The sequence below is a fragment of the Psychrobacillus sp. NPDC096623 genome (assembly GCF_044762655.1).
Classification (GTDB): Bacteria; Bacillota; Bacilli; order Bacillales_A; family Planococcaceae; genus Psychrobacillus.
Genome location: NZ_JBIWER010000007.1, coordinates 114026 through 217619, shown reverse-complemented (window position 1 = coordinate 217619; position 103594 = coordinate 114026). Strand labels below are relative to the sequence as shown.

Sequence of the window (103594 nt, the reverse complement as noted above, 5' to 3'; positions counted from 1 at the left end):
CCGCCAGCGTTCGTCCTGAGCCAGGATCAAACTCTCCATAATAGAGAACTTAAAAAGCTCATTTTGTTTTGCTGGCATCATCATTAAATGATGTCAAATTTGTTTGCTTTCAGACTAACTAAGTTAATCTTTCAAGCTGTATGTCTTAACGTTTTGCATGTTCAGTTTTCAATGTTCATGTTGTTGTTATGTCGTTTTGGCGACTTCTATATATTATCAAGTTCTCAGGGATATGTCAACACTTTAATTGAAAATATATTAAGAAGCTGAAACAGTAGTAAAAATTTAAAGAATCCGGCCAAAATCTACATTCAGATTCTGCTACATTATAAATTGATTGTAGTGGAAGGGTGACTCGTGGGGGAACAGTACAACGCCTGAGACTACAGGATCTGTCCGTGCCCCCGGAAAGCGTCCCTGGAACGGAAATCAATTTTTGTTTTTGGGTTATGTCCCAACCTCTTAACTTAATTAACTAATAATACTCTCTATGTGAATCGATCTGTTCGCAGCTAAATCTATTATTTTCCCACTGTCTGATAATCGAATCATTGGACGCATTGGAGAATCTCTATGTAAGAAAACTACTTCTCCTTTTTCTCCTGATGAAAGAAGGACACGCGTCGAAATAGGAAGGGACCCTACTAACTCTATTAATTTGTTTACTACTTCTATATTAAACTTTCCAAACCCTTCTTCTCGAATCATTTCTAATACTTTAAAAGAAGAGCTTCTTGCGCGATAATTACGTTCTGATGTCATCGCATGGTAGACATCTGCCACCGCAATAATTTGAGCATAAACAGAAACATCATTCATTTTATCGCTTTTTGGATAACCACTTCCATCTAGACGTTCATGATGTTGGAAAATTGCTAATTTCATTTCAGGTTTTAGTAAAGGACTATCTTTAATCATTTGAAAGCTGTAAATGGTATGTTTTTTTACCTCTGAAAAGTCTGATTCTGTTAGAGTAGATTTTTTTTCTCGTATTTTCGGATCTACTTTTGCCATACCTATATCAGCCATCAATCCAGCAGTAGCCATTTGTGTTATTTGACCAGATGAAAAATTTAACTTTTTAGCTATAGCACCTGAAATAATTCCAACAGCTATTGAATGATGTGCAATATATTTATCCATCATAGAATACATATTTAACAGAGAAAATACCTGTTTTTCTATCATTGCTTTTTCGACTAGAGGCATGATAATATTCCGTAACTTCGCCACATCTACTTTCATGCCAGCTTCCCAGCTAACAAACTCTTTATAGAAACTATCTACGGCCTCTTTATATAATTGTGCAAAACTAGTTGTAACTATCGGTTTTTCTTCTTTTTGAATTAATACTTCTTTATCTTCGGTTAACTTTTTAATCTCTTCTTCTGTTCTATTAAAAACATTTTCTAGGGCCACAGGTACTTTTGTTATATTAAAAGCACGCAAAACCTGAATAAGCTCTCTAGTTACCTTTGACTCTTTATGAATGATAGGTGAATTAGTATTAACTAATATATCCTCCGCGATTATAGCGCCCAATTTTAATTCCTCTAAGTTGATGAGGGTTTGGCTCATTTAGTATTCCCCTTTTCCAAACATTTCTTTAATTATACTAAACATTCACTTGGAAAGTATATGTAAAAAAACTAACTACATAAGTAAAAACACCCTCCCAAAAATGGAAAGGTGTTTATTGTTTTTTAATCGGTTTGTTCTTCTGTTGTTGATGAATTGATGTCAGTTGTAGAACTCTCTTCTAGATTGTCTTCGGCTTCTACATTCTCATCTTCTTCTTTTTCGACTTTTGCTACAGTGGAGATTATCTCATCCTCTGCTAATCTCATTAAACGAACACCCTGTGTACTACGACCTGTTATAGAAATATCATTTACATCCATACGGATCAGCATGCCGTTAATCGTAATGAGCATCAAGTCTTCTGTACCACCAACAGCCTTAACAGCTGCTAAAGGACCGTTTTTATCTGTAATATGACAAGTTTTCACTCCCATACCACCGCGAGTTTGTAAACGATATTCCGATTCTGGAGTACGTTTTCCGTATCCATTTTCAGTAACAACTAATATCTCTTGATCTGGCTCGATAATTTCCATGCCGACTACATAGTCATCATCCTTCAGACGAATACCTCTTACTCCTCCAGCAGTTCTACCCATAGAGCGTATATCTGTTTCTTCGAATCGAACCAATTTACCTTGACGTGTACCAATAATAATCTGCTTGCTACCATCAGTTAAACGAACAGCAATCAGTTCATCATCTTCACGTAAGGAAATAGCAATTAATCCATTCGCACGGATATGTGCAAATCCAGTTACAGGTGAGCGCTTAGTTACCCCATGCTTCGTTGTGAATATAAAGTATTTATCATCTTCAAACGATGCCATCGGAATCATCGCTGTGATGTGCTCATCTTTTTCTATACCTAAAAGATTTATGATTGGTAATCCCTTAGCTGTACGACCATACTCTGGGATCTCAAATCCTCGAGCTCGATAAACTTTACCTTTGTTTGTAAAGAAGAGAATTGTATCATGTGTTGATGTGTACAAAAGATGCTCAACAAAGTCATCTTCGTTTGTACCCATCCCTTGAACACCACGACCGCCTCTTTTTTGACTCTTATACGTATTAGCAGGTAAACGTTTAATGTAGCCTTTATTTGTTAAAGTAAGAACAGAATTTTCTACCGGGATTAAGTCTTCATCCTCTAATACTTCTGCTCCGCCAGCAACAATTTCCGTTCGACGTTTGTCTGCATAGCGATCTTTAATCTCGGTAATTTCTTCTCTTATGATTTCAACTACGCGATACTCATTTGCCAAAATGAATTTTAGTTCTTCAATTAATTTCATTAAGTTTTGATATTCTTCTTCAATTTTATCTCGTTCTAAACCAGTTAAACGTTGTAATCGCATATCTAAAATTGCTTGAGCTTGTCTTTCGGATAAATTGAATGTCTCCATCAATCCATTTTTTGCTTCTTCACCTGTTTGTGAAGAACGGATTAACTTGATAATTTCATCAATATGATCTAAAGCAATTCGAAGCCCTTCTAAAATATGTGCGCGATCTTCCGCTTTGTTCAGTTCAAACTGAGTACGACGACGTATTACCACTTTTTGGTGTTCTAAGTAATGATATAGCATTTCTTTTATGTTCAAGACTTTTGGCTGATTGTCTACTAATGCAAGCATATTCACTCCGAAGCTTGATTGTAATGCAGTTTGTTTATATAAGTTATTTAATAATACGTGAGAATTTGCATCCTTCCGTACTTCAATAACAATTCGCATTCCATTACGGTCAGATTCATCTGCCAAATGGGTAATGCCATCTATTTTTTTATCGCGTACTAACTCCGCAATTTTTTCTATTAAGCGAGCTTTATTTACTTGGAAGGGTAATTCTTTAACAATAATAACTTCTTTACCACTTGATTTAACTTCAATTTCTACTTTTGCACGAATTAATATGGATCCTCTACCTGTTTCATAAGCACGACGAATACCACTGCGTCCTAAAATTATCCCTCCCGTTGGAAAATCAGGTCCGGGTATAATAGACATCAGTTCTTCAAGTGTAATTGCCGGATTTTCAGCTAAAGCCAATACTCCGTCAATTACTTCTCCTAAATTATGAGATGGAATATTCGTAGCCATACCAACTGCAATTCCAGAAGCTCCATTTACAAGTAAGTTAGGAAATCTACTTGGTAATACAACAGGCTCTTTTTCTTGTCCATCATAGTTATCTTTGTAATCTATTGTGTTTTTATTAATATCACGCAATAACTCCATGGCAATTTTAGACATTCTGGATTCGGTGTAACGCATTGCAGCTGCTCCATCACCATCTACTGAACCAAAGTTACCATGTCCATCTACTAACATATAGCGGTAGCTCCAATGCTGTGCCATACGTACCATTGCCTCATAAATAGATGAGTCACCATGTGGATGGTATTTCCCCATTACGTCTCCTACAATACGAGCCGATTTTTTATGAGGTTTATCAGGCGTATTCCCCAACTCTTGCATACCATATAAAATTCGACGATGTACAGGCTTTAGCCCATCACGAACGTCTGGCAAGGCACGGGATACAATAACACTCATCGCATAGTCTAGAAATGAGGTTCTCATTTCTGTACTAATATTGATCCCTTTCACGCCTTTATTCGGTATTTCTGACATCCTAAAGACCTCCAGTCACACACTTCTTATATATCTAAGTTTTTCACGTATACAGCATTTTCTTCGATGAAGAGACGTCTTGGTTCTACTTCCTCACCCATTAGTTGTTCAAAGACCTTATCCGCTTCCATTGCATTATCTAAATTTACCTGTAGTAATGTGCGTTGTTCCGGGTCCATAGTTGTTTCCCATAGCTGATCTGCGTCCATTTCTCCTAAACCTTTATAACGTTGAATATTTGGTTTTGAAGTTTTAGGTAAACGGTCTAGAATTTCTTTTAATTGTTCGTCATTATAGCAATACTCTACATGCTTCCCTTGTTTCACTTGATACAAAGGTGGCTGAGCTGCATATACAAAACCAGCTTCAATTAATGGTCTCATAAAACGGAAAAAGAATGTAAGTAACAATGTCCGAATATGTGCACCATCGACGTCGGCATCTGTCATAATAATAATCTTATGATAACGAGCTTTTTCTAAAGTGAACTCTTCTCCAATACCAGTTCCAAGTGCCGTAATCATCGCGCGAATCTCTGCATTTCCTAAAATTCGATCTAAACGAGCTTTTTCGACATTCAGAATTTTACCACGCAAAGGAAGTATTGCTTGAAAATGACGGTCACGACCAGATTTAGCAGAACCACCAGCCGAGTCACCCTCTACGATATATAATTCACTTTCTGCAGGAACACGAGAAGAGCAGTCTGCTAATTTACCAGGTAGGCTAGATACTTCTAATGCCGATTTGCGACGTGTAAATTCACGTGCTTTTTTAGCAGCAACGCGAGCTCTAGCAGCCATCAAGCCTTTCTCCACTATTTTTCTTGAAATTTGAGGATTTTCTAATAAAAATCGGTCAAACCCTTCGGAAAAAAGACTATTTGTAATAGGGCTAACTTCGGAGTTACCTAATTTTGTTTTTGTTTGTCCCTCAAATTGAGGATCTGGATGTTTTATGGAAACAATTGCAGTTAAACCTTCCCTTACATCGTCCCCAGATAAATTGGTATCTGCTTCTTTTAATAAACCATTCTTTCTTGCATAGTCATTTATGACACGAGTTAATGCAGTTTTGAAGCCAGATTCATGTGTTCCACCTTCGTACGTACTAATATTATTAGCAAAAGATAAAATATTGGAGGAGTATCCTGAATTATATTGCATAGCAATCTCTACAGAAATTCCATCCTTTTCACCTTCAATAAATATAGCTTCTTCTGTTATAGGCTCTTTGGATTCATTTAAATCTTCAACGTACGATTTAATACCACCCTCGTAGTAGTATTTAACCGTTTTTTCTTTTCCTTCTCTTTCATCTGCAAGTGTTATAGATAACCCGCGATTTAAATACGCAAGTTCACGTACACGATGTTCAAGAATCTCGTACTCGTACACAGTAGTTTCCGTGAAAATCTCAGCATCTGCCTTAAATCTAGTAGTTGTTCCAGTAACATCTGTTTCTCCAATAACTTCTAGAGGTGCCGAAACTGCTCCACGCTCAAATTTAATCACATGAATTTTTTCATCACGTTTTACATATACTTCTGTATATTCGGATAGGGCGTTTACAACTGAGGCACCAACACCATGTAGTCCTCCGGATACTTTATATCCGCCGCCTCCAAATTTACCACCTGCATGTAGAACAGTCATAATTACCTCTACTGCTGGCTTGCCCATTTTTTCTTGATTATCAACTGGTATACCACGACCATTATCTTCTACTCGGATCCAATCATCTTTTTCGATAGTAACAATAATATGGTCACAGTGTCCTGCTAATGCTTCATCAATACTATTATCGACAATTTCCCAAACGAGATGATGAAGCCCTTTTGAACTTGTTGTACCAATATACATCCCTGGACGTTTTCGAACAGCTTCTAGTCCTTCTAATACTTGTATCTGATCGGCGTCATAAGATTGATTCAGATCTTTTTCATCCATTGCCAACTTGCTCACCCACTCTTTCATTCCTTCAATAATGGAGATTCATATTAATATCTTTGACTATTTGAATCAATTTCATAAAAGCGTAGTCCTTAGTGAAATCCTAACAGCGCTGATTTCTGCTCTAGGCTGAAATTTTCCGCGGGCACGGCTCGAGTAGCCGCCTGCCGCTCCATAGAACCAACTTTTTAAAACGAATAAAAAACAAGGATATAAAGTAAACATTCGTGTTTTTAAATATATTTAGGAATTATGAAATTGACTTAATTATTGATCTTTTACTGCACCTTGTTCCACATGAAACAATTCTGCTTGTTGAATAGTCTCATGTGCTATTCCTTCAACACTTGTGGTCGTTACAAACGTTTGGACATCACCTTGAATTGTATTTAACAAGTGAGATTGTCGATAGTCATCTAATTCTGATAGTACGTCATCCAGTAATAAAACAGGAGATTCACCAACCTCCTGTTTTATTAATTCGATTTCAGCGAGCTTCAAAGACAATGCCGTAGTACGCTGCTGTCCTTGAGATCCATAAGTTTGAACGTCATAGTCATTTACAAAGAATTGCAAATCATCGCGGTGTGGACCAATTAAGGATACTCCCCGGTAGAGTTCTCTATTTTGACTATCTGCTATCTTTTTTTCAAGATGATTTTTCATTTCGTTTGAGGACCACTCTGGTTGAATTCCGGTTGTAGAATTATAAGTAATTCGCAATTTCTCCAGACCTCTAGAGATTCCAAAGTGAATTGGTTCCGCCCATTGTTGTAATAATTGCATAAAATGAAATCTTTTTTGTATCACTTTTACTGCTGCATCTATATATTGTTCAGTATAAACATCGAACATCACATCATTTAACATTGGCTTACCTTGATGTTGTTTTAGAATATGATTTCGCTGCTTCATTATTTTTTGAAAATGAAGTAAATCATGTAAATAGATAGGGGAAATTTGACCGATTTCCATATCAAGAAATCGTCTTCTCACTTGTGGACTTCCTTTTACTAAATATAAATCCTCTGGTGCGAACATTACTACATTCAGCTGACCTATATAATCGCTTAAACGGGTTTGCTCTAAATGGTTTACTTTAGCTTTTTTTCCTTTTTTTGAAAGAATTAATTCTAAAGGCAAATGACCATATTTTTTTTGTATATCCCCTCTTATTTTACCATAGTCTGCTTCCCAACGTATCAATTCTTTATCGTTAGAAGTTCTATGAGATTTTGCCATGGATAATACATAGAGAGATTCCATTAAATTCGTTTTACCTTGTGCATTTTCACCTATTAACACATTGATCTTAGAGGAAAAATTCATCTCAATTGAATCGTAATTACGGAAATCTTTTAACTCTAATCGTTCAATATACATATCAATCCCCGTTCTCAGGTCCAACCAGTTTAAATCTTCCTACTTCCGGGATGTTTACGACATCATTATGACGTAATTTACGACCTCGTCTTTGATCCACTTCTCCGTTCACATATACCTCATGCTCACTCAAAAACCATTTGGCCATTCCACCGGAGCTAATTGCATCTGTCATTTTTAATAATTGCCCAAGTGTTATAAATTCTGAGTCGAATCGAATTTCTTCCAACAATAACTCAACCTCTTCTCCTAATCATTATCCCATCATTTTACCCCAAATAACGAAATAAGTAAAAAAGATAGCCACAAACGTGACTATCCTTCACATATTAGTAAGTTCTTACTGGTAAAATCAATTGCAATATTGAATCGTCATGGACGGATTTCAATATAAAGGGTCTCATAGCACCTGTGAATAAAATCTTCACATCTTGACCATCTATAGCTTTTAATGCATCCATCATATATTTGGCGCTGAAAGAAATTTTTAGTTCTTCCCCATCTATTTCTTCCGCTTGAATTTGTTCTTCTACGTTCCCGATCTCTGGAGAATTAGAAGACACTTCTATAAATCCATTACCCAAAGTGGAAAAGCGTACGACATTGTTTCTTTCTTCACGAGCAAGTAAAGAGGCTCTGTCAATGGCTTGCAATAAAGATTTACTATTAACCAAAATAGTTGTTTTGTTTTCACTTGGGATTAATCTTGATGTATCTGGATAATTGCCCTCTAATAATCGCGAATAGAATAGTACGTTACCTGTTTTAAATAGAACTTGCTGTTGAGTCATCACAATTGCTACTTCCGATGATGTTTCCTCTAAAATTTTATTTAATTCATTTAAGCTTTTCCCAGGAACTACTATACTGAATTCTCCGTCTGGTAAATCCTTAATAGCTGTTTTTCTTTTCGCCAATCGATGACTATCAGTTGCTATACAGTGTAGTTCTCCTTCTTTAACCTGCCAATTGACACCTGTAAGAACTGGACGACTTTCTGAAGTAGATACGGCAAATACAGTTTCTTTAATAATAGATTTGAGTAAATCAGATGGAATAAAGAACTGTCTATCCTCTTCTATTTGAGGCAGCAATGGGTATTCGGATGCATCCAATCCAATTAAATTAAATTCTGATTTACCTGATCTAATATGAGTTTGGAATTGATTGGTTACTTCAATTTCAACATCATTTGTTGGTAACTTACGTACAATCTCATTAAAAACTCTTGCCTGTAAAACGATAGAGCCTGGTTCAGTAATACTGATAACTTGTTCTCCATTTATTTCAACAGGTATAAAAGTTTGAATAGTAATATCTGAATCACTACCAGTAATATAAAGTCCTTTATTAGTTACTTCTAATTTTAATCCAGTAAGAATTGGAATTGTTGTTTTGGAACTTACTGCTTTTATAACATCACTTAATCCCTCTAATAAACTATCTCTCATTACTTCGAATTTCATTTTTATACCTCACTTATATAATTATTATTTATTTAAAAGAATAATAGATATAGTACTAGGGCTTGTGGATATGTTGATAAGTCTTTTTTTCTTTACTTAGAGTTACTTGTCCACATGTGTATAAGTTGTGTTTAAGTAATCTAGTAAACTAAGCGTTTATCCACAAACTCTTTTTATCTACCTAGAATAGATTTAATTTGTTTTACGTCATCTTGAAGATTTGTATCTTCTTTTAGCATCTTAGATATTTTTTCGTGAGCATGAATAACAGTTGTGTGGTCACGTCCACCAAATTCTTCCCCGATTTTTGGTAACGAAAAATCAGTTAACTCTCTTGAAAGATACATTGCAACTTGTCGTGGAAATGCAATTGACTTTGTGCGTTTTTTAGCGACAAAATCTTCTAATCTAATATGGAAATGCTCCCCAACTACCTTTTGGATATCTAAAATCGTAATAATTCTCGGACGAGCATTTGGCAGGATATCCTTAAGAGCTTCTGCAGCCAAGTCAATATTAATATCCTTATTTATAAGTGAAGAATAGGCAACTACACGAATAAGAGCACCTTCCAGTTCACGTATATTGGAATCTATTTGATTTGCTATATATGCCATTACATCATCAGAAATATCTAATCCATCGGCACGGGCTTTTTTACGTAAAATAGCAATACGAGTTTCTAAATCTGGTGGTGCAATATCTGTTATTAATCCCCATTCGAAGCGAGAACGTAAACGATCTTCTAAAGTAGGAATTTCTTTAGGTGGACGGTCACTTGAAATGACAATTTGTTTTGATTCCTCATGCAGGGCATTAAAAGTATGGAAAAATTCTTCTTGAGTTGATTCTTTTCCTGCAAGGAACTGAATATCATCTATTAGTAGAACATCTACATTTCTATATTTATTACGGAAATTGACAGCTTTATTATCTCTAATAGAGTTTATGAACTCATTTGTAAACTTTTCGGAAGATAAATAAACCACTTTAGCATTTGGATTGTGTTCTTGTACATAATGACCAATCGCATGCATTAAGTGGGTTTTTCCTAATCCAACTCCTCCATATATGAAAAGTGGGTTATAGGCTTTTGCAGGAGCTTCGGCTACAGCTAAAGATGCTGCGTGAGCGAAGCGATTACCAGATCCAATGACAAATGTATCGAATGTATTTTTAGAATTTAACATCCCTGGTGAAAAATCTGGTTGATCTCCATTATTTGCAGGGGTTTTTGGTTTAGGAATGTCGAAATCATCTATATCAATATTTTTAGGTACGACAAATGATATAAGTAGTTCGTTGCCGGTTAACTCCGTTAATATACCAGCTATTAGGTGAACATAATGATTTTCTAACCAATCCCTAGCAAATGAATTGGGCGCAGCTATCGTGACAGTTTCTCCTTTATATGAAAGTAGTTTCGTCGACTTCAGCCAAGTTTCAAAACTTGGTTTAGATGTTTTCTTTTCTACTTCAGAGAGAACTTTAGCCCAAAGTTCTTCTAAATGTTCCAATTATCTAGTCTCCTTTACTGTAGATTTATTCGTTAAAACTCTTTTTCAATAAAATAAAATATGTATGACAAAATTCGACATATACACAAATCCACCAGTTGTGGATAAACTTTATAAAGTTATGGGAATAAACTTATCCACAGATTACTAACAACTGTGGATAAGAAAAATGGGTGAAATATTTTTGAAAAAGTAAAACACAAGTATCTTAACAAAAAAACATTGGAATTACAAGAGATTTCAGGGTTATCCACAATTATTTAATTATTAACATTATAAGTTGTCCACAATAGAATGATATGTGAAAAATATGTTTATAAGTGTTGTGGATAATTTTTGAGTGAATTTTATTATACACAACCCTTTAAAAAGATTCACTCTTTAATGTGGATAACTATTTTCTTTATGAAAGATAATAATTATTAAAAGTAATTGACAAAAGCCCTGTATTTTATATATAATATCGGAGACTGTCTTAGGAAGATTGAAGATGATCACTCAGGAGGTGTCATATAGATGAAACGTACATTCCAACCAAATACACGTAAACGTGCCAAAAATCACGGTTTCCGCGCACGTATGAGTACTAAAAACGGTCGCCGCGTACTTGCAGCCCGTCGTGCTAAAGGAAGAAAAGTGTTATCAGCATAAGTCCACTGACCATTTCAGTGGTCTTTTTTTCTTTTAAAACGATTAGTTGGAGCTGGTGAGAAGATGAACAAAAAACAACGTATTAAAAAGAATGCAGAGTTCCAAACAATTTTCAAAAAGGGGAAGTCCTTTGCGAACAGGCAATTTGTTGTTTACTGTTTAAATAAAGAAGAAGATTATTATCGAGTTGGATTATCTGTCAGTAAAAAAGTTGGGAATGCAGTAGTTCGCAACCGTATTAAACGATATATTAGACAAACCTTCCTAGAAATACATGATCAAGTATTTCCAAACATGGACTATATTATTATCGCCAGAAATCCGGCGGCCAAGTTAGACTTTCATGAAACCAAAAAAAGTTTAGAACATGTTTTAAAAGTAGCTAAAGTCTTTAATAGGAAAAGTTAGTAGTAACTTTTTAAAGAAATGGTAAGATAAAACGAAGAGATATATAAGACTTATTAGGGGGAAGAAGGTTGAACAAACGTTTATCACTTGTACTATTATTAATAGTAACTACTGCATTGCTAGCAGGATGTACAGAATTTAACGAGCCAATCTACGATAATTCAAAAGGATTTTGGAACGAATACATCGTATGGCCTTTAGTATCATCTATTACGTTTTTTAAAGAATTATTAGGGACATATGGTTTGGGTATTATTGCTGTAACAATAATTATTCGTTTAGTGTTACTACCATTAATGATTAAACAGACAAAAAGCTCAAAAAATATGCAAGAAGTCCAACCTGATTTAAAAAAGTTAAAAGAAAAATATAGCTCTAAAGATGCTGTCACACAGCAAAAGTATCAACAAGAAATGATGGCCTTATTCAAAGAAAGAGGCATTAATCCTGCTGCTGGTTGTTTACCAGTTTTTGTTCAAATGCCGATATTAATTGGTTTCTATCACGCTATTAGTCGTATGAACAATACGCCAGAAATTAATCTAGGTGATTTTCTAGGCTTTGCACTAGCAGAACCAAGTATTACCCTAGCTATTTTGGCAGGTCTTATGCAATTGATCGTATTACGTACTGGTCCAGCAATGGATAATCCCCAAATGAAGCTAATGATGTATATTATGCCATTTATGATCATTGGATTTGGTATCGTATTACCTGCTGCATTAACTTTGTATTGGGTTATTGGAAATATTATTTCTATCATTCAAAATTTATTCATTTACAAGCCTTGGAACAAACCAAAAACAGAACCTGTTAAAACGGGAGGACCAAAAAAATGAATCAGATTACACAAACTGCACCTACAAAAGAAGAAGCTATAACAGTTGCACTTGAAAAGCTTGGCGTTACACGAGACGATGTGTCAATTAAGGTAGTGGAAGCAGGTAAAAAAGGTTTTCTTGGATTTGGTACGAAACCTGCAGTTGTTGAAGTAACTGTTTTGAAAAAAGAACAAGAAGTAAAAGTAGAACAAGCAGAAGAACAAGTTATAGATGAAGAAATAACCGCTTTCGAAAAGGCAGTCGCAAATGAGTCGGTTATGGAAGAAGAACCTACTAGTATAGAAACAAATGAACAAGCAGTAAAAGAAACAAAAGGCTATATAATTGAGATTGCAAAAGAAATGAATATTGACGATTTAGTTATTAATGAGAAAAGAGAAGGAAAGTTTATTCATCTTCACCTAAATAGCGAGAAAGCTGCTATGTTAATCGGGAAGCGTGGACAAACACTAAATGCTTTAGAAAACTTATCACAGCTAGTTGCGAATAAGTTTTCCAACTCCTTTATTATTATTAAATTAGATGTTGGTAATTACCGCGAACGAAGACAAGAGTCATTGGAGCAGCTTGCAGAAAGAATGGCAGACAAAGCAATCCGAACTGGCAACAAAGTAGAATTTGAACCGATGTCTTCATTTGAACGTAAAATAATTCATAATGCATTGTCTGTTCGAGTAGATATTGAAACTTATTCAGTGGGAACAGATCCAAATCGCTATCTAGTAATCGAACCAATTAAATAATTCTTTAACGGATTTCAGCTATGTAAAATACTGAAGTCCGTTTTTCTTGCTATTTCGTTAGCAGCTTTATTAACAAATTATCCAAGCTCTAGCTTTAGGTATTTTTATTCATATATGTAAAAGTATCTATACTTCTGATTTTCGTTGTTTTATGGTATTGTTATATGTTAGATAGTCGTGTGCGTTTTAGTTATACACATGTGGATAAGTATGGATTTGTAAGGAGGTGGACACCTATGGAATTTGATACAATAACTGCTATTTCGACTCCAATGGGAGAAGGTGCCATTGCAATAGTGAGACTAAGTGGATCTAGTGCAATAGCAATAGCAAACAAAATATTCCGTTCACCAAACGGAAAAGAGTTATTTGACCAGAGTTCTCATACTATTCATTACGGACATTTAGTTGACCCTAAAACAGATGAGGTCGTTGAGGAAGTAATGCTGTCCTTAATGAAGGGTCCAAAAACGTTTACAAGAGAAGATGTAATTGAGATAAACTGCCATGGAGGACTAGTTTCTGTTAATCGAGTATTACAGTTAGTATTGACGAACGGTGCGCGACTTGCAGAACCAGGTGAGTTTACCAAACGTGCTTTTTTAAACGGGAGAATCGATTTGTCTCAAGCGGAAGCTGTAATGGATTTAATAAGAGCAAAAACAGATAAAGCTATGAATGTTGCTTTAGGTCAAATGGAAGGTCGTTTATCGAGACTTATTGCAACATTAAGGCAAGCACTTTTAGAGACATTGGCACAAGTAGAAGTTAATATAGATTATCCAGAATATGATGATGTAGAAGAAATGACACTTCCACTGATGATTGAAAAATGTACTTGGGTCAGGGAAGAAATCGACAAATTATTGTTGACATCATCCCAAGGTAAAATACTCCGTGAAGGACTATCTACTGCGATTATCGGGAGACCAAATGTAGGGAAGTCATCCCTATTAAATAGTTTAATACAAGAAAACAAAGCAATTGTTACGGATATCGCCGGAACTACGAGAGATATTATAGAAGAATACGTTAATGTTCGGGGCGTTCCATTAAAATTAGTGGATACTGCTGGTATTCGAGAAACAGAAGATATTGTAGAAAGAATTGGCGTAGAAAAGTCTAGGCAGGTACTGAAAGAAGCAGACCTAATATTGCTTGTACTAAATAGTGCCGAGCAGTTAACGATAGAAGACCGAAGATTGTTTGAAGCAATTGAAGGTATGGATTATATCGTAATTATCAATAAAACTGATTTACCAACTAAAATTGATATAGAAGAAGTAAGAAACTTAACTGGTCAAAAACGTATTGTAACCACATCTCTGCTACAAGAAGAAGGGATCGATGAGTTAGAGGAAGCAATTGCCTCTTTATTCTTTGAAGGTACAATTGAATCTTCCGATTTGACTTATGTTTCAAATGCTCGTCATATTTCATTATTAACATTAGCAAAATCGACAATTACAGATGCCTTAGAAGCAGCGCAAAGTAATGTGCCTGTGGATATGATACAAATAGATGTTACAAGAACGTGGGAAATTTTAGGTGAAATAACTGGGGAAACAGTAGAAGAAAGCTTGATTGATCAGCTATTTTCACAATTTTGCTTAGGAAAATAAATAACGAGAGGAAGTTACGAACATGCCGAAGTTTGAAGCAGGCAAGTTCGATGTGATTGTTGTTGGAGCAGGACATGCAGGCGTAGAAGCAGCTTTAGCAGCTGCTAAAATGGGTGCAAAAACGTTAGTTCTAACAATTAATCTTGATATGATTGCATTTATGCCTTGTAATCCATCCATCGGAGGACCTGCAAAAGGAATTGTTGTGCGTGAAATAGACGCGCTTGGCGGGGCCATGGGAAAAGTTATAGACAAAACACATATTCAAATGAGAATGCTGAACACGGGGAAAGGACCAGCTGTCCGAGCATTACGTGCACAAGCAGATAAAGTATTATACCAACATGAGATGAAGCGTCTTTTAGAGGAACAAGATAACTTAACGATTCATCAGGCAGTTGTAGAAGACTTAATAGTGGAAGACGATCAAATTGTAGGGCTGGTTACACAGGTCGGAGCAGTTTATCGTGCAGAAACAGTCGTTATAACAACTGGTACTTTCTTGCGTGGTGAAATTATTATTGGTGACTTGAAATATTCAAGTGGACCAAATAATCAGCAGCCATCTATAAAATTAGCGGACAGTATTCGTGATTTAGGATTTGATCTAGTTCGCTTTAAAACAGGGACTCCACCACGAGTAAATAGTAAAACAATCGATTATAGCAAAACAGAAATCCAACCTGGCGATGACGTTCCAAGAGCATTCAGTTTCGATACAACAGAATTCATTATGGATCAATTACCATGCTGGTTAACATATACAAGCGAAACAACACATCAGATTATAAATGAAAATTTACATTTATCACCGATGTATTCTGGTATGATTAAAGGTACAGGACCAAGATATTGTCCATCAATTGAAGACAAAGTAGTTCGCTTTAACGATAAGCCACGTCATCAAATTTTCTTAGAGCCAGAAGGAAGAAATACACAGGAAGTATATGTTCAAGGATTATCTACGAGTTTACCAGAGCATGTGCAACGTCTGCTTATTGCATCTGTTCCAGGACTTGAAAATGCTGAAATGATGCGTGCTGGATACGCGATTGAGTATGATGCGATGGTACCGACACAGTTATGGCCAACATTAGAAACGAAAAAAGTTAAAAATTTATATACAGCTGGTCAAATCAATGGGACTTCTGGTTACGAAGAAGCAGCTGGTCAAGGATTGATGGCAGGGATAAATGCAGGTCTACGAGCACTCAAGAAAGAAGAAAAAGTGTTAAGTAGATCAGATGCATATATAGGTGTATTAATTGATGACTTAGTAACGAAAGGAACAAATGAACCTTATCGTTTACTTACTTCTCGTGCTGAATATCGTTTATTACTTCGTCACGACAATGCAGATTTAAGACTATTAGAAGTTGGTTATGAAATTGGATTAGTTCCAGAAACACGGTATAATAAATTTTTAGAGAAAAAGAAAAGAATAGAAGATGAGTTAGTTCGTTTACGTTCGACTATGATAAAACCGAATGAAACAACTCAAGCTTTAATACGAAGTGTGGAAGGTAGCGAATTGAAAGATGGAATTCGTGCAGCAGATCTGTTAAAAAGAACTGAAATGAACTATGATTTAGTAGTTCAATTATCACCACCTGAGGTAGAATTATCACTAGAAGAAAAAGAACAAGTTGAGATACAAGTTAAATATGAAGGGTATATCGAAAAATCTCTTCAGCAAGTAGAAAAACTTAAAAAAATGGAAGACAAAAAAATCCCTGAAAATATTGATTATAATGCGATCAATGGTATTGCTACAGAAGCAAAACAAAAACTGATGGAAGTCCGTCCGTTATCAATTGCCCAAGCATCCCGTATTTCAGGTGTAAATCCAGCTGATATTTCTATTCTACTTATATATATTGAACAAGGAAAAATAGCTAAAGTTACTGGATAGTCTTAAATGATAAGGAGAACTACATGAACGAAGAACAATTTGTACAAGCCCTTCATGAAAAAGGAATAGATTTGAGTAATACACAAGTAGAACAATTTCAAACTTATTTTAGGCTACTAGTGGAATGGAACGAAAAGATGAATTTAACAGCAATAACGGATGAAGCATCCGTATATTTAAAGCATTTTTTCGATTCCATTAGTGCTTCTTTTTATGAAGATTTAACAGGAGAATACACTCTTTGTGATGTTGGAGCTGGAGCCGGTTTCCCTAGTATTCCTCTAAAAATTTGTTTTCCTAATTTAAGTGTCACAATTGTAGACTCATTAAATAAACGAATTCAATTTTTAACTCACCTAAGTCAAGAACTTGGTTTAACAAATGTTCATTTTGTTCATTCTCGTGCAGAAGACTTTGGACAAAATAAAGAATATAGAGAAAATTATGATATAGTTACTGCAAGAGCTGTTGCAAGACTTTCCGTTTTATCTGAACTTTGTCTTCCTTTAGTAAAAGTTGGAGGGAAATTTATAGCAATGAAAGCTGCTAGTGCTTCAGATGAACTTAAGGATGCTTCAAAAGCGTTATCTGTTTTAGGTGCAGAAAAGACTGCAGATTATTCTTTTCTGTTGCCAATAGAAAATAGTGAAAGAACGTTGTATGTCTTTTCTAAAACTAAAAGCACACCGAAAAGATACCCTCGAAAACCAGGTATTCCGAACAAAACACCAATTATTTAATGAGGAACGTTCCACGTGAAACATTTAATGTATAATAATATTAACAGTGAATATTTTGTGTATAGAGTTTCGAAAAGGTGGTGCGAGTAAGATGAAAAGTCCATTTTCACGTTTTTTTGGAAGTTCTGAAAAACAGGGACAGGAAGAAATGATTGAGCCAAGGCAAAATCATTTAGAAGAAGTTTTAAATATAGCAATTGAGAAAATAGTCCCTAATAGATACCAACCGAGGACTGTTTTTGATGACGATAAAATAGAAGAACTAGCAAGAACCATTCATACTCATGGTGTGATTCAACCAATCATCATCCGAAAAATGGATGATGAAAAATACGAGATAATTGCTGGAGAGCGTCGTTTTAGAGCGATGACCAAATTAAAGTGGGCCGAGGTTCCAGCAATAATCCGTAATTTAAGTGATAAAGAAACGGCTTCTATTGCTCTAATAGAAAATTTACAGCGTGAAGAACTAACAGCTATAGAAGAAGCTGTAGCGTATCAAAAATTATTGAAATTACATGAACTAACTCAAGAAGCATTAGCACAACGTCTAGGTAAGGGACAGTCTACAGTTGCAAACAAACTGAGATTACTAAAGTTGCCTCAAGAAGTTCAAGAAGCTATTATGAAAAAAGAACTTTCCGAAAGACATGCTCGCGCTTTAATGCCAATTAAAGAAATAGAGACACAAATAGATCTTATGAATATGGCTATTGAAAAACAGTGGAATGTGAAGCAACTGGAAGAAAAGGTTAATGAAATCATTAATCCACCCGAGAAAAATGAAAAAAAAGATAAATCAAAAAGGAAAGTAATAAGTAAAGATGTGCGTATTGCATTAAATACAATTAAACAATCTTTATCGATGGTTACTAAAAGTGGTATTAATATTAAAACAGAAGAAGAAGATACTGAAGAATTTTATCAAATTACCGTAAAAATACCTAAAAAGAAATCATAAAATATTATCTTATTTCAACTCTCGCATATAAATTGCGAGAGTTTTTCTTTTGTAACAAGAATATCACCCAATTCTCATTCAAATTTGATAGAATATAATAGTGGCAATTAATATAGCTAGAAAGTAGGTGCAAGAGTGGGAAGAATTATAGCAATCGCCAATCAAAAAGGTGGGGTAGGTAAGACAACTACATCCGTAAATTTAAGTGCCTGTCTTGCATACTTGGGGAAAAAAGTATTACTAGTTGATATAGATCCACAAGGAAATGCTTCGAGTGGAGTTGGAGTCAATAAAGGTGAGGTACAGCAATGTATTTACGATGTGCTCATTGATGATGTTCATGTTAAAGAAACTATTCTAGAAACAAAAGTAGAGAATTTACATATAGTTCCGGCTACTATTTCTTTGGCTGGTGCAGAGATAGAACTAGTATCTACCATTTCCAGAGAAGTTCGCTTAAAAAGAGCATTACAGGAAGTGCAAGATCTTTATGATTATATTGTTATAGATTGTCCACCATCTTTAGGATTATTGACTATTAATTCATTAACTGCTTCTGATGCAATTATTATTCCGGTACAATGTGAGTTTTATGCTTTAGAAGGTTTAAGTCAATTATTAAGTACAATACGTTTAGTTCAAAAGCATTTAAATAAAAACCTAGCTATCGATGGTGTGTTACTTACAATGTTCGATGCTCGCACAAATTTAGGTATTCAAGTAATTGAAGAAGTAAAAAAGTATTTCCAGGATAAAGTATATAAAACAATTATACCTAGAAATGTTCGACTGAGTGAGGCACCAAGTCACGGGGAACCTATTATTATTTACGATCCGAAGTCTAGAGGAGCAGAAGTATATTTAGAACTAGCGAAGGAAGTGATTCGTAATGGCTAAAGGATTAGGAAAGGGTATTAATGCACTTTTCCCAGGAGAAGATTTAGATTTAGACCAATTAGAACAGGTTGAACAAATTCTCATAACCGATATTAAGCCAAACCCTTTTCAACCGCGTAAAATATTTGATGAAGAAGCTATGAAAGAACTTTCTGAATCTATTAAGGAACACGGCGTACTGCAGCCTATTATTTTGAGAAAAAAGGGTTCAAAGTTTGAAATTGTTGTAGGAGAAAGAAGATTTAGAGCATCTCAGTTAGCCAATTTAGAAGTAATTCCTGCAGTAATAAGAGAACTTAATGACCAACAGATGATGGAAATTGCAATTCTTGAAAACCTGCAAAGAGAAGATTTGACAGCAATTGAAGAAGCTGAGGCATATCAAAACTTAATAGAGAATTTAAACTTAACGCAAGAGCAACTTGCTTTTAGATTAGGAAAAAGCAGACCACATATAGCAAACCATATTCGTTTACTATCTTTACCTCCAGTTGTTAGAGATGCAATCTCAGATGGTACTTTAACGATGGGCCATGGAAAAGCTCTTCTTGGGTTAAAGAAGAAAAAGTCTATACCGTTAATTATGCAAAAGACTATTAAGGAAAACTTAAACGTTAGACAACTAGAGGCTTTAGTTCAACGTTTAAATGAAAATGTTCCACGTGAAACAAAGAAAGTCCAAAAAGACATTTTCACTAAAGAAAAAGAATCAGAGCTTAGAGAAATATTTGGAACTCCCGTTTCCATTATTAAAAATAAGGACAAAGGTAAAATCGAAATAGAGTTTTATTCCGATGATGATTTAGAACGAATATTACAATTGTTAGAAGATTAAGAACCTATTCCTTAGGCCATGCCTAGGAATAGGTTATATTTTTATAATTGGAATGAGGCATAGAAATGGTTTTGTTAGGGACATTGGTCAATGGTGTCTTAATAGTAATAGGCGCATTAATAGGAAGATTGTTAAAAGGAATTCCGGAAAATATGAAGCAAACAGTTATGAATGCAATAGGCATAGCAGTTGCTTTGTTAGGTATCCAAATGGGTTTAGAAAGTGAAAATTTTGTATTAGTTATTATTAGTATTGTTTTTGGGGGAGTTTTAGGTGAGTGGATTGATTTAGATAAATGGTTAAATCGATTTGCTCAGTATTTAGAAACTAAGATGGGATCTAAAAAGCAAGGAGGGGGTATAGCACAGGGGTTTGTTGCAGGTACCTTAATATTCGTCATAGGAGCTATGGGAGTATTAGGAGCTCTCAACAGTGGATTACAAAATGACCATGAGTTATTAATAAGTAAAGGGATAATAGATGGCTTTACCTCTATCGTATTATCTGCAACTCTGGGGATAGGAGTGCTTTTCTCGGCAATCCCCGTAGCAATTTATCAAGGAGCGATAGCTTTGTTTGCTACTCAAATTACAAAAATAATACCAGAAGCTGCCCTTGAATTGTTTTTACAAGAGATGACAGCTACTGGTGGTATTATGATTATTGCAATTGGACTTAACCTTTTGGGGGTAACAAAAATAAGGGTAGCGAATCTATTGCCAAGTTTAGTTATCGTCGGTATTGCTGTTGCTATTATTTTTAACTTTTAAATTATATCGATGCCACGCCAACAGTAGTGAACGAGAGATGACTCTTCCCATTTCGTATGTGAGATGCAGGCGAGTGCTTTGCAACACATTATATTCCATGAAACCGCCAATATTAACAATTGCTTTTATAGAGACTTCTCCGATAGGTGGTAATTCTTTTTTTACTGCTTTACCAGGATACAATGGACCAGGATGGACAATAATTTGTCCAATATTGTTTGCATTTCCTAAGCAAGCATCTATAGCTATGATATAGGGAGCTGTAGGAGAACTGCGAATAGTATCTGTAATTTCTTCAATATTAAGTGCATGCAAAGGATTATCTAATGTACCTATAATTTCAAATGGAAATGACTTAAGCTGGGTTAAGAAAGAACCTGTCATCGGTCCGAGCGCATCTCCAGTAGAGCGATCGGTACCGATACAACAAAATACTAGATTTGGATGGTCAAATGGTATTTGTTCTATAAAGTAGTTACTTAATCGCCAAATTACACCTGTTTCCTTATAATAAATAGTAGAAGGTTCGGTAATAGTAGTAGCATAAGAGTTCATATAATTACTCACTTTCTTTTTAAAGCCAGTATATGCATCTAGGAAATTATTTATTCAAGTGAGGTGGAAAGAAGTTATATGGAAGCAATGATTCAAAGTTGGAAGGATTATTTATTTACAGAAGAGACTTGGGTTCAACTTGGGCTCATAGTTATTAAAGTAATCATAATTTTATTGGTAACTGCTCTTACGATAAGAATTGGTAAACATATTATACAAAAGGTTTTCTTAGTCAGACAGAGGAGTCCTTTAGGATATTCAGAACGTAGGCAAAACACATTACTAAAGCTTCTTCAAAATGTTTTAACTTATGTTGTATATTTTAGTGCTATTATAGCTATTTTGACTACTTTTGGTATAAGAGTGGCTGGATTGCTGGCAGGTGCAGGGATTGTTGGTCTAGCAGTTGGTTTTGGTGCTCAAAGTTTAGTGAAAGATGTTATTACTGGATTTTTTATAATATTTGAAGATCAATTTGCGGTGGGAGATCAAGTACAGATAGGAACAGCTAACGGAATCGTGCAGGAGATAGGTTTACGTACAACAAAAGTGAAAAGTTATACAGGGGAACTTCACATAATTCCAAATGGAAGCATTCTAGTTGTAATAAACTATTCCATTTATAACTCGTTGGCATTAATAGATATTAGTGTTGCACCTGAAAATGATATTCCATCTATGGAAAAAAACATGGAGGAATTTCTTGAAGAATTACCTAAGAAATACGAAGATCTTGTTAAAACACCTAGTTATCTCGGTGTCCAAAGTTTTGATTCAACTGAAATAGTTGTACGATTCACCGCCGAGACTATACCAACGAAGCAAAATAGTGTTGCTAGAAAAATTAGAAGAGATTTAATAGAGTTCCTTGAACAAAAAGGAATTAAAATTTCATGAGTCATTAATTTTTACTAAAGAAAAATAAGTAGGTGATAGAATGGAGAAGAAACAATTTCAACTAAATGACATTGTCGAAATGAAAAAACAACATCCATGTGGCACAAATGCTTGGAAGGTCATTCGTATGGGGGCAGATATCCGTATTAAATGTGAAGGATGCCAGCATAGTGTAATGATTCCAAGAAAAGAATTTGAAAAGAAGATGAAAAGGCTTCTTGTGCAAGCTGATGCTGAGTAATGATAGACTTTTAAAGCTAAAATCAATATAATGAACAAGTTGTATATAAAGTGAAACTTCAATCAGTTGGGTTTTTCAACATTGATTTTTATTTGAACCATTAGGGCAAATACGGGCGGATATCTCTCACTTTTGCTTTATTGATCGAGCCCAGCTTTGGGTGGAATTATTACTGCCCGTTAATGCGGGAAAAATTTTATCGTTTAAAATAATGAAAGGTTGTGACATATATGGCGTTAACTGCAGGAATCGTAGGATTACCAAACGTAGGGAAGTCCACATTGTTTAATGCAATAACAAAAGCCGGAGCGCTGGCAGCAAACTATCCTTTTGCTACTATTGATCCAAACGTAGGAGTAGTGGAAGTACCAGATACACGATTAGACAAATTAACAGAATTGGTAGTACCAAAGAAAACCGTTCCTACTGCATTCGAGTTTACGGATATAGCAGGAATTGTGGAAGGTGCAAGTAAAGGAGAAGGACTAGGAAATAAATTCCTTGCCCATATCCGTGAAGTAGATGCAATCTGTCAGGTTGTACGATGCTTCGAAGATGAGAATATTACACATGTATCTGGAAAAGTAGATCCAATCTCAGATATTGAAGTGATTAATCTAGAGTTAATATTAGCAGATTTAGAAAGCGTAGATAAACGGCTTGCTCGCGTCATAAAAATGGTAAAACAAAGAGATAAGGAAGCCCTGGCGGAAGAACCAGTTCTTACTCGCTTAAAAGAGGCCTTTGAAGCAGGGAAATCTGGTCGTTCGGTTGAGTTTACAGAAGAAGAGCAACGTGTAGTAAAAGGATTTCATTTGCTAACTACGAAACCAATGCTTTATGTTGCGAACGTTTCAGAAGATGATATTATGGCAGAAGAAGAAAATGAATACGTACAAAAAGTACGTGCATTTGCAGCTGAAGAAGGAGCGCAAGTAATATTAATATGTGCAAAAATTGAAGAAGAGATGGCAGCTCTAGAAGATGAAGAAAAGGCAATGTTTCTGGAAGAACTAGGAATTAAAGAATCTGGCTTAGACCAGTTGATTAAAGCTTCGTATTCATTAATAGGTCTAGCTACATACTTTACAGCTGGCGTACAAGAAGTACGTGCTTGGACATTCAAAAAAGGGATGAAAGCACCTCAATGTGCGGGTGTCATTCACTCGGACTTTGAAAAAGGTTTTATCCGTGCGGAAACAGTGGCCTATGATGATTTAGTAGAAACTGGATCAATGGCTGCTGCAAAAGAAGCAGGTAAGGTTCGCTTAGAAGGAAAAGAATATATCGTACAAGACGGGGACGTAATGTTGTTCCGCTTCAACGTATAATAAGAGGAAAAAGGATTAGTGAGAAATCACTAATCCTTTTTTGAATGATAAGAAATTATATAAAAATACAGCACGAACAGTGGTTTTACAGAAACTTTTAAAGGAAGAATAATACTTCTGATTTCCGTTACATGTGGACGCTTTCCGCGGGCGAGGCCGAGCCTCCTCGTACGCTACGCTCCCTGTGGGGTCTCGACTTTCTCGCTTATCCCGCTGGAGTCGCCACATTTCACTACAATCAAATAAGTGAGTAGTACTCCACTATAAGATTTAGCATAGCCTCTCGCTTAGATGATAAGAGTAGTCAAAGATAATACAGGGATAAAACCGTACGCCCGGTTAGGAATACTATTTTATTGTGAAATAAGAAAGTGGGTTTTCTTTTATCTAAGTCCATTTCATCATTACTTATTTTAATATAAAACACGTATATTTAGGTGGTTTTATTCCATATTATCCGATTATATAAAGTAGACCTAGTTGATTGTAGCGCAGGTCGGCGACTCCAGTGGGACTGCACGAGGGAGAGACTACAGGCTCGAGCCGTGCCCACGGAAAGCGTCCGGCCGGAGCTACAATCTACGGCAACTCTAGATTTTTCTTAATACATATAACCTTGGCTTCACTGGATCATCTTTGATCATTAAGTCGTTTGGATATTTTCGGAGTTCTTTGTACATGGCAAAGTCTCCAGCTGCACCAGCGATTAGCCAAGCACCTAAAAGAACGAGCAAAAGAGAACCTATCCAAAAGCCAATGATCATCGGTAATACACCAGTTAACCAAAAAGGAAGTAATAATGCCTTTTTCATGGCACTGTTTTGTAACGGAATAGTAGTTGTAGCATAGGCTACTCCCATTTTAAGATTAACCCCGTAATCCATACTACTCCAAGGAGCCTTACCGAAAAACCAAAATCCAACAAGGTGAAAGCATTCGTGTAAAACGATTAACACAACATAACCGATTAAAAACCAGAGAAAGCTCCATAACGAGAAAGTGATTTCTGTAATATTCGTTAACCAAGGGAAAAGAAGTAATCCTATAAGAGATAAACCGATAGTTAATCCAATACTTTCCCAAGCAACCTTTTTCAAATTAATATTAATTACAACTAAAATTTCTTCCTTATTTTCCATAGAATCCTCCCATTTAAAATAAATATACACGACGGAGTAAAGTAATGACAATTTTCCTTGATACGTTTGATAAACTATGTTACAATTCATTGATGTGAGTAATAGAATTACTTGCTCCTTGTCGGCTTTTCATAGTCGGCCAAAGACCATAGGGAGGTGTAAATAGATGAGAAAGTACGAACTAATGTACATTATTCAACCTGCAATTGAAGAGGATGCTAAGAAAGCTTTAGTTGAGCGTTTCCAAGAAATCTTAACTTCAAATGGTGCAGAAATCATCGAAGCAAAAGAGTGGGGTAAACGCCGCTTAGCTTACGAAATCAATGACTTACGTGAAGGTTTCTACCAAATCGTTAAAGTAAACGCTGATTCAAAAGCAATCGATGAATACACACGTTTAGCTAACATCAATGAAGACATTATCCGTCACATTGCTGTTCGTATCGACGATATTAAAGTTAAAGCAAAAAAATAAAATTGACTAAAAAAGCTGATCAAGGGAGGTTGTTTACAGATGATTAACCGTGTCGTTTTAGTTGGAAGACTAACAAAAGATCCGGAACTTCGCTATACACCAAGTGGTGTTGCAATGGCAAGATTTACACTTGCTGTAAATCGTACATTCTCCAACCAACAAGGTGAAAGAGAAGCTGATTTTATCAACTGTGTCGTTTGGAGAAAGCAAGCTGAAAACACAGCAAACTACTTGAAAAAAGGAAGTTTAGCTGGTGTGGAAGGGCGCATTCAAACGGGTAGTTATGAAGGACAAGATGGAAAACGTGTTTATACGACAGACGTTGTCGCAGACAGTGTTCAGTTCTTAGAACCACGTAATAGCTCTGGGTCTGGAGATCGTAACCAAAGTGGACAATCATTTGGTAGCAATAACCAGCAGCAATTTTCAACACCTTCATATCAGCAAAGCCAACCTATGAATCAGCAAAACTATACACGTGTAGATGAGGATCCTTTTTCTAATAGTAGCGGACCAATCGAAGTATCGGATGACGACCTACCGTTCTAAAAAGTATCATCTAAGCATGTTTACTTTAATCGAAAAGGAGGCAACCTAATATGGCACCACGTCGCGGAGGCAAAAGACGCCGTAAAGTTTGTTACTTCACATCAAACAATATCACACACATCGATTATAAAGATGTAGATTTGTTGAAAAAATTCGTGTCAGAACGTGGAAAAATTCTTCCACGTCGTGTGACAGGAACTAGTGCGAAGTACCAACGTAAGTTAACACGAGCTATTAAAGTATCTCGTATCATGGCTTTACTTCCATTCTCTACTGAAGAGAGATAAGTATAAATTAGAAAGACCGGGAAACCGGTCTTTTTTTCTTTTTTAGATACGTACAGTTGTATGATTTATGTTCATTCTTAATAAACTTCAGCAGTGTGGGATTTTAGTTGTTGTAAAAAATCTGTTACAATGGATAGATGATTACATTAAAGGAAGGTTCCTAAATGCAAAGAAATCAAACAAGTTATTTAACATATGGAGCTGTGACGGTTGTATTATTTGCTTTTTTGTTGGCAATATCTGTCTACGTTCCAGTACTAGGGTTTTTCACTTTATTTATTGTGCCTTTGCCTATTGCTTGGTATAGTACAAAGTTTGAAAGAAAGTATGCTTTATTGGTTATGGTTATAGCATTACTAATTTCTTTTATAATTGGCGGGGTTTATGGGCTTATCTTTGGATTGTTAGTTGGTCCATTAGGCTTGATCATTGGAGATTCCATACGGGCTAAAAAGTCCAAGCTGTATATGCTTATGGCAACTGGGCTATTTTTACTTTTAATGACAGCTGTACAATACATATTATCCGTTTTATTTTTTAATATGAATGTTTTGAAGCAATTTATTGCGACCATTGAAGTATACTACGAACAACTGGGAAATATTATGTCTTCGGTTGGACAGTTGCCTGAGGGTTATGATGAGTTAGTTAGACAAAGCATTATACTTATTGAATCTATTATGCCTAGCTATTTTATTGGTGCTGTTTTTATAAGCGCTTGGTTATATTTGATCATTAATTTGCCTCTATTGAAAAAACTGAAAATAGATGTACCGAAGTTTCCAAAATTTATGGATTTTAGACTACCTAAAGCAGTGTTATGGTATTATTTAATCGTATCTATATACTCATTGTTTGTTTCCTATGAGGTAGGGACGTTTGGTTATTTGTTATTCGTAAATGCCACAATAATTTTGCGAGCTCTGTTGTTTTTACAAGGTGTATCACTCATTCACTACTACTTTTACGTAAAGGGATTGCCAAAATGGTCTATGATACTTGCAACAATTTTTGCAGTTCCATTATTTACGTTTACTATTATAGTAGGGGTATTAGATTTAGGATTTAATATAAGGGGATTTATAAAAGACAGATACAAAAAATAAGGAGCTGATCTAGTGGCATCTTTTTTTAGAAAACGGCCAATTCGATATCCACTCATATTGTTCTTATTACTTAGTGGGGTTGCAACTTATTTGTTACTGTCTACCAATTTATTGATTGGACTATTATTTTCTCTAATGGTAATTGGTGTATTTATTTATGCGTGGATTATTGAACAGCGTGTATATGAAGAGACAGAAAAACATATCGAAACTCTTTCCTACCGTATGAAAAAGGTAGGGGAAGAAGCATTATTAGAAATGCCAATCGGGATCCTACTCATAAATGATCAGTACATCATTGAGTGGGCAAATCCATACATGACGCAGCAGCTTCCATTCGATACGATTATTGGTGAGGAGCTTCTTTCTATATCAAAGGATCTTCAACAGCTGAAGAAACAAGAAGAATCTAACGAAATGGTCATCTCTTTAGATGAAAAAAATTATAAAGTGCTATATAAAGCCGAAGAAAAGCTTTTATACTTCTTTGACATAACAGAACAAGTAGAGATGGAATCGCTCTATTATGGCGATAGAACGGTTATTGGTGTGCTATTTATAGATAATTATGATGAAATTTCACAGGGTATGGACGACCAAACAAGAGGAAGGCTTAATAGCATTGTTACCTCCTGTGTGAATGATTGGGGAGCAAAATACGGTATATATGTAAAACGAATTTCTTCAGATCGTTTTTTAGCCGTTTTTAATGAATCAATCCTGGTAGAAATAGAAAAAAGTAAATTCTCCATATTGGATGATATAAGAGAAACTACCTCTAAATTTGGATTTTCGCTTACTTTAAGCGTTGGAGTTGGTGCAGGTTCTACTTCCCTTGTTGAACTTGGAGAACTAGCTCAGTCCAGCTTAGATTTAGTTTTAGGACGTGGTGGAGATCAAGTAGCCATCAAGCAACCAAGTGGAAAAGTAAAGTTTTTTGGTGGAAAAACAAATCCAGTAGAAAAACGGACACGTGTAAGAGCCAGAGTTATCTCTCACGCTTTAAGAGATCTTATACAGGATAGTGACCAAGTATTTGTTATGGGGCATAAGATGCCAGATATGGATGCAATAGGATCGGCTGTAGGTGTAAGGAAAATGGCTGGTATGAACAAAGTAGAGGGCTACGTTGTATTGGATAGTAATGAGCTAGACAATAGCGTGACTCGATTAATGGATGAGATAAAGGAAGAACCAGAACTATATAATCGTTTTATAAGTCCTGAAGAAGCGATTAGCAAAATGACGGATAAAACATTATTAGTTGTAGTTGATACACATAAGCCGAGCTTGGTTATTGATGAAAAGCTTCTTCAAAAGGCAGAGAAAATAGTTGTGATTGATCATCATCGTCGCGGGGAGGAATTCATTTCCAATACGCTGCTTGTTTACATGGAACCATACGCATCTTCTACTTCAGAGCTGGTAACCGAACTAATTGAATATCAGCCTAAAAATGAAAAACTATCTATGTTAGAAGCAACTTCTATGCTAGCAGGAATTATAGTCGATACGAAAAGCTTTACTTTACGTACAGGTGCAAGAACATTCGAAGCTGCATCCTATTTACGGACACACGGAGCAGATACAATTCTTGTTCAACGGATGCTAAAGGAAGACATTGGTACCTATATAGAACGTTCTAAAATCGTCCAAAACGTTGAATTTTTTAAAGAAGGTATTGCTATTGCCCATGGTATGGAAAACGTCTCCTACAGTCAGGTATTACTTGCTCAAACTGCAGATATTTTATTGACGATGAATAATGTCGCAGCTTCCTTCGTAATAGGACGTAAAAGTGAATCTACCATCGGCATCAGCGCACGATCTTTAGGAGACATCAATGTTCAAGTAATTATGGAAAAACTAAATGGTGGTGGACATTTAACAAATGCTGCCTGCCAAATGGAAGATAGCTCTATAGATGAAGCAATAAGACTTCTAAAAAATGCAATTATAGATACAATCGAAGGAGGAACTGAAGAATGAAAGTAGTATTTTTAAAAGACGTAAAAGGTAAAGGGAAAAAAGGCGAGGTCAAAAATGTTGCAGATGGTTATGCACATAACTTTTTACTTAAAAACAAATTAGCGGTTGAAGTAAACGCAGCTGCATTAAGTGCTTTAGAAGGACAAAAGAAAAAATCCGAAAAAGAAGCGGCTCAAGAATTAGCAGAAGCAAAAGATTTAAAAGAAAAATTAGAGCAGATAACTGTTGAGTTAAAAGCAAAGTCTGGAAATGACGGTCGACTATTTGGTTCAATTACAACGAAACAAATTGCCTCTCAATTAGAAAAAACACATGGTATTAAATTAGATAAACGAAAAATGGAATTAGATGATGCAATTAGAGCATTAGGATATACAAATGTCCCTGTAAAACTTCATCATGAAGTTGTGGCGACATTAAAAGTTCTTGTTGCTGAAGAAGCGTAAGGAGAGAGGTAAATGAGCGATCCGATGTTGGACCGTGTACCGCCACATAACCAGGAAGCTGAACAATCTGTCATTGGAGCTATATTTTTAGAACCACAGGCATTAATTACCGCTGGAGAAATCTTGCTAGCGGAAGACTTTTATCGGGTAGCACATCAAAAGATTTTCCAAACAATGCTTCATTTGAGCGATAAAGGGAAGGCAATCGATGTTGTAACCGTGACGGAAGAGCTTTCTGCAAAGAAAGAATTAGAGGATGTTGGTGGACTTTCGTATATAAGTGAAATTGCTAATGCAGTTCCAACAGCAGCCAATATAGCATACTACGCTAAAATTGTAGAAGAAAAATCTATTTTGCGTCGCTTAATACGTGTAGCCACCACAATAGTAGAAGATGGTTTTACAAGAGAAGATGAAGTAGAAGCATTATTAGCAGAAGCTGAGCGCAAAATGATGGAAGTCGCAAGCCGAAAAAATGCGGGTGATTTCGAGCATATTAAAGACGTACTAGTGGAAACATACGATAATATAGAAAAACTTCATACGAGAAAAGGCGATGTTACCGGTATACCGACAGGATTCCGTGATTTAGACCGAATTACAGCCGGCTTCCAACGAAATGACTTGATCATTGTAGCTGCTCGTCCATCTGTAGGTAAAACGGCATTTGCTCTGAATGTGGCGCAAAACGTAGCGACAAAAACAGATGAAAATGTAGCAATCTTTAGTTTAGAGATGGGTGCAGAACAGCTAGTTATGCGTATGCTTTGTGCGGAAGGTAATATAGACGCTCAGGTTCTTCGTACAGGGGCACTAACAACTGAAGATTGGCGCAAGCTCACAATGGCAATGGGAAGCCTTTCAAATGCAGGTATTTATATTGATGATACTCCTGGTATTCGAGTAAATGAAATCCGTGCTAAATGTCGTCGACTGAAACAAGAGCATGGTCTAGGAATGATTTTAATTGATTATTTACAGCTGATCCAAGGTAGTGGAGGAAGCCAAGCTAACCGTCAACAGGAGGTCTCGGAAATTTCTCGTTCCTTAAAAGGTTTAGCACGTGAATTGCAAGTTCCTGTAATAGCCTTGTCTCAGTTATCTCGTGGAGTGGAGCAGCGTCAAGATAAGCGACCAATGATGTCTGACTTAAGGGAATCTGGTTCTATTGAGCAGGATGCAGATATTGTCTCGTTCCTGTATCGTGAAGATTATTATGACAAAGAAACCGAAAATCAGAATATGATTGAAATTATTATAGCAAAACAACGTAATGGTCCTACGGGAACAGTTACACTGGCATTCGTAAAAGAGTTTAACAAATTCGTTAACATCGACTGGAGTCAACACCAAGCACCACCAGCGTAATAAGAAAAGTGCAAGCGCCTATGTAGCCCTGACAAGCGCTGGAAGGATTTCACGTAAAGGCGTTCTTTGCCTTCACTTGAGAGCCTGAAGCGACTATGCGCTGAAACTAGACAGATAGAAAAGTGCAAGCAACTCCGAGTTTTAGAGGTATGCTTGTAAACAATGGATAATTAAATAGCTTAATATAAACAAACACGAACGATAAATGAATTCAATCATTTATTTGTTCGTGTTTTTGCTTTAAATCAGTTGACTAAGTGCTTTTAGATTGGTACAATAACACTGTTTGAATCAGGACATATAAAATGTCTGACGGAGGTGCTGGAAAATGCCATCAGTAGTAGTAGTTGGAACACAATGGGGAGACGAAGGTAAAGGGAAAATCACAGACTTTCTATCCGAAAACTCAGAAGTAATTGCACGTTACCAAGGCGGTAATAATGCAGGTCATACCATTATTTTTGGGGGAGAAACTTACAAGCTTCATTTGATTCCTTCAGGGATATTCTATAAAGATAAAATCTCTGTTATAGGAAACGGAATGGTAGTGGATCCAAGAGCACTTGTAAAAGAGCTAAAAGGATTGCATGATCGTGGCGTTACAACTGAAAACTTACGTATTTCTAATCGTGCGCATGTTATTCTACCTTATCATCTAAAACAGGACGAAGTAGAAGAAGCTCGTAGAGGAGCAAATAAAATCGGAACGACAGGTAAAGGAATTGGACCAGCTTATATGGACAAGGCCGCACGTGTAGGAATCCGTATCGCTGATCTTCTGGATTACGAAGTGTTTAAAGAGAAATTAGAACTTAACTTAAAAGAAAAGAATAGAATGTTTGAGAAGTTTTACGAAACAGAAGGATTTACTTCAGAAGAAATTTTAGAAGAATTCTATGCCTATGGACAAGAGATTGCCAAGTATGTTACAGATACATCTAAAGTATTAAACGATGCATTAGATGACGGTCGTCGTGTCTTATTTGAAGGTGCTCAAGGAGTTATGCTGGATATCGACCAAGGTACTTATCCATTTGTAACCTCTTCGAATCCAGTTGCTGGTGGAGTAACAATTGGAGCAGGAGTAGGTCCAACAAAGATTAATCATGTAGTAGGAGTTTGTAAAGCATATACATCACGTGTAGGTGATGGTCCTTTCCCAACTGAGCTATTTGATGAAATAGGAAACCAAATCCGTGAAGTTGGGAAAGAATACGGAACAACTACAGGTAGACCACGTCGTATTGGTTGGTTTGATACAGTAGTAATTAGACATGCTCGTCGTGTTAGTGGTTTAACCGATTTAACGGTTAACTCAATTGATGTCTTAACTGGTTTAGATACAGTTAAATTATGTACTGCTTATAAATACAAAGGTGAGTTAATTACAGAGTACCCAGCAAACCTACGTATATTAAGTGAATGTGAGCCCGTGTATGAAGAAATGCCAGGCTGGAGTGAAGACATTACTAAATGTAAATCACTTGATGAGCTACCTGAAACAGCGCGACATTACTTAGAGCGCATTTCTCAGCTTACAGGTGTACAAATCTCCATTTTCTCAGTAGGACCAGATCGTACCCAAACGAATATTATTACAAGTGTTTGGAAATAAAAAGCAAAAAACCATCAAGAGCGCAAGCTTTTGATGGTTTTTTTTGTCTATTCATAGAGAAATATGAAAAGGTTTTATTATGTTAATCTTCTATTATTACAAATATAACAAAGAATTCTATTGATTTATGTATAATAAATGAAAATTTTGGAGAAAACTATAGTAGCAGGGCATCTGTCTAGTTATAAGGAACTAATAAATGATAAAAAATGTAAAAATGATGAAATATATGGTACTAATACTACAGTTTCTTTACAACCTACTCCAAAGATACACATCTTCATTTCAAATATGTTAAATTAGAGAAGCGTAAAATGATAGCAGAGTTTACATACTGTCTGGAAGGGGCTTTATCATGTTTTTGAAAAGTAAGAATGAGGAACAGAAGGTGTCGAAACTGGGTGTTCTTTCAAACGGAAAGTCAAATATAGTGAAAAAAGCAGCTATATCAGGTTTACTTATCTCGAGTATTTCGTTTAATATGGCTTTTGCAAATGAAAGTGAAAGTAATACTTTAAAAGAAATATATCATATATATACGGATGGTCAATATGTTGGCACCATTTCGGATCAAACCAAAATACAGCCTATGCTCGACAAAAAAGTAGAAGAATCTAGCTCCCAGTATAAAAATGTGACGTTAACAGCTGGTTCTAACTTGTCGGTAGTATCAGAACAAGTTTTTACTACAAATACAAATGATGAAACTACTCTTCAAAAGCTGGAAGGCTTAATCGAAGTAGAGGCAAAAGCATTTGCATTATCGGTCAATGACGAGATGGCAGTCTACGTCAAAGACATAGATGCTTACCATGAAGCTCTAAGAAAACTAAAATTAAATTTTGTTTCACAAGATGAATTGAACATACTGGAAGCTAGAAATAATACTAGTAAATCTTTACCCGAACTAAAAGAAAACGAAACTCGTATTGCTAATTTAATATTAAAAGAAAAGGTATCAGGAGTTACTGTTCAAACAGCACCTAGTAAGATTGTTTCGCCAGATGATGCTGTGAAGCTGCTTTTAGAAGGCACATTAGAAAAAGAGTTATATACAGTAGCAGCAGGTGATGTTTTGGGGACTATTGCTAACGATCATAATCTAACATCTGCAGAACTAATGGCACTGAATCCTGGTGTAACTGATTCTACCGTATTACAAATAGGTCAAGAGTTAAATATAACAGTCCTAAAACCACTTATTAATATAGAAGTACAGTATGAGAAAAAAGCTGTGGAAGCCATGGTACATACGAAAAAAGTAAAAGAAACAGAGGATATGTATAAAGGCGATACGAAGGTATTACAAGAAGGTTCCGATGGTAAAAAAATGGCAACTTACTTAATTCGTAAAGAGAATGGAGTACAAGTTGGTATAGCTGCTATTGAAGAGAAGATTCTTGTAGAACCTAAAGACCATATTGTTTTAAAAGGTACGAAAGTAATTCCTTCACGCGGCTCTGGTGTATTTGCTTGGCCAGCTGAAGGAGGATATATTTCTAGTAAGATGGGATACCGATGGGGACGTCAGCATGAAGGTATTGATATTGCACGACCAAGCGGCTTTACGATAAAAGCAGCAGATAATGGAAAGGTAGTTGCAGCCGGTTGGGATGGAACGTACGGACAACGTGTCATCATTGACCACCAAAATGGATACAAAACAACGTATGCACATCTATCTTCTATTTCTGCTAAGGTAGGGCAAGTAGTCCCCACAGGTACTAAAATTGGTGTTATGGGAAGTACTGGTCGTTCTACAGGAACTCATTTACATTTTGAAGTCGAAAAAAATGGAGTTACGATTAATCCATTAACTGTATTAAACAAATAATATACAAAGAGGCAGTCGCAAAATTTGGACTGTCTCTTTTTTATTCTTTAGTAAATAATAATCTCGTGAACACTGGTTTCAAGGGATTAGCAAGAATACCAGTTGGAAAGCGTGCGACCGAAGCGCAAATAAACGGAATATATAGGTTTTATTTTTAAAGTATTTTGCATCTTTTTACCCGGATTTTTATTCTATTTTAGGTCACACGAATAGTATTTATTTTTTATAAAATTTCCTAGGAAATATTTCGACATAAGGAGTCGAATTATAGCATCGCTACTACTTTAGAGATGCAGGAAGCCTGAAACAATGTTAAAGTAGATAATATTATTGTTAAAAATAATTCAATTGAGTTAAATATAGAATACTAGAAACAGGGGGAGTAAATATGAGTAAAAAAATATTAGTTGTAGATGATGAAAAGCCGATTGCAGATATACTTCAATTTAACCTTAAAAAAGAAGGGTACCAAGTAGTTTGTGCATATAATGGAGATGAAGCATTAAAAAAGGTAGAGGAGGATCAACCGGATTTAATGTTATTAGATATTATGTTGCCTAACAAAGATGGAATGGAAGTTTGTAGAGAAATTCGAAAAAAATATGACTTTCCTATAATCATGCTAACAGCAAAAGATTCTGAGATAGACAAAGTACTAGGTCTTGAGCTTGGAGCAGATGATTATGTAACTAAACCATTCAGTACGAGAGAATTAATCGCGCGAGTTAAAGCAAATATGCGTAGACACCAAACAATTCAAGAAGATGCAGAAGTATTGACAAATGATATTGTTATTGGTCCATTAACTATACAGCCAGATGCGTATCTAGTATTAAAGAGAGACGAAACAATTGAGCTTACGCATCGAGAATTCGAGCTGTTGCATTACTTGGCAAAACATATAGGACAAGTCATGACTCGTGAACATTTACTACAAACCGTATGGGGTTATGATTACTTTGGAGACGTGCGTACAGTGGATGTGACAATTCGTCGTTTACGAGAAAAAATTGAAGACAATCCAAGTCATCCAACTTGGATAGTAACTAGAAGAGGCGTAGGCTACTATTTACGAAGTCCTGAACAGGAGTAAAAAGAATGCAAAAGGTTGGATACTTTAAATCGATACATGTAAAGATTGTGCTGATTTACGTATTACTTATCATTATTGCTATGCAAATTATTGGATTGTATTTTGTCCGTGGGTTAGAGGAAACGTTAAAGGATAATTTTCAAACGTCGATTCGTGAACGTGTTAGCATATTGGAATATAGCGCGCGAGAAGAATTAATAAAAATACGAGGCGAAGAAGACCAAACAAAAGAACAAAGTTTACGTTCTATTTTGTCTAGCCTTAATTCGTATGATATTAAAGAAGTGCGTGTAATCGATGCACGGTATCGAATTTTGGCAACTTCTGATAATAATAATCAGTCGATTGTAGGCCAACGTTCGATGAATGATTTGGTTCGAAAATCGATTACTGCAGAAGATGATTTTGATAGTATATCGCTGGATGAAGAAACACACAGAATATGGATATTAGCTACTCCTATTATTTATAAGGGAGAAGTAATTGGAACATTATATATAGAATCTAATATTGAAAATATCTTTGTTCAGATGAATGAAATTAATCAAATTCTTGCAGGAGGTACAGCAGTTGCGTTAGTTATTACTGTCATACTAGGGATTCTAATCGCACAGACAATTACCCGTCCTATCGCAGATATGAGAAAACAAGCACAAGCTATGGCTAAAGGTAATTTTTCTAGAAAAGTTCGAGTATATGGCAATGATGAAATAGGGCAGCTAGCGGTTACCTTTAATCATCTGACGAATAGATTGCAGGAAGCTCAATCGACAACGGAAGCAGAGCGTAGAAAACTAGCCTCTGTTTTAACCAATATGACAGATGGCGTAATAGCTACAGATCGTAAAGGTAGAGTTATCCTGATAAATGATCCAGCACTTAGATTATTGCGTATACCTAGAGAAATGGTGTTAAATCGTCCAATTATATCTGTTCTTGGAATAGATCCTGAACATTCGTTTGAGGACTTAATCCATTTAAAAGAACCGATTAATTTAGATTTAAGCTCCATTGAACGACCATTTATTTTACGTGCAAATTTTTCAGTGATACAAAAAGAAACTGGTTTTGTTAACGGTTTAATCGCAGTATTACATGACAATACAGAACAAGAAAAAGTGGATATGGAAAGAAGAGAGTTTGTAGCGAACGTTTCTCATGAATTACGAACACCGCTTACTACCATGAGTAGTTATTTGGAGGCATTGGCTGACGGTGCCTGGAAGGATGAAGAAATTGCTCCATCTTTTTTACAGGTAACTCAAACAGAAACACATAGAATGATTCGACTAGTAAATGACCTACTCCAATTATCTAAAATGGATAGTAGAGATTATGATTTGAATCGAGAAATTGTCAATTTCAATCAATTCTTTAACCGCATTATCGATAGATTTGAGCTTTCCAAATCAGATCACGTTTCGTTTGTACGCTTGCTTTCTAATAAGTCATATTATGTAGATATCGATACGGATAAATTAACACAGGTAATCGATAATATTATTTCAAATGCAATTAAGTATTCCCCAGACGGTGGGAATATACGATTTGGCGTAGTAGTTACTGACTCCATATTAAAAGTAATGATTTCTGATGATGGCATGGGAATTCCTTCTGAAAATGTTGATCGAGTCTTTGATCGTTTTTATAGGGTAGATCGAGCAAGAGCAAGATCTATGGGAGGAACGGGTCTCGGCTTAGCAATTGCCCGGGAAATGATTGAAGCTCATGGAGGTAGAATATGGGCAGAAAGTGAAGAAGGACACGGGACGACCATTTTCTTTACACTGGATATTTTAACGGATGAGGAAGGTGAGTGGGATTGAAATACATTGAGCAAGTAAAATCCGTTGTTTTATTCTTACTTATAATCCTCAGCTTTACTTTAACTTTTTCTATTTGGACATTCTCTCCTGTCATTCAAACAAATGAGGCAGCTATTGTAGATATATCCATTGCCGAAAAAAAGAAATTAGAAGACATTATTAAACCGTATCGTATGATCATAAGCCAAGAAAATGTCCTAAAAGGATCATTTGCGAGTCAACCAATTGATTTTGTACTTAATAAAATGAAAACGTGGGAAATTCAAACGGTTGAGTTAGCTAGCAATAAAGTTAATATGGAGCAAATAAATGAGTTTGTCAAAACCCCTAACCGTGCAAGTTTCTTTTTTACAGCAGATGTCCCTATAGAAATATTGGGCAATATTTTAACCTTTGCTGATCATAATTTTCCTAAGGCTTATTTTAATCGATTAGTAATAGATTGGAATGAGGACAGCTCAGATAATATGACTTTGTATTTTATCAGTACATCACAGCAGAAAGTCTATAAGGCAACTGCAGAAAAAACGGATAAATTAGGGTTTGTCGAGCGTACTATAGAGCAAGCTGAGGCAATGCAAGTGTATAATGAAATTGTTAGAAACAACAAATTATCATTATACGTTTCATCATCACCGGAAAATATCATTAGTTATTCTTACTCTATTAAAGAAATTAATCCAAATAAGTTCAAGGATGCCCTTTTCAATAATCCTAGCTTAGTGAGAAGCAATTCTGTTAGTATGAGTGAACAACAATATACGGATGATAATGCATTAATGAATGTGAATTTTCCTTATAAAAGTTTAAACTATGTGCATCCTGCTTCGGAAAATGAAAATCCAGGGAATCCCCTAGAGCTCATTCAAAACAGCTTGAATTTTATCAATGAGCATAGTGGCTGGACAGATGATTATCGTTATTCACGGATGAACACCGCAAATCGCCAAATTAATTATCAATTGTATTTTGCTGGTCTACCGGTGTTTAGTAAGGATACATTAACAGAAATCTCGCAATACTGGGGAATTGACCGAGTGTATCGATACTATCGTCCTTTTTATACGCTTGATGTTCCTTTTCCTCTGAAAACACGCCAAGTACAATTAGCTTCTGGGCAGTCCATTTATGATTTTCTTTCTACCGCTACAGATATTAATATGAATTCCATTGATGATGTGATGATTGGATTTTATTTATCTCGAGATGACGATCAATCCTTATTTAATCTTGAGCCTTCTTGGTATTACCAGGAGAGTGGGAGTTGGATTCGCATATCTCCAGAATTATTAGGAGGTGCGAAATTTGGATTGGAGTAAAACAAAGACTATATTCATAATAGTTTTTTCTATTTTAAATGTATTTTTATTGTCCCTATACTTGAATCGGTATAATGCATCTCAACAAATAGACAAACCTAATGATACACCTATTGAAGAAAAACTTATTCTAGACAATATCAAAGTTTTAGCTACAAACGATGAGATTAAAGAAGCTTCATATGTATCGGGTACCGTCCATAATTTTAGCCAAGAGGAAATAGAAGAATTATCTAACCAGACAATAGAAATACCAGCTAAAGATAAAATTATCAGCACGTTCGATGAACCTATAAAGGTAACAGATGAAAATACGTTAGAAAAAATAGTACATGAGCAAGTGATAAATGGTGCTGCTTATGGTCTGTGGAAAATAGATGAAGAAAATAAAACTGCTATATTATTTCAACAAGTAAACAAACGACTCGTTTATTATAATTCGAATGCGAAACTACTAGTTCGCTGGAATGAAGAAAACGAACTTATTGGGTATGAACAGACAATACTTGACGATTTAGAGAATTTTAATATGTCGCAAAAGCTGTTGTCTCATATGCAGGTGATCAATAAACTGTATGATAATTCGCTATTAAAACCAGATTCTATGATTAAAGAAATTAAACTGGGATATTCTACATTAGCTCAACTAACAGAGACGCAGGTTTTTGCACCAACATGGCATATACTTGTAGAACTTTTAGATGGAACAATCGAAGAATACTTTGTAAATGCAGTAGAGGGTAGAGTTGTTGATATTCAAAAAGAGAAGGAACAAACAGCAGTAGAATAAGGAGTTTTAATGATGAAGTTCAGTGTATTAGCAAGTGGTAGTAGTGGTAATGCTATTTATGTGGAAAATGATGAACATTCATTTTTAGTAGATGTCGGCTTAAGTGGTAAAAAGATGGATCAATTATTTCAAGAGATTGACCGAGATATTAAAAAGCTATCAGGAATTTTCATCACGCATGAGCATAGCGACCATATTAAAGGGTTAGGTGTATTAGCTAGAAAGTATGGGGTTCCTATTTTTGCAAATGAAAAAACCTGGACAGCAATGGATCATCTTATCGGAAACGTTCCATTAGATCAGCGATTTCAATTTGATATGGAAACAGTAAAAAGTTTTGGCTCCATTGATATCCAATCCTTTGCAGTATCCCACGATGCAGCGGATCCGATGTTTTACATTTTTCACGAAAACGATCGGAAGCTCGTTCTAATCACAGATACGGGATATGTGAGTGACCGGATGAAAGGACTTATTAAAGGAGCAGATTCCTTTGTTTTTGAAAGCAATCACGATGTTAGTATGCTACAGATGGGACGTTATCCTTGGTCCGTTAAACGAAGAATATTAAGTGATGTAGGACATGTCTCTAATGAGGACGCTGCAGTTGCGATGAGTGAAGTAATTGATGTAAAAAATACAAATATTTATTTATCCCATTTGAGTAAAGATAATAATATGAAGGATCTAGCTCGTATGAGTGTTGCACAAACACTTCAATCCTGTGGTGTTATTGCAGGAGAGTATGTGCATCTACATGATACGGATGCCAATAAACCAACAGAGCTAGTTTTTGTGTAAAAATAGAAGTTCCCAATACTATGCATGTAGTATTGGGAACTTTTATTTATTTTTCAAGTAATTTTCATCTTATTTTAATGTGGAATGGGTACATTGTTAAAAGAGCCATATTAGATACAGAGAGGAAGAGAAAGATGGATATAAATAACCCTTATGGACCACAACTACCAAACGAACAACCTCCGATAGAACCGAAGAAAAGAAATGGAAAAAAACGAGGATTAGCAGGCTATTTCTTTAGCGGGCTGGCAGGTGTGCTTGTTGGTGCACTGCTTGTATGGTTTTTAATACCTTCCGTAGTGACCAATCTACCATCTGATACCGCAACGAAATCGGGTGAAACAACTAAACAAACCCAACAGCTTTCAGTAGACGTTACTACAGATGTAACAGGAGCTGTAGAAAAAGCCTCCAGCGCCGTTGTTGGGATAACCAATATTCAATCAGTCACAAACTTCTGGAGCCAGTCAGAAGCAACACAGGATGCTGGCACCGGATCAGGCGTTATATACAAAAAAGAGAATGGGAAGGCTTATGTTATTACCAACTATCATGTTATTGAAAATGCAAAATCAGTGGAAGTAACATTAGCAGATGGATCTAAAGTAGAAGCAAGCATTGTAGGGGAAGATATATGGACAGATTTAGCAGTTCTTGCGATTGACGATAAAGGTATAGATGCTGTAATCGAATTTGGTGACTCTGATGCATTAAAACAAGGAGAAACGGTGATTGCTATAGGTAATCCTTTAGGACTTGATTTTTATGGCTCTGTTACAACTGGAGTAGTATCAGGTAAAGACCGTGCGGTTCCAGTCGATTTAAACGGAGATGGATTAGAGGATTGGCAATCAGAAGTTTTACAAACAGATGCAGCGATTAATCCTGGTAATAGTGGTGGCGCATTGATCAACTTAGCAGGTCAACTAATAGGTATCAACTCGATGAAGATTTCGCAATCTACAGTAGAAGGAATCGGTCTAGCCATTCCAGTCAACACGGCTATTCCTATTATTGAAGACTTAGAGCAAAATGGAAAAGTAATTCGCCCATCTATGGGGATCACGCTTATAGATTTGACGAATGTACCTGCATTTCACCAAAAAGAAACATTAAAATTACCAGCGGAAGTTACAACTGGTGTAGTAGTTGATGAGGTTGTAGAAGGAACTCCAGCTGCAGCGGCAGGGATGAAATCATACGATGTCATTGTTGAAATGGATGGAGAAAAAGTAGAAAACACTATTGAGTTGCGTAAACACTTGTACAATGAAAAGGAAACGGGTGACGAACTAAAAGTTAAAGTATACAGACAAGGGAAACTAGTCGAGTTAACACTACTTTTAAAGGAATCGGCTGAACTATAAACATGTGGATAACTAAATAATGTAAAGAAGAGATTTACACAACGAGTAGGAAAAGAAAAGCTTGTCTTTCCTACTCGTTTTTCGTTTGGTAAAATAGGTTGTGGATAACAATAGAGGATATGTGCATAACTATTTAAAGTATTCCGACAACGAAAGGAGAGGAAAAAATGAGAATATTCAGCTGTGAAAACCATATAAATCACGCTTTAGACATGTTTGTAGCAGAACAAAAAACTTTTCCAATGTTAGAGGAATTAAATAACGAAGATAAGTTATCCACAATTTGTTCCTACTGTGAAAGTAATGCGATATATATTGTGGCTAATGAAAATTAAAACACAACATGTAGATAACTATTGTGGATATGTGGATAAACCATGTGCGTAACTTGTTTGTAAATGAAATGTAAAGGTGGATAACCTGTGAATATACAAATTATATCAGTAGGGAAATTAAAAGAAAAATACTTGAAAATGGGGATAGAGGAATATACAAAGCGATTAGGTGCTTATGCGAAAATAGATTTAGTCGAAGTATCTGATGAAAAAGCTCCTGAAAATTTAAGTGAAGCCGACATGGAAATCGTTAAGAAAAAAGAAGGCGACCGAATTCTGGCGAAAATAGGCACCGATACATATGTTATTGCTCTAGCAATAGAAGGAAAGATGAAGACATCGGAGCAACTGGCAAGTGATATAGAATCTTTGATGACCTATGGTAGAAGTAAAATTGCCTTTGTTATCGGTGGATCTCTTGGTTTGCACGAAGACGTGATGAAGCGTTCTGATGAAAAACTATCCTTTAGCAAAATGACGTTACCGCATCAGTTGATGAAGCTAGTGCTGGTGGAGCAGATTTACCGAGCTTTTCGGATTATGAAGGGTGAACCCTACCATAAGTAAATGTGGTTTTAGAAAAATAAAAGACCAAAAATGAAAAAGTTATGAGTATAACTTTTTCATTTTTGGTGCTTATAAGGAAGAGCAACCAACATCCGTGACATTAATATAGCCTTCCTAATTAAAAAAGAAAGGAAAAGTAAATGTAACGAAAGCTGCCCAAAGTCCGTAAACTGGCAAATACTTAGTGACCGCATCTTGGATGGGTGAAGGTCCAGTCTTGTTTTGTAGAAAGCGCATATAGGAGATCATAATCCAAATAAGGTTTCCCCAGATAAGTATGTTTGCACCTAAAACAGCAAGTCTATTAGGCGTAATCCCATAAGAAGAAAGTCTGAATACGATAGCTGACAAAGCCACACTGTCAATGATAAGAGCAAGAACAATTAAGGCAAAATTTATATAATCTGAAATGTTCTTTTTCTCGTCTGAGTCGCTCTCGATAATGGAAAATATGGTAACGGCCAATACACCAAGGAGTATTCCGTTGAAGGCTATCAGGAAATTGCGGTCCAAGAATGGATCTTTTCCGACCCATATAACCGTTATAAGATAGACCAACAATGTGACCAGGACAAGGGGACTAAAAATTTTGGCTATATACGGTGTAATATTCTTAGCAAGTTTAAGATTCATTGATACCAGGTATGCAGCCACAATAGCGAGAGCGGCAGCACCAAATAAAACGACATTACTAAAATAGAAGTCTTCTATATCCAAGCCAATAAAGCTAAATAACTGCATGGTTAACGCTGCTAGTAGCATTCCGCTAACTGCCATGCTGGCGTAAAGAATACAATATTCCAAATTAAATTTAATATAGGCTAATCTTGCACTGCCTTTTGAATATTCATTTCCTGTAAATGCAAGCCCTACCAATATCCACAAAAATATGGGAAGGTGTAAATAAGCAAGGATAATACTGTCTTTATAATTTAATGGCAGCATATTAAGATAAAACCCGGAAATTAGGCACAACGCTCCAAGGGAATAAATAATACTTTTTTTCGGAGTATTATTGTAAACAAAATAGGCAGCAATAAAGGGAATTATACCAAAAGCTAGGTTAATTGGAGCAATTGCTTCCTGTTCGACAAAATGGAAAATGATTCTGGTACTTATCCCGGCCAGAATGGCTAAAATGCCCATGAATAAGAAACCTTTTTGAAGCAAGGAAGATTTTTCTGAATTTGCCGTCTCCTTGAAATGCAATCTTTCATACCAAATGCCAAGAACCTGAGAATCAGGATTTTGTTCCCATGCGTCTGAGAATGACTTTTTAAAGGCTTTGGGATCATTTCTAAACATTCTCTCCAGCTCATGTGGATTAGCAATATTTTCAGTAATTAAATTTTTGCTGTCCATGATTATACCTCCCTTAATAATTGTCATAGTAAGTCCTACTTTCCTCAACAATGTTTATTAATGAAACTCTCTTACCTCTGACTGTCTTCGTCACTTTTGTATTCTAAAATATCTCCAGGCTGACATTCTAATGATTTACAAATAGCCTCTAGAGTTGATAATCGAATCGCTTTTGCCTTTCCATTTTTCAATATAGAAAGATTCGCCATCGTGGAAAGCCCATAAGAACAACTGCTAACTTTAAAAATAGTGTTTCAGGTTTCATGAAAAGCACCTCTCATAAGTATTGTTTTTTAGATATTAACATGATATTTATTGATAAACAATAAATTTTTATTTATTTCTATAATATTTTTATTGTTAATAATTTATTAAGACAATAATAAAAACATTCCTCTTTACAAAGAAATGCTCTAAAGTTTTATCTTATGAGCCTCAATTGAATTACAGTTAATCACTAAAAAAAACTAACTTTGTGTATAAGAAAAGTGAGCCGCAAATGAGCCAAATATAAATTGAAGAACCTCATTTAGATGTGTCACGGAGAACCGTATCACAAATGAATGAGGTTTTTGTGAAAAAAGACAGCACCTTCTAATTAATAGAAAGGTGCTGTTTTGTTATACAAATGCAGGATGAATGGTTGTTGCATGAATGGTTATTTTGCTTTTGTACAATTCCATCCCTCTAGTTATTTCTTAACAACCGGAATCCACATTTCGCCGTATACTAAGCCGTTTCGCTGCCCCATTATAACTGCTGTATTTGGGCCACCTACATAGGCATATTCCTTCGCTTCTGGCAATACTTGTCCAAAAGCCATGCCAGTAAGCGTATTACTCAACTCCTCATCAGTTTGCGCTTCTCCTTTAACAACTACATATTCCCCTTTAGGGAATTGAATCACTCTAGTTGCTTCTGGTAATGTTTTCTCTGTCATCACGCCAGCATAATGCATCATCTTGTTATTTACTGCTTCATTCACCACAAAAGTATAGTCGTTCGTAGCTAAAGCTTTTAACGCATCAAGTCTTCCATCTTGTTTGACATCATGCCAGAAGTCTTCCTTTTCTTTATTTATACCGACATAGTCTGTGTAATTGCTCTTTAGCTCAGTTCCAAAACCTAAAACAAGAAAGCTGTCTTTTTCTTCAATTGTGTAATTTGCCATATACAAAACCCTTCTTTCTTTTTAATTTCAATCGATCAAGTAATTTATTTTTATACTTGATGAGTTTATAATAACCCTAAACCATGTCAAAATATGACCCTATTTAGGAGGCTCCGATGAATAAAGTTGAACGTATTAATACAATCATGCGGTATATTAATAACCGTGCCCACTTTACAATTTCTGAAATCATGCAAGAATTTAATATCTCTCGTTCGACCGCGTTTAGAGATATCAGAGAAATCGAGGCCATGGGGATGCCGCTTGTCGCCGAAGTTGGCAGGGATGGCGGTTATAATGTCTTAAACAACTCTGTACTTCCAACTGTTCGCTTTACTGATAATGAGATTAAAGCACTTTTTATAGCCTTTATGGCCACAAGAAATCAACAACTTCCATATTTAAAGAGTCGACAGTCTTTAGCTGAAAAATTACTTGGCCTTATTTCAGAAAATCAGCAAGAAGACCTTATACTTTTAAATCAAATCTTGCTTTTTGAAGGGACGAACCCGCATAATCCAGAGTTACTTGATTTATCGGATTTACCTGATCCTGTGATAGAAAAGCTTATTCAAATTCTTCTTTTAGATCGATATTTATTAATTACTGTCAAGGAAGATAAAATGACAAAATTTTATCCCATTTATCTCCTGCACCTTCATCATGAAAAGGGAAAATGGCTGATAGAAGGCTTTAACGTAATGGAGGAAGAAAGGATGATTTTCCCTGTCTCGAATCTCATCGACGTTAAGCCTGACCATACGAAAAATAGGATAAATAAAAGGAGAATTTTAGAAAAGCTTAGTAGACGCGATAAAGAGAGTAACCTTGTTATTGAGCTTGGTCCAAAGGCAATCGCACAGTTCAAAAAATACCATCCTTTAAAAGTTTCCATTTCCTATACAGATCCCTTCCAAACCACAGCCGTTCTAGAAACCTTCGTCAATATTAATAACGCCGAAGAGTTGACGGATATAACAAATTGGATTTCTTTTCTAGGCGAAGATATAAAAGTAAGGGAAGTGCCAAAAGAAGTCTTAAAAGGTTTACAAGAGAGATTATTCCTATACTGCCCATAGGAAGTGACAGCTAGACCGTTGATTTTAAAAGATCTATCTGGCTTTATTGAAATTTAGTTAATTACACGCATTTGCTAATCATTGTACTTTAAATATATATAAATTCGATCTGACTCATACAAGAATGTTAATAGACAACAAAATAAGAATCCTCAATTAGCCACATCACGATTAGATAGGATACCTAGAACGTTGATTTATTTGTGATTTGGGTGGTCTATTTATTAATATTTATTAACAAAAGTACTGTAAGTTTTTTTCAGTTTGAGGGAATTAATCATATTTTTTGCTAATATAGAATCATTAAGGTTCTGGTTTTATCTTCAATCGATTTTCCAATTAAAGGAGACGTAGTATGAAGGAACTTTATATAAAGCAGAAGGTATTAAGTCTAAGTGGTAAATTTACGGTAAAAGATCAGCAGGAGAAGGATGTCTATTATGTAGAAGGCAGTTTCATGCAAATTCCAAAGACTTTTTCCATTATGAATACTTCTAGAGAACAAGTCGCCATAATTACCAAGAAGGTGTTCAGCTTTTTACCAAAGTTTTTTGTGGAGGTAAATGGTCGAGAATTGTTAACGATTAAGAAGGAGTTTTCTTTCTTTAAAGCACGTTATACAATCGATGCGGCAGACATGGAGGTATATGGTAACTGGTGGGATATGGATTTTCAGATCTTACAACACGGTGTAGTTATAGGTAGAGTAAACAAGGAATGGTTCACTTGGGGAGATAGCTACAAGGTTCAAATTATGAATGAGGAAATGGAGGCTATTGTAATTGCGCTAGTGGTCGCAATTGATTGTGTGAAGGCTGACCAGGCAGCTGCTTCCTCCGCATCCACGTTTTAATGATTTTCCTCTGGGATTCTCCCATATACCTAAGTTTTATGAGAGAATATATTGATTAAAACAAAAAGACGGTAATCAAGCTCGAATATCGAGATTAATTACCGTCTTAGACTAGCAAAAGATACTCTGAGCATGTAGACAAATAAATAGTCTACATGCTCATGCTAATTCATCTTGTGTGCTAATAATGCTTCCTAATTGCGAATAGGTTAGGACCGAGTTCGTTAAAAGTAATAGCGATTAGTATTATAGCGATGCCTAACCACTGCAACGGTGTTACCACTTCGGACAATATAATACTTGCCGAAAGGATTGCAATAGGCAATTCAATGGATGTTAATATATTCGCGACTCCCCCCGAAACCAAAGGCGCGCCAGCTGCGAAAAATAATGGTGGTAGGACCGCTCCAAATAACGAAACCCCAATGGCGGTTACCAACAGGTTTTTCTCCAGTGGAAGTACTGTTGGGATGTCACGCATGAAGAGGACAAATACTAAAATCGTTGAGCCTGTTACCATCAAAGAACTCCGCGTTAATGGATCCACATTTACAGCGACCTTTCCACTGCAAAAAATAAATCCTGCATAGGTGAATGCAGATAAAATTCCGTAGATCAAGCCTTTATACGGCAGACCTTGTATGTCCCCATTCACGAAATTCGAAGCAAAAAAGACCCCTATTAAGATTAGAATGATGGACAATATAGTTACTGGCGCAGGTTTAATTTTGCTAAAAATCCATTCTAAAATGATGCCTATCCAAACGAATTGAAACATTAATATAATGGCCAACGAAGCAGGTAAATATTGCATCGAACCATAATAAAAAATACTAGTTAAACCGATAAAGCAACCGGTAATCATTATTTTAAGAACGTTCTTCTTGTTAAGCCCTTTGAAACTCGAGCGTTTAATTAGAGTTAGGGACCATAATAAAAAGAAGGAAATGACCATTTGTACGATATTGATTTGCCCAAGTGAGTAGCCAAAGCTAAATCCAAGTTTAGCAAATATCGGAGTAAAGCCAAAAAAGGATGCACCTAGTAATATATATATAACACCTTTATTTAATTTCATCGTATGACCTCCTTGATGTCAAGACACAACCGAACTATTATAACATATATAAGCATAAACTTGGTTCTACCTTAAATGCTTTACCAATGGAGTAAGTATGAAGAATGGACTTAGTTCTGGGTAGTGTTCCTGTGTAAGAAATAATAGTTTGATTGATACTTGAAAAGTTGGTATTGTTTTAAAGAATGAATAGGTTAATTAAAATAAAGATCTTTTATTGTCCAGGAGGACTAAATCATGGTAACAATTAAGGAAATAGCAGAAAGAGCAAAAGTTTCACGTACAACTGTTTCGAGGGTGATCAACAATTCGGGTTATGTCAGTGAGGATGCTAAAAAAAGAGTGTTGAAAGTAATTGCAGATACGGGATATGTACCGAATCAGTATGCCAAGTCACTGCGGACCAAAAGTACGAAAGTAATTGGCGTCATACTACCTAAAATCAGTACCGAAACTTCAAGCCGCCTCGTAAAAGGACTTGATGAAATTCTGTCAAAGGAAGGTTATCAGATACTTCTTACGATTACCAACCTGGATCCGAATAAAGAAATAGAGTATTTAAAGCTGTTAAAAAGCCGTAATGTGGATGGAATTATCTTGTCAGCAACCAATATCAACGAAGTATTAATCGAAGAAATTTACCAAGGAGAGGTCCCATTTGTAACGGTCGGTCAACATATAGCTGGATTAGCCAATGTCCTTTTTGATGATTACAGGGCTTCAAGGGATATGGTGAACTTATTTGTTGAGAAAGGTCATAAAAAAATCGCCTTTATCGGGGTGGATGAGCAAGATCATTCAGTAGGATATCTTCGGAAGCAGGGTTATTTGAATGGGTTGGAAGAATATGGTCTGACAGTTGAAGAAAAGTGGATTCAAAAAGGAAAATTTGATGTGGAATCAGGGTACGAATCCATGAAATCTATTATGGAAGATACAAAGCAAAAACCTTCTGCAGTACTAGCCGTAACAGATCGACTAGCAATTGGTGCGATAAGATATTTAGAGGGGATAGGACTTTCTGTTCCAAAGGACATAGCTGTAGCCGGAATGGGAGGGTCAGAGCTTTCTAAATATATTACTCCATCTTTAACCACTATCGATTTTTCCATTGAAGATGCAGGGCGAGAAGCAGCAAAGTTATTATTAACCCAGATAGATGGGAGCAGCTGCAAGGATGTCATTAGATTAATAGATCATAGACTTTTAAATCATTTTAGTATATAATACCAGTGTAATCGATTCCATACAGTCATCTGCGATTACACTTTATTTTTATCTAATGTGGAATCGATTCCATAGAAGCGGAAAAGGTATTTTTGGATAATGAAAGAGTGCTTTTTGAAATTATTTTTTCTGTTTAATGTAAGCGATTTCATGAGGAGGAAAGAGAGATGGAGGAAAATCGTAAAATAGCAAAAGAGGTTATTGAAGCTATTGGAGGGAAAGACAATATCCAATCGGTGGCTCATTGTGCTACGAGGCTTCGAATCATGGTAAATGACAAAGAGAAAATTAATCAAGAAAAAGTAGAAGACATTAACAAGGTTAAGGGAGCTTTCTTTAATTCTGGACAATATCAAATAATATTTGGAACTGGTACGGTGAATCGGATTTATGAGGAAGTATCCAAGCTTGGGCTCGAAACTAAGTCTGCTTCTGAACAGAAAGTGGAAGCGGTTAAGAGTGGCTCTAAATTTCAAAGGGCAATTCGAACGTTTGGGGATGTATTTGTTCCCATCATACCTGTCCTGGTAGCTACAGGATTATTCATGGGGCTTCGTGGTCTAATTATGCAGGAACAAATTCTTGCTCTATTTGGGTTAAACCCCGAGGATATTTCGGAGAACTTTATACTATTTACGCAAGTATTAACGGATACAGCGTTTATTTTCTTACCAGCTTTGGTTGCGTGGTCCACTTTTAGAGTATTCGGCGGAACTCCGATTATTGGTTTGATACTTGGGCTTATGCTTGTATCTCCTTCCTTACCTAATGCGTATGACGTAGCTGGAGGAAGTGCAGAAGCAATTACTATTTTAGGTTTTATACCTGTTGTAGGGTATCAAGGTTCTGTCATACCAGCATTTATTGCGGGTATTCTCGGTGCCAAGCTGGAAAGGATTATCAGAAAACGTGTACCAGAAGTATTGGATTTGATTGTGACACCGTTTTTAACTCTTTTGGTGATGATCATTTTATCATTGCTCGTTATAGGACCTATTTTCCATAGTGTTGAACAAGGTATATTAACGGTTGCAACAAGTGTTCTTTCATGGCCTCTTGGTATTAGTGGTCTATTAATTGGTGGTTTGAATCAGCTGATTGTAATCACAGGAGTACATCATGTATTTAATATGCTAGAGATTCAATTGCTTTCCGAATTTAAAAATAATCCGTACAACGCTATTGTGACTTGTTCTGTGGCTGCACAGGGTGGAGCGGCTTTAGCTGTAGGTTTAAAAACAAAATCTACGAAGTTAAAAGCACTTGCTTTACCATCATCATTCTCTGCATTCTTAGGTATTACTGAGCCAGCAATCTTCGGAGTAAACCTGCGCTATGGAAAGCCTTTTATCATGGGATTGATTGGGGGAGGAGTCGGAGGATTTTTGGCATCTCTTCTTGGCCTCAAAGCAACAGGAATGGCAGTAACAGTAATTCCAGGTATTCTACTTTATTTAAACGGACAGGTACTGCAATATATTCTTGTTAATGTAGTGGCTATTGCTGTTGCATTCGCCTTGACTTGGATGTTCGGCTATTCAGATAAGATGAAGAAGGAAATTGAACAATAAATAGTGGGAAAAGGCAAGTATCACTTGCCTTTTCTCTTTAGGATGTTGCAAAAGTAGAATCAGCACTATCAGTTGCTGAAAATACTGAGTAATGGCAGTATTTAAGAAATCAATTTCTAGGAGGTTTTGTTATGACTGAAAAAGAAACTCTCCTTACGCAAGAGGTTCAACGAGTAGTTAATAATTTTAAAAATAAGGTTATGCAAGACCCATATCGTTTGAAATTTCATCTTATGCCACCTGTTGGACTTATGAATGATCCGAATGGGTTGATCCAGTATGAAGGAGTCTACCATGTATTTTATCAATGGAACCCTTTTGATACCTCCCATGGTTCTAAATTTTGGGGTCACTATACATCTACAGATATGGTGACATGGAGTGAAGAACCAGTTGCTTTACTTCCTAGTGAAAGCTATGAAAAGAATGGCTGCTATTCAGGGAGCGCAATTGAAGTGGAAGGCAAGCTGTACTTATTTTATACGGGTAATGTAAAGTTGGAAGATGATTCACGAGAAACATATCAATGCCTTGCTGTTTCATCAGACGGTATCAACTTTGAAAAAAAAGGACCGATTCTTACTCTTCCAAAAGGCTATACGCCACATTTTCGTGATCCAAAGGTTTGGAAAAAGGAGAATCGATGGTACATGGTTCTCGGTGCTCAAACCTACGATGAAAAAGGGACAGTTGTTTTGTTTACTTCAGATAATCTCTATGACTGGCAAGAGGTGGGGCAAATTGCTGGATCAGGAATGCATGGCCTAAAAGAATTCGGCTATATGTGGGAGTGTCCTGATTTGATTAATTTAAACGGAAAAGACGTATTACTCGTTTCACCACAAGGAGTAAAGTCTTGTGGGCATTTATATCAAAATGTGTTTCAATCGGGTTATTTTGTAGGAAAACTTGATTATGAAAAAGGTAATTTTTCGCATGGACCTTTTACAGAACTCGATCGGGGCTTTGACTTCTATGCCCCTCAAACCTTCGAGACTTCTTCTGGAAGAACAATCTTATTTGCTTGGATGGGAATTACTGATGAAATGGAGGAGCATCAGCCGTCTATTTCGAATCACTGGGTGCATGCTTTAACCATCCCGCGCAACTTAAGTCTTCTAGAAGGCAAGATATATCAAAATCCTGTCGAAGAACTAAAAAAACTCCGTAAAAATCAGATAATAATTACAAATGAAGAAAATGCACTTTTAAATGGGTTAGAAATTAGCACAAGTGAATTGCTTTTAGAGCTACAAAATGAAAACAGCTATTTTAATATTTCATTTCGAAATGAAGCATCGCTTTGCTTTGACCCAAGCAAGCAGGAAATTAGATTGCAAAGGCGAAATATAAAGACAAACGCAATAGAATCTAGGACATGCAAAATAAAGTCAGTTAGGGAGCTTCAAATTCTTTTAGATCACTCATCCATTGAAATTTTCGTCAATAATGGTGAAGAGGTCTTTACAGCTCGCTATTTTCCAGAACCAAGAGATAAAACATTAACAATTCAATGTGATACAGACTTTAGATTGCACTATTGGGATTTGGAGTAAAGTTTAGCAGAAAGAGGTGGAATGATTGTACGGAGTTGTATGTTTGGGAGAGGCGCTAATTGATTTTATCCCACTTGATAGTGAAAATTTAACCTACCAAAAAGCTCCGGGTGGTGCACCAGCAAATGTTGCTGTCGGTGTTGCAAAGCTAGGGGGTAAATCGGTCTTTCATGGAAAGATTGGAAATGATGTGCTAGGGCATTTTCTTGTTGATACGTTGAATCGATATAGCGTTCAGACGACGTCCATGTTATTTACAGAGGAAGCAAAGACAGGGGTCACATTTGTAACATTGGATCCTTCCGGGGATCGTAATTTTAGTTTTTATATTAATCCTAGTGCTGACAGATTTTTGGAAGAAAAGGAACTAGATTATAAACTATTTGAAACGAATAAGATTCTTCATATTGGCTCTATTTCAATGATTAGTGAGCCTTCCAGGTCGGCAACCCTGAAGGCGATTGAGTTGGCCAAAGAAAAAGGAATGCTTATTTCCTATGATCCTAATCTCCGTTTGGATTTATGGAGTTCAAGTGAGATGGCAAAGGAAGCTATTATATCTACTATTCCAAGTGCAGATATTTTGAAAATTTCTGAGGAAGAACTCGAATTTTTGACAGGCTCGAATGATTTGGAAGAAGGAATAGCACAACTCCCTAACTTACCATTAATAATAGTTACTTTAGGTGAGAAAGGAAGTATTTATCGATTTAATAACCACACTGTTAAGGTTCCCGCTATAAAGAGCAAAGTAGTCGATACAACAGGAGCAGGAGATGCTTTTGTGTCTGGAATTCTCTATTTGATCAATGAGTCGGCTAAAGCGCTAAAAGATTTTACTGATAAGGAAATGAAAGAAGTCATTCAGTTTGGGAGTATTTCTGGAGGTCTAGCAACTACTAAAAAAGGTGCCATGACAGGATTGCCGAGTTTACAGGAAATTAGAGTCCATTTAAAGGACTTTAAATAAAATGAGAGGATGTGTACATATCGTGTGTACACATCTTTTCTGTTATATAACGGTAGATTTAATTTACAAACTAAAATAAACAAAATATTCGTAATTTAATAGTGAATTAATGTTAAAATGGTATATGAGGAATAATTCACTATGTTTGGTAGGGAGTGGAATAATTTGAGCAGGATGTTAAAAACACTATTTATTTTAGAAAAAACGGATAAGAAAAACATTTTTGCCTGTCTAATTGTAGCTCTTTGTATTATTGGAGTGGTTGTTTATGGAAATGCAACAGAGTTAGGCAATCCAATTAAAGAAAAATCAGGTGAATCACTAGCAGTAAAGGTAGCTTTAAATAAATTTCAAATTGTCGATGCCAGTGAATCTGGAGTTGGAAGCGATATATATAAAAATATCGTCAAACAGTATTACACTTATCCAAAACAGGGGATGGCGCTGAAAATGGAGCGTCCAAAATTATATATAGAAACAGCAATAGAACTATCAGAATTACGAAAACAAGCATTTGAAATGGATGGTTATGAGCTGATAGCCGGAAATCTGCCATCCAAAATAGAGAATGAAATGGATTCCTCCTATTATCAATATTTAAAAGAAAATGATTTAGTAATATCTTTCGGCTCGCTTAGCTTCTACCCATTTTTAGCATTTTTGTTTAGTGTAGTAGGATCAGTTTGGTTTGTTCTAATCTGTATCTACTCATCAAACATTATGATAGATGACTTCCGACATACTTCTCTTATTAAAGGCTATCCTATTACTTTTACTAAGTATGTATTATCGAAATGTATGACATCGATGGGAATTGTTTTTATTTTCATTATCGAGCTCATTGTATGTTGTTTACCGTTAATCTATTTTAAAGGATGGGGACAGGCTTCTTATCCTGTAGCCGTATTTAACGGAGAAGTAACGATTTATCCAATTTACAAATACATAGCAGTTTCGATCGTTTATATGATTTGTTTGGCGGTTTTCGCCATTTTATTATCCGTAATTTTAAATGTACTTTTAAAAAATGTCTATTTAACTATATTTGTACAGATTATCCTTGTCGTAATTCCTATATTGTTCCCAGTGATAATTAAGCTTCTACCTTTTAACCCATTTAACTATGTTAACTTTCCAAGTGTCTTAAATGGAGACTCCCTGAATTTAGCTACTCCCGTCGCGCTAAATAGCAATGCAGGGTTGCTCTATTTGTGTATTAGCATTGTATTGCTGATGGCCATTATTAAATGGTTTTTATCGACAGGTAAGCTTCAGAAAATTTAGGGGGTCGAGCACATGTGGGCTTATTTTAAATGGGAGTTTAGACAATTTTTTACGAATAAGAAAAACATAGCAATATATGTGATTCTACTTTTTTTGGCATTGTATTTCGCGTTAAAAGTTGCACCACTCTACGAACCTATTGAAAAAGCAGATGTAGCAGAAATGGAAGCACGTTATAAAACGAGAGAAGATTTTATCAAAACTGCAGGAAGTCGAGCATATGTACACCCTGCAGTGGGCTATGCACTTGCTATATTCCCTCAATGGAATGAATTGGATAAAGCAAGAGTCGAGGCAATTGGCAATAAGGATTATTTAAAATATGTGGAAGCAACAGCAGAATGGTACTTGTATTCTGATGCAATAATCGCAAATAGTGGTGAATTCTTCTATAACCCACTCTATTACACTTATGGCAATGACTTTGGTCATGCGGATGGACATTATGGTTATGGCTATACAGGTAGTAGATTTTCCGGATATGTAGGAGAGAATCCGGAGCTTTCAATGGAGTTATTTGAAGAAAAAACAGCTCTACAAACGTTGCAACGTTTATTAAATGACTATTTACCAATTGTATTTTTTATAAGTTGTATCTTTTTATCTGTAGATATTGTATTGAAAGATCGTCGTAATCCTAGTGTATTAAAAGGATTTCCAATTGCTGATTGGAAAAAGCTATGTGTTAAAGGAATAATTGCTTTTATAGGAAGTGTTATGTCTTTCATTCCTCTTTGTGTAGGTTTTGTTCTTATCGGATTACAAAACGGCTTTGGTAATCTTTCACTCCCGGTGCCTATTTATTCTTACATAGAAAAAACCTTTACGAATATTTCGATGGGTACGTTTATTTTGAAGAATGCTTTGTTCATTAGTGTTTGGATTCTATTCTTTATAGTTATCATTTTGTTCCTAAGTCTAATTGTGAAGGCTGAATTTATTAATTTATTTGTTAGCCTTAGTGTGATAGCCGCTGAGTGGCTTTATTCTGATCGAGGGATGGGAGCTTATTCAGATATAGAGCGCTATCCAACCTCTTTTGTACAAGTAGGGCAAATTATTTCGGGTTATAAAAACTTTATTTATGAATCGCAGCACTTAACCTATCAAAATGGATTAATAATTGTAGGAGGTTGCACGCTTATCATTATGATATTGATATTAATTGTGAGTCAGTCTAAAAGATTTAAGTTGATAGCATAAGGAAATGGTGATGAGTATGTTGGAATTGAAACATATCGGTGTCCAATTTGTAGATAACCAAGTATTAAAGGAAATTTCGATTACATTCCAACCAGGAGAGATTATCGGTTTTGTGGCTCCAAATGGAACAGGAAAATCGAAGCAGATGAATGTATTTATCACCGAATAAGGGTAAGCGCTTTTACTAAGTATGTATTAGCGAAATGTATTACTTCGATGGGGATTGTTTTTATTTTCATTACAGAGCTTATTAATGTAGTTTGCCGCTAATCTATTTTGAAGGACTAGGGCAGGCATCATATCCAGTAGCCGTTATTAAAGGGGAAGTAACGATTTATCCAATTTACAAATACATAGCAGTTTCAATTGTTTATATAAATTGTTTAGCTGTTTTTGCAATACTATTATCTGTAATTTTAAATGTACTATTAAAAAACATTTATTTAACACTATACTTGTACAGGTTTCTCTTGTCGTAATTCCTATTTTTCCCCAGGACTAATCAAGCTTATACCGTTTAATCCATTTAACTATGTTAAATTTCCAAGTGTCTTAAATGGATATTCTCTGAATTTAGTTACTCCCGTCGCACTAAATTGTAATGCTGGGTTGGTCTATTTGTGTATTAGCATTGCATTGCTAATGGCTATTATTAAATGGTTTTTATCGACAGGAAAGCTTCAGAAATTATAGGGGGTGGATGAAATGTGGAGTTATTTTAAATGGGAATTAAGACAATTTTTTACGAATAAGAAAAACATAGCTCTGTATGTAATTTTACTTTTTTTGGCTTTATACTTTGCGTTAAAAGTAGCACCTGCTTATGAGCCTATTGAAAAAGTAGATGTAGCAGAAATGGAAGCACGTTATGAAACGAGAGATGATTTTAACAGAAGCGTAGGAGGTAGGAAAAATAAACATACTGAAGTGGTCTATGCGCTTTCGATATTCCTTCAATGGAATAATTATGATAAAGCAAGAATAGAAGCAATTGGTGAGAAGGATTATATAAAATATGCGAAAGCGACAGCAAAATGGTATAGGTATTCGGATGAATATATCGTTAATAGTAAAGAATTATTCTACAACCCCCTCTATTACAGCTATGACAATAATTTTGGTCATGCCGATGGACATTATGGTTATGGTTATACAAGTAGTAGATTTACTGGATATGTAGAGGGAAATTCAAAGCTTTCAATTGAGCTGTTTGAAGAAAGAACTGCTCTCCAAACGTTGCAACGTTTGTTAAATAGTTATTTACCGGTTGTATTGTTTATAAGCTGTATCTTATTTTCTGTAGATATTGTATTGAAAGATCGTCGTTACCCAAGTTTATTAAAAGGATTTCCAATTGCTGATTGGAAAAAACTTTATATGAAAGGGCTAGTTGCTTTTTTAGGAAGTATTATGGCATTCATTCCTCTATGTGCAGGTTTTATAATTATTGGGTTAGAAAATGGCTTTGGTGATTTTTCACTCCCGGTGCCTATTTATTCTTACATAGAAGAAACCTTTACAAATATGACGATGGGCACATTCATTTTGAAAAATACTTTGTTCATTAGTGTTTGGATTCTATTCTTTATAGCTATCATTTTGTTCCTAAGTCTAATTGTGAAGGCTGAATTCATTAATTTATTTGTTAGCTTTATCGTGATAGTGGCTGAGTGGCTTTATTCTGATCGAGGGATGGGAGCCTATACAGATATAGAACGCTATCCAACCTCTTTTGTACAAGTAGGGCAAATTATTTCGGGTTATAAAAACTTTATTTATGAATCATGGCATTTAACCTATCAAAATGGATTAATAATTATAGGAAGTTGCACGCTCATCGTGATGATATTGACATTAATTGTGAGTCAGTCTAAAAGATTTAAGTTAATAACATAAGGAAGGGTGAAAGATATGTTGGAATTGAAACATATTGGTGTACAATTTGGAGATAAACAAGTATTAAAGGATATATCGATTACATTCCAACCAGGGGAGATTATCGGTTTTGTAGCTCCAAATGGAACAGGTAAGTCGACGCTGATGAATGTAATAATGAACTATTTATCACCAAACCAAGGTAAGGTAATTTTAAATAAGGAACTACAATATTCCAGTAAAGCAAACGAAGTGAAGATACATAAAGATGTATCAATGATGCCTGACCAAAGTGATTTATATAATCATGTATCTGGTAAGAACCATCTGAAAATCTATCAGGCAATGTGGAATAGTGATCCGAAACTTATAGACGATACAATAGTAAAACTTGGTATGGAATCCTATGTGAAGAAAAAGACAGGAACATATTCTTTAGGGATGCGGCAGCGGTTATGCTTTGCGATGCAAATCGTTTCTAATACGCAAGTAATGCTGATGGATGAAGTAATGAATGGCTTGGATCCAACACATGTGGAGCTAATATCTCAAATTCTTTTACAAAAGAAAGCGGAAGGTAAAACAATTATCATTGCCTCTCACTTATTGGAAAATCTAGAGCAATATGCGGATCGAATATTCTTTATGAAAAATGGTGAACTTAAGCTAGTGGATGAATTGGCATCTGATTTTAACGAGAAAAAAGTAACGACGATTCGCGTATCTAACTTTTCACAGAAGCACCTGGAAGCCTTTAAGAAACAATTTACAGAACTAGAAGTAAAGATGTTGCCAAATGGTAAAACGCTTATTGATGTAAGTGAGCATAAAACAGCTGTATTAGGTCACATCACTCAGTATCTAATCTCTCAAGGATTGATTGATTTTAGTTTTGGAAAGGTGACTTTAAATGATTTATATTCGATGGAGTACCAGCAAAAGTAGAGCCAGATGAAATGGGGAGATAAAATCACAGGGGTACACACGATTTTTTAAGTAACTCTTGTGATTTTTTCGTTTGACTTGGATTAACCGGAAATATCTACAAAATGACAGTAGAACTATATTAGGCTATAATTAAAAACATTGTGATCACCCTTTAACTATTTGAAAGGGGTTTTTTTGTGATTAAATTACATAATGTCAGTAAAAGTTTTTCAACATTCCAAGCCATTAAATCTGTGTCATTAACGATAGATAAAGGCGAGATCCACGGAATTATCGGGGCAAGTGGAGCAGGGAAATCCACTTTATTGAGGCTAATGAATTTGTTGGAAATGCCAGATGCCGGAGAAGTAGAAGTGAACGGTCAAAGGTTAACCAATTTGCGGAGCAAAGAACTTCGACAGGCTCGAAAAAAAATAGGGATGATTTTTCAGCATTTTAATCTAGTGGCAAATAAAACTGTTTATGAAAATGTTGCCGTTTCCTTAGAGCTGGCTAACATTCCAAAGAAAGAACAAAAGAGTCGCGTGCTAGAGTGTCTTCAATTTGTTGGTTTGGAGAAATTAATAGAACAATATCCAGCGCAGTTAAGTGGCGGACAAAAGCAGCGAGTTGCAATTGCAAGGGCTTTAGCGAATAATCCGCAAGTTTTGTTATGTGATGAACCCACATCCTCTCTAGATCCTAATACAACCGCTGAAATATTATCAGTATTAGAAAATATTAGTAAGAGCCTTGGTGTTACAATTGTCATTGTCAGTCATGAGATGGAAGTGATTAAAAGCATATGTAATAGAGTAACTGTAATGGCGATTGGAGAAATCTATGACACCGTATCAATGGAACCAAACAGAATTCACATGATAGATAATAGCCCCAGCTACTTTGTAGAGCAATTAAAAAAGAATGGTGAGATGAGCGATGCCTGATATATTAGTCCAATATGAAGCTGAAATTTGGATGTCGATTGGTGAAACCTTTATAATGGTTGGTGCCTCTATCGTTGCTGCGGTATTATTAGGTCTCCCCGTTGGAACGTTACTTTTCCTTTGTCGTAAGGGTCAGGTGCTTGAGAATCGATTCGTCTTTTCTATTTTAAATTTAATTGTGAATATTATCCGTTCTTTTCCGTTCTTATTATTAGTTGTTTTTTTAATACCCTTTACAAGGTTAATCATAGGGACAGCTATTGGCACATCGGCTGCAATTGTCCCTTTATCGATAATTGCCATTGCGCATTATTCACGACTAGTGGAGCAATCATTACTAGACGTACCAAAGGGTGTGTTGGAAGCGGCCATTTCCATGGGTGCTTCTGTTAGGGAAATTATCTTTAAATTTCTTTATGTAGAGACTAGATCTGGTCTAGTTCTTGGATTAACGACATCGATTATTAGTTTTATTTCCTATTCGACGATTATGGGAGTTGTTGGAGGTGGTGGTATAGGTGATTTTGCTATACGATATGGATACCAACAATTTAAAACAGATTTAATGATTTATATGATTGTTATTATGATTATTTTAGTACAGCTCATTCAATTTGTTGGTACGACTGTAGCAAGAATGATTGATAAGAGATAGACAACAGGAGGAAAACATGAAGAAATTACTTTTATTATTAACTATTTTTTTATTCATTTTAGCTGGGTGTAGTCAAGAGAAAGAGACGACTGGTAACGAAAAAGCGCAGGACAATGCTCAAGAAGTGATTACATTGAAGGTAGCATCATTAATACCCCCAATGACGGAAATTCTAGATATTGTTAAACCAAAGCTAGCAGAGCAATCTATAAATCTGGAAATGGTTGTTTTAGGAGATAATGTTCAGCCAAACACTGCTCTAGCAGCTGGTGAAGTAGATGCAAACTTCTTCCAACATGTTCCTTATATGGAGCAGTTCAATAGAAGCAACGATGCAAATTTAGTTCCGATTGTTCCTATCTATTTTGCGAATTATGGTACATATTCAAAGGAATACAATTCGATGGATGAATTACCGGAGGAAAGTGTTATCGCTATTGCGAACGACATTTCCAATATCGATCGTTCGTTAACATTGTTAGCTCAACATGGAGAAATCACTTTAAAAGAAAAAACAGATAATTATTATACGATTGCTGATATTGTAGAAAATCCAAAAAACTATAAGTTTGCAGAAGTAGACTTACTAATGCTAGCGAGAATGTATGATGATGCAGATGCGGTAATCATGACTCCAGCTTATGCAGCACCACTAGGGTTGACACCAAAAAGTGATGCACTTCTCACAGAAGGATCAGAAAATGACTTCGCCATTACGCTTATAGCTCGTAAAGATAATGCCGAGTCAGAGGCAATTCAAAAACTAGCAGAAGCTATGACGAGTCCTGAGGTACGTGAGTTTTTAGAAAAAAATTATGAAGAAACTGCAATACCAGCGTTCTAATAGATAGAAGGGCTATTCCAATTGTTTTACAATACGAATGGCTCTTTTGTTTGAAGAAATATAATCAGCAATAATACTACGCGGTTAAATTCCCTTTTAAATCGCTTACAAATAGCTTATAATTAACAGATAATAGAAGATAGATTATCAATAAAGTTTTGATGATTTATGCTATGGTTAAGATAGAAATAAAAAAGATGTATTCCTGTAATTCAACTTGACATATTGTTATGCCTAAGTAGTATACATCCTTTATACAAATATACGGAGTAAGGAAGGTTAATATGAACAAGATAGAAACAGAAACAGAAGTTATCTTAATAGGTGCCGGAATTATGAGTGCTACTTTGGGAACATTATTGAAGGAACTAAAACCAGAGTGGAAAATTAAAGTATTTGAGAAACTCGATAAAGCAGGAGAAGAAAGCTCTAACGAATGGAATAATGCCGGAACAGGGCATGCAGCACTATGTGAGTTAAATTACACTTCAGCTAATCCAGATGGAACTATAGAAATTAAAAAAGCGATCAACATTAATGAACAGTTCCAGCTTTCTATGCAATTTTGGTCTTATCTTGTAAAAAGTAAGCTATTAAAAAATCCAAGTGACTTTATCATGTCATTACCTCATATGAGTATGGTGCAGGGAGAAGACAATGTAGCTTTTTTAAAGAAACGCTTTGAAGTAATGTCTAATAATCCTCTATTCGAAGGAATGGAATTTTCGGATGATCCAGAAAAACTAAAGGAATGGATTCCGCTTATCATGCAAGATCGTCCAGCAAATGATGTTATTGCAGCTACTAAAATTGACACTGGAACAGACGTTAACTTTGGAGCATTAACACGTATGATGCTTGAACACCTAAAAAATCAAAATGTTGATATAAATTACAATCATAGTGTGGAAAATCTTAAAAGAACTAATGACGGCAAGTGGGAAGTGAAAGTGAAGAATGATGCTGAAGGTAAAATCGAATACCATACAGCAAAATTCATCTTCATCGGAGGTGGAGGCGGAAGTCTTCATTTGCTTCAAAAGTCTGGTATTCCAGAAGGAAAACATATTGGAGGATTCCCGGTAAGTGGATTATTTTTAGTATGTAACAAGCCAGAAATTGTCGAGCAACACCATGCAAAAGTATACGGAAAAGCTAAGGTTGGTGCTCCACCGATGTCCGTGCCACATTTAGATACGAGATTTATCGACAATAAAAAATCGTTATTATTTGGACCGTTTGCTGGTTTCTCACCAAAGTTTTTAAAAACCGGATCGATGTTGGATTTAGTAACTTCCGTTAAACCAGATAACCTAACAACTATGCTGGCAGCAGGTGCAAAAGAAATGTCCTTAACAAAATACTTGATACAGCAAGTTATGCTATCAAAAGAAAAACGTATTGAAGAATTACGTGAGTTTATTCCGAATGCTAAATTAGAGGATTGGGATACAGTAGTTGCAGGTCAGCGTGTACAAGTTATCAAAGATACAGAAGCTGGTGGTAAAGGTACACTACAATTTGGAACAGAGATTGTTACGGCAGCTGATGGTTCAATCGCCGCATTGCTAGGTGCATCTCCAGGTGCATCTACCGCTGTACATGCCATGATTGAGATACTTAATAGATGCTTCCCGCAACAAATAGAGGAGTGGGAACCAAAAATTAAAGAAATGATTCCTTCCTTTGGCGTATCGTTAATGGAAAACCCGGAGCTTCTGCAAGAAGTTCATGCTTCAACTGCAGAAATACTTGGTCTAAACAAACAAGAGCATGTCTATAGTTAATTCTTTAAATTCACTTTATAAAAAATAAAAAGTAGAATCTTTAATCTGTCCATAGATAGATTAAAGATTCTTTTTTTATTTCTAGGACCATAATAGCAAAATACAATAAGAAAACATCTTATGTAAATTAATATCGTTGAATTGGACAAGATACTCTATGAGGAGTACATTTTGTGTATTTCTTAAGAGATCTCAATGAGGAGGACAGTTATGCCAAATGTAGAAGTGAAATGTGCTGTATCAAATTGTATTTTCCATGCAGAAGGGAATTTTTGTGGTGCTGAAAAAATTGAAATAGATATGGATTACCATGCAAACCACAAGAGTACTGAGTTTGCTTCTGAATTCGATTACCGCTCCATTTCTGAAGAAGCAAGTCATTCTGCAGATACGTGCTGTAAAACGTTCAAATCTAAAGATGAAGACATAAAATAGTATTAGTTCTATTAATGCTAAAATAGTGTCCAATCAATTAGGTAACATATTGGCAGCATTGATCTAAACATTGGGATGGAGGGACTAAAGGGAATAATCTCTTTAGTCCCTTTTTACAAGGAAATTAATAAACGGTTATATCAAAAAAGAAGAATGCTTAAAATACTTAGCATCCTTCTTTTGCAGTACCTATTTAAAGTACGGAATTTTTTTCATTACTACACAAACTGGAATGGCTACACAGAGGCCAACAATATTTTGTACAATGTTTCCAGGTATAGAGGCTGCTGGTACAATCCAACTTTTAAATATGATTGCTTCTCCAAGATAATAGACACCTAGCATAAAAGGAATTGAAACAATCGTTGCAATTAAATTGAGTGCTAAACTACTGCCATTGCGCCCCTTGGACCAAGCAATTTTACCAACGATATATCCTTGCAAGCCTCGTGCTAAAACCGTAATTGGTGTCCATAAAATCCAAGGACCTACTAAGTCGAATAATCCCATTCCAACTGCCCCAGCAATAGCACCTTTTTTAGGACCAAATAAAATAGAAGAGATAAAGAGTACAGCCGTTCCAAGATGAACTAAACCACCATTTGCTGTGATTGGTAATTTAATGTTTAACAAAACTGTAGCAACGAAGACAAGTGCAATTAACATAGATGTAATGATTAAATCGAAAGTACGTACTTGGGAATAACTTGTTGTTTTTTGCATTGTTAATACCTTCCTTTTCAAATTACTTTTAAGAGTTAATAATTACATTAGCAAGGAATTGGTGTTTTTAAAAGTATCAATTTAACGAAAATTATAGTGGTCAGTTTTTAAAGAAATCGGTAAATGATATGTATTTCTAAACAGTCTAAGATTAAAAGTGGGCTGTTTCATTAATTTTCAATGAAAGAGGACTTTTAAATTGAATATCGAATTAGAATAAGAGGTAAAACAATCGAGTCTTATAAGAATTAGGGGAAAAACATATGACAACAACTTATGTAAAGTGGGGAGAAGCAACAGTCAAATTAACTTGGAAATCCGGTATGCATCCTTCCCAAGACCATTTTGTTACCAGTGTGCATGGTTTTTGTTTTTATAAAGAGCAGATACTTTTAGTAGATTTAAACCACAGAGGATGGGATTTTCCAGGAGGTCATATGGAAGGAAATGAGACTTCTGAAGAATGTTTTAAAAGGGAAGCTATGGAAGAGGGATATGTCACTGGTGATTGCCAATTAATTGGATCAATAATTGTGGATCATACACAAAACGAATTATGGGATGAAAAAGGTAAATATCCTAAAATTGGGTACCAGGTATTTTATAGAATGGATATTGATATATTGCATCCTTTTAATGCAGAATATGAATCTCATCAAAGAATCTTAATTTCTAGTGATAAAGTAGCGGATTATTATCAAGACTGGCATGAATTATATCAAGAAATATTAGTAGAAGCTTCTAATTTAAATAGTAATCGGAGAAACTAAAATGGTTTGTCCGGGCTCTTTAGCATGAAGATATAGATTTTGCAGACTTAGGAAGGATTAGAAGAAGTACGAACATATTTTTCTAAGTGAAAGATTAAAGTAGAATTCCTAAAGAGAACAGATTTACTTAAAAATGATAAAATTAAAACTTTTGATCTTCTGCTGAGAGGAACATAGGTTATGGAAAAGAAAATAAAAATTGAGAAATACAATTCTGAGTGGGAAAAAACATTTCGTTGTTTATCCTCTATTTATCAAAGGAAATTAGGAGATTTAATTCTCTCTGTTGAACATGTAGGTAGCACTTCGGTAAAAGGATTAAGCGCTAAACCAATAATCGATATCGATATTGTCATCAAAAATAAATACCTCCTTCCTCCTGTGATAAAGGGACTCGATGAATTAGGTTATTTTCATGAAGGAGATTTGGGAATTAAGAACAGAGAAGCCTTTGCCAGGACCAATCAAAATGTCCCAAAAGACAATGAAGGTACAATATGGATGGAACATCATTTATATGTATGTCTTCAAAGTAGTGAAGAATTGAAGCGATATCTAATTTTTAGAGATTATTTACGGGGAAATATTGAAGCTGTACGTGCATATGAAAGATTAAAAAGAGAATTGGCTAGAAGTACAAATGACAGAGAAACTTATACGCAGGGAAAAGGAGATTTTATAGAATCAATCTTAAAAAAATTTCAAAAAGTTAACGACTAAGGAAAAGTTGAAATAAGGGGGAGTAATGTGAACTACAGGTGGGAATCTTGTCCCCAGGAAATAAGAGTATTTGTATTCAATTTACTAACTAAGACACAGATAATTATAGAAGACCGGTTGATTGGTTGTTATTTACATGGTTCACTAGCGATGGGAGGATTTAATCCAGACAGTAGTGATATTGATTTAATAATTATAACGGAAAATCCGCTAACGGTTAAAGCCATGAGAAGGTTAGCTGTTCTTTATTTGGAGAATTCAAATCGTCCTTATCCGATAGAGGTTAGCTTTTTAAATGCTTCCCAACTGGATAACTGGAGCTTTCCTACACCCTATGATTTTCATTACAGTGAGTATTGGCGAAAACGATATGAGGATGAGATAAAAAAAGGAACAGCACTCTATTTGAATGGTGATGAAAAAAAGGATGGAGATTTGGCTGCACACATTATGATGTTAAATCATCGTGGAGTATGCATAGCAGGAAAGCCAATAAGACATGTTTTCCCTTCGATACCTCAGTCAGATTTTCTTACCTCCATTTTAAGGGATTATGAAGACTGTTTAAACAATATTGAACATGAACCGATTTATTGTATTCTTAATTTGATTAGAGTTTATTGGTATTTAAAAGATGAGAATATTTCCTCCAAGCAAGAGGCAGGGAAGTGGGGGGCATCGCATCTTCCACCAAAGTTTCATTCACTCATTCACCAGGTTGCGGAAGCGTACGCCTCTAACTCTAATGCTCCCTTTGACAAAAACAATTTACTAAAATTTAGAGATTATTTAAGTAAAACTGTTAAAAGCCTATTAAATTGAAAATAGATGCCTCACATGTTATTTGTTCATTTTTAATATTTTTGGAGCATAAAAACCTATAAAAGGAAGTGAACAATATTATTAGTAAAGCTGCTCCATATATTTTAGTTATAGATCTATTTTGTATAGTGTTGGATGGACTTTGGATAATAGAGTCTTATGAAACAATTGACTCTTATCCTAGAGAAGCAATTGTTTATTTAGTAGTAGGTGTATGTTTTTTGGTCGTTTCTTACTTGTTGTTCCAATTTAAAAGTCCTCAAAATCTAGTCATACAGAACGATCAGGTTAAACAGAGAGATAATCGGGTGTATATTCGTAAAATATGGGACAATGGTGAAAAGTTGAGTGGAAGGTTTTTAGTATTTACCTTGCTTGTTTTGGTGATTATTTCTATTTTTAATTTTGCCCTAGCTGTTCGTTTATTATTACCGCTGCTATTATGTGGAATGGTTGTAGTAGCTTTTCTCTATTCGATGTATCATGACGATTTAGATATGGATATGGATGAGGAAGAAAAATTAAAACCAAAAACCGCAAAAGTTCGAAAACTTATGAGCTTAATAGATTATAGAAGGCATTGCTTTAGCTTGTCCTTGCTTCTATTTATAGTAATAGTTTTATCTTACATAATAACGAAAGGGCTTGGCTATACATTTACTGAAATAAGTGGTGGTATGAATGTAATGACTTTAGAAGGTGGAATGTATTGCTTATCTGGACTTATTTTTTTGTGTGGGTTCGTCTATATCATCCATCACGTGGACTTTTTAGGAGTTCGACAGGCAAAACAGAGTTATGAAAAGGTATTAAGAATCCATTTTATAGAACTCATTTTTGTGGGAATAGTCTTCTTTATCTGGTTAATATCTTTAGTGTTTGGCAAGCAGATTACATAATTGAGGTAAACTAACAGATTCGAAAAGACAGAATACCCGATTTTTGGGCCACATGATGCTGTTCGGTCAGTCTAAGTTCGCGACATGATGTCGCGACGACTGACTTCCAAAACATAAGTACTTGCGTTTTTCTTGAAATTTTATAAATACAGTCCTGCTAAAAATATTCCTAGTACCTCTTCATAAATTTCATCAAATTGGGAAAGTGGCAGCGGATTTGTTCCTGTGCCGAGTTCAACAGTAAATCCTGGTCTGCGCCAGTCCTGGATAAACCAGTCTTTATAGCCCGCGTAGCTATCGATGGTTTGTACAGGCTCGTATCCACTGACTCTACTGAACTCTAAAGCCATTGCTTCGGACTCTGGTGGTTCAAGGTTTTCAAATCCCCAATAGATAACTTCTCCTTGTGTGTGAAATGCTAGCACTCTGGCAAAATCACGACTCCTTGTCAAATCTGCCATTGCAATTGCTTCTGGCTCCGATAATGGGCTTTCTCCTCCATAGTCTCTCGGACCTGGTTCTTTGGGATTACGTGCTCGTTCTAATTCCCAATTTGCAGGAAATTGATCATTCAAATCGACCCCTCGAATATTTGCTTTCCATCCGGAAAAATCAGAGCTGCCATTATTCCATGCAATCACTTTACTTTTCCAAGGGCTTTCATCCGGAAGTCCATTTATTACGAGATCCACTCCATCTGGGTTAACCATTGGAACTAGGGACAATGAGGTTTGTAAATACAACGGGAATGTATCAAGTCCTCGAATCCCAGTTTGGTTAGTTAAGGACAATGCGTAATCATTTAAAAAGGTTAATAGGACAGGTGTCGTAATCCATTCATTTGCATGAAAGGAAGCATTATAATGAACTCTTTCTTCTCCACTACCTATTAAAATTTCGGGTATAGGTCGATTTTCAACTGAATTACCAATCGAAGATACCAATAAGAATGGATAAACAGTTTGTAATTGCCTAATGTCATTCATCATCGTACTGTAATCATAATTTTGTTTTCCATCCACAATTCTCCAAGTTACTCTTACGGGAACGTTAATTGTCTGTCCGATTTGTAGTCGCATTGGATTAAGTGCAGGATTAATAAGAAAGAGTGCATCTAGTGGAAGGTTTCTGCTAGTGGCAATAGACCATAAGGAGTCTCCCGATTTAATTTGATACGGAGTTGTTATATAACCTGGTATTTGAATACGTACACCTACCGATAGTAGCTGAGGATTAATATTCTGGTTAGAATCAATAATAAGTTTAAAAGGAATTTTGAATAATTGACTATAATACCAAAGAGAATCCCCGGGTCTAACGTATACATCCATGTCGTTCCCTCCTTTCATTGAAAAGTACGATCATAAAAGTATATGAGAATAATCCTGAATTAGTGAGTCCAGTAGTAACGAGCATAAGTAAAAGCACACCGACTTCGATGTGCTTTTAGATGATTATTCTTTTCTCACAATAAAGCTTAAATGCCGTCCTGCTTGTTTATCCTCTCGATAAGAGAAACCATCTGGGCTTATAAATGTACAGGTTCGATCAATGGTAATTTGGTCTGAAGGAATTCCTGCAAGCTCACATTGTTTTTTCACAGTTAATTGGTTATCAATATGATATTTGTTAGTAGATTCCTTATAATATATAAAGTCATTGGCATAGCCTAAGTTTTTAAATTTTACATATACATCCTCGTCGACCTCGAATTTCTCTTGGCTTAGTGCAGCTCCTATTTGAACGTGGAAGTCACCCGGATTACAATTTTCCACCTCTATTAGATGGTTGAACAGCTTCGGGGTAATTTCTTTTATCGTCCCTTGCCAGCCAGAGTGAACGACACCAATAAGACCATTCACATTATTGTAAAGGATAACTGGAACACAATCTGCGGTAAAGCTAGATAGAATAATATTTGGTTCAAAAGTATACAAGGCATCTGTATCAGGTATAGCGGTATCCTTCGTTTTGGCACCACGTCCCTTATCTTCAAGTGTTACTCGATGGAAATGATCGCTATGGGTTTGATTGGCACACACGAAATAATCGATTTCTCTCGATAGAGTTGTTGCTAGTTTTTTACGGTTTTCTAAGATGCGCACAGGATTTGTACACACATGAAGGGCCATATTTCCCTGTTCTGATTCCTTTGGATCCTTCATCGTCATTCCTGCGATTATCTTTTCATTGTTTACATACATTTTTATATTCATATCATCACCTAAATTCACTATATAGCAGTGTGTTTTAAATGTATAGAAAATACAATGTGATCAATATGGTCTTCGTCTATGGTTGAGCTGATAAATGTTATACTCATACTATTAAATACATCCATATAGGAGAGTTTTATGGTTTTTAAACGACATCAATTAGTCACTAATAAATGGAGTGTACTGATTTTAACGATATTAATCACTGTAATTGCTAGCGAATTTAAAGTAATTCCTTTTAATGGGGAGGATTTCCGTTTTGGATTAGGAAGTGCTGCTTTTTTCTTTCTTCTGTTGATATATCCGCCGACATCTTATATCTTAACTGGTTTTTTAACAGGAGTTGTTGTTGTAGTTGTACGAATTGCGGAAGATATGATATTTACAGGAGATGCTTTTTGGTTAATACTAGGGAATCATTTACCCGCTTTTCTATTTTATTTGCTATTTGGAGCTGGTTTAAGTGTTATACGTTTAGAACGATTCAAAAAGACCCCTCTACATCTGGGAGCGATTGCCACAGCACTGGAGTTTACAGCGAATAGTGTGGAGAATATTGTTCGTTATTTGTTATTAAGCAATTTACATTTTGAATTGCAGGAATGGATGTTATTAGCATTAGTAGCCATTTTTAGAAGTTATTTTGTAGTGGGTTTATATAGTTCTATTGTCATAATGGAACAAAATAAACGTGTGCAAGAAATGTTAGAGGTTGGCTCGAATTTATACGCGGAAACACTTTATCTACAAAAATCGATGAATCATATTGAGCAAATTACTGCCTCTAGCCATGATTTATACCGTAAATTAAAAAGTCAGGAGCATCTTGCTTTAAGTACCCAAGCTTTGAAGATTGCCCAAGAAATTCATGAGGTTAAAAAGGATTCACAACGTATTTTAGCAGGACTGCAGAAAATCACAAAAGCTAAAAGAGAGAAGTACTATTTTCTTTCAGAGGTTGTACAGCTTGTTATTCAAGCTAACGAAAAATACAGCGAATTACTAAAGAAAGAAATTGTTATTCACTGTATTTTTTCAATCGATTTTGAGACAGAGCAACAAATTCCGTTGCTGGCACTATTGAATAATATATGTGCAAATGCAGTAGAAGCTATTGCATCTACTGGTGAAATTGATATAGCTGTTTATGAAGAGTCAGACAAAACATGGTTTATTATCAAAGATACTGGAAAAGGTATATCTATAGATGATCAGTCAATTGTCTTTGAACCAGGCTATACAACTAAGTTTAATGATTCAGGAGTAGCTGCAACAGGTATTGGGCTCTCACATGCAAAAGAAATTATTACTACATTGGAAGGCAAAGTACAAATTGAATCATCCGATAAAGGCGCTGTTTTCAAAATAAATATTCCAACGAAAAACATAAGAAGGTGAGGAGAAATAGTGCGTTATTATATTGTAGATGATGATTCAGCAAGTCGAATGATGCTAAAAAAAATTATAGTGGACGGTCAGTTAGGGTTAGTTATTGGTGAAGCAGAAAACGGAGGGAAAAGTATAGCTCCTATACTCAGTACATTACCAGATATAGTCCTGATTGACTTGCTAATGCCAGATTTAGATGGAATCGAAACAATTGAAAAATTAAAAAGTCAAGGATTCGAAGGCCAGTTTATAATGATTTCTCAAATTGTAAATAAAGAAATGGTAGGAGAAGCCTATAAAAAAGGTATTGAGTTTTTTATACATAAACCAATTAATAAGGTAGAGGTTCAAACTATATTACAGAAAACAGCAGAACAATACCGATTAAGGGATTCACTTTTAACGATAAAAGAATCTTTGGCAAGCTTTGCTACTGCAAAGCCAGCTCTAAAAAAGCCAAGTGAATTAGTTAGAACGAAGCTAAATGACATGGGGATAATTAGTGAGGTCGGCAGCAATGATCTAAAAGAGATAATAGAAATGCTCGTCTACGAAAACAATGAACCGAACACTTTTCCACCTTTAATAGATATATACGAATCTCTAGCGAAGAGACATAATGCAGAAGATATAAAAAAAGAAATGAAAGCAATTGAGCAAAGACTTCGAAGAACTATATTAGCTGCAATCCAACATATTGCTACAATTGGTTCAATTGACTATACAAGTAGAGAATTTGAGCATTATGCACCGCGATATTTTGAATATCAAGAAGTTCGAAAATTGATGATTGAGGTAGGAGAGAATCGATTAAATTCTTCCAAGATAAAGGTCAATATTAAGAAGTTTATACAGGTATTATATTTAGAAGTGCTAGAGAGCTATAAGAATATTAAAAAAACCTCACTTTAAACATGGCTCGTACAGTTGTTAATGTTGTAAGAAATGCATTAGCTACGGTTGTTATGGCTAAGTGGGAAGGTCATTCACAAAGAGGAAGAGTATTACCTTTCTTTAGAAGAAGCAGTATAATGTCATTCTGTTGTAAGAGGTAAGCTGTTTACTACAGCAACAATAATAAGAAGAACAAACAATAAACCGGCTATCCACTTAGGATGCCGGTTTTTCAGTAGTCTCAGACAAGCCGTCACGTTAAAACTGATTTTAAATGGCAGCCCTAATTACTCGACCTTATTTAAATTATTGGATTTGATGTAATTCTTGGATATTCGTTTTCACTCATTTGTTTTATGTTTGTTGTAAAGCTCAAAGTAAGGATGACAATACTTGATAAAGTTAGCAATACAATCTTCTTTTTCATTTTATAAATCCTCCCATTTATAAATAAATTTTTGTTTAAATAGAATCTGATTTGCTTTTTGATAATATAAACTTGCTGCTTTAAATTTGTGATGTATAAAAAGGTAATCTGCCAATAATATAGAATACTTTTGAACGTGTCGTTCATCGTGTTCGTTTTCAAAATAACCTATTGCTTCCCTTAATACCATTTCAAGTTCATCGGTTAAATTGTGGTAATGCTTATATATTTCTAGGTGATAAAAATAAGAAATATATTCTTTTGCAGAACTTTTTCCTTCTAGTATTTTGTCTAAGCCTTTCTGACACCATTTGAGGACCTGTTGATGGTCTGACTGTTTGGAATACTCTTTTATAATAGATAGAATTGTTAGTAAATACCTTTCTGCATTACAATCCTCTTCTTTAATTGTTAAACTAAGCTTATAAAACATAATTGCTTTTTCATGATTCCCTTGAATTGCAAATAATGAACCTAGGTTTTGATAAATCACCTCCTCATAGTTAATCAGTTTATAATCTATGGCCAGCTTCCTAGCTAAATTATAGTTCTTTTCTGCTTCTCGAAATTTTCTCAATTCCTTATATGCAATTCCTATAACGATATAATTATCAATTGCTCTTTCAAATAAAAGATTATCTTTATAATAAAGTAATGATTTTGATGCGTAATTTATTGCATTAAAAAATTCATTACATTTAGAGTAAGTTAAGCTTAGTACATTATAAAAATCTGCTATTTCCCATTCTTCATTTATTCCGCTATTTACCAGATTTAACGACATTTCTAATCGACTTAATGCAACTTGAGAGTCTCCCTCCAAATAACTATAAATGCCCAAATTCAGATTCTTAATAAACCTTTGTTTTTCGTCCATATCATCTCCTATTTTTAGAATAACATTATAGACGGATTGTAAATTATCCTCCTTGTCATCTAGTATTAACAGGAGACGAAATAGATAAAGGTGATAACTGTAATAATTATTTAGTTGTAAAAAGTGTAGTTTTTGATTTGTGATTTTTTTCAAGGATTCTCTTATAAATTTTTTGTCCCTCTTTAAAACTCCCATTTTGTACAATTCGGATAATGATGCTAACACTTTATTTTCCTTTTCAGTTGATACGTGATCTATTTCTATATTTAGTTTTTTTAGTAAAAACGTTATTACTTCTTCACTTGGAACAGTCAAATTATTTTCTATTTTGCTTAAGTAGGATGTAGAGCAGATTCCCTTGGCCAATGTCGTTTGTTTCATACTTTGGTTGATTCTTTCTGATTTTATTATATGACCTATACTACTCATTTTCTTCACCCCTTATGAATTAGTAATGTACTAATTCTAGAAAAAAACAAAATATCCTTTTTCAATCGTTCGACTCAATACGACTAACAAATTGTAGAAAAACAAAGAAATTAATAGAAGATTGTAGAATATAAGCGTAGTAATTATCCAATTTTTATTAAGAAATATTAAAATTTCATGGATTTAGGAAAGTTGAATGAGTTATAAATCAATAATCGAAGAAATTAGAGTGTGTTTCCCAATTTATAATTATTCTAAAAATAAGAAAAATTTAGTATAATATAATAAATATTAAATATTTTAATACAAAGAATTCAAAGATGAACATTTGGTACAATTTCTCTTATTTTTTGGACAAGTGAGTTTTTTAAAGTAGTTGGTTTTACTCAACAGGTATGTCAATAGCTTGAGGGATGGTAAATAAAAAGGAAAGGGGGATACACATGATCGGGGAGGAAAACATCGTACAATTAATTGGAAACTTTGGATTTCCCATTGTAGTCACTATTTATTTATTGCATCGATTTGAAAATAAAATAGACTCTCTTGAAAATACCATTCACAATATAGCAAATGTTGTTAACAATAGTATAGAAAAAAGAAAGTGAAGTGTAACATGGATTGAATTGATGTCCTGTTGATCATATAAATTGAAAACTAGATTAAGCTAATTTTCACTAACCTACAATTTTCTTTAAAGAAAATGACAGAAGTGAAAAGTAATCCATCCCGAGTATTAACTCAAAAATGGATTACTTTTTTATTGTCAATAATGAGTATAATTTTTGATTTATTATTTTGGGGTTTACTAAATTAGAAAAAGTAATTTAATTTTAGGCAATATAGTCTTCTTTTGGAATATCATCCGCAGAACCTTTACTATAATACTTACCTTTTGTTGATACTGCAATAACAACTGTAAGAATTGCCGCTAGAATAGCTGCAAAGAAAGCAGCGGTACTTTGTAAAAATGATCCCATATAACCTAGTGCTGCAAATGTGCCTAGGATACTAGATACAATTAGAGATACAACTCCAACGGGATTCCATTTGTATAAATACTCTTGGCGATCCTCATAATAACCCTTACCAATTTTCAATGCTTTTTTAACTACCAATGCATCGGTAACTAATACTGCTGCCCATGCAAGTAAAAATACACCTTGAAACGTCATAGCGGTATCTAAGTGATCAACAATTCCTCCAAGCATGAGAATTATTGCACTAATTCCACTTACGACAACCCAAAAACGGCGACCAGGAGTAAATTTAAATATGTTTTCAAAGAAGTTAGATAAAGATAAGGAACTACTATATATATTGGTAATATTTATACGTAATTGGGTTAACATAGTGAATAATGCTCCGCCAATGCCGAGAAGCATGACTATATAAACTCCAGGATTTGGTTCTCCTAAGCGAACACCAAACCAAATGCCTAGACCGCCCATAACCCCGAAACAGATGATTTGAGGAACAAAACCGATTGCAACAGATCCAATTTTAATATCTTTCGGTTTTAGAAAACGTGCATAATCTGATGCTATAAGCGCTGTTAGGCCCATTATTCCATGTTGAACTCCTATACAGAGAAGCAAAGCTTGTCCTCCAACTTGAACTCCTTCAGGTAGATAAGTCCAAAATGGTCCATCAAATACAGAAGGCTCATAAAACGATAGAACAATCGCTGTTATTAAGAAAACAACAAATATAGGTAATGACCACTTTTGTATTCTATCTAGCTGTTTGATTCCAAACCAATTTAAAGGTATAACGATAAACCCGAAGAAAATAATTAATGCCCATTCGTGAAGGTTAGGGAAGAAGGTGTGAACCGCGGAAACTAAAATGAGACCTTCAAATGCACAATACATAATAAAGTTTGTCGCGTAAAGGAAGGACGTTAAGGAAGCACCAATATAACCAAAGCCTCCTCCTCTGGATAATAGATTGACATTCATACCAGATTTTGCAGATAAGTAGGCAATAAAGGTTCCTAGTATACCGGCAACTATTATTGCGTAAACGGAGGAGATAATAGCATTTAGTGCACCAAATTGTAGGGCCATTACACTACCCATTTGAAAGTAAAAAATGGCCGTGGCTATTCCTAATGTAATATTGGTTATACTTAACCAACCCATATTTCTTTGGCTACGGGGCACCTTCTCTAATGAATAATCTTTGTCTATCTCTTCAGTTACTTTGTGATCTGTAATTTGGACAGATCCCATAATATCATCTCCTAATAAAAAATAATTATTAATGCGAAAAGACGCAATAATAATTAAATTTCCTTGTTTTTTATATTGCCACTAATCATTATAACATATACCTAGCTAAATATTAATTCGGAAGCAGTTGACAGGAATATATGTGTATTGTAAACTATGAATCATAATTGAATACGACCTCACTTAGTATAGTGAGGTAGAGGCGCGATATTTAATAGTCCTTTGTGGAGTTTGAGAAGCTATGATGCTAGGGAGAAGGAAATGTCGCCGAAGTTTGTAATATTGCTCGGTATTGCTTGCTGGGTCTGCAATGAATAATTGCAGGACTGTCCACTATAAACATCCCGGTTTATAATGGTGTGCTATCTCATTTGGGAAAAGTAGAGGATTTAGGGCAACTATACATATTGCGACCTGAGTTCATCTCAGGTCTTTTTTTGTACAAGTTGTCTTTTTTTTGTTGGAGGAACATACAATAATAAAAAAGGGAGAAATTCGAATGAAAAAGAGATTAATATTTTTAACGATATTCGCAAGCTTAGTATTGTTTTTAGCAGCATGTGGAGCGAGTGATGCAAAAACCTCAGGATCTTCGTCTGATTCTAAGGAAGCTGTTGATACATTTACAGTAGGTTTAGAAGCTGGTTATGCCCCTTTTAACTGGACTCAACTCGATGACTCTAATGGCGGAGTAAAGATTGACGGAAATGCAGAGTATGCTGGTGGATATGATGTAGAAATTGCTAAACGCCTTGCAGAAGGATTAGGGAAGGAACTAGTAATTGTCAAAACGGAATGGGATGGACTTGTTCCTTCGTTGCAATCTGGTAAAATTGATGCAATTATAGCAGGTATGTCACCTACAGAAGAACGTAAACAAACAATCGATTTTTCGGAAAACTACTATACATCGAACTTTGTAATGGTTGTGAAAAAAGGTGGTCCTTTTGAAGGAGCTACTTCTATTCAAGATTTCAGTGGTGCGAAAATCACAGGCCAGCTTAATACTTCGCATTATGGTGTAATTGATCAAATTAAAGATGTACAAAAGCAACCGGCATCTGATAATTTCTCCGCGATGCGTGTAGCTTTAGAATCTGGAGTAATTGATGGCTACGTATCAGAGCGTCCAGAAGGAATTAGTGCTTCTTCTGCAAACAAAAACTTCGCAATGGTAGAGTTTAAAGATGGATTTAAAGCAGCAGAAGAGGATACAGCAGTAGCTGTAGGATTGAAAAAAGGTAGTAATTTAACTGAGGAAATTAACAAAATTTTAGCGGAAATTTCGGAGGAAGAGCGTCAAGAGATTATGGATGCTGCTATTAATAACCAACCTGCAGCGGAATAAGGATGAAGTGATACCGGCTGCATCTTTTTGCAGTCGGTTTTTATATTAATTTTTACTAATTATCTGTCTAGCTCCAGCGCCTAGCCCGCCTGAGTCGCTTCAGAATTTCAGCAAAGGCAAAGGACGCCTTTACGTGAAATTCTTCCAGCGCTTGTCGGAGGACCACAGACTGACTTCCAAAGCATAGGCGCTTGCGCTTTTCTAAACTGTCTAGCTTAAGACGCCAGCAGTCAATCGCTTCAGACTTGTTGAAAAGGTAAAAAGTGCCTTTTACTTCAAGTTTTCCAGCGCTCTTCGCTGCTGAGCTGCGTCTGCCGATTTTCTAAGAAAGGAGGGAAATGTATGAGTATGGAGTATATTATTTCGATGATTACAAATAACTGGCCGATGTTCCTTCGTGGAGCGGGGATGACCCTGTTAATCTCTATTATAGGTACAATTTTGGGAGCAGTTATTGGGTTGCTTGCAGGGGTTATTCGTACAATTCCCACGCCAGAAAGAAAACTAAAAAGGGTTTTGTTAAAAATAGTAAATTTGATACTCTCTGTATATATTGAGTTTTTCAGAGGGACTCCAATGATTGTACAGGCTATGGTGATCTTTTATGGCTCTGCATTAGCATTTGGTGTAGATATGGACCGTACATTGGCGGCCATATTCATCGTTTCGATCAACACCGGTGCCTATATGGCAGAAATCGTCCGAGGTGGAGTTATTTCTATTGATAAGGGACAATTTGAGTCTGCGCAAGCAATAGGTATGAATCATGTTCAAACAATGTGGAACGTTGTTTTGCCACAGGTAATTCGCAATATTTTACCAGCAACAGGCAATCAATTTATTATTAATATTAAAGATACTTCCGTATTAAATGTTATTGGTGTTACGGAGCTGTATTTTCAAACCAAAACAGTTGCAGGCATCAGCTTCAAATATTTTGAACCCTTCTTTATAGCGTGTATTTTGTACTTCATCATGACATTTACGGTGACATTAATATTACGATATATAGAAAGAAAATTAGATGGTCCGGAAAACTACAGTATGATTGGACAGCCACCGCCACAGCTTATGCTGCCTAAAAATGCTAAAATCGATTAAACGAAGGAGGAGAAATCTATGGATAATGTCATCGAAGTTCAACATTTAAGTAAATCCTTCGGAAATCATGAGGTTCTAAAAGATATAGATTTTTCAGTGAACAAAGGAGAAGTTGTTTGTATCATCGGTTCCTCTGGTTCAGGAAAGTCGACTTTACTTCGGTGTATAAATTTGTTAGAAAAACCTAGTGGTGGACAAATCATTTATCACGGAGAGAATATTTTAGATGAAAAATATGATATTCATGCCTATCGTACAAAGTTAGGAATGGTTTTCCAACAGTTTAACTTATTTAATAACCATAATGTTTTGAATAACTGTATCGTCGGTCAAGTAAAAGTATTAAAACGCTCGAAAGAGGATGCTGAAAAGATTGCGTTAAAATATTTAAAAGTAGTAGGGATGGATCATTATGTGAATGCTCAACCAAAGCAATTATCAGGTGGTCAAAAGCAACGTGTTGCGATAGCTAGAGCCCTATCTATGGAGCCAGATGTTATGTTATTTGATGAACCAACATCGGCACTTGATCCAGAAATGGTTGGAGAGGTGTTAAAAGTTATGAAAGAGTTAGCGGGCACTGGACTTACAATGTTAGTAGTTACACATGAAATGGAGTTCGCAAAAGAAGTAGCGGATCGAGTTGTTTTTATGGATAAAGGTGTAATTGCTGAGGAAGGCACTCCAGAGCAAATCTTTAATAACCCAAGAGAAGAAAGAACGAAAACTTTCTTAAAACGAACATTAAGCTAATTTAATAATGGGGGAATCGATAGTTGAACCTGTTCAATCTGATTAAAAAAGACCAAGAATACTGGCTTGTGGATCAACTTAAAGTATCTCATATTCCAAATATAGATTATTTAGTTGCATTTGATAAATTATTAACAGAGTGGAAGGAACAAAATGTAGTATATCTCTCACTTATGATGGATGAGGAGAACGAGGACTGGCTTTTAAAGCGTCGGTTCAAGAAGGTGTCTTCTATTGTGGAGTATACAAAGATATTGGAAGGACCTGTTAAAACATCTAATAGTGTTCAAGTAGTAGCTCTTTCAGACAGTCCAGTGTCGGATTCAGAATTTGCTTTATTGTACGATGCATGCAGGACTGGTTCAGCTAACAAAAATAATTTGTTTTCTATAAGTCAGATAATGGAATCGCTTGAACGTGAACTAGGTGAAAATTGGCGAGACCAGTGCTTTATCTTTTCTCAAAATGGGATGAACTCTGGTATTAGTATTCCTCATATTGAAGAGGGTACAACTGATGAAGGAAGAATGTTTTATTTTGGGGTTGTGCCAGAGCAACGTTGTAAAGGATACGGTAAGCTATTTCATGCTATTACAATGGAGCTGTTGAAACCACTTGGTGCTAAAATTTACGTAGGAAGTACAGATACTGGTAATGCCCCAATGAGGAAGATTTTTGAGGCAAACGGTTGTACATTACGCGATATAAAAGGAATTTACCGAATAGACATGGAAAAAGTGGATGAACTCATAAAATGAGTTCATCCACTTTTTTAGTAAAACTAAGCGGAGGCTACAACGTACTTAAATTTATTGTTCTACTGCTTCCTCTTGATAAACTGGTACCCAACCCTCTGTTGTTACAAAAATACGAATAGCCACAACTTTACGATCTTCTGATAATGTGAAGTAATGTGTGATATTCTCTGGCACCGATATCAAATCGCCAGGAGAAAGATGTACTTCAAAGTAGCGTTCATCCTTCCCTTGTATGATGAAAACACCATGACCACTTACAATATAACGAACTTCATCGTCTGTATGAATGTGCTTACGTTCGAAATTTTTTAACAGCTCGTCTAAGTTGGGATTAGAATCAGTAAGAGAGATAATATCAGATGCTTGATAGCCACGACGAGTAGAAATATCGTCAATTTCCACTTGGAAAGCTTGGAGAATCTCTTGTTTTTCCTCGTCGCTTAAGTCAAATTTTTCCCGAAGATTTTCCGGTAACTTATTATTATCCCAATGTTCATATATTACTTCCTGACTTTCTAAAAATGTTGCAACCTCGTTTTGTGCTTCAATTGTTTCATTTGTTTCTTGGATTTTAATAATAGCCATTTAAGAATCTTCCTTTCTATTTTAAGTTTATTTGATGCAATGCTAATTGATATTGAAATAAAAACTCACAAGCCTCTAGCAGTTTTTTAGCTTCAAATCCATCTTTTCCCCAAACAGTTATACCATGGTTACGAATAAGGATAGCTCCCTTATCTGCTGAAATATACGATGCAAACTCCTCTGCAAGTTTTGGAATATGCGCGTGGTTAGGGATAATTGGGATGGAAAGGATAGCATCCTCCTCCCACATTCCGAAAGCTTTAATGAGTTCAATACCTTGAAAACTTACTAAGCCTTGATCTCCATATAATTCCGAAATAACGTTATTATGCACTGTATGGACGTGTAGACTACAACCTGCATTTGTTTTCTTATATATTGCACAGTGTAGTAATGTTTCGGCTGAAGGAGTTAAATGAGTGCTTTCCACTGCTTTTCCATCAACATCAACAAGTAAAAAGTCCTCTGATGTTCTCTTTTTTTTGTCTTTTCCACTTGCAGTTACTAAGAACTCTATTGGATCGTACTGTACTTTAATAGCAAGGTTTCCGCTAGTTCCCATAAACCAATCTCTGGTGGCTAATTCATCTTTTATGTCGGCAAGTTCTTCCCATTTATATTGTAATGTCATATTTCCACACCTAACTTCGGCTCAATAATCTCTATTACATCGTGGAAGTTTTCAAAAGGCTCATAGGGAATATTTAATTCTTCGCATTTTTCGATTAAGAAATCTCTTGCGATAATGATATCTCCCAATTTTGCGGCTTCTAAATCAGTGATAGAATCGCCAATTACAACACTCACTGCATCTTGGTGAAGAAGGGTACGAATAATAGATGGTTTACAGCAACCACAGCCTTGGCTCGTACATTGTTCATCACAGCTATATGGAAACTCAATGTGAATAGTTTCTTTCGAAAAATCCGATTCGTTGCAGTAAACACCTGCAAATGGTCCAAATGGTTCTAGTAGATTATGAACGAAAAAGTCTATCCCGCCACTTACGATGTAAAGTGGTATGTCATGCTTTTTTGTAAAGGATACAAATTCACTAAACCCATCACGGATGATTGCCTGCTGGCGCACAAAAGAAATAATTTCATCTTTTGACTCAATAGGTAGGAGAGAGAACATTTTTGCTACGCCATCCCTAATGGAAATTCGTTGACCTAAAATATCATCTTTAATCGGTATCCATTCTGGTGGTGCAAATTTTTTCATGATAGCCATAATGTTATCTTGATTGGTAATAGTTCCATCAAAGTCACAAAAAATTACAAGTTTACTCATATTACTTATCACCCCATAATTCAAGTGCCGTTTTTAGTTCACTATGTTGTTTCGCTGCCTGCTCTAATGGAATATCTTCCAATACAGCCGCTACGGCCTGCCTAAAAGCTAGCCCCCCTCCGATTGCACCGGCGGGATGTCCATGTACACCGCCCCCTGCATTAATAATGCTATCTATTCCATAGTCATTCATTAATAGTGGTACGAGACCAGGATGAATGCCGGCAGATGGTACTGGAAAGCTTTGTTTAACGTTACTGTTTTTTGTTAGTTCTTCGCCTAGAGAAAGAGCTATAGACTTTTCAAGTGCAACACTACCATAAGGAGAAGGGAATAACGAGAAGTCTGCCCCCGCATATCGAGTGAGTTTTCCAAGAACTAATGGCGTTGAAACTCCATAAAATGCGGAAGAAGTAAATGCTCCACTATAAGCGGGATGAGCCATGAGTGGCAATTGAATTTCATCGTCTTCTGCTAGCTCCTGAAGAACATCTAATCCGTAAGCATGAACATTAAATAAAAGTGCATCTGCTCCAAGTTCTCGCGCTTTTTTAGCCTTGTCCTTTAATTTGAAAGTACGTCCAGATAAATTTACTGCATATAGCGTACGGTGTCCGGTTTCTTCATACACCTGATTTAGCACTTCTCGACCAGCAGATATACGCTTTTCAAAAGTAGTTAGAGGATTTTCAAATAGTATCTCATCGTCTTTTACAAGATCAACTCCACCAAGCGCTTGTTGTCTAAGCTGTTCGGCTAAAAATTCGATATCTCTCCCAATGACCCCTTTGAATATACTCATGACAAGCGGACGTTCAAAAACACCTAATCTTTCTCGAATGCCTTGAATGCCGAAGCGAGGTCCTGGGAAACTGGACAATAGACTTGAATCGAATTCTAAATCTAATAGTTTTATTTCACCATCTAAGGATAGTTTGCCGAAGACTGTAGTTAAAATTGCAGGTATATCAGCCGAAAAGTTTGCTGCAGGGTAGAATATTTTAATTTCACCTTTCACCTTTTCAGGATTAATTGGGTGAAGTATATCCTTAAATTCCGTAACGGATAGTACAGTTCCTTTATGTTTTTTTAGCTGCTCCTGTTCTAACAAGGCTAAAGTGGTCCAAGAACCAATAGTCAAACCAAGTGCAATATCTTTCGCCTTTCTTTCAAACGATCCAGCTTTTCCATATAGTTGATAGTGTGCAGTAACTCCGCTCATTTATTTCACTCCTGACTTATAAATGCACAAGCGCCTATGCAAGCCCTGACTAGCGCTGGACAGATGACATTAAAAAAACCTCTTCAAATAAGAAGAGGTTAATAGTCTAACAACTTCTTATTTCTCAGCTTGTTAGCTGCAAGAATTAGCACCGTGTTCAAAATTGAATCGGTTGCCGGGTATCATAGGGCTTGTCCCTCCACCTGCTCTAAATAAGAAAAAATATTCGGTTAAAGTATTTAATAAATAATATTGATTATTCCATGGTATAAAAATTCTGTCAATAAGAAAATTTAAATTTATTTTTATTCAAAAAAACAGTTGACATAACTTTTTCTAATATGCTAGGATTCTAATCAATCGTAAATAGTTGTAACGTACTCTTATCAAGAGCAGGCGGAGGGATAATGGCCCTATGAAGCCCAGCAACCGACCGTAATACCGTTGTGAGACGGGGCGCTTTATGCGCCGGAATGTAAAATTCCGTAAGGCACGGTGCTAATTCCATCAGAAAGTTTACTTTCTGAGAGATAAGAGGTTCAGAATCTCTTATTCTAAACCTCTTTCTTTTGAAAGAGGTTTTTTATTTTTGTAAATGAAAGGGAGAAAGTAATGGCGGTAGTAACTACAAAACAATACGAATCATTAACGGAAGAAACGGCAATTTCACTGGCAAAGGAATTATCCTTGTTCTCAAACGAAGCTCCATTAGTTTGCAAAGAGATTGGCGATGGAAACTTAAACTATGTATTCCATATAACGGATCAAGTGAGTAAACGAGGAATTATTATTAAACAGGCACTACCCTATGCAAAGGTCGTTGGAGAAAGTTGGCCACTTACGCTGAAAAGGGCAAAGATTGAAGCAACTGCCTTACAAAAACATGGAGAATATGCAGTTGGTCTTGTTCCCAAAGTCTATGCAGCAGATGAAGATTTAGCTATAACGGTAATGGAAGATTTGTCACATCTTCAAATAGTACGGGAGGGTTTGATAAAAGGTGAATCATATCCTAAATTATCAACCGATATTGGAGAATATCTAGCATTAACACTTTTTAATACTTCTGATTTTGCACTTCACCCCTTTGAAAAAAAGGCGCTTGTTGTAGAGTTTTCTAATCCAGAATTGTGTAAGATCACAGAAGACTTAATCTTTACGGATCCTTTTTTTGATCATGAAACAAATGATTTTGAACCTGCATTACAAGCAGAGGTCGAGGCTATCTGGAATAACCATTTATTAAAGCTCGAAGTGGCAAAACTAAAACGAAGCTTTTTGACAGAGGCAGAGGCTTTACTGCATGGAGATCTTCATACGGGAAGTATATTTGCAAGTGAAGAAGAAACAAAAGTAATCGATCCAGAGTTTGCTTTTTATGGTCCTATTGGATTTGATATAGGCTTGTTTTTGGGAAATTTAATCGTTCAATCCATTACAAGAGAAGGCGAACAACGTGAGGTTATTAACGATCATATACAAAACACATGGCTTATTTTCTCGACCAAATTTTCAGATTTTTTGAAACAGAGTGAATTCGATTCCTTTAAGGATATAGAAGGCTATGATGCATTTGTATTGGAAAAAATATTTCATGATTCATTAGGTTTTGCAGGGTGTGAACTTATTCGTAGAACAATTGGATTGGCACATGTCAAAGACTTAGATAGCATTGTAAACCAAGAGCAACGAATTTTACTAAAAAAACAAACGCTTAATGCCGGAGAATTACTAATAGTTAGACGTAATCAAATAGACTCAATCGATGCGGTAATTGAGTTATTAGGAGAAATTCAACAATGACTATACCATTATCGATTAAATGGGAAGATAAGCAGTTAGTACTCTTAGATCAGCAGAAGCTTCCACATGAAATTGTCTATTTAAAAATAGAAACACTTAAAGACGTTTATGATGCAATTATTACTCTGAAAGTCCGGGGTGCTCCTGCTATTGGAATTACGGCGGCATATGGATTAGCTCTGGAGGCACAAAATTATAAAACAAATTCGATGAAAGATTTTCTAGAAACATTAAAAAAAGATGCAACTTACTTGGGCGAATCTCGACCAACTGCTGTCAACTTAGTTTGGGCCCTTGAGCGATTGTTGAAAGTAGTAAATCAAGTTGATAATGTTACGAGTGCAAAGCAGCTACTAGTGGAAGAAGCAAGGAAAATACATAAGGAAGACGAAGAGTCCTGTCGGAATATTGGTGAATTTGCCCTTACTTTACTGGAAGATAAAACGAAGGTAATGACTATTTGCAATGCAGGTTCGATTGCCACTGCAAAGTATGGTACTGCTTTATCTCCGTTCCATCTAGGGAAGGAACACGGCAAAAAGTTTGAGGTATTCGCATGTGAAACTAGACCTGTCTTTCAAGGTGGCAGGTTGACGGTGTGGGAGCTGCAGCAATCAGGTGTCGATGTGACACTAATTACCGATAGTATGGCTGCACACACAATCGGGGCAAAAGGAATCGAGGCAATTATAGTCGGAGCGGACCGGATAGCAAAAAATGGTGATACCGCAAATAAGATAGGAACTCTGAACTTGGCTATTCTAGCTTCCGTAAATTCAATTCCATTTTATGTGGCTGCACCATCCTCTACATTCGATTTGTCTATAAACGATGGTGCGGAAATTCCAATTGAGGAGAGGAAAGCAGAGGAAATTACACATATTAATGGCAAGGCTATTGCACCAATGGACACGAAGGTGTTTAATCCAGCTTTTGATGTGACACCATCTAAATATATCACTGCCATTATTACAGAAAAAGGAATTATTTATCCCGACTACATTGAAAATATATCTACGAAACTAGTCAATTAAGTTGAAAAAGGAGAAGGATTATGAGAACAAATAAGTATTGGTTACTATTCACGATCTTAATAATAGGGGTTTTATTAGCTGCTTGTCAGCCAAAAGGTGATGGGGAAGCAGCGTCATCTAACTCAAGTAAAGATGCAGAGACTTCGGAAAATGCACTAGCAGGAAAGAAAATTGCATTAGTAATGCAACAAAATTTAGGCACATTTTCAGCTCAATATATTGAAGGTGTGAAAGAACAAGTAGAGAAATTTGGTGGAAACGTAACAGTATTCACCTCTGATGGTGATTTGGCTAAAATGGCTTCCAATTTGGATGCAGCGGTGAATCAAGGAGTTGACGGTATTTTAATAGATCACGGTACAAAGGAAGCATTAAACCAAGGAGTGGAGAATGCAGTCTCAAAAGGAATTCCAGTTGTCGCATTTGATGCGGGAGTAGAAGTTGAAGGAGTAACTTCTTTAGAGCAAGGCGATGAAAAAATGGCGCAAATGACGCTAGAGAAACTAGCGGAAGATTCAAATGGTGAAGCGAATATCGTAAAAATATGGGTTGCAGGTTTTGCACCAATGGAAAGACGCCAAGTAGCTTATGAAAACTTTCTTGGTGAGAATACAGGGATTAAAGAAATCGCAACATTCGGTGCAGCAACACAAAATACAGCTTTAGATACTCAATCACAAATGGAAGCAGTATTAAAAAAATATCCAAATGAAGGTGAAATTACAGCTGTTTGGGCTGCTTGGGATGAGTTTGCAAAAGGTGCAGTACGCGCAATAGAACAAGCAGGACGTACAGATATTAAAGTATATAGCATTGATATGAGTGATGAAGATTTACAGATGATTCAAAAAGACAATAGTCCATGGGTTGCATCGGCAGCAGTAGATCCTAAGGATATTGGTCGTATTCAAGTACGTTATTTATACCAAAAAATTAACGGAGGTAATGTAGAGGAAAAAGTCGTATTAGAACCAGTTTTTGTAGAGGCATCTAAATTACCGGAGAAAACAATAACTACCAGTGAACTGAGTGACTATATTGACGGCTGGGGAGCAAGCGAACAAGGTTACACAGATGAATTAAAAGCATTAGAAGACAACAGATAACTTATAAGATTTAAGCTGTCCTGTTTAATGGGACAGCTTTTTCTTAGAAAGGAGAAATCCATGCCAAATCCTTTTCTTTCCATGAAAGCTATAGATAAAACATTTGGAAAAGTTCATGCCTTGCAAAAAGCTGAATTTCATCTTCATAAAGGAGAAGTGCATGCTTTACTTGGTGTAAATGGTGCTGGAAAAAGTACGCTTATGAAAATACTTTCAGGTGTATATGAGCAAGACATGGGAGAGATTTTGTTAGAAGGAGAAAAACTACGTATACGCACTCCAAAAGTAGCGAAGGACCATGGTATTTATTGTGTATATCAAGAGGTCGATACTGCAATCGTTTCAGAACTTTCGGTTGCGGAAAATATATTACTAGATTCGATTGTTGCTGGAACTAGTATGTTTATCTCCAAAAAGAAACTAAATAGCGAAGCACGTGATGCCTTGAAGCAATTACAGGCGGAGGACATTCCAGTAGAAAAACCAGCGTTTATGCTTACTTTAGCAGAAAAACAGTTAGTGTTAATAGCGCGTGCGATTATTAGTTCTGCCAAGATTATTATCTTCGATGAACCAACGGCACCCCTATCAATTCACGAATCTACTAAGTTATTTTCAGTTATTAAAAGGTTAAAAGAAAGTGGAGTAGGATGTATATTCATATCTCATCGACTACCAGAGGTATTTGAAATCTGTGATCGGATAACGGTTATGGCAGAAGGTAAGTTTGTCGGGACATATAGCACTTCTCAAACTAAACAGGAAGAGATTATTGAAGCTATGCTTGGAACTTCTTATAGTAAAGATTTCCCTGTTCGCAAACATACATTAGGAAATACACTACTTCGTGTGAAGAAAATATCAGACGGAGTAAAGCTGAGGGATATTTCTTTTGACGTGTTCGAAGGAGAAATTGTTGGTATTGTCGGGCTTGTAGGGGCCGGAAAAACAGAGTTAGCTAAAACGTTATTTGGATATTCACCACATACAGAAGGAACTATTGAAGTCTTAGGAAACACCTTAAAAATAAAGCATCCAAAAGATGCGATCAAAGCAGGCATGGCTCTTATTCCCGAAGAAAGAAGAAAAGAAGGTCTATTTGTTCATGAAGCATTACAAACGAACGCATCATTTCCTAATTTACAAAATTTTTCTCGTTTTTTATTTATGAATAAACGGAAAGAAAAGTCCTTTGCGAAAGAGATCGTGGAGCGATTACAAATTAAGACAAGCAATACAGAGACACCGCTTGTTTATTTGAGTGGAGGAAATCAGCAAAAAGTTGCTATAGGCAAATGGACTTCCCTAGATTCGGCTATTTATTTATTCGACGAGCCAACAAAGGGTGTAGATATTGGGGCAAAAACAGATATTTATAGGTTAGTGCGTGAATTTGCCCAAAAAAGAAAGAGCTGTCTTTACTTTTCAAGTGAAATTCATGAAGTTCTAGGAATTTCTGATCGCATTTTAGTTATGTATGATGGTCAAATCGTGAAGGAACTGTCACGGGAAGAAGCGACCCAGGAAAGGATTTTGCTATATGCAAGCGGAGGTAAGGAAGAATAAGTTGCAAGAAACAGGAGTTAATTTTCTATTTAAGTTTGGTGCTATTGCCTTGCTTATATGTATTATTATTTATTTTAGTTCAATAAGCGATGCTTTTTTTACATATGCAAATTTTACGGACATTCTGCGTTCAATTTCAATCGTAACCCTTTTGGCATTAGGAGTAACTTTCACACTTGTAGTAGGAGGTTTTGACCTAAGTGTTGGTTCCACTATGTCGCTATCAACAGTCGTGACCGCATCATTAATGGTTTGGTATGAGATGCCTTTATGGCTTGTATTAATTGTACCTATTCTTGTAGGGGTATTAGTTGGATTAGTTAATAGTTTTCTAATTGTAATTTTAGGTATTCCTGATTTACTAGCAACATTAAGTACAATGTATATTGTCGCTGGCTTTCATCGGACCTATACAGAGGGATACTCCATTTACAATAATATGCCACTTACCTCTGGTGGAACTGCCCCGGGACAATTTTCAGAAGCATTTCTCTGGATCGGCCAAGGTAGATTGTTTGGTTTACCTGTACCTGTTTGGATAATGTTAATACTCGTGATAGTAGCTTATATTGTTCTGAATCATACACGCTGGGGACGTATATTATATATGACTGGTGGAAACGAGGAAGCTGCAACATTGTCAGGTGTGAACACTCGTAAAGTGAAATTCATCGCGTACATCATTTCCGGTATTTTTGCGTCATTGGCAGGAGTATTATTCACTGCAAGGGTCGGTTCAGGTCAAATTGATGCCGGCACTCCACTTTTAATGGAGGCGGTTGCTGCAGTCTTTGTTGGCTATTCCGTACTTGGAATTGGGAAACCTAATGCACTGGGAACTTTTTTTGGAGCCGCAGTAATTGGAATCTTACTTAACGGACTAACCATATTAAACTTACCTTATTATGCTTTTGATATTATTAAAGGAACAGTATTAGTTTCGGCGCTAGCAGTAACTTACATTTATGCGAAAAAACGTTTTTCTAGAAGTTAAGGAAAAGAACTTCGCAAATAATTATAGTTTTTTCGAAAAATATGAAAAATAATATGGCAACAACGTTGAAATTTGGGCTAATCTACTTCATTATGAAGTATAGAGAATCTTTTAGTAGTTATGCTAAGAGGTAATACATTAGATGAAGGAAGTAGTTTATGTCTGAAGAAAATATTACACGTTTACATGTAAATGACAAAGAAATTATTCTCATCGGAACGGCACATGTATCTAGACAGAGTGCAGAACAGGTCAAGGAAGTAATTGATAGAGAACAACCCGATTCTGTTTGTATTGAATTGGATGAGCAAAGATACCAATCCATTATAGATAATAATAAGTGGAAGCAGACGGATATCTTTAAAGTCATTAAGGATAAGAAAGCTACTCTACTATTAATGAACTTGGCCATTTCATCTTTCCAAAATCGGATGGCTAAACAGTTTGATATTAAACCAGGTCAAGAAATGATACAAGGTATTGCAAGTGCTAACGAGAACGGCGCTGAGATTGTATTAGCTGACCGTAATATCCAAACTACTTTTTCACGTATATGGCATAATCTTGGATGGATAGGTAAATCACAATTACTTACTTCCGTTTTATTTAGTATCTTCAGTAAGGATACTATTACGGAAGAAGAAATGGAGAATATGAAGTCCAAGGATACTTTAAATGCCGTTCTAGCCGAGTTTACAGAATCCTTTCCAAAGCTAAAAACACCATTAATAGATGAGCGCGATCAATATTTAGCTCAAAAGATCAAAGAAGCACCTGGGAAAAAAATTGTAGCCGTTTTAGGCGCTGCGCATGTACCTGGTATTACCAAGGAAATTCATGAGGAGCAGGATTTAGTTAAACTATCAGCTTTACCACCAAAGTCAATTATTCCAAAAATAATAGGTTGGGCTATTCCAATTCTGATTGTGGCATTAATCGTGATTACATTCATTGCGAATCCCTCTGCAGGTTTCGATCAAGCACTGAGCTGGGTTCTTTGGACTGGATCTATGGCTGCAGTTGGAGCGGCAGTAGCATTAGGACATCCACTGGCTATTTTAGCAGCATTTATCACGGCACCAGTTACGGCGCTACATCCCATTTTGGCATCTGGTTGGTTTTCTGGACTTGCTCAAGCGTATACCAAGCGTCCCACGATAGCCGATTTTGAAAGTTTATCAGAAGATGTTTTTACGATTAAAGGGTTTTGGAGAAACAAAGTAACTAGAGTTTTACTTGTAGTTGTATTAACTAACTTATTTGGATCGCTTGGAACCTTTATTGGTGGAGCAGATGTCATAAGAGTATTTTTCCAAAATCTATAGGTAGCTTATCCCTTGTGAAGCAAATTGCTGAACAGGGGATATTTCACTTTATAGCTCTAAAAAGGGGAGAAAGAATTTGGAGTGTAATAATTGCCAAGTAAATGATTTGAAATTCGAGTTCAAAGTAGATGGAGATTTCAATCTCTCTCTGCTAGACAGTGTCTTAAAGCATTTAAAACGTCGGAACATATTAGTAGATACAAAAGAGAATAAATTTATTGTTAATGAGTCTGATGTTAGAGATTTTATAGACTTCTGCGAAGATCATATGGATACTTCGCAAATCCTATTCAGAATATCTAAACAAACATGGGAGCCTATTACAAAAATAGAGGAAGTATTAAATGTTCAGTGGATTGATGAAGTCATCAAAAAACAATTAATGATTTGTCATTATCAACCCATTGTAAACGTAGAGGAACAAGTATTTGCTTATGAACTTTTAGCTAGATTTCCAAAAGAAGACGGTTCCATGATATACCCAAATGAAATCTTTTCTGCTGCTAAGGCAAGGGGAAGGCTTTACGCCTTGGATAGAGCATGTCGAATGACTGCGGTAAAACATGCAGCAGTCATTAAAGAAAAGAAAGCATTTATCAATTTCATACCTACTTCTATTTATTCACCTGAGTTTTGTTTGAAATCTACTACTGCCTTAGCGGAGAAACTAGGTATAAATCCTGTCCAATTGGTGTTTGAAGTGGTAGAGACGGAAAAAGTAGAAGATATTGAGCACTTAAAAAGAATCCTTACATTTTATAAAGAAAAAGGGTTTGAATATGCACTCGATGATGTAGGTGAAGGTTATAGCACAATGGAGATGTTAACAGATATAAAACCGAACTATATGAAGCTTGATATGAAGTATGTTCAAGGTGTTTCAAATGATGTGACGAAACAAGCTATTGCACAAAAGTTTTTAGAAAAGGCAGTAGAAGTAGGATCTACTCCTTTAGCAGAAGGAATAGAGGAGCAAGAAGACTTTGAATGGTTGAAAAAAACTGGATATAAGTTATTTCAAGGGTATTATTTTGGAAAACCAGCAGCTAATCTCCTTTCGTAAAATATATAATCAGTAAAAAAGAGGCTAGGACATAACTAGCTTCAAATAAAGAATAAAGAGAAATTGGCGACTCCTGGGGGAAGAGCGCGAGCTGAAAGCCCCGCAGGAAAGACACTGGTCGAACTTTGTTGGGCCAATGTCTTTGCGACGAGTAACCGCAGGTGCATATGTTTTCGAAGCGACGAGGAGATTGTAGCCGTGCCCCCGAAAACGCCCGCCGTAACGGAAAACAACTGCAGGTAAATCTCCATAGAAAACCCCGAAAACTTTACTAGGCGTAAAATTTTCGGGGCTTTTTATTTTTGAGGAGAGTTTTGTCCCAACCTCTTTTATTATGCTTTCTTTTTGGTATCTGTTTCTTTGTCCTCAAATTTAAACTCTTCAGTTACATCATCAACAATATCTTTTGTTGAATTTTTGAATTCTCTTAAAGTTTGTCCTGCTGCTCTTCCTAATTGAGGTAACTTAGATGGGCCAAAGATGATTAAAGCAATTATTAAAATGATGATTAATCCTGGTACTCCAATGTTAGGCATGGAAGTTCCTCCTCTAATTTAGTAGATAAATTTTCAGTGGCTAGTGTGCGTATAAACTACTGTTCTAAAATTTGATCCTCAAGTGCTCGTTTCGCCAATTGTTTCTTATAAGACCAGCTGGAAACAAGAATACTAATTTCAAACAGCAATAACAAAGGAACAATTATTATGAAATCAGAGATAAAGTCGGGTGGAGTTATGGAAACACCCACTACTATTAGTACAAAGTAAGCTATTTTTCTCATTTTTCTTAAACGTTCTGGATTTATTATACCCAATTTCGTTAGAAAAAGTATAATTACAGGAAGTTCAAACACGATTCCTACTGGAATAACGAGGTTAAACATAAAAGTAAAATACTGTTTCATCCCATATGTCTCTAAAGCACCGATAGAATCGTTAATATTAGACATAAAATTCAGCATTAATGGAAATAAGATGTAATAACTGAAACTGATTCCTAATAGAAATAAGAAAAATGAAACGGGAATATAATAGCCTGTACCTTTTGCTTCGCTCTCGTTAAGACCCGGTCTTACGAATAACCAGATTTGATGAAGAGCAATGGGTAAAGTTATTAATATGGCTAGTATTAACGCACATTTAACATAAATCATTAAACCATCTGTATAGCCGAAAACGTTCCATTCAACGTTCATGGCAGTAGGTTGCTGTTTTAAGAAAGTGAGTGTTTTGGGAGCTAACCAAAATCCTAGGGCTAGGGAGAGTATGAAAGTTGTCACAACAACTATAAGTCTTTTTCTTAGTTCCGTTAAATGCTCAACAAGCGTCAGTTGTTGTTCTTGATCCATTTTTTAGCACCTCATTTTCTCAAAAAAGTGAAGCTTTTTTATATATTCTACAGTAGATAATACTCCGTATTTGTTCATCTATATCAACTAATCATTATACTCTTTCCTCTGCATTTGTAAATAAAAGAGTGCTTAATGTCACGAATATAACAAGTATTAAATTTCATGAATTCCAAAAGTAGATAAATTTAAGATTTTTTAAAACCTTCGTAAATTTTGTGTCCCAAGGTACTTGTTTTCTGACAAAGCAAGTATATAATTCTAGCATATCCTCTATTAAATTTGATTGGGCTGACAAGACTTGAGACCGTACAATGAAAAGATTAGTATTTACCATGGAATGGCATCTACTATAGCGCTTAACTTTTCCAATAACTTTTTTCCTATCTTTGCGATAACCATATTAGGAGCAACCAATTATCAAGTAGGCTTAATAAGCTCTTTGCCTCCGTTGGTAGCCCTGTTAATGACTATCCCAGCAGCGATCCTGCTTAATCGTGCAAGCACCCAAAAGAAACTAGTGGCGATGTCTGTTTTACTAGCGCGATTAATGTTCTTGCTCATTGTCGTCGTTGTATATTTACCTTCTAATTCGTTTCAGTCATGGGCTTTCCTAGGGATTATTGCTTTTATCAGTGTCCCGAACACGATCGCCAATGTAGGTTGGCAAACCTTGATAAGTGGAATGATTGATGAATCGAGAAGAGGACAATTTTTTAGTGATCGTAATCGCCTACTAACGTTAGTTGGACTTATATCGACATTACTTATCGGGATATTAATGAGAGATGCGACCGAAAGTATTATTGCTTATCAAATTCTGTTTGCACTAGCGTTTTGCTTCGGATTAGTAGAAGTATTTTTTCTATTAAAACAGGAAGAGGACGTTGTAGAAACATCAGATGAGCAAATAAAAAAGAAATCGATGGACTGGATCATTTTCAAATATCCAAGCTATGTTTGGTTTTTAGTAGCTGCTCTTTTGTTTAATTTTGGTTGGCAAATGGCCTGGGGCTTGTTTAATATTTATAATGTCCGAATAGCAGGGGCAACCATCTTCTGGATTAGTATGTTCTCTGTTGGAAGTATGCTAATGCAGTTTCTCACGTTTCCACTTTGGAAGAAATGGGCCGATAAGTATTCTAATATGCAAGTGTTTATATGGGCGGCAATTGGAATGTCCACCACTCCGTTTTTAACAGTACTTTCTACAAACCTATACTATTTAACCCTCATGCAAACAACTTCAGGGTTTTTCTTATCAGGCACAGTTCTGCTGTTATTTAATTTGTTGTTGGAGCAATCACCTGAAAAATACCGTACATACTGTATAACATCGTATAATGTGCTGCTTGCCTTTGTGGCGTTTGTTGCACCTCAGATTGGGATCTGGTTGCTAGATCTTATCGGCATGGATTTCTCCATGTACATTAGTTCTGGATTACGATTATTAGGAGCAGGTGCTTTTTTATATGTTTTTTTATTGAATAAAAAAAGTAGAAAAGAAAAACATATGTAGCATATGTTTTTCTTTTTTTGCTTGTATTTTTATGAAAGAAATTTAATATTTTCATATAATAACAGTTTAATGAAAGAAATTTATGAAAACTTTATTTTGTAAGGTTGAATTGAATTTTTATATAGAAAAACTCTATTTAGACTATAAAATTAAGTTCCTAATATATTAATATTTTTTCCTGTCTATATTTAATATGTTTTGGTGAAAGTTTTCATATCATATTTAATAAGAGAAAAGTTTGTATAACTTACGTTATCGATGTAAATGATTGGAGTGGAGGTGCTATTTATCAAAACTTTAGCTGCTTTTTTAATCGTTACGATTTCTATTTTGTTTTATTTTAATCTACAAATAGAAGAACCTATTACATTTAATAAAGAGTTCCACGGGAAACAAATTTCGACATTTTATATGGGTTATAAGGAAGAGAAAATAGAGATAGGGATGATTGGAGACGTATTATTACATTTACCACTCTATAACTATACCAGTTATCTCCCTTCTTTTTCTCCTGTACAAGAAGAATTGCAATCCATCGATTTGTTAATAGCAAACCAGGAGTCCATTCCTGCAGGTGAAGTTTTTAAGGTATCTGGATATCCTAACTTTTCGAGTCCTCCACATATTATTAGGAATTTAAAAGAAATAGGAGTAGACGTCCTTTCGATAGCGAATAATCATACACTCGATCAAGGAGAAAAGGGTCTTTTAGAAGCAATTCAGCAGATGGAGAAGGTAGAGATGCCGTATATTGGTGCGTATAAATCTGTGGAAGATCTACAGTTAGATCGAATATTCCAAGTAGAGAATGTATCGCTTGGACTCCTAGGTTATACATATGGAACAAATAGTCATGAAACACCGGTAGGTAAGGATTATTTAGTAAATCGGATAAACGAGGATCGAATTGTAAAGGAAATCAAGGAGTTAAAAACAAAAGTAGATTTTGTTGTGGTCAGCATCCACTGGGGTACGGAGTATAACCTGGAGGCAAATGATAACCAGAAACAACTTGCTCGTTCAATGGCAGAGGCTGGAGCAGATATTGTATTTGGTCATCATCCTCATGTTATCCAACCATATGAACTAATTTTGTCCGAAAATGGCCATCCGACACATGTTTTTTATTCGTTAGGTAATTTTTTATCGGGCCAAAAAGACGAGTATACTAATATTGGCGGAATTGCTAAAATAGAGGTTTTGAAGAAAAACGTTAATGGTAAACAAGTAGTGACTCTAGAGAATCCTAGTTTTTTGTCTACAGCAGTTGTGAAAGGTGAGCCGTATACGGTTAACTTTTTAACAAATGTGGAAAGTGAAATGGGTAAAACGGATGCGTGGGTTCAACAGCATGTGTTTGGAGTAAAGTAAGTTAGGGGGTATCCTATGCAGGAACAAGATCATGATAGGTTGTTACGTATTAAGACAACAGGTGTAAGAGAGTGGCATCATCAATCATCTCACTATAATCGATATGAAGCGACCCCATATTCTGCTTTGGAAATACTTTTTGACGAATACGAATGGAAGTCATCTGATCGTTTTGTAGATTTTGGTTGTGGGAAGGGTAGATTTCCTTTTTATGTTTTTCATCACTTGCATGCATCAGCGATAGGAGTAGAAATGAATGCTCAGCTCTATCAAGAGGCTATGGAGAACTTAACTAGGTATATGGAGCGTGCCAAAAGTTCAAGGGCTACGATTCAGTTTGAACATATATTTGCAGAGGGATACGACATAGAAAAAGAGGACAATCGATTTTATTTTTTTAATCCGTTTTCATTACAAATTTTTCAAAAGGTAATCGATAATATCCTTCGATCCGTTGAAGATCATCCTCGTTCAGTGGATGTTATTCTCTATTATCCGACCTCCGAATACAGTCACTTTCTTGAAATCCAAACAGTGTTTGAATTATGGAAGGAAATTCGCCTTCCGGAATTATATGAAGAAAATAATAATGAACGGTTTTTAGTTTTTCGATTAAAATAAGAAAAGCACTCCCGCCAATAACAGGGGAATGCTTTTGTTTTCCTACAAATTTTTTAGAAGCTCTTTATATTTCTCGAACCACTCTTTCCATTCAACTTCACGTTTAATCGAATTCCCTTCTAACAATGCTTCTATAACATCTAAACAAACATGCCAGCCTGCTAAGTCTCTTGGAGTATGGTCTGTAATTTTAGAAATAGTTTCTAGAAATACTAACTGGCAACCATCTGAAGAAGGGGACAATTCAAATCTAGCAATATCCGCGTCCCATTCAAATGCTAAAGTTTTTAACGGTTCGTAATCTAGAATTTCCATATCAATAAATGTTCCATCCTGCATGTCGAACTTAATAAGTCCACCTTTTCGTAAATCTACAATCTCTAGCTCATCAAACCATTGTTTAAGCTTTGTATTATCTGTTAACATGGCCCATACTACTTCTACAGAGTGCTGGAATTGTCTTTCGTATCGTGCGATATAGTTACCGTTTTCTTTTTGAATTGTAGCAATCATAAACTATTCCTCCTTAAGTTATAGGCAATGCATAGAGGCTTCTGCCTCATCCCAATAGACTGGATATCCTTTTCCTTTAGCGCAAAAAATAGAGGTAGACGTATACTCAGGGTCTGCTTCTTTATCATAACCAATTGTCTCAATTATTTCCTCTGCATTATGACAGTGATCGTACCCACCAAAGACTAAGCTTAGTGATCCTTTGCCATGCGTGAACGATGCAAAAATAGTGCTGTAATTCATAAATGTTGCCACGGGCACTTTTCCTTTTACGAGAACGTTATCTCCGACATTTTCTGGAGCTTCGAATGTTCCGGCAGCTTGCTGAATATCGGATAAGACTCGACCTATTAAGTCCATATGTACTTTAATCGTAAAATCATAAAAGGGCTCCAACAGAATATTTTCTGCTTTTTCTAATCCTTGACGAAGTGCGCGATAGGTTGCTTCTCGAAAGTCGCCACCGTGTGTATGTTCATTATGTCCGCGACCTGTGAGTAAAGTGATTTTCACATCAGTTAAATAGGAACCTGTTAGTAAACCGTGATGGTCTCTTTCGAAAAGGTGATTTCGAACTAGGTTTTGGTTACCAATGGACAAATCATTCGCATGACATACATTTGAGAATGTAATTCCACTATTTCTTGTTGCAGGTTCGATTAATAAATGCACTTCTGCGTAATGTCTTAAAGGTTCAAAATGTCCATATCCACGAACGGAGTTATCAATAGTTTCTCTATAAAGAATTTTAGGCTCTCCAAAGGTTACGTGAAAACCAAAACGCTCCAATACAATTTGCTCGATTACTTCTAGCTGGATAACCCCCATTACATGAACATGTATTTCTTGGAAATGTTCATCCCAAAATACACGTAAAGAGGGATCTTCTGCATCTAATAATTTAAAGCAACGCAATACTTCCTTTACATGGATAGATGCACCGAAGAGAACCTTAGATTTTAATGTAGGTATCATAGCGAACTCTATTTTCTGGGAGAGAGCACCGATTCCATCACCAATGGAGGCACTCGTTAATCCCGTCACAGCAACAAGTTCACCTGCTAAAGCCTGGTCTGCGGTTTTAAACTTATTGCCGCTATATAAGCGGATTTGCGTTATTTTTTCGGTTTGACCGTGGTAGGTTACACTATCACGGACTTTTAACTTTCCGTTGACTAATTTCAAAAAGGTAACCCGATTTCCACTTTCATCGTGCCGAATTTTATATACCTGTGCTGCAAATGCACCGTCTGTTTTATAGGAGGTTGTGGTTAATAAATCCAGTTTGTTTAGAAATTCTACTATTCCTAAATCCTTCAATGCGGATCCACTAGCACAAGCAAAAATTTTATTTTCTTTTATCATACGCTGAAGTGCTTGTGTCCATATGTCCTTATCAAATCCGCTGTCCATATATATTTCTAAAAGGGATTCATCTCGCTCGGCAATAAATTCTATTAGCTCTTCGTCGAAAGTATTCGTGATATCGCATGTATCTTCCGATAAGGTGGCACGTATTTCAGCAAGAACGCTTGCTGGATTAGTACCTTCATAATCCGTTTTATTGATAAAGAAAAAGGTTGGTACTTGGTGTTTTCGTAGTAATTGCCAAACAGTTTCTGTATGCCCTTCTATACCATCCACTGCACTGATAATAATGATGGCATAGTCCATCACTTGAATAGCCCGTTCCATTTCTGGTGAAAAGTCGACATGCCCAGGAGTATCGATAATATAATAAGTAGAATTATTGTAGGAAAAAATTCCTTGATCGGCAAAGATGGTGATTCCTCTATTTTTTTCTATCGTATGACTATCAAGAAACGAGTCTTGGTGGTCGACTCGTCCTCGTTGTCTAATTGTATTTGTATGATAAAGTAGCTGCTCCGAAAAAGTAGTTTTTCCAGCATCCACATGTGCAAGAATTCCAATGGTTTTGTGCATCTTCTCACCTCTGAACTTAATTATAGCAAATTACGGCGAAACGTCTTGTTTCAGTGCTATACTAGGAAGACTAAAACAACGTAGAAAGAGGGATAAAATATGCAATATTCGAAATCTAAAATGGAAGAGCTAGTGAAATATAGCCCGGAGTTAAACAAGCGTTTAAAAGAGGTTATGAAAGAACATGATTTAGAGAAAAGCTTTGCTTTAAAGGCTTTATATCATTCGGAAGTAAAAGACGGCGGTAAATATCAAAGAGATTATCAAGATTTATAAAAAGTAAAAGTGAACCGATGCAATATAAAATCGGTTCACTTTTATTTTAATATTCTAATAAATTACTGTAATCTATAATAAACTAAATAAATTATTATAGGAGGATGAATTGGTGAAAGAGCTTGTAAGCAGAGTTCAACAATTAATAGCAACTTCAAAAGGAACTTGGGGAATCGTTTTACAGGATTTAAACTCAGGGGAGAGGTGGGAGTACAATGAACAGGAGCTTTTTTATGCGGCAAGTGTTATTAAGGTACCTATTATGGCCTCGGTTTATAGTGCAGTGGAACGGGGAGACTTGGTCCTAACCGATTTAATCGTCCTCGATGAAAAAGATTATGTAGGAGGCTCGGGTGTACTTCAGCATTTTACTCCGGGCTCATCCCTTCCACTTCAAGACATCATTATGTTAATGATTATTCAAAGTGATAATACAGCTACAAATCTATTAATAGATCTTGTAGGGGTAGAGAATATTCAACAGACGATGAAAGAAGCTGGTATGGAGTATAGTACCTTTTATAACAAACTGATGTTGAGTAAGCCTAATCCTAAAGGTGCTAATCGTATAGCAGCAGTGGACATAGCTATGCTTCTACATAAGCTGTCTATAGGAGATTTAGTTAGTAGAACGGCTAGTGAACAAATGATAGTCGTGATGAAAAAACAACAGGTACGCGATTGTTTGCCAGAAAAATTACCGTCTCCATATACTGATTTTGATCATGGAATGACGCCATGGGAGTTAGCTAATAAGACTGGGTGGATACCGGGAACTCGTCATGATGTTGGAATTTTTTATGTAGGTGATCGGAAGTTAATGGCAACGGTTTTATCAAAGGATGAAGATGATTTAGTTTCAAAAAGAATTCTTTCTCAAATTGGGGAGGAAATATATAAATACTTACAGTAAGGAGAATGATTATGAATATAACATTAATAGGTTTAGGTGCGATAGGGAGTGTTTATGGAAATCTCTTGAGACAAGTAAATAATGTGAACTTACGAGTATTAGTAGATACGGAAAGAAAATCTCGTTACGAGGCGGAAGGTGTGTATGTAAATGGAGAAAGAGTTCCATTTGTTTTCATTACCCCTGAAGAAGTAACCGTCCCGGCAGATCTAATCATTGTTTCCGTAAAATATAATGACCTTTCACAGGCAATACAAGACATACACAATCAAGTCGGGGAAAATACAATGATCATGTCGTTATTGAACGGGATAACGAGTGAAGAAGAGATAGCTAATATTTATGGCGAAGAGAAAGTTATTTATGCGATTAGCAATGGAATTGATGCAACTAGAGAGAGCAACGGTGTTTACTGTTCGAACCCGGGTAAAATATCGTTTGGAAAGAAAAACAATGAAGTTATTTCTCAACAGCTTTTAGACATAAAAGAATGCTTTGATCGGGCGAATATTCGAAATGATATTCCATTAGATATGGAGCATGTACTATGGTATAAATTCATGATCAATGTTGGTATAAACCAAACATCCGCCGTTACCAAGGCTACATATGGTGTTTTCCAAAAGGTTTCTTCTGCCAGAGAAATCGCAACGGAGGCGATGATAGAGGTTGTACGATTAGCCGAGGCTCAAAGTATCCCACTAAAAGCAGAGGATATAGAAGTATTTTTTGATACTATTATTAGTAGTTTGAGTGAGGAAGGAAAGCCATCCATGCTCCAGGATATAGAAGCAGGAAGGCTTACTGAAGTGCCGATGTTCTCGCGAAAAGTGATAGACCTTGGACAAAAGTTAAATATAAAAACACCTGTGAATGAACTGTTGTTTCGTATAATTAAAACATTAGAAACAGTATAAAATGAGTAACTTCCCAAAAGCATATTTTGCACTAAATAGACCTCTAGTTTCTTATAATGGAGGTCTATTTTTTAAAGATGACATCCGCATTTTCTGTTATATATTCTTTAAATTGCGAACCAAGGCTCTTCCAGCTTCTCTTCCTGTAAATATACAGCCTCCTAGAAAGGTCCCCTCTAAAGAGCGATATCCATGAACTCCGCCTCCACCAAAGCCGGTTACTTCACCGGCTGCATACAGACCAGGTATGGGAAGCCCGTTCTCATTTAGTACACGACCGTCTAGATCAGTTTGCAGTCCTCCAAGTGTTTTCCTAGTCACAATATTTAATCGAACAGCAATTAAAGGACCGTTTTTAGGATTTAATAATTTATGAGGAGATGCTGCTCGTATTAATTTATCACCTATATAGTTTCTAGCTCCTCTAAGTGCAGTGACTTGAAGATCTTTTGTAAATTTATTATCCATTTCACGATCCCTAGCGACTAGTTGACTTTCAATATGCTCTAAGTTTAATAGATTGTCACCAGTAATTTTATTCATTCCATTTACAAGGTCTGCTAAATTGTCTGATACGACAAAGTCTTCCCCTTTTTCCATGAACACTTTTACTGGAGCAGTGGGTCCTGGTAAAATTCGCTTCAGTACTTGTCTAATACTTTTTTGTGTTAAATCAGGATTTTGCTCAGATCCTGATAGTGCGAACTCTTTTTCAATTATTTTCTCGGTAAGTATAAACCAAGAGTAGTCATATCCAGTTTTTTGGATAGCCTCAAGTGTTCCTAATGTATCAAAGCCTGGGAAATTAGGGGCAGAAAAGCGCTGTCCTGTAGCATCTAGCCAGATAGAGGATGGACCTGGGAGTATACGTATTCCATGAAGTGGCCAGATAGGATTCCAGTTTTTAATACCTTCTGTATAGTGCCACATACGATCCTTGTTTACTAAACGGCCTCCAGCTTTCTCTGTAATGGCAAGCATACGGCCATCAACGTGCTCTGGAACTCCAGAAATCATCCGCTTTGGTGGTTCACCAAGTCTTGAAGGCCAGTTTTCTCGTACTAAATCATGATTAGCACCTATTCCACCACTCGTAACCATCACGGCTTTAGCAACATATTGAAAGTTACCAATCACATCTCTTGGGCTTGGTTCACCACGTCCAGCAGAACTAAGGGTCAATAATGAACCACTCACACCAATAACTCGTCCATTGTCCATAAGGAGTTCATCTACTTGGTGACGTGGTTTATATTCAACATTCCCCTTTGACATGGCCGCTCGAACACGAGTCTCAAAAGGCTTCACAATACCTGGTCCGGTACCCCATACGATATGAAATCTAGGTACAGAGTTTCCATGACCATCGGCAAGATAGCCTCCTCGTTCTGCCCAGCCTACTACAGGGAAAAATCGAACCCCTTGTGCGTGAAGCCAATCTCGTTTTTCCTCGGCAGCAAAGCGAACATAAGCCTCCGCCCATTTTTTCGCCCAATAATCTTCATCATCTTCCCGATCGAAACCTGCTGTTCCTAGCCAGTCCTGCCAGGCAAGCTCATAGGAATCGTGAATTCCTAATCTTCGTTGTTCTGGGGAATCCACTAAAAATAATCCTCCAAATGACCACCAAGCTTGACCTCCAAATGATGCTTCAGGCTCTTGATCGAGCAGTAAAACTTTCTTTCCTGCGTCCGCTAGCTCTGCGGTAGCAACGAGTCCTGCTAGTCCTGCGCCTACTACAATTACGTCCCATTCCATCCATATCCCCCATTTTTCAAAAATTCCGAAACTTATTTGTATTATATTCTATTGAATAATGAATTACTATTCACTGTTTGCAAAAATGATTTGAATAGAGACACATGTTATAATAGGGGTACTATTGGAGGGAATACATTGATAAACAACAGCCGACAACCGGCATTTATTTATACATACGCATATAATCAGGACGAACGCTCTCTCTGTCATCTAGAGATGCGGTCTTTTTTTGGTATAGACTCCGAAACGAAAATATTAAAGAGTTCTATCAAAATTGATCCTAGTAGAAGCCCTTTTATGAAAGGGCGATTAGAGGTATTAGCAGAAGGAGACACAGTTGAGGAAATTATCGCTCAAGCCCCGAATTTTGGTTCCGAGGAAGAAACA

At 35.9% G+C, this 103594-nt stretch carries 99 protein-coding genes and 3 riboswitches (1 of these 102 only partly in view); of the genes, 72 read left to right on the top strand and 27 right to left on the bottom strand.

The genetic code is table 11. The features are described 5' to 3' along the window. Positions 1-471 precede the first annotated feature (471 nt). The 7 genes from ACIQX2_RS17425 to dnaA form a co-directional block, all read right to left on the bottom strand. Positions 472-1578 (bottom strand): HD-GYP domain-containing protein, encoded by a 1107-nt coding sequence (locus ACIQX2_RS17425; protein ID WP_402853282.1) that lies wholly within the window; start codon positions 1576-1578, stop codon positions 472-474. A 125-nt stretch (positions 1579-1703) separates the two neighbouring features. Continuing rightward, a complete protein-coding gene (gene gyrA / locus ACIQX2_RS17420) occupies positions 1704-4220 on the bottom strand; it encodes a DNA gyrase subunit A (protein ID WP_402853280.1) in 2517 nt (838 codons plus the stop codon). A gap of 26 nt (positions 4221-4246) precedes the next feature. Further along, positions 4247-6169, bottom strand: coding sequence for a DNA topoisomerase (ATP-hydrolyzing) subunit B (gene gyrB / locus ACIQX2_RS17415; protein WP_402853303.1), 1923 nt, complete (start codon positions 6167-6169; stop codon positions 4247-4249). A gap of 270 nt (positions 6170-6439) precedes the next feature. Next, positions 6440-7555 carry a DNA replication/repair protein RecF gene (gene recF, locus ACIQX2_RS17410; RefSeq protein WP_402853277.1) on the bottom strand — a complete coding sequence of 372 codons (1116 nt, stop codon included), beginning with the start codon at positions 7553-7555 and terminating at the stop codon, positions 6440-6442. 1 nt (position 7556) lies between these two features. Further along, the gene (yaaA, locus tag ACIQX2_RS17405; RefSeq protein ID WP_093062512.1) at positions 7557-7784 is read right to left on the bottom strand and encodes a S4 domain-containing protein YaaA; all 228 of its coding nucleotides are present in this window, start codon (positions 7782-7784) and stop codon (positions 7557-7559) included. 100 nt (positions 7785-7884) lie between these two features. Further along, positions 7885-9021: a DNA polymerase III subunit beta gene (gene dnaN / locus ACIQX2_RS17400; protein WP_402853274.1), complete on the bottom strand. Its 1137-nt coding sequence runs from the start codon at positions 9019-9021 to the stop codon at positions 7885-7887. A gap of 173 nt (positions 9022-9194) precedes the next feature. Beyond that, positions 9195-10538, bottom strand: coding sequence for a chromosomal replication initiator protein DnaA (gene dnaA / locus ACIQX2_RS17395; protein ID WP_093062303.1), 1344 nt, complete (start codon positions 10536-10538; stop codon positions 9195-9197). A gap of 516 nt (positions 10539-11054) precedes the next feature. Between dnaA and rpmH the strand changes: the two genes are divergently transcribed. From rpmH to ACIQX2_RS17340, 11 genes are all read left to right on the top strand, one after another. Next, a complete protein-coding gene (gene rpmH / locus ACIQX2_RS17390) occupies positions 11055-11189 on the top strand; it encodes a 50S ribosomal protein L34 (RefSeq protein WP_053591131.1) in 135 nt (44 codons plus the stop codon). 63 nt (positions 11190-11252) lie between these two features. Then, a complete protein-coding gene (rnpA, locus tag ACIQX2_RS17385) occupies positions 11253-11597 on the top strand; it encodes a ribonuclease P protein component (RefSeq protein WP_402853269.1) in 345 nt (114 codons plus the stop codon). 68 nt (positions 11598-11665) lie between these two features. After that, complete coding sequence (gene yidC / locus ACIQX2_RS17380) at positions 11666-12436, top strand: membrane protein insertase YidC (RefSeq protein WP_402853267.1); 771 nt, start codon at positions 11666-11668, stop codon at positions 12434-12436. After that, a complete protein-coding gene (jag, locus tag ACIQX2_RS17375) occupies positions 12433-13182 on the top strand; it encodes an RNA-binding cell elongation regulator Jag/EloR (RefSeq protein WP_402853264.1) in 750 nt (249 codons plus the stop codon). The genes yidC and jag overlap by 4 nt, the downstream gene beginning before the upstream one ends. Before the next feature lie 236 nt (positions 13183-13418). Then, a complete protein-coding gene (mnmE, locus tag ACIQX2_RS17370; RefSeq protein WP_402853262.1) occupies positions 13419-14804 on the top strand; it encodes a tRNA uridine-5-carboxymethylaminomethyl(34) synthesis GTPase MnmE in 1386 nt (461 codons plus the stop codon). A gap of 22 nt (positions 14805-14826) precedes the next feature. Further along, a complete protein-coding gene (gene mnmG, locus ACIQX2_RS17365; protein ID WP_402853259.1) occupies positions 14827-16716 on the top strand; it encodes a tRNA uridine-5-carboxymethylaminomethyl(34) synthesis enzyme MnmG in 1890 nt (629 codons plus the stop codon). Between the two features lie 23 nt (positions 16717-16739). Then, positions 16740-17456, top strand: a complete 717-nt coding sequence (rsmG, locus tag ACIQX2_RS17360) for a 16S rRNA (guanine(527)-N(7))-methyltransferase RsmG (protein WP_402853256.1) — start codon at positions 16740-16742, stop codon at positions 17454-17456. Between the two features lie 91 nt (positions 17457-17547). Continuing rightward, positions 17548-18417 carry a nucleoid occlusion protein gene (gene noc / locus ACIQX2_RS17355; RefSeq protein WP_402853253.1) on the top strand — a complete coding sequence of 290 codons (870 nt, stop codon included), beginning with the start codon at positions 17548-17550 and terminating at the stop codon, positions 18415-18417. Between the two features lie 135 nt (positions 18418-18552). Then, complete coding sequence (locus tag ACIQX2_RS17350; RefSeq protein WP_093062311.1) at positions 18553-19314, top strand: ParA family protein; 762 nt, start codon at positions 18553-18555, stop codon at positions 19312-19314. Next, complete coding sequence (locus ACIQX2_RS17345; RefSeq protein ID WP_402853249.1) at positions 19307-20149, top strand: ParB/RepB/Spo0J family partition protein; 843 nt, start codon at positions 19307-19309, stop codon at positions 20147-20149. Before ACIQX2_RS17350 ends, ACIQX2_RS17345 begins: the two co-directional genes overlap by 8 nt. 65 nt (positions 20150-20214) lie before the next feature. Beyond that, positions 20215-20919: a DUF554 domain-containing protein gene (locus ACIQX2_RS17340; protein ID WP_402853247.1), complete on the top strand. Its 705-nt coding sequence runs from the start codon at positions 20215-20217 to the stop codon at positions 20917-20919. On the opposite strand, the gene yyaC is transcribed toward ACIQX2_RS17340, so the two are convergent. Further along, positions 20875-21474, bottom strand: a complete 600-nt coding sequence (gene yyaC, locus ACIQX2_RS17335) for a spore protease YyaC (RefSeq protein WP_402853244.1) — start codon at positions 21472-21474, stop codon at positions 20875-20877. The genes ACIQX2_RS17340 and yyaC overlap by 45 nt on opposite strands. 78 nt (positions 21475-21552) lie before the next feature. Here yyaC and ACIQX2_RS17330 point away from each other — a divergent pair, with 78 nt between their 5' ends. The 3 genes from ACIQX2_RS17330 (at position 21553) to ychF (ending at position 23943) form a co-directional block, all read left to right on the top strand. Next, positions 21553-22371: a mechanosensitive ion channel family protein gene (locus ACIQX2_RS17330; protein WP_402853241.1), complete on the top strand. Its 819-nt coding sequence runs from the start codon at positions 21553-21555 to the stop codon at positions 22369-22371. A gap of 40 nt (positions 22372-22411) precedes the next feature. Then, positions 22412-22612 (top strand): DUF951 domain-containing protein, encoded by a 201-nt coding sequence (locus ACIQX2_RS17325; RefSeq protein ID WP_402853238.1) that lies wholly within the window; start codon positions 22412-22414, stop codon positions 22610-22612. A 230-nt stretch (positions 22613-22842) separates the two neighbouring features. After that, on the top strand, positions 22843-23943 hold the full coding sequence (gene ychF / locus ACIQX2_RS17320) for a redox-regulated ATPase YchF (protein WP_402853235.1): 1101 nt from the start codon (positions 22843-22845) through the stop codon (positions 23941-23943). A 590-nt stretch (positions 23944-24533) separates the two neighbouring features. Here the strand turns inward: ychF and ACIQX2_RS17315 are convergent. Then, the gene (locus tag ACIQX2_RS17315) at positions 24534-25082 is read right to left on the bottom strand and encodes a DUF3267 domain-containing protein (protein WP_402853232.1); all 549 of its coding nucleotides are present in this window, start codon (positions 25080-25082) and stop codon (positions 24534-24536) included. Positions 25083-25248: 166 nt separating this feature from the next. On the opposite strand from ACIQX2_RS17315, the gene rpsF reads away from it, so the two are divergent. The 17 genes from rpsF to rlmH all read left to right on the top strand — a co-directional run bounded on the left by rpsF (position 25249) and on the right by rlmH (position 42849). Then, positions 25249-25557: a 30S ribosomal protein S6 gene (gene rpsF, locus ACIQX2_RS17310; protein WP_090567343.1), complete on the top strand. Its 309-nt coding sequence runs from the start codon at positions 25249-25251 to the stop codon at positions 25555-25557. A 39-nt stretch (positions 25558-25596) separates the two neighbouring features. Continuing rightward, positions 25597-26106 (top strand): single-stranded DNA-binding protein, encoded by a 510-nt coding sequence (gene ssb, locus ACIQX2_RS17305; protein ID WP_093062320.1) that lies wholly within the window; start codon positions 25597-25599, stop codon positions 26104-26106. Between the two features lie 50 nt (positions 26107-26156). Next, entirely contained in the window at positions 26157-26393 is a 237-nt protein-coding gene (gene rpsR, locus ACIQX2_RS17300) for a 30S ribosomal protein S18 (RefSeq protein WP_093062321.1), read from the top strand. Positions 26394-26557: 164 nt separating this feature from the next. Continuing rightward, positions 26558-27499, top strand: a complete 942-nt coding sequence (locus tag ACIQX2_RS17295; protein WP_402853225.1) for a YybS family protein — start codon at positions 26558-26560, stop codon at positions 27497-27499. Positions 27500-27511: 12 nt separating this feature from the next. Continuing rightward, positions 27512-29488, top strand: a complete 1977-nt coding sequence (locus ACIQX2_RS17290; RefSeq protein WP_402853223.1) for a DHH family phosphoesterase — start codon at positions 27512-27514, stop codon at positions 29486-29488. Next, entirely contained in the window at positions 29485-29934 is a 450-nt protein-coding gene (gene rplI, locus ACIQX2_RS17285) for a 50S ribosomal protein L9 (RefSeq protein WP_402853220.1), read from the top strand. Before ACIQX2_RS17290 ends, rplI begins: the two co-directional genes overlap by 4 nt. 12 nt (positions 29935-29946) lie before the next feature. Beyond that, positions 29947-31302: a replicative DNA helicase gene (gene dnaB, locus ACIQX2_RS17280; protein ID WP_402853217.1), complete on the top strand. Its 1356-nt coding sequence runs from the start codon at positions 29947-29949 to the stop codon at positions 31300-31302. A 328-nt stretch (positions 31303-31630) separates the two neighbouring features. After that, positions 31631-32917: an adenylosuccinate synthase gene (locus tag ACIQX2_RS17275; protein ID WP_402853215.1), complete on the top strand. Its 1287-nt coding sequence runs from the start codon at positions 31631-31633 to the stop codon at positions 32915-32917. A 355-nt stretch (positions 32918-33272) separates the two neighbouring features. Further along, on the top strand, positions 33273-34751 hold the full coding sequence (locus ACIQX2_RS17270) for a peptidoglycan DD-metalloendopeptidase family protein (protein WP_402853212.1): 1479 nt from the start codon (positions 33273-33275) through the stop codon (positions 34749-34751). 388 nt (positions 34752-35139) lie between these two features. Then, positions 35140-35844, top strand: coding sequence for a response regulator YycF (yycF, locus tag ACIQX2_RS17265; protein ID WP_402853209.1), 705 nt, complete (start codon positions 35140-35142; stop codon positions 35842-35844). 5 nt (positions 35845-35849) lie between these two features. Next, positions 35850-37670 carry a cell wall metabolism sensor histidine kinase WalK gene (walK, locus tag ACIQX2_RS17260; RefSeq protein WP_402853206.1) on the top strand — a complete coding sequence of 607 codons (1821 nt, stop codon included), beginning with the start codon at positions 35850-35852 and terminating at the stop codon, positions 37668-37670. Beyond that, a complete protein-coding gene (locus ACIQX2_RS17255; protein WP_402853204.1) occupies positions 37661-38989 on the top strand; it encodes a YycH family regulatory protein in 1329 nt (442 codons plus the stop codon). The genes walK and ACIQX2_RS17255 overlap by 10 nt, the downstream gene beginning before the upstream one ends. Continuing rightward, positions 38976-39779, top strand: coding sequence for a two-component system regulatory protein YycI (locus ACIQX2_RS17250; protein ID WP_402853201.1), 804 nt, complete (start codon positions 38976-38978; stop codon positions 39777-39779). The genes ACIQX2_RS17255 and ACIQX2_RS17250 overlap by 14 nt, the downstream gene beginning before the upstream one ends. 12 nt (positions 39780-39791) lie before the next feature. Then, positions 39792-40580 (top strand): MBL fold metallo-hydrolase, encoded by a 789-nt coding sequence (locus tag ACIQX2_RS17245; protein ID WP_402853198.1) that lies wholly within the window; start codon positions 39792-39794, stop codon positions 40578-40580. Between the two features lie 134 nt (positions 40581-40714). Further along, entirely contained in the window at positions 40715-41947 is a 1233-nt protein-coding gene (locus ACIQX2_RS17240) for a S1C family serine protease (protein WP_402853195.1), read from the top strand. Positions 41948-42114: 167 nt separating this feature from the next. Further along, the gene (locus ACIQX2_RS17235) at positions 42115-42282 is read left to right on the top strand and encodes a CxxH/CxxC protein (protein WP_402853192.1); all 168 of its coding nucleotides are present in this window, start codon (positions 42115-42117) and stop codon (positions 42280-42282) included. An 87-nt stretch (positions 42283-42369) separates the two neighbouring features. Next, a complete protein-coding gene (gene rlmH / locus ACIQX2_RS17230; protein WP_402853189.1) occupies positions 42370-42849 on the top strand; it encodes a 23S rRNA (pseudouridine(1915)-N(3))-methyltransferase RlmH in 480 nt (159 codons plus the stop codon). 114 nt (positions 42850-42963) lie between these two features. Here the strand turns inward: rlmH and ACIQX2_RS17225 are convergent, their stop codons facing one another. From ACIQX2_RS17225 to ACIQX2_RS17215, 3 genes are all read right to left on the bottom strand, one after another. Then, the gene (locus ACIQX2_RS17225) at positions 42964-44211 is read right to left on the bottom strand and encodes a DUF4153 domain-containing protein (protein ID WP_402853186.1); all 1248 of its coding nucleotides are present in this window, start codon (positions 44209-44211) and stop codon (positions 42964-42966) included. Positions 44212-44282: 71 nt separating this feature from the next. Next, positions 44283-44420, bottom strand: coding sequence for a helix-turn-helix domain-containing protein (locus ACIQX2_RS17220; protein WP_402853184.1), 138 nt, complete (start codon positions 44418-44420; stop codon positions 44283-44285). A gap of 482 nt (positions 44421-44902) precedes the next feature. Next, positions 44903-45382 carry a GyrI-like domain-containing protein gene (locus tag ACIQX2_RS17215; protein ID WP_402853181.1) on the bottom strand — a complete coding sequence of 160 codons (480 nt, stop codon included), beginning with the start codon at positions 45380-45382 and terminating at the stop codon, positions 44903-44905. Positions 45383-45498: 116 nt separating this feature from the next. On the opposite strand from ACIQX2_RS17215, the gene ACIQX2_RS17210 reads away from it, so the two are divergent. Continuing rightward, positions 45499-46461: a helix-turn-helix transcriptional regulator gene (locus ACIQX2_RS17210; protein WP_402853178.1), complete on the top strand. Its 963-nt coding sequence runs from the start codon at positions 45499-45501 to the stop codon at positions 46459-46461. A gap of 355 nt (positions 46462-46816) precedes the next feature. Beyond that, entirely contained in the window at positions 46817-47314 is a 498-nt protein-coding gene (locus tag ACIQX2_RS17205; RefSeq protein WP_402853175.1) for an LURP-one-related/scramblase family protein, read from the top strand. Positions 47315-47495: 181 nt separating this feature from the next. Here ACIQX2_RS17205 and ACIQX2_RS17200 read toward each other — a convergent pair whose 3' ends face one another. Then, positions 47496-48392: an EamA family transporter gene (locus tag ACIQX2_RS17200; protein ID WP_402853172.1), complete on the bottom strand. Its 897-nt coding sequence runs from the start codon at positions 48390-48392 to the stop codon at positions 47496-47498. Positions 48393-48629: 237 nt separating this feature from the next. Here ACIQX2_RS17200 and ACIQX2_RS17195 point away from each other — a divergent pair, with 237 nt between their 5' ends. The 14 genes from ACIQX2_RS17195 (at position 48630) to ACIQX2_RS17130 (ending at position 63673) form a co-directional block, all read left to right on the top strand. Then, positions 48630-49619 carry a LacI family DNA-binding transcriptional regulator gene (locus ACIQX2_RS17195; protein ID WP_402853169.1) on the top strand — a complete coding sequence of 330 codons (990 nt, stop codon included), beginning with the start codon at positions 48630-48632 and terminating at the stop codon, positions 49617-49619. Positions 49620-49786: 167 nt separating this feature from the next. Continuing rightward, a complete protein-coding gene (locus ACIQX2_RS17190; RefSeq protein ID WP_402853167.1) occupies positions 49787-51190 on the top strand; it encodes a sucrose-specific PTS transporter subunit IIBC in 1404 nt (467 codons plus the stop codon). A gap of 131 nt (positions 51191-51321) precedes the next feature. Next, the gene (locus tag ACIQX2_RS17185; protein ID WP_402853165.1) at positions 51322-52746 is read left to right on the top strand and encodes a glycoside hydrolase family 32 protein; all 1425 of its coding nucleotides are present in this window, start codon (positions 51322-51324) and stop codon (positions 52744-52746) included. Between the two features lie 25 nt (positions 52747-52771). Beyond that, a complete protein-coding gene (locus tag ACIQX2_RS17180; RefSeq protein WP_402853162.1) occupies positions 52772-53716 on the top strand; it encodes an aminoimidazole riboside kinase in 945 nt (314 codons plus the stop codon). Positions 53717-53881: 165 nt separating this feature from the next. Then, positions 53882-55000 (top strand): ABC transporter, encoded by a 1119-nt coding sequence (locus tag ACIQX2_RS17175; protein WP_402853159.1) that lies wholly within the window; start codon positions 53882-53884, stop codon positions 54998-55000. A 12-nt stretch (positions 55001-55012) separates the two neighbouring features. After that, complete coding sequence (locus tag ACIQX2_RS17170; RefSeq protein WP_402853156.1) at positions 55013-56203, top strand: ABC transporter permease; 1191 nt, start codon at positions 55013-55015, stop codon at positions 56201-56203. A 10-nt stretch (positions 56204-56213) separates the two neighbouring features. Next, on the top strand, positions 56214-56372 hold the full coding sequence (locus tag ACIQX2_RS17165) for a hypothetical protein (RefSeq protein WP_402853153.1): 159 nt from the start codon (positions 56214-56216) through the stop codon (positions 56370-56372). A 536-nt stretch (positions 56373-56908) separates the two neighbouring features. Next, complete coding sequence (locus ACIQX2_RS17160) at positions 56909-58099, top strand: ABC transporter permease (protein WP_402853150.1); 1191 nt, start codon at positions 56909-56911, stop codon at positions 58097-58099. 15 nt (positions 58100-58114) lie between these two features. Next, a complete protein-coding gene (locus tag ACIQX2_RS17155; protein WP_402853148.1) occupies positions 58115-59023 on the top strand; it encodes an ABC transporter ATP-binding protein in 909 nt (302 codons plus the stop codon). Between the two features lie 179 nt (positions 59024-59202). Further along, on the top strand, positions 59203-59952 hold the full coding sequence (locus ACIQX2_RS17150) for a methionine ABC transporter ATP-binding protein (protein WP_402853146.1): 750 nt from the start codon (positions 59203-59205) through the stop codon (positions 59950-59952). Beyond that, positions 59945-60607 (top strand): methionine ABC transporter permease, encoded by a 663-nt coding sequence (locus tag ACIQX2_RS17145; protein WP_402853144.1) that lies wholly within the window; start codon positions 59945-59947, stop codon positions 60605-60607. Before ACIQX2_RS17150 ends, ACIQX2_RS17145 begins: the two co-directional genes overlap by 8 nt. Before the next feature lie 16 nt (positions 60608-60623). Continuing rightward, a complete protein-coding gene (locus ACIQX2_RS17140) occupies positions 60624-61451 on the top strand; it encodes a MetQ/NlpA family ABC transporter substrate-binding protein (protein ID WP_402853141.1) in 828 nt (275 codons plus the stop codon). Between the two features lie 284 nt (positions 61452-61735). Next, a complete protein-coding gene (locus ACIQX2_RS17135; RefSeq protein WP_402853139.1) occupies positions 61736-63238 on the top strand; it encodes a malate:quinone oxidoreductase in 1503 nt (500 codons plus the stop codon). Positions 63239-63448: 210 nt separating this feature from the next. Next, on the top strand, positions 63449-63673 hold the full coding sequence (locus ACIQX2_RS17130; RefSeq protein WP_402853136.1) for a DUF1540 domain-containing protein: 225 nt from the start codon (positions 63449-63451) through the stop codon (positions 63671-63673). A gap of 189 nt (positions 63674-63862) precedes the next feature. Here the strand turns inward: ACIQX2_RS17130 and ACIQX2_RS17125 are convergent, their stop codons facing one another. After that, on the bottom strand, positions 63863-64396 hold the full coding sequence (locus ACIQX2_RS17125) for an ECF transporter S component (protein WP_402853133.1): 534 nt from the start codon (positions 64394-64396) through the stop codon (positions 63863-63865). Positions 64397-64659: 263 nt separating this feature from the next. On the opposite strand from ACIQX2_RS17125, the gene ACIQX2_RS17120 reads away from it, so the two are divergent. The 4 genes from ACIQX2_RS17120 (at position 64660) to ACIQX2_RS17105 (ending at position 67607) form a co-directional block, all read left to right on the top strand. Then, entirely contained in the window at positions 64660-65166 is a 507-nt protein-coding gene (locus ACIQX2_RS17120) for an NUDIX hydrolase (RefSeq protein ID WP_402853131.1), read from the top strand. A gap of 180 nt (positions 65167-65346) precedes the next feature. Continuing rightward, positions 65347-65886 (top strand): GrpB family protein, encoded by a 540-nt coding sequence (locus ACIQX2_RS17115; protein ID WP_402853128.1) that lies wholly within the window; start codon positions 65347-65349, stop codon positions 65884-65886. A 27-nt stretch (positions 65887-65913) separates the two neighbouring features. Further along, a complete protein-coding gene (locus ACIQX2_RS17110; RefSeq protein ID WP_402853125.1) occupies positions 65914-66708 on the top strand; it encodes an aminoglycoside adenylyltransferase domain-containing protein in 795 nt (264 codons plus the stop codon). A 68-nt stretch (positions 66709-66776) separates the two neighbouring features. Then, positions 66777-67607: a hypothetical protein gene (locus tag ACIQX2_RS17105; RefSeq protein ID WP_402853122.1), complete on the top strand. Its 831-nt coding sequence runs from the start codon at positions 66777-66779 to the stop codon at positions 67605-67607. 140 nt (positions 67608-67747) lie between these two features. Here ACIQX2_RS17105 and ACIQX2_RS17100 read toward each other — a convergent pair whose 3' ends face one another. Both ACIQX2_RS17100 and pgeF read right to left on the bottom strand, forming a co-directional pair. Continuing rightward, complete coding sequence (locus ACIQX2_RS17100) at positions 67748-68938, bottom strand: M14 family metallopeptidase (protein ID WP_402853120.1); 1191 nt, start codon at positions 68936-68938, stop codon at positions 67748-67750. Between the two features lie 123 nt (positions 68939-69061). Further along, complete coding sequence (gene pgeF, locus ACIQX2_RS17095) at positions 69062-69823, bottom strand: peptidoglycan editing factor PgeF (protein WP_402853117.1); 762 nt, start codon at positions 69821-69823, stop codon at positions 69062-69064. A gap of 138 nt (positions 69824-69961) precedes the next feature. On the opposite strand from pgeF, the gene ACIQX2_RS17090 reads away from it, so the two are divergent. Both ACIQX2_RS17090 and ACIQX2_RS17085 read left to right on the top strand, forming a co-directional pair. Then, the gene (locus tag ACIQX2_RS17090; protein ID WP_402853114.1) at positions 69962-71221 is read left to right on the top strand and encodes a sensor histidine kinase; all 1260 of its coding nucleotides are present in this window, start codon (positions 69962-69964) and stop codon (positions 71219-71221) included. A gap of 9 nt (positions 71222-71230) precedes the next feature. Beyond that, positions 71231-72124, top strand: coding sequence for a response regulator (locus ACIQX2_RS17085; protein ID WP_402853112.1), 894 nt, complete (start codon positions 71231-71233; stop codon positions 72122-72124). A gap of 410 nt (positions 72125-72534) precedes the next feature. Here ACIQX2_RS17085 and ACIQX2_RS17080 read toward each other — a convergent pair whose 3' ends face one another. Continuing rightward, the gene (locus tag ACIQX2_RS17080; RefSeq protein ID WP_402853111.1) at positions 72535-73839 is read right to left on the bottom strand and encodes a helix-turn-helix domain-containing protein; all 1305 of its coding nucleotides are present in this window, start codon (positions 73837-73839) and stop codon (positions 72535-72537) included. Positions 73840-74282: 443 nt separating this feature from the next. Between ACIQX2_RS17080 and ACIQX2_RS17075 the strand changes: the two genes are divergently transcribed. After that, positions 74283-74447 (top strand): YvrJ family protein, encoded by a 165-nt coding sequence (locus ACIQX2_RS17075; protein WP_093062371.1) that lies wholly within the window; start codon positions 74283-74285, stop codon positions 74445-74447. Positions 74448-74672: 225 nt separating this feature from the next. Here ACIQX2_RS17075 and ACIQX2_RS17070 read toward each other — a convergent pair whose 3' ends face one another. After that, positions 74673-76073 (bottom strand): purine-cytosine permease family protein, encoded by a 1401-nt coding sequence (locus ACIQX2_RS17070; RefSeq protein ID WP_402853108.1) that lies wholly within the window; start codon positions 76071-76073, stop codon positions 74673-74675. A gap of 189 nt (positions 76074-76262) precedes the next feature. Beyond that, positions 76263-76446, top strand: a riboswitch (Lysine riboswitch). Positions 76447-76572: 126 nt separating this feature from the next. Here ACIQX2_RS17070 and ACIQX2_RS17065 point away from each other — a divergent pair. From ACIQX2_RS17065 to ACIQX2_RS17050, 4 genes are all read left to right on the top strand, one after another. Then, the gene (locus ACIQX2_RS17065) at positions 76573-77421 is read left to right on the top strand and encodes a transporter substrate-binding domain-containing protein (protein ID WP_402853106.1); all 849 of its coding nucleotides are present in this window, start codon (positions 76573-76575) and stop codon (positions 77419-77421) included. Between the two features lie 342 nt (positions 77422-77763). Further along, a complete protein-coding gene (locus ACIQX2_RS17060) occupies positions 77764-78522 on the top strand; it encodes an amino acid ABC transporter permease (protein ID WP_402853103.1) in 759 nt (252 codons plus the stop codon). A gap of 18 nt (positions 78523-78540) precedes the next feature. Then, positions 78541-79275 carry an amino acid ABC transporter ATP-binding protein gene (locus ACIQX2_RS17055; protein ID WP_402853100.1) on the top strand — a complete coding sequence of 245 codons (735 nt, stop codon included), beginning with the start codon at positions 78541-78543 and terminating at the stop codon, positions 79273-79275. 23 nt (positions 79276-79298) lie between these two features. Continuing rightward, positions 79299-80033, top strand: a complete 735-nt coding sequence (locus ACIQX2_RS17050) for a hypothetical protein (protein ID WP_402853097.1) — start codon at positions 79299-79301, stop codon at positions 80031-80033. Positions 80034-80084: 51 nt separating this feature from the next. Here the strand turns inward: ACIQX2_RS17050 and ACIQX2_RS17045 are convergent, their stop codons facing one another. From ACIQX2_RS17045 to mtnW, 4 genes are read right to left on the bottom strand one after another with little or no spacing between them, the layout of a single operon-like run. Further along, positions 80085-80618, bottom strand: a complete 534-nt coding sequence (locus tag ACIQX2_RS17045; protein WP_402853094.1) for a 1,2-dihydroxy-3-keto-5-methylthiopentene dioxygenase — start codon at positions 80616-80618, stop codon at positions 80085-80087. Between the two features lie 16 nt (positions 80619-80634). Continuing rightward, a complete protein-coding gene (locus tag ACIQX2_RS17040; RefSeq protein WP_402853091.1) occupies positions 80635-81249 on the bottom strand; it encodes a methylthioribulose 1-phosphate dehydratase in 615 nt (204 codons plus the stop codon). Then, a complete protein-coding gene (locus ACIQX2_RS17035; protein WP_402853088.1) occupies positions 81246-81911 on the bottom strand; it encodes a 2-hydroxy-3-keto-5-methylthiopentenyl-1-phosphate phosphatase in 666 nt (221 codons plus the stop codon). Before ACIQX2_RS17035 ends, ACIQX2_RS17040 begins: the two co-directional genes overlap by 4 nt. 1 nt (position 81912) lies before the next feature. Beyond that, positions 81913-83133 (bottom strand): 2,3-diketo-5-methylthiopentyl-1-phosphate enolase, encoded by a 1221-nt coding sequence (mtnW, locus tag ACIQX2_RS17030; protein ID WP_402853085.1) that lies wholly within the window; start codon positions 83131-83133, stop codon positions 81913-81915. A gap of 114 nt (positions 83134-83247) precedes the next feature. Then, a riboswitch (SAM riboswitch) is annotated at positions 83248-83352 on the bottom strand. A gap of 161 nt (positions 83353-83513) precedes the next feature. Then, positions 83514-83670, top strand: a riboswitch (SAM riboswitch). Positions 83671-83745: 75 nt separating this feature from the next. On the opposite strand from mtnW, the gene mtnK reads away from it, so the two are divergent. The 7 genes from mtnK (at position 83746) to ACIQX2_RS16995 (ending at position 92024) form a co-directional block, all read left to right on the top strand. Continuing rightward, positions 83746-84936: an S-methyl-5-thioribose kinase gene (gene mtnK, locus ACIQX2_RS17025; protein WP_402853082.1), complete on the top strand. Its 1191-nt coding sequence runs from the start codon at positions 83746-83748 to the stop codon at positions 84934-84936. Continuing rightward, positions 84933-85970 carry an S-methyl-5-thioribose-1-phosphate isomerase gene (mtnA, locus tag ACIQX2_RS17020; RefSeq protein ID WP_402853079.1) on the top strand — a complete coding sequence of 346 codons (1038 nt, stop codon included), beginning with the start codon at positions 84933-84935 and terminating at the stop codon, positions 85968-85970. Before mtnK ends, mtnA begins: the two co-directional genes overlap by 4 nt. A 20-nt stretch (positions 85971-85990) precedes the next feature. Then, complete coding sequence (locus ACIQX2_RS17015) at positions 85991-87076, top strand: sugar ABC transporter substrate-binding protein (RefSeq protein ID WP_402853076.1); 1086 nt, start codon at positions 85991-85993, stop codon at positions 87074-87076. A 60-nt stretch (positions 87077-87136) separates the two neighbouring features. Further along, positions 87137-88642, top strand: a complete 1506-nt coding sequence (locus ACIQX2_RS17010; protein WP_402853073.1) for a sugar ABC transporter ATP-binding protein — start codon at positions 87137-87139, stop codon at positions 88640-88642. A 1-nt stretch (position 88643) separates the two neighbouring features. Further along, entirely contained in the window at positions 88644-89636 is a 993-nt protein-coding gene (locus ACIQX2_RS17005; protein ID WP_402853070.1) for an ABC transporter permease, read from the top strand. Between the two features lie 158 nt (positions 89637-89794). Continuing rightward, entirely contained in the window at positions 89795-90961 is a 1167-nt protein-coding gene (locus ACIQX2_RS17000; protein WP_402853067.1) for a TraB/GumN family protein, read from the top strand. 76 nt (positions 90962-91037) lie between these two features. After that, positions 91038-92024 carry an EAL domain-containing protein gene (locus ACIQX2_RS16995; protein ID WP_402853064.1) on the top strand — a complete coding sequence of 329 codons (987 nt, stop codon included), beginning with the start codon at positions 91038-91040 and terminating at the stop codon, positions 92022-92024. A gap of 332 nt (positions 92025-92356) precedes the next feature. Here ACIQX2_RS16995 and tatA read toward each other — a convergent pair whose 3' ends face one another. Together tatA and tatC are read right to left on the bottom strand one after the other, a co-directional pair. Beyond that, positions 92357-92560: a twin-arginine translocase TatA/TatE family subunit gene (gene tatA / locus ACIQX2_RS16990; protein WP_402853061.1), complete on the bottom strand. Its 204-nt coding sequence runs from the start codon at positions 92558-92560 to the stop codon at positions 92357-92359. 56 nt (positions 92561-92616) lie between these two features. Beyond that, complete coding sequence (gene tatC / locus ACIQX2_RS16985; protein WP_402853058.1) at positions 92617-93372, bottom strand: twin-arginine translocase subunit TatC; 756 nt, start codon at positions 93370-93372, stop codon at positions 92617-92619. 301 nt (positions 93373-93673) lie between these two features. Here tatC and ACIQX2_RS16980 point away from each other — a divergent pair, with 301 nt between their 5' ends. The 3 genes from ACIQX2_RS16980 to ACIQX2_RS16970 all read left to right on the top strand — a co-directional run bounded on the left by ACIQX2_RS16980 (position 93674) and on the right by ACIQX2_RS16970 (position 96883). Further along, the gene (locus ACIQX2_RS16980; protein WP_402853055.1) at positions 93674-94891 is read left to right on the top strand and encodes an MFS transporter; all 1218 of its coding nucleotides are present in this window, start codon (positions 93674-93676) and stop codon (positions 94889-94891) included. A 279-nt stretch (positions 94892-95170) separates the two neighbouring features. Further along, complete coding sequence (locus ACIQX2_RS16975; RefSeq protein WP_402853052.1) at positions 95171-96262, top strand: CapA family protein; 1092 nt, start codon at positions 95171-95173, stop codon at positions 96260-96262. 15 nt (positions 96263-96277) lie between these two features. Beyond that, entirely contained in the window at positions 96278-96883 is a 606-nt protein-coding gene (locus ACIQX2_RS16970) for a class I SAM-dependent methyltransferase (protein ID WP_402853049.1), read from the top strand. Positions 96884-96925: 42 nt separating this feature from the next. On the opposite strand, the gene ACIQX2_RS16965 is transcribed toward ACIQX2_RS16970, so the two are convergent. After that, positions 96926-97396, bottom strand: a complete 471-nt coding sequence (locus tag ACIQX2_RS16965; RefSeq protein WP_402853046.1) for an SRPBCC family protein — start codon at positions 97394-97396, stop codon at positions 96926-96928. An 18-nt stretch (positions 97397-97414) separates the two neighbouring features. Next, a complete protein-coding gene (locus ACIQX2_RS16960; protein ID WP_402853043.1) occupies positions 97415-99340 on the bottom strand; it encodes a GTP-binding protein in 1926 nt (641 codons plus the stop codon). A gap of 99 nt (positions 99341-99439) precedes the next feature. On the opposite strand from ACIQX2_RS16960, the gene ACIQX2_RS16955 reads away from it, so the two are divergent. The 3 genes from ACIQX2_RS16955 to ACIQX2_RS16945 all read left to right on the top strand — a co-directional run bounded on the left by ACIQX2_RS16955 (position 99440) and on the right by ACIQX2_RS16945 (position 101446). Continuing rightward, positions 99440-99616 carry a hypothetical protein gene (locus tag ACIQX2_RS16955; protein WP_093062394.1) on the top strand — a complete coding sequence of 59 codons (177 nt, stop codon included), beginning with the start codon at positions 99440-99442 and terminating at the stop codon, positions 99614-99616. 112 nt (positions 99617-99728) lie between these two features. Continuing rightward, the gene (locus tag ACIQX2_RS16950; RefSeq protein WP_402853040.1) at positions 99729-100529 is read left to right on the top strand and encodes a serine hydrolase; all 801 of its coding nucleotides are present in this window, start codon (positions 99729-99731) and stop codon (positions 100527-100529) included. 11 nt (positions 100530-100540) lie between these two features. Next, positions 100541-101446, top strand: coding sequence for a ketopantoate reductase family protein (locus ACIQX2_RS16945; protein WP_402853037.1), 906 nt, complete (start codon positions 100541-100543; stop codon positions 101444-101446). A gap of 96 nt (positions 101447-101542) precedes the next feature. Here the strand turns inward: ACIQX2_RS16945 and ACIQX2_RS16940 are convergent, their stop codons facing one another. After that, entirely contained in the window at positions 101543-103228 is a 1686-nt protein-coding gene (locus tag ACIQX2_RS16940; RefSeq protein WP_402853300.1) for an FAD-binding dehydrogenase, read from the bottom strand. Between the two features lie 117 nt (positions 103229-103345). Here ACIQX2_RS16940 and ACIQX2_RS16935 point away from each other — a divergent pair, with 117 nt between their 5' ends. Then, positions 103346-103594: the start of a TRM11 family SAM-dependent methyltransferase gene (locus ACIQX2_RS16935; RefSeq protein WP_402853299.1), read on the top strand. 702 nt of this gene lie beyond the right edge of the window; only the first 249 of its 951 coding nucleotides appear in the window; the start codon lies at positions 103346-103348; its stop codon lies off the right edge, out of view.

Excerpts from the sequence above, each read along its gene's own strand:
- ACIQX2_RS17425 (WP_402853282.1), bottom strand. The coding sequence starts at position 1,578 with ATGAGCCAAACCCTCATCAACTTAGAGGAATTAAAATTGGGCGCTATA.
- gyrA (WP_402853280.1), bottom strand. The coding sequence starts at position 4,220 with ATGTCAGAAATACCGAATAAAGGCGTGAAAGGGATCAATATTAGTACA.
- gyrB (WP_402853303.1), bottom strand. The coding sequence starts at position 6,169 with ATGGATGAAAAAGATCTGAATCAATCTTATGACGCCGATCAGATACAA.
- recF (WP_402853277.1), bottom strand. The coding sequence starts at position 7,555 with ATGTATATTGAACGATTAGAGTTAAAAGATTTCCGTAATTACGATTCA.
- dnaN (WP_402853274.1), bottom strand. The coding sequence starts at position 9,021 with ATGAAATTCGAAGTAATGAGAGATAGTTTATTAGAGGGATTAAGTGAT.
- rpmH (WP_053591131.1), top strand. The coding sequence starts at position 11,055 with ATGAAACGTACATTCCAACCAAATACACGTAAACGTGCCAAAAATCAC.
- rnpA (WP_402853269.1), top strand. The coding sequence starts at position 11,253 with ATGAACAAAAAACAACGTATTAAAAAGAATGCAGAGTTCCAAACAATT.
- jag (WP_402853264.1), top strand. The coding sequence starts at position 12,433 with ATGAATCAGATTACACAAACTGCACCTACAAAAGAAGAAGCTATAACA.
- mnmE (WP_402853262.1), top strand. The coding sequence starts at position 13,419 with ATGGAATTTGATACAATAACTGCTATTTCGACTCCAATGGGAGAAGGT.
- mnmG (WP_402853259.1), top strand. The coding sequence starts at position 14,827 with ATGCCGAAGTTTGAAGCAGGCAAGTTCGATGTGATTGTTGTTGGAGCA.
- rsmG (WP_402853256.1), top strand. The coding sequence starts at position 16,740 with ATGAACGAAGAACAATTTGTACAAGCCCTTCATGAAAAAGGAATAGAT.
- noc (WP_402853253.1), top strand. The coding sequence starts at position 17,548 with ATGAAAAGTCCATTTTCACGTTTTTTTGGAAGTTCTGAAAAACAGGGA.
- ACIQX2_RS17345 (WP_402853249.1), top strand. The coding sequence starts at position 19,307 with ATGGCTAAAGGATTAGGAAAGGGTATTAATGCACTTTTCCCAGGAGAA.
- ACIQX2_RS17340 (WP_402853247.1), top strand. The coding sequence starts at position 20,215 with ATGGTTTTGTTAGGGACATTGGTCAATGGTGTCTTAATAGTAATAGGC.
- yyaC (WP_402853244.1), bottom strand. The coding sequence starts at position 21,474 with ATGAACTCTTATGCTACTACTATTACCGAACCTTCTACTATTTATTAT.
- ACIQX2_RS17330 (WP_402853241.1), top strand. The coding sequence starts at position 21,553 with ATGGAAGCAATGATTCAAAGTTGGAAGGATTATTTATTTACAGAAGAG.
- ACIQX2_RS17325 (WP_402853238.1), top strand. The coding sequence starts at position 22,412 with ATGGAGAAGAAACAATTTCAACTAAATGACATTGTCGAAATGAAAAAA.
- ychF (WP_402853235.1), top strand. The coding sequence starts at position 22,843 with ATGGCGTTAACTGCAGGAATCGTAGGATTACCAAACGTAGGGAAGTCC.
- ACIQX2_RS17315 (WP_402853232.1), bottom strand. The coding sequence starts at position 25,082 with ATGGAAAATAAGGAAGAAATTTTAGTTGTAATTAATATTAATTTGAAA.
- rpsF (WP_090567343.1), top strand. The coding sequence starts at position 25,249 with ATGAGAAAGTACGAACTAATGTACATTATTCAACCTGCAATTGAAGAG.
- ssb (WP_093062320.1), top strand. The coding sequence starts at position 25,597 with ATGATTAACCGTGTCGTTTTAGTTGGAAGACTAACAAAAGATCCGGAA.
- rpsR (WP_093062321.1), top strand. The coding sequence starts at position 26,157 with ATGGCACCACGTCGCGGAGGCAAAAGACGCCGTAAAGTTTGTTACTTC.
- ACIQX2_RS17295 (WP_402853225.1), top strand. The coding sequence starts at position 26,558 with ATGCAAAGAAATCAAACAAGTTATTTAACATATGGAGCTGTGACGGTT.
- rplI (WP_402853220.1), top strand. The coding sequence starts at position 29,485 with ATGAAAGTAGTATTTTTAAAAGACGTAAAAGGTAAAGGGAAAAAAGGC.
- dnaB (WP_402853217.1), top strand. The coding sequence starts at position 29,947 with ATGAGCGATCCGATGTTGGACCGTGTACCGCCACATAACCAGGAAGCT.
- ACIQX2_RS17275 (WP_402853215.1), top strand. The coding sequence starts at position 31,631 with ATGCCATCAGTAGTAGTAGTTGGAACACAATGGGGAGACGAAGGTAAA.
- ACIQX2_RS17270 (WP_402853212.1), top strand. The coding sequence starts at position 33,273 with ATGTTTTTGAAAAGTAAGAATGAGGAACAGAAGGTGTCGAAACTGGGT.
- yycF (WP_402853209.1), top strand. The coding sequence starts at position 35,140 with ATGAGTAAAAAAATATTAGTTGTAGATGATGAAAAGCCGATTGCAGAT.
- walK (WP_402853206.1), top strand. The coding sequence starts at position 35,850 with ATGCAAAAGGTTGGATACTTTAAATCGATACATGTAAAGATTGTGCTG.
- ACIQX2_RS17245 (WP_402853198.1), top strand. The coding sequence starts at position 39,792 with ATGAAGTTCAGTGTATTAGCAAGTGGTAGTAGTGGTAATGCTATTTAT.
- ACIQX2_RS17240 (WP_402853195.1), top strand. The coding sequence starts at position 40,715 with ATGGATATAAATAACCCTTATGGACCACAACTACCAAACGAACAACCT.
- ACIQX2_RS17235 (WP_402853192.1), top strand. The coding sequence starts at position 42,115 with ATGAGAATATTCAGCTGTGAAAACCATATAAATCACGCTTTAGACATG.
- ACIQX2_RS17225 (WP_402853186.1), bottom strand. The coding sequence starts at position 44,211 with ATGGACAGCAAAAATTTAATTACTGAAAATATTGCTAATCCACATGAG.
- ACIQX2_RS17220 (WP_402853184.1), bottom strand. The coding sequence starts at position 44,420 with ATGGCGAATCTTTCTATATTGAAAAATGGAAAGGCAAAAGCGATTCGA.
- ACIQX2_RS17215 (WP_402853181.1), bottom strand. The coding sequence starts at position 45,382 with ATGGCAAATTACACAATTGAAGAAAAAGACAGCTTTCTTGTTTTAGGT.
- ACIQX2_RS17210 (WP_402853178.1), top strand. The coding sequence starts at position 45,499 with ATGAATAAAGTTGAACGTATTAATACAATCATGCGGTATATTAATAAC.
- ACIQX2_RS17205 (WP_402853175.1), top strand. The coding sequence starts at position 46,817 with ATGAAGGAACTTTATATAAAGCAGAAGGTATTAAGTCTAAGTGGTAAA.
- ACIQX2_RS17200 (WP_402853172.1), bottom strand. The coding sequence starts at position 48,392 with ATGAAATTAAATAAAGGTGTTATATATATATTACTAGGTGCATCCTTT.
- ACIQX2_RS17195 (WP_402853169.1), top strand. The coding sequence starts at position 48,630 with ATGGTAACAATTAAGGAAATAGCAGAAAGAGCAAAAGTTTCACGTACA.
- ACIQX2_RS17190 (WP_402853167.1), top strand. The coding sequence starts at position 49,787 with ATGGAGGAAAATCGTAAAATAGCAAAAGAGGTTATTGAAGCTATTGGA.
- ACIQX2_RS17185 (WP_402853165.1), top strand. The coding sequence starts at position 51,322 with ATGACTGAAAAAGAAACTCTCCTTACGCAAGAGGTTCAACGAGTAGTT.
- ACIQX2_RS17170 (WP_402853156.1), top strand. The coding sequence starts at position 55,013 with ATGTGGGCTTATTTTAAATGGGAGTTTAGACAATTTTTTACGAATAAG.
- ACIQX2_RS17165 (WP_402853153.1), top strand. The coding sequence starts at position 56,214 with ATGAGTATGTTGGAATTGAAACATATCGGTGTCCAATTTGTAGATAAC.
- ACIQX2_RS17160 (WP_402853150.1), top strand. The coding sequence starts at position 56,909 with ATGTGGAGTTATTTTAAATGGGAATTAAGACAATTTTTTACGAATAAG.
- ACIQX2_RS17155 (WP_402853148.1), top strand. The coding sequence starts at position 58,115 with ATGTTGGAATTGAAACATATTGGTGTACAATTTGGAGATAAACAAGTA.
- ACIQX2_RS17145 (WP_402853144.1), top strand. The coding sequence starts at position 59,945 with ATGCCTGATATATTAGTCCAATATGAAGCTGAAATTTGGATGTCGATT.
- ACIQX2_RS17140 (WP_402853141.1), top strand. The coding sequence starts at position 60,624 with ATGAAGAAATTACTTTTATTATTAACTATTTTTTTATTCATTTTAGCT.
- ACIQX2_RS17135 (WP_402853139.1), top strand. The coding sequence starts at position 61,736 with ATGAACAAGATAGAAACAGAAACAGAAGTTATCTTAATAGGTGCCGGA.
- ACIQX2_RS17130 (WP_402853136.1), top strand. The coding sequence starts at position 63,449 with ATGCCAAATGTAGAAGTGAAATGTGCTGTATCAAATTGTATTTTCCAT.
- ACIQX2_RS17125 (WP_402853133.1), bottom strand. The coding sequence starts at position 64,396 with ATGCAAAAAACAACAAGTTATTCCCAAGTACGTACTTTCGATTTAATC.
- ACIQX2_RS17120 (WP_402853131.1), top strand. The coding sequence starts at position 64,660 with ATGACAACAACTTATGTAAAGTGGGGAGAAGCAACAGTCAAATTAACT.
- ACIQX2_RS17115 (WP_402853128.1), top strand. The coding sequence starts at position 65,347 with ATGGAAAAGAAAATAAAAATTGAGAAATACAATTCTGAGTGGGAAAAA.
- ACIQX2_RS17100 (WP_402853120.1), bottom strand. The coding sequence starts at position 68,938 with ATGGATGTATACGTTAGACCCGGGGATTCTCTTTGGTATTATAGTCAA.
- pgeF (WP_402853117.1), bottom strand. The coding sequence starts at position 69,823 with ATGAATATAAAAATGTATGTAAACAATGAAAAGATAATCGCAGGAATG.
- ACIQX2_RS17090 (WP_402853114.1), top strand. The coding sequence starts at position 69,962 with ATGGTTTTTAAACGACATCAATTAGTCACTAATAAATGGAGTGTACTG.
- ACIQX2_RS17080 (WP_402853111.1), bottom strand. The coding sequence starts at position 73,839 with ATGAGTAGTATAGGTCATATAATAAAATCAGAAAGAATCAACCAAAGT.
- ACIQX2_RS17075 (WP_093062371.1), top strand. The coding sequence starts at position 74,283 with ATGATCGGGGAGGAAAACATCGTACAATTAATTGGAAACTTTGGATTT.
- ACIQX2_RS17070 (WP_402853108.1), bottom strand. The coding sequence starts at position 76,073 with ATGGGATCTGTCCAAATTACAGATCACAAAGTAACTGAAGAGATAGAC.
- ACIQX2_RS17065 (WP_402853106.1), top strand. The coding sequence starts at position 76,573 with ATGAAAAAGAGATTAATATTTTTAACGATATTCGCAAGCTTAGTATTG.
- ACIQX2_RS17060 (WP_402853103.1), top strand. The coding sequence starts at position 77,764 with ATGAGTATGGAGTATATTATTTCGATGATTACAAATAACTGGCCGATG.
- ACIQX2_RS17055 (WP_402853100.1), top strand. The coding sequence starts at position 78,541 with ATGGATAATGTCATCGAAGTTCAACATTTAAGTAAATCCTTCGGAAAT.
- ACIQX2_RS17045 (WP_402853094.1), bottom strand. The coding sequence starts at position 80,618 with ATGGCTATTATTAAAATCCAAGAAACAAATGAAACAATTGAAGCACAA.
- ACIQX2_RS17040 (WP_402853091.1), bottom strand. The coding sequence starts at position 81,249 with ATGACATTACAATATAAATGGGAAGAACTTGCCGACATAAAAGATGAA.
- ACIQX2_RS17035 (WP_402853088.1), bottom strand. The coding sequence starts at position 81,911 with ATGAGTAAACTTGTAATTTTTTGTGACTTTGATGGAACTATTACCAAT.
- mtnW (WP_402853085.1), bottom strand. The coding sequence starts at position 83,133 with ATGAGCGGAGTTACTGCACACTATCAACTATATGGAAAAGCTGGATCG.
- mtnK (WP_402853082.1), top strand. The coding sequence starts at position 83,746 with ATGGCGGTAGTAACTACAAAACAATACGAATCATTAACGGAAGAAACG.
- mtnA (WP_402853079.1), top strand. The coding sequence starts at position 84,933 with ATGACTATACCATTATCGATTAAATGGGAAGATAAGCAGTTAGTACTC.
- ACIQX2_RS17015 (WP_402853076.1), top strand. The coding sequence starts at position 85,991 with ATGAGAACAAATAAGTATTGGTTACTATTCACGATCTTAATAATAGGG.
- ACIQX2_RS17010 (WP_402853073.1), top strand. The coding sequence starts at position 87,137 with ATGCCAAATCCTTTTCTTTCCATGAAAGCTATAGATAAAACATTTGGA.
- ACIQX2_RS17000 (WP_402853067.1), top strand. The coding sequence starts at position 89,795 with ATGTCTGAAGAAAATATTACACGTTTACATGTAAATGACAAAGAAATT.
- tatA (WP_402853061.1), bottom strand. The coding sequence starts at position 92,560 with ATGCCTAACATTGGAGTACCAGGATTAATCATCATTTTAATAATTGCT.
- tatC (WP_402853058.1), bottom strand. The coding sequence starts at position 93,372 with ATGGATCAAGAACAACAACTGACGCTTGTTGAGCATTTAACGGAACTA.
- ACIQX2_RS16970 (WP_402853049.1), top strand. The coding sequence starts at position 96,278 with ATGCAGGAACAAGATCATGATAGGTTGTTACGTATTAAGACAACAGGT.
- ACIQX2_RS16965 (WP_402853046.1), bottom strand. The coding sequence starts at position 97,396 with ATGATTGCTACAATTCAAAAAGAAAACGGTAACTATATCGCACGATAC.
- ACIQX2_RS16960 (WP_402853043.1), bottom strand. The coding sequence starts at position 99,340 with ATGCACAAAACCATTGGAATTCTTGCACATGTGGATGCTGGAAAAACT.
- ACIQX2_RS16955 (WP_093062394.1), top strand. The coding sequence starts at position 99,440 with ATGCAATATTCGAAATCTAAAATGGAAGAGCTAGTGAAATATAGCCCG.
- ACIQX2_RS16945 (WP_402853037.1), top strand. The coding sequence starts at position 100,541 with ATGAATATAACATTAATAGGTTTAGGTGCGATAGGGAGTGTTTATGGA.